We start from the raw sequence: 111,657 nt of genomic DNA, 5'->3' as shown, positions 1-111,657 counted from the left end.
TGAGCCCCAACGAATACGAACGCCGACACCACGCGGCTAAGCTCACGCTCGCCGCGTGATCAACGCACCGTGTCCACCATCACGGGGGAAGGCCCACTGACGCCGGCGGCCAGGGCCGGCTCGCGCTCACCCGCCGCTTCCCGAAGGGCGTTGTGCTGGGGATCACGCCGTTCAACTTCCCGCTGAACCAATGTGCCCACAAAGTCGCCCCGGCTATCGCGGCCGGCGCCCCGATCATCCTGAAGCCGGCGCCCAATACTCCGCTCTCGGGCCTGATCATCGGTGAGCTGCTTGCCGAGACCGAACTGCCGGCCGGTTCATGGAGCATCCTTCCCGTCGCGAATGACCGGATGCCGGGGCTGGTGCAGGACGAGCGCCTGCCGGTCATCTCGTTCACCGGCTCCGAGAGGGTCGGGTACGCCATCATGGACTCGGTCCCCAGGAAGCACTGCACACTGGAGCTCGGCGGGAACGGCGCGGCCGTGGTGCTGGCCGACTTTGCGAGCGACGAGGATCTTGACTGGGCCGCCAAGCGTATCGCTGTGTTCTCCAACTATCAGGGCGGGCAGTCCTGTATCTCCGTGCAGCGTGTCATAGCCGACGCCGCGGTGTACGACCGACTGCTGCCGCTCATCGTCGCAGCCGTCGAGTCTCAGGTCACCGGCGACCCCTCGGATGACCGAACGGATGTGGGTCCGCTTGTCAGTGAGGACGCAGCATGCCGCGTCGAGTCGTGGGTCGACGAAGCCGTCGGCTCCGGGGCCACGCTGTATACGGGCGGCAAGCGGGAGGGCGCCTCGTACGCGCCTACGGTCCTCGCGGATGTTCCGGCAGACACGACCCTGGCCTGCGAGGAGGTCTTCGGGCCAGTTCTCACGGTGCTCAAGGTGTCCGGTGAGGCCGAGGCTTTCGCGGCCGTGAACGACTCCAAGTACGGGCTGCAGACAGGAGTGTTCACACGCGACCTGCAGGCTGCCTTCCGAGCGCATCGGGCTCTGGAGGTCGGCGGAGTCGTGATCGGCGACGTGCCCTCCTATCGCGCCGACCAGATGCCCTACGGCGGGGTCAAGCAGTCCGGTGTCGGCCGCGAAGGAGTGAAGTTCGCCATGATGGATTACACCTACGAGCGCGTGCTGGTCCTCACTGACCTTGCGCTGTAGTAGCAAGACCCTCCCGTCGGATGCCGTGCTGCGCGCTGGCCGGCGTCGGGCCCGAACCCGCCGTCGCCGGCCGCCGTGCAGATCCGGCTGGGCAGCTCGACATCCTCTGGTCCGGTTCAGCGGGCTACGGGCTGAAGGAGCTGCAGCGGGGCAGGCCACGGCACACGACGTCGACAACCATGGCTTCCCTGCTGCTCGTTCTGCTTTCGCACGCGTCCCGTTCGGTGCGGGTTCGCCGTCAAGTCCCTTTGGCGGGTGGCGCCCGCCTTCCTGGTGCTGTGGCTGCTCGGGTTCGTCACGCTCTGCACGGGCGTGGGCGACGGCCGCGGACGAGGGTAGCGGTGGTGATCTGACTCGCACGGCACCATAGGAGTGGGGTCCGGCCGCTAACGACCGGGCCCCCCTCATGTTGCTTACGCCGGTGCCGGCGCTCAGAAGCAGGCGTCTTTTCCATGGGCGCAGCGGCGGACTGCTAGCCGTCACCATGGGCAAGAGCGTCGGTGACGGGTCCTTCCCGCAGCGGCGGAGGGGCTCGGGGTGATTCGTGCCTTGTGGGGCCCCGCCGGGGGAAGGCCTCGTGTCTTCTGCCAATTCCGCCGGCTGTATGGCTTCGGTCAGATCTGGTTGAGTCCGCCATCTACGAACAGCTCGGATCCGGTGACGAAGCTGCTCTCATTGCTGGCGAGGAACAGTGCGGCAGCTGCGGCCTCGTCCGGGTGCCCCATCCGGCCCAGCGGAATCTGGCTGGCAAAGACGTCCCTCATCTTCGCGGCCTGGTCGGCGTCCGCGGCCAGGCCGGTGATGCCCGGGGTGACTATCGGGCCGGGCACCAGGGTGTTCACTCGGATCGCGCGGCCGCTGAGTTCGTTGGCCCAGGTGCGGGAGAAGGAACGGACCGCGGCCTTGGACGCGGCGTACACGCCGAAGGCGGCGCCGCCTGAGGTGGCGGCAGTCGATCCGGTCAGGATCACCGAGGCGCCGTCATTGAGCAGCGGAATGGCCTTCTGAACGGTGAAGAGCATGCCTCGCACGTTGATGTTGAAGGTCGCGTCGAAGTGCTCCTCGGTGACCTGCTGAAGAGCGGCGAACTCACCGCCGCCCGCGTTGGCGAACAGTACGTCGATGGACCGGCCTTGCTCGGCGACAGCCGCGTAGAGGCGGTCGATGTCCGCGAGGTTCGCGACGTCGCCCCGGACAGCGGTGGCTTCCCCACCGATCTCGACCAGCGCGGCGTCGAGAGCCTCCTGCCGGCGGCCCGTGATGAACACGTGCGCGCCCTCACGTGCGAATCGCTTGGCGGTGGCCAGTCCGATTCCGCTGTTGCCTCCGGTGACGACTGCCGTCTTCCCGTCAAGCTGTCCCATGATCGTTTACCCCTGTCCGGTGCGAACGCCAGAAGACGTGCACCAAGTCACTGCATCATTACAGTCCGAAACCGGACGGTCCCGGGCCCAGTTATGGACTGTACGGTAAAGAACAGCGTTATGGACCGCACGGACAAAAAACGTGACTGCATCCACACCTCCGAGCTGCGACAGGCTGGCCGACGCCAGCCCGTCCGCGAGGGGTGCCGCGAAAGGCTCAGACCGGGAGCCACGCATCACGCCCGCCATCGCGCGGCCTGCCGCCCTGTGCGGCGATGGCCGAGAGGCCGCCCGGCCCTCCCGGCGCTCCGTACGGCCGGGACGGCACCTCACAATCTGGACCGATAGGTCAAGAACAGCGTATGCTGTTGAACATGGGACGACCGCGGAATTTCGACGAGAACCAGGTACTGAAATCTGCGCGCGAGCAGTTCTGGAATCAGGGCTACGCGGCTACGTCACTGCAGGACCTGACGCACGCCACGGGACTGGGCAAGGGGAGCCTGTACGGGGCCTTCGGCGACAAGCGGCAGCTGTTCTTGCACGTGCTGGACGGCTACCGCGACGAACAGCTGAACGGCGTCCGGGCGGTCCTCACCGGGCCCGGTACGGCCTTCGAACGCCTGACCCTGCTGGTTGAGGGGGTGGCCAAGGGATTTACGGAGGACCCGCAGCGGCGCGGCTGTCTTCTGGTCAACAGCACGTCCGAGCTGCACAGCAATGATCCGGATGTCGTCTCCCGGGCCCGGACCAGCTATCAAGCGGTCGAAGATCTTCTGATCGCCTGCGTGAAGGAAGCCCAGGACGAGGGGACGGTCGAACCGAGCGCGGACGCCCAGGAGCTCGGGCGACTGCTCCTTGCCGTCATGCAGGGCATCGAGTTTCTCGCGAAGACCGACATGGACGGCTCAGCTCTGCTGCAGATAAGCCAGGCCGCCCTCAAGCAGCTGTCCCGGCCCTGACTATCCTGCGGGCCGGCACCTTTCCCAGGTGATGTGCCGACAGGCAGGGATCTGGGTGGGCCTGCTTGAGTCGGCGTGCGAGCGTCCGGCGCACCTCCCCTCCGAACACCCCCACGAGTGGTCCGGGCGCCCGCTTCAGCGCGGTTGACAGCCTGCCCCTTTCACCATGCCCTTGAGCAGGCTCTCCGGCCGTGCGGCTGCGCCTCAACGCGGGCCGGACGACTCTGGCAGCCGACGGCGCCGGACCATTGCCCACGGGCCCTGGGAGCGAGGTCTCCAGCTCCCCTAGTCCGCGCAGGACTTCGTTCGCGCCTCTCTTCCCCATACTGGCGGCGAGCCGTCAACTGGTGCAATGATCCACTGACTTCACAATGCACCTGAAGAGGACATACGTTCTTGACTGTGCGGTCCATAAGACCTACCTTTGAGCTGCGGCCCGCGGATTCGCTACTGCAAGTGGACGTCGGGTCGGCGGCTGACGGGCACAGCCTGTTCCGCTTCACGGCAGAGAGAAGCCGGGCGGGACTGCGCGAGGGTCTCGCGTGCCCCACCGCAAAGGACTGCACACGCCCAAACGAAAAGTGATCACCATGACCACCGCTACCCAGCCGCCCTTCGCCTACAGCCTTCACAACGTGACGATTACCGTCAGTGACCTCGACGCGTCGATCCAGTGGTGGAACCGGGTGTTCGGCCTCACCCTGCTGGCGAAGTCCCGCTTCGACGCCCTCGGAGCCGACGTCGCCTTCCTGGAGGGCCCCGGGTTCCGGCTCGAACTCCTTCAGCCCGCAGGCGGTGTGCGGATCCCCGAACTGACGGCAGAGCCCCCCGCCCACATCCGCCCGATCGGCAACAAGGCCCTGGTCTTCCGCGTCGAGGACCTCGCCAGCGTGACCCGCACCTTCCGTGACCTGGGCGTGACGACCGTCTGGGAGCAGATGGACCTCGGCGACGGCAGCATCTCGACCGCGATCCGTGACAACGACGGAAATCTCATCAACGTCTTCCAGCAGGGCGCAAGCCCGATCGGCTGACACGGCGAACCGATCGCGCTCCGTCCATCCATGCGGCACAGGACCGGACGCGCACTGTGGAGACGGCGCGCGATCGCCCTGGCCGCCGAGCCAGGTTCAGCCGCTCCGAACGCGGCTATCTGGGACGCGGTTAGGGAGCGCCTCCGGGCCGATGCCTGACAGGCGGGGAAGTCTCGTACGGTGGTCCATACGATGCTGCGGGCGCTTGCACGGTCAGGAGAAGCCACGGGTTACGCCACCCGAGTGAACTCCCGGGCACGGTCACCCACCCGCCCTGAACATCACCGCTGGCGGCGGGCGGCAGTCTGATAATCACCCGTCGTACTACTCGTTCTGTCGACGCGGAGGACAGACTATGGGATCCGACATTGACGTGCTGGTCGTCGGTGCTGGTCCAGCAGGGTTGCTACTCGCAGGTGACCTGGCCGAGGCCGGAGTGCGCTGCACCGTCGTGGAACGGCGAGAAGGGGAATCCCAGCTAACCCGCGCATTCGCCGTCCACGCCCGAACGATGGAACAGCTCGACGCCCGCGGCCTGGCCGACGACCTGCTGCTGACCGGCCTGCGCAACCCGATCCTGCAATTCCTTCGGATCGATCTCTCGCACCTGCCGACCCGATACCCCCACGTACTCGTGACGCCCCAGTACAACACCGAGCGACTGCTCCTGGCCCGCGCCCTGACACACGGCGTGAACATCATGCGGGCCCACGAAGTGACCGGTCTCCAGCAAGACCCCACCGGTGTCGACGTCACCGTGAAGACACCAGCCGGCACTGAACACAGCCTGCGCGCAGACTACGTAGTCGGCGCAGACGGACGGAACAGCTGCGTGCGCCAGTCCCTCGGCCTCCCGTTCCCCGGCCGCTCCGCCGTCCGCTCCATGATGCTCGCAGACGTCCGCATGGCCGACCCGCCGAAGAAGCCGCCCACCGTGGCAGCCATCGGAGACGCCTTCGCCATCGTCGTCCCATTCGGCGACGGCTGGTTCAGGGTCATGGCATGGAATCGCCACCACCCCATGCCCGACGACGCATCGGTCGATCTGGAAGAAATCAAAGACGTCGCCCGCCAGGCGCTCGGCAGTGACTTCGGCATGCACGACCCCCGCTGGCTCTCCCGATTCCACAGCGACGAACGCCAGTCCCCCCGCTACCGGGTAGGCCGGGTGTTCCTCGTCGGCGACGCCGCCCACGTCCACTCCCCCGCCGGCGGCATGGGCCTCAACACCAGCATCCAGGACTCCGCAAACCTGAGCTGGAAACTCGCGGCCGTTCAGCGCGGACGCGCACCCGAGGCCCTGCTCGAGAGCTACCAGAACGAACGGCACCCGGTAGGACACCGGGTCCTGCGGATGAGCGGCGCACTGCTCCGCGGCGTCCTCACCACACCACGGGCACTGTGCGGCCTCCGTGACCTCTCAGCGCGTACGGTGCTGCAAACCCCACCAGTGGCCCGACGACTGGCCAAGGCAATCTCGGGAATCGACATCTCCTACGCCGCACCGGCTGGCGCACACCCCCTCGTCGGCAAGCGGGCACCTGACATCCCCCTCGCCGACGGACGCAGACTCTACGAAGCCCTCCGCAAGCGACGGTTCATCCTTGTCACCCCGGCCGACACCGAACGCCTCCCCTCCCTCATCACAGAGTGGGCCGGCGAGGTCGAGATCGTGTCACCCAAGGGGGCCACCAAGAAAAGCGTTCTGGTCAGACCAGACGCCTATATCGCGTGGGCCATCTCGGACAAGTCGCCTGAACGTCGCATCGACGCCGCCCGCCAAGCACTGACCGAATGGTGCGGGGTAGCCGGGTCTGGCGGGTAGTGACCGGCAGGCCAGAGCGCCGGGTCTGTCAAACGAACGGTGTAAACAGGGTGGTTGGGTTACTGGCGGGCCACTGAGAGCCGGCCGTCGAAGGTGATGTCGAAGGCGTTCAGCGCGGTCTTCCAGCGCATGGTCCAGCGGGCCTGGCCCTTGCCGGTGGGGTCGAGCGACATGATGGCCATGTAGACGCACTTCAAGGCGGCCTTGCTCGTTCGGGAAGTGTCCGCGGGCTTTGACCTTAAGTTCTAGCGATCGTCGCAACACCCCAGCTCAAGGGGTGCGATGGGCTTCAAGATCCGGGAGAACCGGAAGCCGCAGGGGGCGAAGAGGCTCACTGCGGAGCGGGCTGCATACTTCCAACTCATGCAGCAGGGCTTCAGCAACAACGAGGCGTGCCGAATCGTCGGGATCGATCCGAGGAGCGGCAGGCGCTGGCGCAACGGGTACACACCTTCCCGGCGAAAAGGGACGGCGTGTGCGGTTCCTCCAGCGGTGCCGCCGGCGGCGTCTCGGTATCTGAGCGTGGACGAGCGCATCTATATCGCCGACCGGATACGAGAGAAGGCAACGGTTCGGGCGATCGCTACCGAGCTGGGGCGGAGTCCGTCCACGGTCAGCCGGGAGATACGCCGCAACCGGCACCCCGACAGCGGCGTCTACCGACCACACGCCGCCCAGGCACGCGCCGAGGCCCGCCGCCCGCGACCCAAACTCGCAAAGACTGAACTACACGCTGAACTGAGGCAGTTCATCCAGGAGCGGCTCGACCGGCGGTGGAGTCCCGAGCAGATCTGCCAGGCTCTTCCCAGCGAGTTTCCCGAGCGGCCGGAGCTGCACGTGGTCCCCGAGACGGTCTACCAAGCCCTCTACGTCCAAAGTCGTGGCGAACTACGCCGTGAGATCCACCGCGCCCTGCGCACGGGCCGGGTCCGCCGCAAACCGCGCCGCCAGGCCCAGCAGCGCACCCCGCGGTTCACCGACCCGATGGTCATGATCAGCGAGCGTCCCGCCGAAGCCGAGGACCGTGCCGTGCCCGGCCACTGGGAGGGCGACCTGATCATCGGCAAAGACGGTGCATCGGCGATCGGCACCCTGGTCGAACGCACCACCCGCTACGTCATGCTCGTTCATCTGCCTGATGGCCGCAGCGCGGAACTGGTCCGCGACGCGCTCGTGGGCACTGTCCAGGGCCTGCCCGCTCACCTGGCACGCTCGCTGACCTGGGATCAAGGCAGCGAGATGGCCGCGCACGGCTCCTTCACCACGGCCACCGACATGCCGGTCTACTTCTGCGATCCCGCCAGCCCCTGGCAGCGCGGCTCGAACGAGAACACCAACGGCCTGCTGCGGCAATACTTTCCCAAGGGCTCCGACCTCTCGACGCACAGCCGTGAGCACCTGGACATCGTCGCCGCCGAACTCAACGGTCGGCCACGCAAAACACTTGACTGGGACACCCCAGCCGAGCGCCTGCATAAACTGATTGCGGCCTGACCAAACGACCACGTGTTGCGACAACCGCTGGATTCCAAGGTGCGGGCCCGCGGGCACTTCCCGACCGAAGCTGCCGCCCTCAAATGCGTCTACCTCGCTCTGATGAGCCTGGACCCAACCGGCAAGGGCCGACGCAGGTGGACCATGCGCTGGAAGGCGCCGCTGAACGCCTTCCAGATCGCCTTCGACGGCCGACTCAGCCCAAGCAACCGCTGACCACCTCAACAACCAAGATCAGCCGTTAAGTTGACACTCCCCTCGGACGGGCCGCTGCCACTGCGGGGACATCACTTACAAGGTGACCGGCCGGCACGCCGGACGTACCCCCACCTTTGCTTCCCTGATGATTCAGTGAGTTCAAGGACTCACAGGGGCGTGGTGTGCGCGAGTGGTGGGTGGTGTTCGTTCCTGATCCGGAGCGGTGGGGTCAGAATGTCCGAGGAGGGGGTCCTGGGTATCCGGGACCTACCGGCAGCCCTCGACAGGGCGGGTCTGCGGCCAGGTGATCCGGTCTTCGTATGGCCCGATTTCGTCGTGCACGCGGAACTGCTGGACTTTGTCCTGTCGGCAGGGTTCCGAGGTCTCGAACGGGAGTCTCGCCGGAATTACGCAACTGATCTCCGGCTGCTGCTGACGTGGTTGTGGAGACAGGGGATGCCGTGGCGGAAGGCAACCGTCAGAGATCTGCGGGCATTTAGAGAGTTCCGGCGCGAGTCACCGCTGAACCCGCGGCGAGTCGGTGGCACGAAGTGGAACCGCGACATGGGGCCGCCGGCCCCCGAGAGCAGGGTGCCGGCGGGGCTTGCGGGGTGCGGCATCGCGGGCAACAGGCGGCCCGTCGCCGCACCGGCACGGTGGCCACGGGATGGCCGATCAGGTCGCGGTAGCCAAGCAGGGGGCGCGGGGAGTCCAGGGCCACCGCCCCGACGAGTATCGGGGCGCCGTCGGCGCCGGGGCGGGTATATCCGGCTACGGTGCGCCGACGCGCGGGGTCGCCGTCGAGGATCGCTATTTCGATGCCCAGGCCAGGCATGCCGACGGACTGAATGCGCATTCCGTGTGGTGGGACCAGAAGCGCGGGATTGGGGTGAACGGGGCGGCGCCCTCGGGCCCTTGGAGGAGGGCGTCGGCAGCGTGGCGCCCCATCTCGATGGCGTTGATCCAGTGCTCGACGCGTCGAGGGGAGTCGTCGAAGCGCAGGTTGGGCCAGCGGGCGACGTCTCCGGCGGCGACGATGCCGTCGATCGCGTAGCCGTCCGCCTTGATGACGTGGGTGGTGGGGGCGCACAGCACGCCGTCGGTGAGGTCGAGGTCGGTGTGGCCGAGCCAGTCGGTACGCGGAACCGTGGCCACTGCGATCACGGCGGCGTCCGCTGGAGGCCATGCGCGACCTGACGGCGAAGCACACCACCGTGCACCCTTGGAATGCCCGACTTCCGCAGTAGCGCAGACGTCTCGATGACGAGCTGTGACGGTGGTGCCGCCTCGAATCAGTAGCGTCTGTCCAGGGCTTCAACAAGGCTGCGGAGCTCGCGCGCCCGCCGCCGGGTCATCGCCAGCATCACCGCTTCGAGGTACTCGCGGGCCTGCCACGGGTCTCCGCAACAGGCCCACTCCGTGCAGCCGCCACTGTCGTAGTACCACAGGCGTCGATTCGGCTGGTGGACGAAGCTTCGCCAGCGCACCATCGCTGACCCGACCGAGCCCAGCCACAGGTACTTCTTCTGACGCTCGATCCGTCGAACTTCAGCGAGTGCTGCCGAGGACAGACCGTGGATGGTCGTGATGTCGTCTTGCATCCGGGGCCGGCGCGGAAGCTCGGCACGGACGCGGCCAGGCCGTTTACGCGGCATCGGCCTTTCTGTTGATCGTCATGCCAGGCATCTACCCACCAGAGGGCGCCATCCGACCAGCGCCGACTGCAAGGGCTGACTACCGATCGATGCCCGCCCTTCCGCTCACGAGTCGGATGGAGCCGCCCGTCAGACCTCGTCGTCGAGTAAGACCGCCAGGACGAGCCGCTATCGTGCAGCCGTGACCGCTTCCGGGCAGCGTCCACTGCTCTTCCTCGATGTCGACGGACCACTCATTCCCTTCGGCGTGTCGCCGCAGCAGTATCCGACGTATCAAGCGAGTCCTGAACCCCAGGGAACCGACTCCAATCCGCTTCTGACCAGTATCAATCCCAACCACGGGCCCCGGTTGGCGGCACTACCGTGCGATCTGGTCTGGGCCACGACATGGATGGCCGACGCGAACGAGTGCATCGCACCACGGATCGGCCTGCCGCAGCTGAAAGTGGTGATCTGGCCGGAACCATCCGACACCGACGAGCAGGACGAGCGGAACGGGCTGCACTGGAAAACCCGCGCCCTCGTCGACTGGGCAGCAGGGCGCTCATTCGCTTGGGTCGATGACGAGATTACGAGCACTGATCGAACCTGGGTGTCTGCACACCATCGAGGACATGCCCTGCTCCATCGTGTCGACCCCCTTCAGGGCCTGACCGACTGTGACTACGCCGCTCTCAACGAGTGGCTGCAGAGGACCATCGGGGCGCCGCCATTGCACGGTTCGGTTTGAAACCAGCCCACGAGGCAGGCAACCCACGACACGCCGATGAGCCGGACATCGAAAATCCTTGTAGTCACGTTCAGTCACCTGACTGACTCTCAATACTCTACGGACCACTTCAAGGTCAGTTCGGTAAAGCCTGTGTCCGCTGCCCCATGCTGCGTCCCGAGCCCAGCCGAGTGCCGCTGCGACGGGAACTGGAGGCCAACCTGACCGAGCGCATCGCTGAGGCCCGTCAACGAGTCTGGCTCGGCGAGGTCGCCGGCCTGCAGGAGACCCTGGTCGCCCTGCGCGCCAAGACCCAGCATGCCGAACGCCTCGTCGAGGCCGGCGTCACTGACAGCCCACATCAACTGACCTGAGCGGGCAAACCATTCTCAGACTCGCGCGGTCGGCCAGCGGCCTGTGGCCCGGCGCCGTGCACCGCCCATGCCAGCCGGGCTACTGGCCGGGCCGGTCGAAACCGCGGCAGCCGGCTGGAGCCTGCAAAGGGCAGCCTTCCAGATCACAAAGCCAACACCCGCCGCCGCACGAGACATCAACCGGGACCCCACCAAAGCTCTGAACCAGCGCCCCTGACAGTCGACTCAGGGCGACACGCGGATCGCCGGTGGCAGGCCGGCAACCGGATGCGAGGTGCCAGGAAGTACGACTCTCAGCAGATATACACTCAGAGTATATCTGCGGTGTATGGTCCTCTCATGAGTGTTCCTCTCACCCTGTTGGGGCTGCTGGAGCGCGAGCCGAGTCATGGCTACGACCTCAAGCGCGACTACGACACTTTCTTCAACCGCGGCAAGCCGCTGCCGTACGGGCAGGTCTATACGACTCTGGGCCGGCTCGCGCGGGACGGGAAGGTCATCGCCGGCGAGGCGGAGCCCGGCGTCGGCCCCGAGCGCAAGCGTTATGTGATCACCGAGGCGGGTGCGACGGAGTTCGAGACCTGGCTCTCCGAGCCGGTGGCACCCGAGCCCAATTTGCAGACGGTGCTGTTCTCCAAGGTCGTGCTGGCCCTGATGCTCGGCCGTGACGCCCAGCAGTACCTCGACACCCAGCGGGCCGCCCACCTGCAGCGGATGCACGAGCTGACGAAGCTGCGCCGCACCGGTCCGATCATCGACGCCCTGCTCGCCGACCACGGCCTGTTCCACCTGGAGGCCGACCTGCGATGGATCGAGCTGACCACGGCCCGGATGGATACGCTGGCAGCGGCGGTGCGCCCATGAGCGCCCTCATCGAGGCTCGCGACCTCACCCTCTCCTTCGGCGAGACCCCCGCCCTGCGCGGCGCCAGCCTGGCCATCGAGGCCGGCGAGGTGTTCGCAGTGATGGGCCCCAGCGGCTCGGGCAAGTCCACCCTGCTGCACTGCCTGGCCGGCATCCTCACCCCCGACTCGGGCGAGGTGCACTTCGACGGACGCCGCATCGACACCCTGAACGAGGCCGAGCGCAGCGCCCTGCGCCGCGACACCTTCGGCTTCGTCTTCCAGTTCGGCCAACTCGTCCCCGAGTTGACCGCGGAGGAGAACGTCGCCCTGCCACTGCTGTTCTCCGGCATGCGCAGGGCGGCCGCGCTCGCCGAGGCCCGGCCCTGGTTCGCCCGGCTGGGCCTGGACGGCCTGGAGCGGCGCCGCTCCGGGGAGTTGTCGGGCGGTCAGGCACAGCGGGTTGCGCTGGCCCGCGGCCTGGTGGCCCGGCCCAAGGTGCTGTTCGCCGACGAGCCGACCGGAGCGCTGGACTCGCTGACCGGCGAACAGGTGATGGACCTGATGGTGGACGCGGCCCACGCGGAGGGCACCACCATCGTCCTGGTGACCCACGAGCCCCGGGTCGCCGCGCACGCCGACCGGGAAGCCATCGTCCGGGACGGCAAGGCCAACCTGCTCACGACCGGGCGGATCGCCTCGTGATCGCCTTCGCGCTCCGCCTCGCGGTCAGCGGCGGCCGGGAAGCCATTGCCCGACTGGCCATGATCGCCGCCGCGGTCGCCATCGGCGTCGGACTGCTGCTGTCGACCTTCGCCAGCATGAACGCCGTCGAGCGGACGAACCAGCGCGAGGTGTGGCTCGACACCGGCGCCGCCAGCCGCACCGAGCGGGCCTCGGTGGACCCGCTGTGGTGGTGGCCGCACGGCGACTACTACGACGGCAAGTCCCTCACCGAGGTCGACGTCGCCGCGACCGGCCCGACCTCGCCCGTCCCGCCCGGTCTGACGCACCTGCCGGCGCCGGGCGAGTACTACGCCTCACCCGCGCTGGCGAAGCTGATCCGCGACACCCCGGCCGACCAGCTGGGCGACCGCTTCCCCGGGCGGCTCACCGGCACGATCGGCGATGTCGCCCTGGCCTCCCCGGACTCGCTGATGGCTGTCATCGGCCGTACCCCGGTCCAGATCAAGGGCGCACCAGGGGCGAGAGCGGTCACCACCATCGCCAGCAGCCGGCCGTCCACGTGCGACAACGCGTGCTGGGACAAGGCGGTGCGCGGCGACGCGCTGACGCTCATCTCCTCCGTGGTGGCCGGGGCCCTGATCTTCCCGGTGCTGATCTTCATCGCCACCGCGACCCGGCTGTCCGCCGCCACGCGCGAAGAGCGGTACGCGGCGATGCGGCTGGTCGGTGCCACTCCCCGGCAGGTGTCGCTGCTGTCGGCGGTGGAGTCCGCGCTGGCGGCGGCCGCCGGAACGGTGGTCGGCTTCGGGCTCTACACCGCGCTGCGCCCGCTGGTCGCCACCATCCCGCTCACCGGGCAACAGCGTTTCTTCCTTTCGGATCTGACGCTCAGCACCCCGCAGATCCTCGGTGTCGTCGTCGGCGTGCCGGTGGCGGCGGCGATCGCGGCGCGCCTCGCCCTGCGCCGGGTCACCATCTCACCGCTCGGCGTGAGTCGCCGGGTGACCCCGCGCCCGCCGCGCGCCTGGCGGCTGATCCCGCTGCTGGCTGGCCTGGCCGAACTGGCGTACTTCGTCTTCACCGGCCGCCGCCCGGCGACCGGAAACGGCCAGACGGCGGCCTACCTCCCCGGCTTCCTGGTGGTGATGCTGGGCCTGGTGATCGCCGGGCCCTGGCTGACCATGATCGTCGCCCGGGCGGTCGCCCGGCGCACCCGCCGACCGGCCGCCCTGATCGCTGTACGGCGGCTCGCCGACGACCCGAAGGCCGGCTTCCGCGCGGTCAGCGGCCTCGTCCTGGCCCTGTTCGTGACCACCGCCACCGTCAGCATCATCGGCACCATCAACGACTACCGCGGCACCCTGGGCGGCGACCGGCAGACCCGGACCGTCGTGGAGGCAGGCAGCGGAGGCGAGGCGCCGCTCGCCGGGGCCATCCCGACACGGCTGCTCACCGAGGTGCGCGCGATTTCGGGCGTGCGGGGCCTGGCAGTCGTCCACGCCAACCCCGACGGCGTCGGCACGGTAGCGAACCGGAGAGTGCACCCAGGCGATCCGCCGCCGGAGGCGCCGGCCCTGGTGACCTGCTCCGACCTGGCACAGACTCCCATGGTGGGCCGCTGCCCGGCGGGCGCGAGCGTCACGGCCCTCGACCTCTACGCGTTCGGTAGCCTGCAGTCGCACCCGGACCTGTCGTGGCCCGCCGCAGAGATCAGCACCGCAGCCGTCGCCAAACTGCCCGTACAACTGCTCTACGTGGCCTCCGACGGGTCGACGACCTCCATGGAACGCGTACGGACCCTGCTCACCACCGTCTACCCGCACCAACAGGTCCGCACGGTGGGCGACTGGGGCACCGACTTGCAGCAAGAGCTGGCCGGTTGGCGGCAACTGGCCGACGTGGTGCTGCTGACCACCCTGCCGATCGCAGGCTGCAGCCTGGCGGTGAGCGTGGTTGCGGGCCTGTCGGATCGCCGACGCCCGTTCGCGTTGCTGCGGCTCACCGGCGCGCCACTGCGATTGCTGCAGCGGGTGATCGGGCTGGAGAGCACACTGCCACTGCTCGCAGTGGCCGCGATCTCGATCGGTACGGCCTTCGCCGCCTCGGCCCTGTTCCTGAAATCGCAGATGCGCTACGACCTGGTGTCGCCCGGCGTGGCGTACTACGCGCTCGTCGCCCTCGGCCTGGTTGCCTCGCTGGGCATCATCGCCTCGACTCTCCCCCTACTCAAACGCATCACCGGCCCAGAGACCGCCCGCAACGGCTGACACGCCAACTCCCTGCTACGGCCCCGGACATCCCTGTCCATCCGTGTCCGGGGCTGATGGAGCTCTTCGCGACGCGACCACCCTTACCGGCGGCGGGAACCAAGGCCCGATCAAGGCCGCCCGCCACGTTCAGGAGGAGCGCCACCGTCTGGAGTGGCCGCGCGACGACGAGGCGAGGCAGACCCCTGCCGCGGGCCGATCGACTTCGACACCGGCATCGTCCGCATCAGGATCGGCCCGCAGGCAGCCGCCCCCGCGCAGCGACCTCGACGACCGACGCAAGGCCATGACGATGCCGCCCCACACCAGGTCCACGGGCTGCGAGCCCGGTTCCGACCAAGAAACCCATACTCGGGAGGATTCATGACCGTCACGCCGTCCAACAGCCGAAAACCGATGACCCGCCGTCGCATACTCGGGGCCGCGCTGACCGCTGGAATCGGGACTGCCCTGCCGCTCGGCGTCGCATCCCGCGCGTGGGCGGCTCCGACCGCCTCCGGCCCGACGCGACTCATCCTGCCACCGCCCACCGGACCGCACCCGGTGGGCATGGTGCCGCTCCACCTCATCGACACCTCACGCCTGGATCCCGTCGCTGGCCCGGGGCATCACCGTGAGTTGATGGCCGGCGTCTGGTACCCCGCCCGCAGGGCGGACGACCTGCCGCTTGCGCCCTGGATGGCCGAGGGCGCGTTGCGGGCGTTCCTGGCTGACGCCGGCTTCGCCCTCGACCCCGCCCTCGGCCCGCTCACCGCCGGGCACGTGGGCGCGCCCGTGCTCCGTACGGGGCACCGTCTGCCCGTCATCGTGTACTCGCACGGCGCGGGCAGCCACCGCGGCGACCACACCATCATGGTCCAGGAACTCGCCAGTCACGGCTACGCCGTGGTCACCGTCGACCACACCCACGACACGTTCACGGAGTTCCCTGACGGCCGCGTGGTCACCCCGGACGACGTCCCGATGTTCCCGAAGGACTACGCCGCGGACCTCCGGTTCCTGCTCGACTGCGTGGAGGAGCTCACCGCCGGCCGCAACCCCGACATCGACGGCACTCCACTGCCCCATGGCCTGCCCGGCGCCCTCGACCCGCAGTGCATCGGCGCCTTCGGCTGGTCAAAGGGCGGCACCGCCACCGCGCTCACCATGCTCGCCGACCCGCGCGTCAGAGCCGGGCTCAGCATCGACGGCCCGATGCAGCCGACCATCACCACCGACCTGGACCGGCCATTCATGATGATGACCGCCATCTTCACCCGGGCCGCCATGCCGGACGTCGCCAAGTTCTGGACCCACCTTCGCGGCTGGCGGCTCAACATCCAGGCCGACGGGGCCATTCACCAGTCATACGGCGACAACGCGACGCTGATCCCGCAGGCGGGCAAGATCCTCGGCATGACCGACCAGCAGATCCAGGACTGGATCGGCACCCTCGCCCCGACCCGATTGGTACGGATCCAACAGGCCTACCCGCTCGCATTCTTCGACCAGCACCTACGTCACCGCGGGAGGCATCTCCTCGACGGCCCGAGCGCGGCCTTCCCAGAGGTGAAGTTCCTTCCATGAAGCCGTGGACCGCGGCGCTCAGGTGGAGCATGGCTCACCGTTGGCGCCGTGCACCATCGAGATGCTCGCGGACGTGTCGGTCGGGACGGCCCAGGAGGAAGCAGATCCCGCCCACGACCGCCACCGCGGCCATCACCAGCAGCGTGATCCAGTCGAGGTTGAAGTATCCGCGCGGGCTGCTCAGCCCCGTCGGCGCCACCACGTTGACCAACATCGCCACCAGATACAAGGTGGCCAGCACGGTCACCGGCCAGCCCCAGCGGCCCAGACGGAAACGCCCGCCGGGAACCCAGCCCCGTGCCCGCGCCACGATCGCACCCACGACAGTGAGCAGGAAGGACAGGTAGATGCCGCTCACCCCGAAGGACACCAAAGAGACCAGGACGTTGGTGTTCGCCGGGTAGGTGATGAAACCGAGCTTGATGTCGTGACTCGGCGAGGCGAACTCCAACAGCACGAACAGCGCGGTCACCACCGCACCGACGAGCAGCGCGTTGACCGGCGTACGGAAACGGGAGTGAACCTTGGAAACCCACGCCGAACGAGGCAACGCGCCATCGCGCGCGTAAGAAAACATCAAGCGACTGCCCGCGCCCTGCACCGAACTGCCGCAGGAGAAGAACGCAAAGACGATCAGCAGCAACAACACGTCCTGCAGCCAACTCGGCAACTGACCCAAAACGAAGGGGACGCCGCCGCCTTTGACCGTCGCCGCGACCGGATTACTCGCCGGCATCGCCAGCAACAAAGCTGCGACCAAGACGAAGGACGCAACCCCGCCCCACAGCAAAGACAGCCGCATCGAACGCGGAACCTGCCGCCCAGCATCCGCGGTCTCCTCGGAAATGTCCCCCGCCGACTCGAAGCCGTAGAAGATGTAGACCGGGGCCAGCACCGAGATGAGCGCAGCACCCGTCACCCAGTTGCCGTGGAAGTCCAGCCCCAGCGGATTGGCCGCCGCATGCTGCACGTTCTGGGTGGAGAACAAAAAGCCCAGACCGTGGTGGAAACCGTGCACGGCCAGCACGATCGCGATACCGACCGTGCCGAAAAGCTCCACATACACACCGAATTGAGCCACCCGGCCCATCACCCGCGCACCGGTCACATTCAGCGCGGTCTGGACGACCAGCAGGGCCACGGTGACCACCAAAATCACCATGTGGGAAGCGGGGTCGAAGGTCCACCCGAACCAGTTGTGACCCAACGCCACAACGTAGCTGACCACGCCGGTGTCCACCGAAGCCACGGTGATCAGCAGGGCAATACCGTAGAACCAGCCCACGAACCAGCCATACCGGGAGCCGACGGAGAACTTGCCGTACTGATACAGGGCCCCGGCGACCGGATAGTGGCTGGCCAGTTCACCGAAGACCAGCGCGACCAGGAGCATCCCGGCCACCGGCAGCCAGGTCAGCCACACATACGCCGGACCGCCCGTGCCCACGCCGAGCACGAACAGGGAGTAGATCCCCACCATCGGCGACAGATAGGTGAAAGCCACGGAGAAATTAGCGAAGAGCCCCAACACACGACTGAGTTGGGGCTTGTAGCCCAGACTTTCCAATCTGGCGTCATCGCTCAGCGGGTTGCCGGCGTCCACCGGCGTGGGTGCAGACATGACAGATGACCTCAAGGGAGAAGGGCGGCACGGATCGCCCGCACAGCGGATCGAGGCTGCGGGTGGGGGACGACTGTAAGGCTTCGACGTTCGATCATGAAGTAAACGGAACGTCTTTTCTTCAGCCGCGACTGGACGAAACGTCGCCGCCACTCCGCGCAGCACCACAAAAATCTGCCGGCCTCAGGCGGACGGATGCAGGCCGGCGTATGCCCGCTCCACCTGCGGCGCCCCCGCCCGGCCAGCTGCACGTGGGTCTGCTCGGTTCGGGAGAAACCGAACCGCAGCAACCCAACTCCCGTCAGGCGGCGGTGTCGAGGACGACCACCTTCCCGTCGGCCTGCCGCCGGTACAGTCTCCGCCGCAAGCTGCCCGAGCGGTGACGTCCATCGGCTGGCATCGGGCGCTTATCGTGGCGTGACCACGCCCTCCGAGGACGCAGCCGAGCCGGTCCCGGTGCGGGTTGTGCTGCCCGCCGATCCGGTGCTGGGGCATCCGGGACAGGAGGTCGTCGCGCGGCTGTGGAGGCGACGGCCGACTGAGGCGGGCTGGCTGTACTTGGTGGGGCTGCCGTCGTACCGGGGCCTCGAGGACGGCGGGGTGCAGCCAGCGGAATACCGGGGGTGGGTGCACGCCCCGGATCACGTGCGGCCGATCGACGGCATCGACTACGACCAGGTCGTCACCGAGAAGCTGGAGAAGACGCCGCAGTCGGTGGTCCGCGAGGTCCTCGGGGAGCGCCGGCCTTCGGGATGGGTGCTGCAGAAGCTGCGCGACCGCCGTGGCCCGGCACGATCCGTCCTGCACGCAGCGGACTGCGAGGAAGCACCCCAAGGCGCGCCGCCGCTGCTCGATGTGGACCGCGCCCTGGACGCGGCAGAACACCCGGGCACCCGGCTGTGCGCCCTGTGCGGGGCCGCGCAGGAGCTCACGCCGATGCTTCGCGGCTTCGACCACATCACCGACGTCTACTCCAGCGACTGCTGACCCCGGCCGCCGCACCATCGGCGGCCCGTCCGGCGCGGCGGGGGGAGCCTCGCGAGCAGCCGGCGCGGGACGCCAGCACGCTGACCTGCCGTGGTCGGGCTCATGGTCGGGATGGTCGACGTCGTGGTCGGGCCCATGGTCGGGGCTGTGGTTAGGGGCTGGCGCCGGTCCAGTCGAAGCGGCCCGGGTCGCCGGGGCGCGGGTCGTACAGCGCGCGGCCGCCGGGACCGAACTGCCCGAGCTCTGTCTGGAGGGAGACGCCGGTGTCGATTTCGTCCTGCGTGCAGCCCGAGACGTCCAGCAGCAGCCCGTCCAGCGGTCCCCCGACCAGTTTGACGTACGTCTGGCCCGGACGCGGGCTCGCGTGGCCGGGGTCGGTGCCGTAGACCCGGCCGCGCAGCAGCTGTTCGTCGTCGTTGTCCATGCTCTCCAGCCTTACAGCCGCCACCGACAACGCTGGCAGGACGGCGGGCCTGGCCCCGGGGTGCACCCGCGGTGCGGGCGCGAGACCTAGACGGCGATCGTCGGTGCGGTCACCAGCGCCCTGGCCCTTCCCCACAGCCTGCTGCTGGGAGGCTGCGATGTCGACGAACGGCGTGCGGCGACCCTGTGGCCTCCTCGGAAGCGAGCCAGGGTCGCGCTCGACCGCGGCGACATCGGTTGGCTGGGCCGCATCGCGCCCTGGCGTGCGCGTTCGAGGGGCACGCCAGGGGAGGCATGGGAACACCGGACAGATCTCCGTGCATGCGCGGGTCAGCGCCCTGCGGGCTGCGGATGTCCGTCCTCCGGTGCCGAGTAGGTGAGGCCGTCGTACGGTGTCGGCTGTGCGGAACCAGGGTTCCGTGGGGTGGGCTCGAAGCGAGGCGACGCGGTGCCCGTTGGGGCTTGCAGGCTGCCGTAGCGCTCCATGCGCTGCCATCGCAGGCGTGAGCCCGACAAGGCGGTGAACACGGACTGGATCACCACCAGGTACATCAGCTGACGATAGACGAACTGCTGCAGTGGCAGGCTCCACAGCGGACCAGGGCGTTCCCCGTCCAGGCGGAACGCGTACAAGCCCATCAGGAGTTGCAGCAGCAGGAAGGCCAGCCACAGCCCGATGATGCGGACAGGGTCGAGGAAAACCAGCCCGTACACGGCGAAGATGTCCACCACGGGTGCGAGCAGCGGCAGCAGTACCTGGAAGAGCAGCAGATAGACCAGGCCCCGGCGGCCCAGTTTTCCGGACGCGCCGCGCTGCACCAACGCACCGCGGTGCTTCCACATCGCCTGCAGGGTGCCGTAGCACCAGCGATAGCGCTGCCGCCACAGGGCGTTCAGTGACGCGGGCGCCTCGGTCCAGGCCACCGCGCCCTCCTCGTAGATCACGCGCCAGCCCGCGCGGCACAGCGCCATGGTGAGGTCGGTGTCCTCGGCGAGGGTGACGTCGCTGACACCGCCGAGGTCCAGCAGCGCCCGGCGGCGGAACGCGCCGACCGCTCCGGGAACGGTCGGCATGCATTCGGCGAGGTCGAACAGGCGGCGGTCGAGGTTGAACCCGACCACGTACTCGATGTGCTGCCACCGGCCCAGCAGACCACGGCGGTTGACGACCTTGGCGTTGCCCGAGACAGCGCCCACGCGGGGGTCGGCGAAGGGCTGAACGATCGTGCGGACGGTGCCGGGTTCGAAGACCGTGTCACCGTCGACCATGACCACCAGGTCGCAGGTGGCTGCCGCAAGTCCGGTGTTGAGTGCTGCGGGTTTGCCCGCGTTCTGCTGCCGGATCACCCGCACTCCTGGCAGGTGGAGCGACTCCACCAGGTCGGCGGTGCCGTCGGTCGAACCGTCGTCGACCACGATGATCTCGACCGGATGGTCCGAGGCGAGCAGTGAGCGCACGGCCGCCTCGATCCCGGCGCTCTCGTTGTACGCGGGGACGATGACGCTTACCGGATCGGTCACCGGCGGCCCCCAGGACCGGCCCCGCTGACCGGTCCGCAGGCGCCGGTGCCGCCGGGCGGCGATCAGCACCACCACCGCGCGCAGCACGCTGACCGCTCCGGCCGCGTACATCAGCACGCCCAGGAGCCACACGGCCCAGTCGCCGCCCTGCAGCAGCTTGATGAGGGCCAGGCCCTGCAGACGGTCGCCGAGCCCGGCGGGCTGGACGGGTGCGGCCATGCCGACCGCGTCGGAGACGGTCGCGAAGTGGAAACCCTGTCCCTTGATCCGGGGGATCAGGGTGTTCAGCGCGGCGACGGTCTGGGACCGGTCACCGCCGGCGTCGTGCATCAGCAGGATCTGCCCGGTGTGACCGTGCGGCGTCGCGTTCGCGAGGATGCGGTCGGTACCGGGGCGCTGCCAGTCCTCGGCGTCCTGGGTGGAGAGCACCGTGACATAGCCTGCCGCATCGGCCTGCTTCAGAACGGACCAGTCGGCGTCGTCCAGCGCGTCGTTCTCCGAGGAGTACGGCGGTCTGAGCAGCGCGGTGGTGACCCCCGCGGCGCCGGCCACCGCAAGCTGCGTCTCGCGCAGCTCCAGGGAACGCTGCCAGGGGGCGAGGCGGGCCAGGTCGGGATGGGTGAAGGTGTGGATGCCGAGCTGATTGCCGTCGGCGACGATCCGGCGCACCAGTTCCGGGTGGGCGACGACCTGGGTTCCGACGACGAAGAAGGTCGCGTGCACGTGGTTGCGGCGCAGCACGTCCAGGACCCGTGGCGTCCAGGTGGGGTCCGGGCCGTCGTCGAAGGTCAACGCGATGGTGCGGGCCTTCACCCGGGCGGTGTGCGCGGAGGTGGCGGCGTTCGCGATCACAGGGCCGCCGTGGGCCACCTGACCGGGCACCATGTCGTCCCGGCCACGGGCGCCGGCCACGTCGTCCGAGGTGATACCGAACATGTGGTGGGTGTAACCCTGCAGCAGCAGTGCCGCAGACAGAGTCACCGCGAGCGCGCTCAGCAGCAGCCAATGGGCGCGGGGGGTGATCTGGCGGGTGCGGCTGCTGCCACGAGAAGGGGCGTTGCGGCGTCGGAGGCTGGTCACGTCAGGGGCCTTGGATCACTTCACGGGTTTGTGGGACGCACCGAGCGCGCGGCCCTTGGAACTGGGATGTGAGGCGGGAGCGGCGGTCGTGGGGGCGGCCGTCGGGGCTGAGAGCGAGGTCGAGGTCGCAGACGCGACGCCGGTGGGCGCCGCGGTAGGCACGGGTGCGGCCGCGGAGGTGGCCGAGGCTGTCGGCCGCTCGGTGGAACCGGGGCTCCTCTGCGCCGTCGTCGAGCGGGCGTCCTTCTGCGCCGCCGCTGGTCGCACGCTCCCTGCGGAGTGGCCGGTGCCGCGGGAGGGATCGGGCGCGGACGCGTGGGGAGTGGTCGGGTGGGTGGAGTCCGGCCGCGGGACGAACGGGGCGCTGAAGGTGGGGCCACCGAGCAGGGTGCTGATCAGCAGAGCAACGTAGCCGCCTGCGGGGATCACCAGCAGTTGGGCGGCGCGCAGCACGCGGCGCTGGCGTCGCCCCGTCGCATCGACGAAGACGGGCCGCGCCGACTCGCTCTTCGGCGCGTCCGGTCCCGGTGCAAAAGGGCTGGGCGCATCGGGTTCTGCATGCGGCACGCTAAGGACGTCACCGTGAGGCCCCTCCCACGCCGTCCCGGCGGGGCCCGGTCCATCGGCGTGGGAATCCGTGGCGAGGACGTAGAGATGCGGCCAGGTGGCGTAGGGATCCGTTCCCGCGACATGGGCATTGCCCGTCGGGTACGTCTCCCCCGTGACTTGTTCCAGGGCCCAGGGCATCGTGGCGGTGTCGGTAGATGCGCTGCCGCCGTGCTCGTAGCCGTAGGCATATGTGTATCCGGCACCGCCGTACGGATCCTCGCCGTAGGCTCTGCCGTTTTCGTCTGTCGACTGCACGAGTCGTGCTCCTTCTCCTGGCCGACCGACACAGTCGTCCGCTTGGAAAGAGCGAACTCGGCCTGAAGTGTTACACCTGAGCCTTGCACCACAGAGCGAATCGACTGAAAGGGATGAACCGGTCAGCAAGGGAACCGGCAGGACGCCAACACGAGACCCGCCGCGGCTGCACCGGACACCAGCGGCTGGCCAGTGAGCAGCTGCTGATCGACTTCGCGGCGGCCATCGGTGCCGACGAGAAGGCCACCCGGGCCCTGCTGGACGGTCGCGCGCGGATCCTGGCCGGGCCGCCTGGGCCGCTGTCCTCCTACCCGTGCGCGATGTACGAGTGGGTCGAGGGGCGGCGCCAGGATGACCAGGCCGCCCAGTCGTGGCTCGTTGAGCCCGAACTCGACTGGTACGACCAGCAGCTGCGTGACGCGGAAGAGGCCGAGCACCGGCGGAGGGTCGCCTGGGTCGACTCTCTCACCTGCGAAGTCCCGTCTTCGTGGCAGTGAGCCAACTGGGGATGTACCGACTCATGACAGCCGCGAGGCCGCGAAATACCACCGCCGTGTCAGTGGCAAGCCCCGACCACGGGCCCACGACCAGGAGGAACACCGTCCTCCCGCTCAACTGTGACTGACACGCTCTCACTGACACGAAGCCGACACGTCGCAATCTGGACAGCCGCCGGGAGTCCGGCTCGTGGTTGCCGGTCACATCACTGGCACGCCGTCCCGGAGATATGACCTCGACCGCGCCCCCGTGCACGCCGGCTGACTACTGCTGGGCAGCATGCAGGCGGCGATGTGCCCCCTGTATCAGCGGCGGATGGCGACGACTTCGACCTCCGTGTTCATCGCGCGCAGCCGCCTGACTGCTTGGAGAACGTAGCGGGCCTGGACGGTGTGGCTCTTGCCCAAGGCCCGGGTGATGGGGCTGGTGCCGGCGTAGTTCTTGCGGGCCTTGGCGTTGGCGTAGCGGACGGGGTCGTCTCCGAATTCGGCGAGTACCCGGGCACCGGTGTGCTCACCTGCTGGCGGCTACGGCACCGAGTCTCTCCGACTTGGCAGCTCCCATTAGGGGCTGTCGCCAGCCCAGTCGAAGCGGCCTGGGTCGCCGGGGCACGGGTCGTACAGCGCGCGGCCGCCGGGACCGAACTGCCCGAGCTCACACGGTCAAAACAACCAGACGCCAAGTGCGGCGATGGCAAGGCCGATCGTGAGGATCACCGGCCCGACCGCGTGACCGGCCCAGGTCCTACGACCTTCGAGGCGCCCCATGCCGATGGACACGGCCCCACCGGCAATGACGATCGCGCACCCGGCGATCACGACGAGCGCCGCGAAGAAGGGGCCCCAACCTGGGTCGTAGTTCGGGTTGTTGTGTGCGACCCCAGCCAGGATCACGTCCCCGAGCTCACCGCGCACGGATCACTCACCCGCTTTCTCGACGCCCTGGGCCAGGTTCTGGAAATCCGACTCGATACCGGAGCCCGCCGCGTAGACCGCCGTGTTGAGGCCGGTGCTGACGGAGTCCTTGTACGCGGCGTCGGCGAGCTTGCCCCTGTCGCTGAGGTTTTCGCCGCCGAAGCTGCCGTCTTCCTCCATGTGATGGAAGTGGGCGTCGGCGGCGGCGTTTCCGACCGCTCCGGTCACAGCGTTCGTCGCCACGTCCCACCCGATGGTCGCGCCGTCCTGGTGGTTCCACAGGTCAGCCGTGAGGCCCCCGCTGATGTTGCCCAGCGAGCCGTTGACCGCGCTGCCGACCCGGCCCTCGCCGCCGAGGACCTTGCCGACCGCGCCCGTCAGGTGGGCGCCCTCGGCCAGCGCCGCGCCGCCTGTCGTGAATGCGGCCGTGCCCAGTGCTTCCTCGCCAGCGGTGGAGAAGTCCTGGCCCACCGTGATCGGCTGCCCATTGAGCGCCTGGTTGAGCATCATGCTGCCCGAGTCCGCCACGAAGTTCGTGGCGAAGCTCTCAGCGCCCTTGGTGAGGAACTTCGCACTGAACTCAGCCACCTTGGAAAGGACCCTGGCCAGCGCCGCCGCCTCTTCCTCGGTGAGCGTGCCGAACCGCTCCAGCAGGTCCGCCACCTTCTCAGCCGCCGACGTGAACAGCTTCACCAGGTCGACGATCCTGCTGATCCGTGCGGCCACGGCCGTGTTCGCGACGAGATCGGAGAGGAAGCCGGTGAAGAAGGACAGCGCCGCGCCGGCCACCTCCATCTCGGCGATCTCGACGCAGATGTCGATGATCTCCTCGTTGATCTGGTCGATCTCGTCGGCGTACGCCCGCAGCCCGCCGGCCACCTGGTGGAAGTTGCGCGCGACGTCGCCGATGACCTGCCTCTGTTCCTGCCAGTGCTCCTCGAAGGCGTCGCGGGCGTCCCCGTGCCAACCCTGCTTGTCGACCCCCGCGATCGCCACATCGAGAGTGTGGACGACCTCGGTCAACTCGGTGCCCATGGTGTCCCAGGCACGGGCGATCGCCCGGAGGCTCCCGCCGTCACCACCAGGAAGCTCCACCCCGCACGCCTCAAGGATCTCCAGGACCTTGCCGTCGATCCAACTGTTGACGCTCACGCCGGACCACCTGCCGGCCCGGTCGCGGCGTGGAGGAGACCGACGGCAGCCTGGTCGGAAGCCTTGTAGTTGGCGGCGTTGACGCGCAGCCGGTCGCCGTCGCTGCCGAGCACCCCGGGGAGGTGCCCGAGCGCCTTGACGGTACTGGACAGCAACTGCTGGTACTTCTCCGCCGCGCCGTCGCAGGCACCGAGCAGGCCGAAGGCCTCCCCGATCCCGGACGCGGTCGCCGCGAAGGCGTCGATCGGCCCGGCCAGGCTCTTCGCTTCCCTGTCGAACTTCCCAGCAAGGTCAGTCAGCGTGTCGGGGTCGACACCGAACTGGCTCATCCCGCTCCCCCGTCGTCGAGTACATGGACACACCAGCAGTACTGGAGGCAGTGATCCGCCGGGAAGGGCCGTTTGCAGGTTCAAGACGCGATGATGTCGCGCGCTTTGCAGAAGATCCACCATCTCGAAGTTCCTACCGAAGCTGAACTGGTGATGTCGGGCACCCGGGGCTGCCGGCAGAACGACGGCGGTCTGTAATCGTCGAGGGGCATGGCCGCAGGGGCCCGCGCCGGCCGGGCCGCCGCAGAGGTGCTGTGCGATGGAGTGTCGGGGGCTGCGGTTAGGGTCTGCGCCATGACGCAGATGTTCGATGTTCGACGAGGCCTGGAGCATGCACGCGCAGACCGCGAGGCCGCCTGGCGGTTCATACGAGACTTCGCGCACGCATGGGTAGAGCCGCTTGCCGACAGCGACGGCTTCACCGAGGAGGACCTCGCAGCTGCAGAGGAACGTCTCGGCGTAAGCCTGCCGACCGCTCTCGGCGAGATGTACCGGCTGCTCGGACGGCGCCAGGATCTGACGAGCAACCACGATCGGCTGCTGCACCCGAGCCAGCTCTACATCGACGCCCACGGGCGGACGCTCGTCTTCCGGGAGGAGAACCAGGGAGCCTGTTCCTGGGGTGTACTGCTCAACGATCTCGACCAGGCTGATCCAGGGGTTCATGTGCTGTCGGACTTGGCCGACCGGCACGCCCAACGGTGGGAACCGTGGATGGACCGCCTGTCGTGGATGGCCATCGAGATGGTGCTGGCGGAGTCCCTGCACGCACCGCAACACCTGAGCGACTTCCTGTACGAGCCCGACCCCGAATACACGCGGATCCTCGAAGAGAGCTGCGAGCCGCTGCCGTTTCCGACCTATCCGGCCAGGGGTTTCGAGGGCACCCGCTGGTTCCTCGGCGCAGATGTGTTGCTGCGGGATGAAGAGGGCTGCGTGCCTGTAAGGGCACGGACCGAGGAAGCACTGGAAGCAGTCCGAGCCTTGCTCCCGGGGGACTGGCTCAACGGATAGTCGTTGAACGAGGCCTGCGGTCCGGCACTCACGTTTCGAAGGCGAGCCCGGTGCCCGCGAGGCAACCGTCGATCACCTCGGGGCGGTACTGCAGCATCTTGAGCTTGCGCTGCACCGCCCGGATGATCTGCCCCAGGTCGGCCGCGGCAAGGTTGCCTATGTCCCGCTTGACCAGCGACCAGACACCTTCCTGCGGGTATCCGGGGCGTAGGTGGGCAGCTGGAACACCGTGAGCCACTCGGCGTTCGAGTCGATGAAGGCTTTCATGCCAGCGGTCAGATGGAGGCGGACGTTGTCCCAGACAAGCACGATCGGGCCGCCGAGCTGGATGCGGGCTCTGACGATGAGGTCGCGGAAGTCGCGCCAGCCGAAGCCCTTCGGCTTAGCAGTAGAGTCCGCGCAGATCGCATCTATGACGATCTTCATTCGGTGATCGCCCCTCGGAGGGCTGGCCTGCTGCCCTCGCCGTCAGCCGTCAGCGCGCGTCGTGGGGCTCGGTGTCCTCCGCGGTGTCGATTGAGGGCTCGGGGGCCAGTCGGCCGGCCACCACTACGCCGTACATCACGTGGTCGAGTGCGATCACCATTCGCCACAGCACCTCCCGGTGCTTGACCCGCTCGATGCCGAGCATGGGACCGATGCCCATTTCGAAACCAAGCCAGATGGCAACGCCATAGGCAGCGCCGGCGCCCGGGAAGCGGCGGACCCGCTCGGGCAGCAAACCGAAGACCATGCCGCCGCCGGCACCGTACGCCCAATGGAACAGTTCGGTGACAGCTTGCCGATGGTGCTCCTCCAGGCGGCCGAAGGCAGCGGGCGCGTGCTTCTCCACGATCGCCTCCGGCGGAGTCTGCTCCTCGGGAGCGAAGCCGGACGTCACCGTACGGATGCCGCTCATCGCCATGGCTGCCACAAGCCCCCGTGCCCCCGCCCGGCTGATCGACGGCCAGTTCAGCATGCGTCCGGACACGTCGTCCTCCTTCTCACCCTGGCGAGGGTGGCGTCCGGCTCGGTCGGCCTCACGTCGCTGGCCGCTACCGTGAGGCAGAGCCGACCTGAGGAATCCTGCTCCCTTCCGCGAGCCACTCCTTCAGCCTGCCCCGGTACAGGCCCCTCCGCGAGCTGCCAGGCCCCCTCGTGCCGTACCCGCATCGTGACCCTCTGCAACCGACCGCAACAAGTGGACCAGAACCCGTCAGATTCCCCACGTACGGCCTAGTTGCGGCGTCACTCGGCGTATGCGCCAAACGTTCCGCCTTGTGGCCGGCACGCATCTGATCGCCTGATGGAAGACGGGGCTATCTATCCTCGCCCTTAACCTCCAGCGCTCCTCGCGCCAGGCCGATGCACGTGACGTAGGCTTCCCGGAAGTCCCGGTAGCCAGCGCTGTACTCGTCCCGCCGCTCGGGACTGTCGTCACCCATGAGCGCCTTGAGCAGCGGCTGTAGGCGCCGCGCCATACCCCGCACGTCATCCGCCGCGGCGGAGACCTCGGCAGGACCGTCGAGCCGGACCTCGTGCATGGCCCTGTTCATGTCCCCGATGGCTGGGCCGATGCGCTCGTACATCTGCTTGAGGATCCGGTCCTTGCTCCCACGGTCGCGCGCCGCGTCGACGTCATCCATCTGCCATGTGACCGCGGAGAACGCGTGCGCAGCTCATCATCTCCCGATAGGCGGAGGCCGCCGGTCCCGCTGCTCACGAAGGGCCGCATCGCCGGCCCAAGGGACAGCCCGTGCTCGTAGCGGGCTAGGAATGCGCGCTCGGCTTCGGAGAGGCGGCGGGGGCGACCGGTGTCCAGGTTGCGCGACGATTGCGGTCGTCGCCTCTGCGTACAGGTGATCGGCGTCGCGAATCTCATAGGCGAGGTCGAACGTGGCGGTCGCGTTCTTGGCGACCCAGACGGGCACATCGAGGGTTCGTCGCGGTAGTGCAGGGGGCTCGGTATTCGACGGCAGAGCGGGATACGGCGAACGCGTTCTGCCGGCGCCCCTCTTCATCGGCGGGAGCACTTCCCGGATCGTCCGGGTACGTGCTTCCTCCATGTACCGGAGAAATACTGCGCTCCGGTACGGCCTTTCTCGTCGAGGATCTCCGCCAGCACACGGTCCTGCCCGTCCTGCGCCGCGTGGACGCGCGCCGGGCCATCAGGGCCTGCCCGACCAGCACACCCGCCTGCCCAGGGCACCGGGGGTCCGCAAGCAACTCTGAGTCTTCGCCATCTTCGAACATGCAGGTCGGAGGCTCTGGCGTGGCGCTCGCTCGGGATACTCATGCTGATCTCGGGTGGGAGTCTGCGATCTTGATTATCCGTCATGTCATCGGTCGAGGCTGTCACATTTGGGTCATTGAACCCAACCGAGCCAAGCCGGGTTGTTAAGGTCAAACAGCCGCTCGCGGCGGCGCGGCTCGAAAGGGCACATCAGCCCCCAGCGTCATCTCCCGGTGCGGTACGCTCTCGCGGCCCACGGCCGGTGACGGCGTCCGTGAGGGGCGCAGCCAGGTCTCCGTTGTATGTAGTGTGCGGAAATGACAAGAAGCGAGCGGCTCGCGGAGCAACTGGACTGGTACTGGCGGAAGAACCTGCGGCCGCGGCTGGACGGTCTTACCGATGAGGAGTACTTCTGGGAGCCGGTGCGCGGCTGCTGGAGCATCCGCCCACGTGGCACGTCGGCCGCACCGATGTCGGAAGGTTCGGGGGAATGGACGATGGACTTCACGTCCCCTGCCCCGGTGCCGGCGCCGGTGACCACGATTGCCTGGCGGCTGGCGCACATCATCGTCTCGTGCCTGGGCTATCGGGTCGGATGGTACTTCGGCGGCCAGGACGTCGACTCCGAGACATTCGCCTACGCGGGGACCGCTGACGAGGCGCTGAAACAGCTCGATGAGATGTATGGGAGATGGAACGCGGGGGTCCGCGAGCTCTCGGACGCTGACCTGGAGAATCCGCCCACGGTGGGTCCCGAGCGGTTTCCCATGGAGAACAGGGTCCTGCACGTCAACAGGGAGCTGATCCATCACGGCGCCGAGATTTCCCTGCTGCGCGACCTCTACCGCTGGCAGGACGGAGCCGTACCGCGCCGAATATGACTTTCCGGTAACCGGCGATCGAGCTTCGGAAGCGCGCCCCCTCGACCCAGGCGGCACACCGCGCCCGCGCCCATCAGCCGGGCCGTTCGTCGCCTCCCCGGCCCGCCGCTCGGGCGAGCGCATAGGCGGCCGAAGACACCACGGCCCAGGCGGCCGTCGCGGCCACGAGCCCCGGCCACGCCGAGTGGTGGCGCACGAGAACCGTGACGACGACGGCGAACGCCAGGAGGCCCAAGGTGCCCAGAGCAGCCCCGCGGGCATCGTCGCGGGCGCGCCGCAGGCCCTCCTCCTCGGCGACGAGGGTCACACTGGCCAGCAGGATGGCCGGGAAGGCGAGGAAGACGCCGCCGACGAACGGTCCCAGCAGCGCTGACACGACGGCCGCGAGGAGGAAGACGCCCGCACCGAAGCCGAAGCGGAGAAGCATGTCCTTGCGCGGCGTGCGGGCGGCCGCCCGCCACTCGACCCGCACCCGGTCGGTGTCCTCCTCGCCGTTCCCGGGGCCTGCCGCCCCCCTCACGGCGCGACCGCGAAGGCGATGACGGCTGCAGCCGCGCACCACACGAGGAGTGCCGCCGCAGACCCGCGCAGGGACCCGAACCGGGCGAGAGCCGGGACGTCGACGAGGCAGTAGGCGGTGAAGGCCGCTGCCCCGGCGATCATGCCCCGTGCCGCGGTCGCCGCGTCCGCGTTGCCCTTGAACACCACCGTCAGGATCAGCCCGCCCAGCGCCACCGAGGGGGCCGCGGCGAAGATCCCGGCCAGCCGCTTGGGCCGGATGGTCTCCGCCAGCAGCGCGAAACCCACCACGAACAGGCCGCCGATGAGCGCCTTCAGGACGAACTCAAGGAGGTTCTGCATCCCCACAGCCTCAGCACGAAGCGACCTCCAGACAACGACCCACGCCGGGATCCGGGCACCGGCCGTCACGGCGGCAGCAGGGTCCCCAACGGTCCAAGGTCCGCCTTGACGTCGGCCAGGGTCAGGCCGTAGCTGCTCGCACAGTTCGGCCATGCGGTCGTGCAGCAGCATCAGGGTCAGGCCGGTGAGGCTGAAGGGTTTGACGAGGTAGTCGTCGGCTCCGCCTGTCCAGGCCGGCCGACGCCCCTACTGGTAGGCGCCGCTGGGCTGTGGTCCGCGCCTGCTCATTGGCTGGTTGTGGTGCGGTGGGGGGACCCGCCACCATAGGGGATCCTCCCGTGGCGACGGCTCGGATGCGGAACTGTCGGGCGGCGGATCGCGATCAGGGCGGCGTCGTCGTCGAGGCGTCCGCCGGCATGGGCGAGAAGATCGCGCCGGATGTGATGCAGAAGCGTCTCGGGGCTGACGTCGCTCCACTGGGCTGCCCGTTGCGTGAACGGGTAGAACCCGCCAGCAGGGTCGCGGGCTTCGATGACGCCGTCGGTATACAGCAGGAGGATGTCCCCGGGCTCGAAGGAGAACACATCGAGGGTGTAGTCCTCCGGCCCAGAGCAGCCGACCCCCAGCGGGGGCGCGGGGTGCACGAGAACGGTGATCGCTTCGCCCGGTCTGAGCAGCAGTGGCGGAGGGTGGCCGCAGCTGGTCAGCCGGGTGATGGGGTCCTCGTCGGGGATCTCCAGCAGCAAGGTGGTGGCGAAACGTTCCCCGGCCTCGTCCTCCGGTTCGAAGTCGTTCAGGTAACGAGCGACGCTCCGTTCCAGCCCAGCGGCCAGCGCCGACAGCGTGGTGTGCTGGTGGGCGGCCTCGCGAAAGGCGCCGAGCAGCAGGGCGGCCTCACCGATGGCGGGCAGGCCCTTGCCCCGCACGTCACCGATCATCACGCGGGTCCCGTGCTCGGTGCGGGTGGCCGCGTACAGATCGCCGCCGATCTGGGCCTCGTCCTCGGCCGCCAGATACAGGCAGGCGATCTGCAGCGGCCCGATCCGGTCCGGCAGCGGCCACAGCAGGACATGCTGCGCGGCCTCGGACACCGACCGCACCTGGGCCAATTGCCGACTTCGCCGCTCGCGCACCGCACTCAAGAACACGACCAAAACCGACAGCACCGCGATGGTGACCAACTGCACCATGTGGTTCGTTGTGGTAAGCCCGCCGTGAAACACGCCAATGACCGCCTGGGCCGCCAACGCCAGAACTCCGATGAAGCCGGTCAGCCGGGGACCGGCGCACGCGGCAGTGATCGCGGGCGCGATGACCAGCGCCGGTCCCAGATGGACATCTGCGGGAGCGCGGATGTCCACCACAGTGATCACCAGGATGAGCACAACGGGGATCGCCAGCAGCGCATGGCTGGACTGCCATGGCTGCCCCAGACCGCCACAGGGCTGGGCTGCCACGTCTCCACCCTGCACCCCCTCGGGGGCAGCGGCGAGCCCGGACATCAAGACGGCATCCCCCACCAAATACCTCAGCCTCGCCAAGTCAAGCGCTCACTCGCCAGGTGAAGCACCAAGTCACAGGTGGTCCGGGGCTCGCGGCTGCCCGGGGCGCCCACAGGTCGAAGCCGAGGTGCTCGGTGTGAAGCGCACCCCTGCACACTGCCGACGCGGCGGCTCGTCGTAGATCGTTACCAGGGCCGCACGCATGCTCTGGGGCGTGGTGCCGGGCAGGACTGCCGCAGGACCTTGAACCCTCCGCCTACTTGGACGCGCCGTCTTCTACGTCGTGCCGTCGGCGCGCCGCTGGCACCACGGAAAGTAATCATCCTCGCAGCCGACGGGTCCCGGATTGCTCACAGCCAGCCGACACAGCCACCGCTCACAAAGCGCGCATTCCGGCGTTCCCGCAGGCCGCAGCGCTAATGATCAATAGGAACCTACAGCCGGAGTTGTACGGGCGACTCCAGACGTCCCCATGCCGGCCCGCCGCGGCGGCCATGACGGGCAGGCACAAGAACGGATCTGGCGCTCCTCGGGGCGACACGTGGATGGCGCCATTCGACGTTTTCGAACATATTTTTGGTTATGGTGGAACCCTGGTGGGACACGGTCAGGGGAGGGACACAAACGAGAGGCAGGAGGTGCGCAGCGGTGGATTTAGTCATCTGCACGTCGCCTCCGGTTACTCCGCCCGCTACGGCGCTTCCCTCCCCGATGCCCTCGTGCAGCGTGCTGCAGAGCGTGGGATGACGACGCTCGCGCTGACCGACCGGGACACCGTCGCGGGCACGGTCCGCTTCGCCAAGGCCGCCGGCATCCGCCCCGTCTTCGGCGTCGACGTCGCCGTCGCCCCCGTCCGCCCGCCTGACCTGGCTGCCGGTCGGCCGCGTACACCCGTACGCGGTGGCGCCCACGTGATGGAGCCGCCGCTGCGGATCACCCTGCTCGCGCAGACCCCGGCCGGGTGGGCGCGGCTGTACCGCCTCGTGTCCGCCGCGCACGCCGAGAGGAACGGAGGGCTGCCGGGTCGTGTCCTGGCCGGTCCTCCGCGAGTTCGCCGACACCGACCTGGAGATCCTGCTCGGTCCCGCCTCCGAACCGGTCCGGGCCCTGTCCGCCGGCCGTCCTGACGTCTCCGAGCATCTGCTCGCGCCATGCCGGGAGCTCGCGGGAGAGCGGCTACGGCTGGAGGCCGTGGATCTGGGCGGGCAGCACCGGTGCGGGTTCGCTGCGGCTGGCCGCGCGCACAACGGGCCTGGCCGACGAGCTCGGGTGCCCGTGGTGGTGTCGAACGCGGTCCGCTACGCCGACCCCGACCAGCACCGGTTGGCCGATGTACTCGATGCGGCGCGGCTGCTGCGGCCGATCGACCGCCGGGCACCTGGACGGCGGCGAACGCTGGCTGAAGGGCCCGGCCGCCATGACGGCGGCCGCCGAGCGGATCGCCCAGGCCATCGGCGACGACCCCGCCCGGGCCGTACGCCTGCTGGCCGAGACCGACTCCACCGGCCAGTCCTGCACCCTCACCCCGGCCGATCTCGGGCTGGGACAGACACACTTCCCCGAGCCGTCCGTCGTGGGCGCCGCCGGCGAGCCGGGGGCGGCGATGCGGCTGCTGCGGCAGCGGTGTGAGACCGGGATGGTCGCCCGCGGCCTGGACCGGGACGAGCGTGCCGTCCGACAGCTCGACTACAAGCTGCAGTGCATCGGCCGCCTCTCGCACGAGGGGTACTACCTGGCCGTGGCCAGGTGGTCGCGGACACCAGGGCGCTCGGGATCCGGGTCGCCGCGCGCGGCTCCGGAGTGAAGCCGGGCCGAACCAAGCGGCAGCGGCGGCCGCGCGATAGCAGGTCGACGGGCAGCCGCCCGCAAGTCGGCGAGCCGTCGCAGGCATTCCAGGAAGCGGTCACATTCGCGTTCTCGGACTGTGACGCAACCTGGGAGCGGCTCGCGGAAGAACCCCAAGAGCGCGTCTACGAGCTGGTGAGCCGACTGGCGCCGTGCGCGTGCGGGCGGATCGAGATGGACGACCAAGACGTGAGCCGGGCCGCTCTCACAGCCTTGTGCTCGACTGGGACCGGCTCAACATCGAGCAGCTCCCGCACACAAGTGTTCGGCCCGCCCTGAGGGCCTGTGTCGGCCGGTGGGCCTTCTTCTCGGGTGGGGACGGGGTCAGCCGAGGCCGAACCAACCGAGGATGGTCTGGACGAGCAGGATGGTGGACATGCCCGCGACGCCGACGACCACGATGGTGGCGCCGATCCGATAGCGGGGACCGTTGGCCGCCGCGCCGAGCACCGAGCGGCGGTTGGTCAGGACCAGAAGGTAGACCAGCACGATGGGGCTGATCAGGCCTTGCAGGACCTGGGTGCCGATCAGGAGCTGGATGACGTTCACCGGGGTCATCGCCACCGCGGCGCCGAGCACGATCTGGGCGGTGAACAGGCCCAGGAAGAGCGGTGCGTCACGGAAGCTGCGGGAGACGGAGCGTTCCACGCCGGCAGCCTCGCCGACCGCGTAACTGGCCGACAGCGGTACGACTGCGCCGGCCAGGGCGCTGGCGCCGATCAGACCCACGGCGAAGAGGAGTTCGGCGTTCTGGCCGGCGACCGGTTTGAGGGCTTCGGCGGCCTGGGCGGCGGAGTCCAGCGGACCGCTGCCGCCGATCGCTGCGGCGGTGGCGATGATGATCGTCAGGCTGATGATGCAGGCGAACAGCGCCCCGAGCACGGCGTCCAGCTTGATCAGCCGGTAATCCTCGGGCTTCGCGCCGCGGTCCACGACACCTGCGGCGGCGTAGAATTGCATGTAAGGACTGACGGTCGTGCCGATCAGGGCGACCGCGAGCAGGATGAAGTCCTTGTTGGGCTCCATGTGCGGGATCACCAGGTGCTTGCCGACATCGCCCCAGTGCGGGTGGCCGAGGATCATCGCGATCGGGTAGGCGAAGAACGCCAGCGACATGATGAGGAAGATGCGTTCGGCCCACCGGTAGGAGCCGAACAGCACCAGTGCCCACAGTAGGATCGCGGCCGGCGGGATCACCGCCCACTTGGGCACACCGAGCAGTTCGAAGGCGGCGCCGATGCCCGCGAACTCGCTGACAACCAACCCGGTGTTGGCCAGTAGCAGGCAGAACACCGCCAGGCCGGTCAGGCGCAGGCTGAACTGCTCACGGATCAGCGCCCCCAGGCCCTTGCCGGTGTGGGCGCCGAGGCGTACGGCCATCTCCTGGACCATGACCAGGGCGATGGTGACCAGCACCATGAAGAACAGGGTGCCGTAGGTGAATTGGGAGCCGGCTGAGGCGTAGGTGGCGATGCCGGCGGCGTCGTTGCCGGCGTTCGCGGCGACCAGGCCCGGACCGGCGATCGCGGCGACCACGGCGAGACGGCCCAGGCCCCGCCGTCGCGTCGTGGGAGCGGAAGCGGATGCGGCCGTTGTGCTGTCCAGGTCGCGGGTCACCGCAGGAACCTCCGGAAGTGCAGGCGCCCGCGCTCGGGCAACAGGTAGTCGAGCAGGTCGTCGGCGAGGATCCGGCCGAGTGGGCGGTCGGTGCCGTCGACCACCAGAAGCGAGGTGGCGCGGGAGTCGACCAGCTGGTCGGCGGCCTCGCCGAGGGTGGTGTCGGGGCGGACGGTGGCTGGAGGGCCGAACTGGGATCGCCAGGTCACCAGGTCGGCCATCGGGGTGGTGTCCTCGGCGACAGCCAGGTCGAACAGGGGGAGGTCGCACAGCAGCCGGCCGTTGTCGTCCACCACGGCGATCGCGTCGATCTCGGTGCGATGCTCGGCCTGTTCGGCCAGCTGCGCCCGTACCTTGGCGACGGTCCCGTCCGGGCGGGAGGTGATCAGCAGGGTGGTCATGGCGCCGCCTGCGGTGCCCTCGCGGTGGGTCAGCAGCCGCCGCAACTCTGCGGCCTCGCCGCTCGGCATGCGGGACAGCAGGGCCTCGCGCTCCTCACGGGTGAGGTCGCGCAAGGCGTCGGTGGCCTCGTCCGGCTCCATCTCGTCCACCAGAAGGGCGGCGTGCTCCGGCTTCGCCTCGCGCAGCAGGTTCTCCAGTTCGGCCGGTTCCATCTCCTCCAGCGCGTCGGCGGCCTGCTCCGGCTCCAGCCAGCCCAGCAGCTGCTCGCGTTCGTCGCGGCCGAGGTCTTCGAGAAGGTCGGCGAGGTCGGCCGGGCGCAGCCGCTGCAGGGCGGCCCGGGAGGCGCGCAGCCGCACCTCCGGCGGTCCTTCGGTGGCCTGCTCCGCGAACGGGGCCACCGCTTGCCAGTCCAGCACCCGCTCCGGGGTCGGCCGGGCCTGCCAGCGGCGCGGGCCGAGCCGGCGCAGCAGGGTCGGCAGGGAGACATCCACGCCGACCAGCACGATCTGACCGACCAGCGGCGCCAGGTACAGGTCGGCGGCCCGGGTGACCTGGACGCCGTCCACGTCGACGAGCTGGTGGTCGAGGATGTCCTTGCCCAGCAGTACCTCGCCGGGGCGGCGGGAGAAGTCGCGCAGGTCGACGCGGGCGGTGCGCAGCTGTACGTGACCCGCCTGCACCTTGCCGATGGCGTCCGCGGCCAGGAACGTCTGTCGGCGGCCGATGCGCAGGATCAGCCCGGTGACCGGCGGGTACGGCTCCGAGCCGTACAGCCGGGCGACCACGTCGACGACGCGGCCGACCTCCTCGCTCGCCTGGTTGGTGGCCGAGCCGCCGATCAGCCCGGCCAGCGAGACCAGGGAGGTACGCACGGCGTTGGTGGCGGTGGCACGGCGTTCGAGGTGGACCCGGCGGTCGCGGAACCGAGCCGTGCTGGACATGAGCAGAGTGTGGACAGCCAAGATGAACACCCCCTTGCCCCGCCATGACGGGGCAGCGGGCGGCCCTCGGCAGCGCTCCTCCTCCCCAGACCGGCCGGTGGCAGGCACGCCAGGGCATACGCCGACACACGGCCTGTCGAAACCGGTGAGCAGGACGGACCACCGGCTGCGGGCCGGATGAGTCAGTGAGGAACGAGCTACCGCGGGCCGCGGAAGAACGGCGCGGACAACACGAAGAGGGGCCGACTATGGCCCGGACTACTGTCCATGTCGCCTCCTCCCGGTCACGGCCGCGCACAGGGCGTCGCGGTCTTGCGGCAAGGGGAAGCCGGGCGCGTTCGGCCCCGGCCACACCCCAACTCGTCAGAGCTTTGGCACTCCACGGCGTGATCCCCGTAAGGGAAGCCACTTGGGGTCACCCCTTAGGCCGGGGAGACCTGTCCTGAACCTGGGCGTCTCTCGACGTCGTGGGGTCAGTGGCCTGTGTCCATGAAGACGCCTCACCGAACGAGGTGTCTGTTCAAACCTCATAAAGACTACGCCCACCCCCGCCCGGCTCCCTAATCCATGACCAGCCCTTGACCGAGGGCCGCCGAAGGCGGGCCGCCACCGGAGCTGTCCGCCAAGGTCACCTGTCGCCAGGAGAGACCGGTGGGACATGGAGTCGATACGCCGCTGGCGATCACAGCCGGTCACCAGTGGGCTGGGTTCCGCCGGGAACCGACGACGGCCGAATACGAGAGCCCGCCAGCACCAAGGGCGAGCGTGCCGCGCGAGAGGGCTTTACCCAGCTGTCCGGCGCGATCTCGCACTCCCGCCCGGCCATTCGGGGGGACTGGAGCTTGTCAACGCCCTGAGGATTGTCCTGCGCCTCAGCATGGGAGTCCTGGCGGCCCGACACCGGTCGGCTCGCGCTGGCGATCACCTCTGACGCCGGCCTCGTCCGGTGCGATATCTGGTCCGGCGATCTCCGTTTGACCAGCAAGTGACTCGTCAGGTAGACGTCAACGAGCCGCCGGGATGAGGCCGCTAGCCTGGCCTGGCGTTCTACTCGACCCCGGCCTTCGGTCTCACTGAACGCCGCTGATCCGGATGTTCCCCGATGGCGGATCAGTAGCCGAGATTGCCCGGGTAGGGGTGTCCCTCCAGGTATGCCTGCATGTTGGCGACGATGTCGGCGATCCGGCGTGGTGCCCAGGAGGCGACGTCGGCGTTGACGGGGGCTGCTTGGGTGACGAAGTTCAGGATGAAGGCGTCGCGCAGGAGCAGGTAGGGCTCCAGGAGTCGGGTCCAGTCGGCGGGCAGGGGGCGTACCTGGGTGTAGCCGTCCAGGTAGGCGCGGGCGAACGCCACGTAGCCTCCTGGTTCGGTGTCCGCGATGCGGTGGACGGACGAGAGGACGGTGGCGATGTCGAGCAGGTAGTGGCCTGTGCCGCAGTCGTCGAAGTCGATGAGCCCGACTCCGCCGGCGGGCAGGGCGATCATGTTCTCGCGGTGCAGGTCGCCGTGGATACGGCCTCGGTCCGGGCCGCCCTCCAGCAGGGCTGGGGTGATGAGGTCGGCGACTTTGCGCAGTGCGGCGGTGCCGGCGGGCCGAGCTGTTCATGGGAGTCCGGGTGCGTGAGGGCATGGCCGCTGAGGAGGATTGTCTCCGCGTCCCAGACCGGCCGGTCGAACTCGTGCAGGTGGACGGTGGCCGCGTGCTCGTGCAGATGGGCGGTCGCGATGCCCATCTGCTGTGCGACCCCGGGCTCGCGGTAGGGGGGTTCTGCCGTGCCGGGGAGCCAGCGCAGCAGGGCGAGGGTGGCGGGTTCGTCGTGACCGGGGACCCCGATGGGGACCACGTAGTGGCCGCTGGTGGTGGTGACGGGCTCCGGGACGGCGACCGTCCGCGATGCGGCCAGGCTCTCCAGCCATCGCATCTCGCTGCGCTGCTGGGGGGCGGGGCGTCCGTCGCGGACGGATAGACGGGCGACGAAGGAGTTCGTGCGGTCCGGCGGGGTGATGCGCCAGACCGCGTTGTCCTCGTACTGCTGGACCTCCGCTGTCGCGGCCGCGCCGTCGAGTCCGTACGACTCGGTCAGCGCGGCCCGCATCAGTCCGTCGAGCAAAGCGAGTTGCTCGGTGTGGGAGAGGTCGCGGGAGAACGTTGGCACAGGGGGCACAGGCTTCCTCGGTGGTTGGTGCGGGCGGAGGGTTCAATTCCGGCGGCGGGCGGGGCTGGTCGTACAGCGGAGCGGCTGCGCCCCGGTGATCAGACATGGTCGATGGCACCGGCGAGGGGTCCTGAGGAGCTCGCAGCTCGACCTGGAGATCGTCACGGGACGGTCGCGGCGCCATTACGACGCTATCAGGAGGATGCGGTCATTCCGGCCGGTTCATCGGGCCCCGACTCAGCAGTTCCCGGATGAGCTGGAGGCGTCGGCGGGAGGAGGAACTGCCGCCGGTACTGCTCGTCGCGGACGGTGTCGATGTCGGTGGCGGGGTGAGCCAGCGGGGTGGGAAGTGCGCTGGTGGGGAGTGCGGCTTCGCTGTCGTCGGCGTTGGTGGTGTGGGTGGCGTCGGGGCGGAAGCCGAGGTTGGTGACGAGGTTGACGACGGGGACGATCGCTTTCCCGCCGCGCACCAGGCAGGCCAGGAACCATTGGTGGTTCCAGTTCTCCCGGTGCGCTCCCCGGTGGATGGCGTCCCAGCGCCTCTCCCAGAAGGAGCGTTCGACGGGGTCGGGGAAGTGGGGGTGGTGGCCGTGCTGTGCCTTCCAGGCGGGCCAGCCGCTGATGGCGGGGTCGTTGTGCTTCCAGGCGCGGGCCTAGGTGGCCCAGCCCCAGACACGGTTGTAGCGGAAGAAGTGGTAGGAGGCGGCGGTGGCGCCACCCCGGTGAGCAGACTCGCGAGATTGTCGACAGCACCCATGGCACGGTGCATCCGCGGGTCGTCGGTGACCGGTGACATCGCATTGCGCTGGGCCATGACGTCGGCCAGAGCCGCCATGTAGACAGACCACACCCCTGGCTGCATCCCCACCCAGGGCTCCGAGCGGTCGCGCTCAACGGCCAGACCGGCCTCGATAAATCTCCTGCGTAACGAGTCGCTGATCTTGGGCTCTTCGCGGCCGCAGTACACCCAGAGCAGTTCGGGGTCTGCCAAGGGTGGTTGCTGGCTGGCCGGCGGCCGGTTCGCGGTGCGCCGTGCGCCCCAACCGAGGACGCGAGTGGCTGCATGGAGTCGATGCAACTCGTCACTCCATGGGAGGAGGTTCGGCCGAACGGCGGCGAGGACCTCGTCGATGATCCCGGAGAAGGCGTCTTCCACGGCAGCCAAGTCCCTCCGGCTCGGCATCACGTCCAACAGCAGATCAGATTCCGCCCGGATCTGGCGCACCAGGTCGCCTCGCGGTCCTCAACCGCCGAGGGCCGAACCCTCACGATGCTGTCCCATGCCAGCAGCGCAAGCCTGAGCCACTCATCGTCCTGGAAATGCATCCAGGGGTAGTACAGGGCGATCGACGGCACTATCCCTCCGACTGTTCCGCGGCCGACGTCCAACTCACCACGCCAGTCTGACAGCAGTCGGACCGGGCCCTGCGTCGGCTACGGACAGACGGGTCCTCGCTGTGGAAGCGCCCATGGCCGTCCCCGTCCCAACGAGGAGACCGGACGGCAGATCGCCTGGGCCCAGAACCACCGCTATGCCAGCCTGACCTTGGCCACGCGCCGCGGTGACCGGAACCGTGTGGCCAAGCACCACCAGCCGGTGTAGCGCCGTGAGCAGCAGTCTTGTTTCCGAAGTCCCGTCCGCCCGTGATCGCAATCGCGAGCGTTTTTGCTGTTCAACCAAGGGCCGCAGCGAGACTGCCAGTCTCAGGGGTAACCGACGCGACTACCCGGTCGCGGCCGTCGCCGCGTGCACCCGCGACAGCCTCGCCGCCTCGCCACCGCGGAAAGCCGCCACCTCGCGGCAGCGCTGGCCGATGCTTGCCGCCTCATCGAGACGCCTCTTGAACTCCTGGTAGTCCTCCTCCGGTTCGCCGTCCACTTCGTACGCCCACTCATCGACCCGGGCGTCGCGAAGGGCGTTCCTCCAAAAGGGCCTTGACTCCGACAATGATCGGAGTCGCGGACGGTCGAACGGGTACTCAACAGCCCAGTTGGTGTGTGCCATGCGGTGACACCCTCTCGGTGCCAGCAATGGGCCCGATGGACTCAGTGGAGGCAGAGGCAGAACGGATGGCCGGCCGGGTCCGCGTAGACCCGCCAATTCGCCCCCGGGCGAAGCTGCTCCGTCCGCTCCAGCACAGTCGCGCCGAGGGTGAGCGCCCGCTTCTCCTCCCCGTCAAGGTCGTCCACGTCGAAGTCCAGGTGGAGCTGCTGCGGACGCTGCTGACCGGGCCACTCGGGCGGCCGGTAGCCCTCCACCCGCTGGCAGGCCAGCGGCGTCCCCTCGAACCCATGCACCTCGACCCAGTCGGGATCCTCCGGGTCCACGACCACCCGGCCGCCGAGCAGCTCCGCGTAGAACTCCGCAAGCCGTACCGGATCGGCGCAGTCCAGCGCGACCGCCTGCAACCTTCGAATCACTTCCGACACCCCTCACTCTTCGGCCGCTTCCACGACACCCCGGTATGAAAGGGGTCGTACCCGCCGCCGCGACGGGCATGCGCGGCGATCCCCCGGACCGCCGCCCGGCTTCACTCAGAAGGGAAGCAGCAGCGGGATCCGCCATCGGCTACGCGAACGCCGCCCGTGGCCTTGTTCACGCTGTGGCCTTCTGAAACGAGCCATCTGCGAGGTGCGGATCCCGCCATCGGTGTGGGGAATCCCTGCCTAGCCTTCGTCCGCGAATTCCATCACTCCGGCAACCGCATTTCATCGGATCTTCGGGAGGCTCAGAGGAGGACCAAGGTGACGGCATCACCCTGGGCCGGCGTCAGAATCGGCCCTCACCCACGGCAGCTCATCGAATTGCGCGATGATCCGGCGCCAGCCACCGCTTCGCGCACCGCCGGTGGGAGCCGCATCGTCCAACCAGATCTCCGTGCCCGGCGGAAGATCCTCCGGTCCGCGCTCGGTGCCGATGACGAGGGTGAACTCGGGGTCATCAGGACTGCTGCGGCAGTAGTACGTGTCTCTGTCGCGCCAGGCCTCCAGAGCGAAGTCCGCAAGGATCGCCCGCCCGTGGCGGCCCTCGGGAAAGAGCAGAAGCAGAGTGTCGCCTCGCACGGGCACATCAGTGTCAGCGACACGGGCGGCCAACGCCTTGATAGGGACGGCGGGCTCGACCTGGAGACCGAAGCCGGTGCGGTGCGAGCCGGTCACGGTCACGATGCGGTACGGCACACCGTATCTTCCCACCCTCCTGGGCCTCCCATAAACCGGGCGCCGGCGGCGGTCGGTGGGCGGAACATCCTTCGCGCATTCCGTCACCCGGGAAACGTCATTTCATCGGTACCTCTGCTTGGGGCAGGGGCGCTGGCCGCGGCATCGGCTACTGCTTCCTGGCGAAGTTGCCGGTCTCGGCTTCGGCGAGGATGCTCCAGCCTGCGCACGAGGACATCTTGCGCGTCCATCTGCCGACCCGGCGCATTACCCGCATGAGGCGCTGACCGGGGGTCCGCACAGCCCTGCTGCCGTGAATGGCCGCGCTGCACCGCGGATTGCCGAGGCGCATACGGCCACCGGTCGCTCCCTGGAGAGCCTGACATCCACCTTCAAGGCCGCCTGCGACTGGCTTTCGGCGCCTCATCGACGCAAAGGGGTAAGGGTTTCCGGTCATGTCCCTTGCAGTGCACTGGACGACCACGGCTACACCGACTTGACCTCCGCCATAGGCCCCAGCGCCCGGGCCTGATCGTCGCGGTCGCCGACTTCGACGACAACACGGTGTGCCACCGGGCGGTGGCCATCGGCGCTGAGGCAGTCCTTCGGGCAGGACAAGACCTCAGCTGGCTGCACCTGCGGCTGCACGCCGCAACCGACTGCCGGTACGCCCATGAGGAGGCGCTCCTGACCGGCGGCCCCGCGGACCCTCCCCCTCCTGCCAGCAGTAGGGGCGAAGAGAGCGTCGGTTGCCCGGCGTCGCCTGGCTATGAGGGGCAGACTGGCCGCTCGGCTGCGGGCGGGTGCCTCCTGACCCGGACCGCAGCGCCGGCACGGTCGTACGCGGGCGGCGGTGCGGAGGGTCCTTGCGTCATACAACGGGGAATCCGTAGCTGTAACCCTGGGCGTCGAGCTGATCCAGGAGGCGGGCGAGCGCCTGCACCGTCTGCGAGCGGTCGCCGCCGCCATCGTGCATCAGGATGACCGCGCCGGGGCGTAGGTTCTGGTCGACGTTGCGCAGGATGCCGTCTACCCCCAGGCGCCGCCAGTCGTTGGCGTCGTCGGACCAGCCGAGCGGCCTCAGATCGTGCTGGGCGGCGATGGCGCGGATCCACGGGGTGAAGTCACCGCCGGGTGCGCGGTAGTACCAGAGCTTGGTACCGGCCCCGGCGGCGTCGGCTATGCCCCGCTGGGCGTCGCCTATCTCGTGCGTGTTGTAGTCGACGGACATCCGGTCCTGCTGCTCGTTGTGGTGCACCGAGTGGTCGCACAGCCGGTCGCCGGCGGCTTTGATCGCCTTGGTCAGGTACGGGAACCGCTGGGCTTGGGGGCCGATCTCGCAGAAGGTGGCCTTCGCGTGATGCTGCGCGAGGAGCGCCAGTATCTGCGGTGTCCAGCGCGGGTCCGGGCCGTCGTCGAAGGTCAGCGCCACGGTCTTGCCGCCGCCCGCCGCGCCGCGCGAGATCGACGGGTCGGCGAGCGGCCCGCCGCCGGGCGCCTTGCCGCTGACGGAGCTACCCGGGGAGGCGGCTGCACCGGGTGCGGTGGTGGAGTTGGAGTTGGGCGGGGACAGCGGCGCACTGTGGGAGGGGGTGAACGGCACCCCCCGGGACGGGGTCGGGTTGTCCGACGCCGAACCCGGCGCGGTCGGCGACTGGGCGGACGCCGACGGGGACGCGGCTGTGGGCGCCGCCTGGGCCGGCGTACTCGTACTGGTGCGGGGTCCGCATGCCGTGAGGAAGGCTCCGGCGAGTGTCGCCACGAGCGCGGCGGCTGTCATCACTTTGGCCCTGGCCGATGCCACAGTTCTCCCTCCGACGGCACCGCGGCCCGGCGCCTGGATTGGTGATGGTCGCGATGGGACGCGCAGAGGGACGAGTGAGGGGAACCGGCGGCCGGTGCGGGCCGCGGTGGCCGTCGTCTGCCCGCGGGGGGTGCGGCCGGTGCTCGCTCGGGGCCCTGTCGCACACTGCACCGCGCTCTGTCACGGCGCGGGCCTCCTCGCCCGCTCACGGACGATGGTCCCCGTGGCGGGACCGACACTTACATCCGCTTTGCGCCTGATGTCCGTCCACCGTAGAGGAACATCCCCGAAGACCCCAGAGCCCCCGCGAAATCCCCGGTGTGACAAATGTCCCATATGCGAAATATCTCGCACCGGTCCGCAGGCCGGTGCGCGCACAACAATCAGGCCCGGCCACCGCCCTGTGCGAAGCGTTGTCACGCGTGCCCAACCCAGGCTTGATGGTGGGACGCGACGTGCAGCCCCTCGCGCAGGCGGCCGCGCAGGACACCAACGCGTGTCCTGCCCTCCACGACCTGCAGCCCGCTGTCTGATGAGTCCAGGAGGCGTCGGACGATCAGGATCGGCGGCGCAGCCACGTCCCGTGCTCTTCCCAGTGCCGACCCACCTCGGGACGGCGAACCTCGACCCAGTACACCGGCTTCTCGGCGTAGCTCTCGATACAGCCGGCATCGGACGCTCCGGTCGGCATCCCGATGAAGTCCGTGGCCGGGATCGTCTCGAGCTGCCACTTGACCTCGAGCAGGTCGATGCTGTCGTAGTCGGACACGAAAGCGCCGTTGTCCCCGTGATCGAAGAGAAACTGCTCAAGGACGTCGTCGGGCCAGTGCAGGGATGCCAGTGCAGGGTCGGCGCGGAAGCGGTCATAGCCGAGGCCGCCGTCTTCACGGCGTGCCATCAGCGGGCTGAGGTCGCTCAACTTCATGCCGCCGGGTGTACCGCAGGTTCTCGACAGGGTTCCCCAGCTCTGGTTCAACCGGTTTCGAGAGACGTGACGTTGAGGTGGTGGGGTCGTCGGATCGGCACTCCGGTGCGACGCCATGGGCCCGAGCAGCAGCGGCATCGCACTGAAGTGTGTAGGCCCTGGGGCGTGGACCGATCCCCCTTCTGCGGCCATGGGGCGGCCGGGAGGGGTTCTGTGAGGCGGTCCAGCCGTTCGTACAGAGCCCGCACGAGCCGGGCGCGGTTCTGGACGCAGCGGACGGTGCCCTCTATCGGTGTGGACAGTCGGCCGGCGGCTTCGCGCAGGACGACTTCGGCGAGGGCGCCGCGGCCGTCGTTCTTCGGCAGGGCGGCGACCGCTCGGGCGCGGCCGGTCAGATGGAGGGCGATCTGCTCGTAGTCGCGGGGTGTGAGGTGGGGGGTTCTTCCACGCGAGGCCGGCGGTGACGAGCGATTCGTACGGTGCGCGGCCCAGACGGAGTTCGGCTTCGATCAAGCCGTGGGGGGCGTAGAGCACGGTGTGGGTGTCGCTCACCGATGCCTCGCCGCATCAGTGTTCTGATCGCCGGCACGGTCGTCCGGGGAGGCCTGGGCAAGGAAGCGGGCGTAGCGAGGGAGACGGAGGCGAGCGGCATCACGGCCAGGAGGTGGCGCAGCTGCCCGCGCATGGCGTCGGGGTCGGCGGTGCGGTAGCGCAGGACGGATTCCTCCATGAGGACGACGGGCCGAGAAGCCGGTGCACGCGTGCTTCCGATACGCAGGCCCGAGGGCAGACCGTGAACTGATGTCACTACCCGGTCCACACTGGCGACCGAGACGGCACAATGCCGTGCTGATTACGGCGGAATGGGAGCGCTGGATGCAGTCTGCGGCGGAGAAGATGCGCATCGCCCAGACCAGCGCGTGGATCATCACCGGCACCTGAGTCGGCGCCGCCACCCAACGGGTCGACCCGGTCAATCGAACGCGCCCCCACCAGGCCCGGCGATGACCACGGCCCCGACCTCATCGCCGTCGCTCTGGTCAAACGACGCCCCGCACGCTGCGGCCTACGCCCACCGCGGTACTCCAACAAGGGCTGGCTGCGCTGTGAGACCGCGAAGATCGTCGGTGACTGGCAGTCGGCCTACCGGCTTCCGGACATCAACTTGACGCCCTGGCCTCGGCAGCGTGAAGTGTGCGGTGGTGTTCCGGCTCAATCCTCCAAGATCCAGAGTGGGCCATGGTTCCCTGGTACTACGACAGCGGCGGGGCCGGTGCGGCCTTCCGCTCCCGATACCGGCACAGCGCTTCCTCGACTGCCAGCCGGCCCCAACTCTCGCTGTCGACTGCCGCCAACCACGCCTCGGCGTGGGCCGCCACGGTCTCACCGTCCTCGGGAGCGAGGTCGAGCCGGTCGAGCAGAACGTCCAGGACGTTGGAGGCATCGGGATGGGTGCCGTACGAGCCCAGCCATTCCAGCGCTCGGCGGGTGGCGCCGGCCTGGTACGAGGCGTCCACCCTCGGGTTACCGAGCACCGATCCCAGGAGCCGCCCCAGGTTGCTGCTATTGGTTTTGTTGATCCAGTGCGCGGCCACCTCCAGAGCCTCCAGTGCGCCGGCGAGCTGGTCGACCCGGAGGTCGTCGCGCTTCAGCAGGACCTCCAGGACGCCGACCTTTGTGGTCTGGGCGGCAGGACTCTCCAGCCAACGGAAGGCCAAGCGCACGGCCCGGCACTGGTGTTCCGGGCCGAGGGCCAGGCGCAGCAGGCCGATGAGCAGCCCACGGTCGGGCGGTATCTCTTCGTCCTCCAGGACGCCGAGCGCGTACTCGGCGAGGCGAGCGGCCCGGCCCGGATCCAGGTCGCGCCAGAACCGGACCCCCTTGAGCAGCGCGGCAGCGGGCCCGGGCCCGGCATCGAGCAGTGCCAGGAGCCGGTCGATGCACCGAGCGTATTGGTCGAGGTCGATGCCAGGGCCCTCTGTCAGCGCCGAGACGACGCGGAAAGCACCCTCGGCGGTGGGGTTCTTCTGGAGCCAGCTCAGGGCCCGGTCGACGGCGTCCGTGGGTCGGCCGGCATCCCACCGCTGCAACAAAGGGGCGATGACGTAGGAGGCTTGCGGGTGGTCTCCGTGGAGCCTCAGCCATGTGAAGGCGAGCGTCTCGACGGGCTCAGGCCAGTCGCGGGCGTGCTGGCGTTGCTGAAGCAGCTGGGGCAGGACGAAACGGGCGTTCTCGGAGGGCAGGTGGTCGGCAAGCCATTCTTGCGCCACCCTCTCGATCGCCTCGGCCTCCTCGTCCGTGAGATCGGTCAGTCCGAGGAGCGGGTTCAGGACGAAGGAGGCTTCTGGCCGTGTTCCGTGGCGGCCCAGCCAGTCGAGCGCGAGGTCGACGGCCCGGGAGGTCTGACCATCGAGGAATCTGCGGCGTTCCAGCAGAGGCTCCAACACGTACGTCGCCTCGAACTCCGGCCCGGTCTCCTCCAGCCAGTCCAGTGCCCGGCCGACGGCATCGCGGAGCGAATCGGGACCGACGCCGTGACACCGCAGCACATGCCCCAGCGTGCTCCGCACCAAGGTGGGGTTGTAGGTATCGTCCAGCAAGGTCAAGGCGGTGCGGGCCGCTTTGTCGACGTGACCGCCGGCGGCGTCGGGACGGAGAAGCGCGGCCATGACATACGCGCCGCCGTTGTCCAGTCCGTGACGGGTGAGCCAGTTCACCGCGCCCTCGCCCAGCTTCTGCACGGCCTCCCGATCGATGTCGGAGCGGACCAGCAGGGAACTGAGCAGGAACTTCGCGTCACCGGTCAGACCATGCTCAGTCAGCCATGCCTGAGCGGCATCAATCGCCGATGCCGCCCGCCGGGCGCCGAGGTCCTCGCGGAGCAGCACTTCGGCCAGCACGTAGGTTGCCCGACGGGCCGACACATGAAGGCCCAGCCATCCGAACGCGTGGTCGAGTACGACTCGTGCGTCCGTGGTCTCCCGTCGGCACCGTGCCAGTAACGGCTCCAGGACGAACGAGGCGTCGATGTGATCCCAGTACCTCTCCAGCCACGCGAGGGCCCGCCGCGTCACGCGGTCTGCCTTGTCGGCCTGGAGGTTCTCGCTGCGCAATGCGGCGTCCAGCACCAGCGCGGTCGCCGAAGGCTGTGCCTGAGCGCCGAGCCATGCCAGGGCCCTCCCGACTGCGTCGGTTTGACGCGTCTCGTCGAGATCCTTGCGGAGCAGCAGCGGCCGCAGCACCAGGCCGGCGTCGGGATTCCGCTTGCTCCGCCGCATCCACGCGAGGGAGAAGTCGACCACCGCGACCGCACGGTCGGCGCCGAGGTCGTTCCGCCGGAGCAGGGAGGCGACCAACCGAGCGCCCGTCTTGGTCATGGTTCGTTGCTGTTCGAGCGACCTGAGCGCGTGTTCCGCGGCCCTGTCGCAGTCCCGGGCGGAGACCCCGTCGGCCTCGAGCAGAACACGGAGCAGCTGGCTCACGTCACGGGTCGTCCACTGCCGGTTCACCCACGCGAGGCAGGCGTCCGCGAGATGCTCCGACACGCCACCGACGGAGTTGCGCACGGCGCTGGCCAGGACGGTCGCCGCCTTGCCGGGATCGCGCTGCTCGGTCTCCTCCAACCAGGGCCTGACCAGCCGGTCCCAGCTGTCGTCCACCCCCTTGCGCCAGGGCGGGCCCGACAGCATGGTGAGCATGATGGACCGGCCGGCCTGCGGTTCGCCGGCCACCAGTGCGGCCAGCTGATCGGTACTGCCCACGAGCCAGTTCGCGCAGGCGCGCTCCACTGCCCTGCGGTGAGTGTCCCCGAGGTCGGCCGTCCACCGCCGCAGGTGGCGAGAGGCCACGCTGAAGGTCCGACCACCGGCCAGGAAAGCGGACAGCAGTGTCTTCAACACGTCACTGCGGACCATGTTGCCGTCCGGGATGACAGCCATCCGCAGGAACTCGTCCGTGACGACGTCGTGGATGACGTCGATGCCCTGACCGGACTCCACCAGCCAACCCAGGTGCAGCAGCCGCCCGACCACACCTTCGGGTCCGTCCCTGAAGGTCAGATCCGACCAGGTAGCGAGGAACTGCTCCACGGCCGTCTCGACGGCGTCCTGGTCCTGCTCGCACGAGGCCGCCGCGACCGCCGAGGCCAGCAGCAGAGTCTCCCTCGCCGGCTCGCCGAAGTCCTCCTTGGTGCGCCGCTGCAGCCAAAAGAGCAGGTCCTCGGGCCGGGGCGGGACGAGATCCAACTCGCTGACACGGGCCTCGAGCCGGGACTCGAGTTCCCGTGCGATGAGCAGGGCGATGATCGGCCGCTGCCCGCACACCTCCGAGAGCCGTTTCGCGCCCCAGCCTTTGGTTTCCAGCATTCCGGGCGCGACCTTCGTGAAGATCTGGCTGATCACCTCCGCCGTGTGTGCCCGATCGCTTCGGAGGGGTACCTCGTTGAGCAGAAGTGCGACGCCGTTCTCCCTGAGTTTGCCGAGCATGCCGGGTCGGACCGACGCGACGCAGGCGACGCGGCCCTCTGGGTCATCCGTGCGCAGTGCCTCTCCGAAGGCTTCGAGGTTCAGGGCGTCATAGCTGTCGAGGTAGTCGAAGATCAACAGTACTCGCTGCCGTCCGGCCTGTTCTCGGATAACCGCCATGACGTCGTCGGTCGACACCTCGGGGGAACGGGCGACGTGCAGCACCTGCCAGGGCGTGCGCTGCTTGAGCGCCTCCTTCGCGATCTCGAAGCACGTCCGGGTCTTGCCCGCTCCTGCCGGGCCGATCAGCAGGACGCCCCGCTTGGACTCCTGCTCCGATGCTGAAACGGTCAGCCTGGCCAACCTCCTGAACAGCCGTTTCGGGTCCGAGTCGTCACGCGGGCTGACAAACGGAACCTGGGTCAGGTACGCGCCCTTGCCCCGAAGCCGCGCCAACTCGTCGGCATGGGTGCGGATGTGCGGCGAAAGACGGGCCCGGCTCCCGACCCCGTCGGCGGTGACTTCCTCGAGCGTTGTCGTGGTTCCGGGGTGCCCGCGCTTGGTGACGAGGTCAGCGAAGCCGGGCAGGCTCAGGGCCTCGTGGACCGGGACGGCGTGCAGGCGTCGATAGCCCATGCTCTGGTTGTCCTCGGCCACCACTCCGACCAGACGACCGTGGCAGAAAATCGCCGACCCCGATGCGCCATCCCACGGGCGTTCTTTGCCGCGGCCGGAGGCCGGCCAGACGGGGCAGTCCAGCACCCACCCCAACGACGAGGTCGAGACGCCCGGCAACTCGCCGCGCAGGTACTCGAAGTGTGCCGGGCTTCCGGCGTCGGCCGCGAAGGCGGGGAAGCCCGCCCCCTCGAACGGCACCGGCACGACCCCGCCCGGCCGGCCCCAGCGCACCGGCGCTTCGCCGGTGTCCACCGGCTCCTCCAGCCACAGCAGCGCCACGTCCAAAGCGTCGGCGGGCGGAACATCCCTGTGCGGGTCGGGCCAGCACACCTGTGCACGCCGGTCGACCGGGCCAGCTCCGTAACGGGGATGCCCCACTCGCGCTTCAACCCTTCCTGCCCACCGCCTTTCGGGGCGCACGACATGAAGAGCGGTCAAAACGAGCTGCGGGCCGACGAGATAGCCCGAGCCACAACCGCCCGGATCGCCGGTGCGAACCAAGGCGAGGCGATCCGGATCCACCTCAAGACTCCCACGGCCGCAGCGGAGCCCCCTTGGAGGCATCAGGTGTTCCATCCGACGATTCAGCATCGGTGCTCCGCACCTGGGGGTCGTCCGCGTCGGCGAGGCCCCCGCCGGCGCGGCTGATCTTGGCCCGCGCACCTCCCAGCGCCTCGTCGTGAACCTGAAGCGTGAGCGTCAGCGTCTGACGGCGGGTACTTCCCAGGCCGCCTCCGGCCTCACCGTTGGCCCTGGCACCGGGAAGCCCGACCTCCACCTTCACACCACCCTTGCCGTCACGGCGGAACTCCACCTCCAACGTGAGCTGCGCCTGCTCCACCTCGAACCGCAGCTGCTGGCCGGTACCCGCGTCCTGCGCCGCATACAGCTCCCGCCTCAGCTCCTGCAACGCCTCGCTCAGTGAAATTCCCGCGTCCACAGCTTCCCCCTCGAACTCCGGCGCCCGGCTCCGGCGCCCCGATGGCAGTCTGTCCCATCCAGCCTGGCCCTAGCGGAGTTTCACCACACCAAACCCGCGGAGCGTCCCCGCCTCCTGGTCGTCCCGGGCCGGGTTCGACGGCGACGTCGCCGCCGCCTGTCGGCCGGGCCGACGGACAGGCAAGTCCGCGCGGCTCGTCAATCTTGAACTCGGGACACACCACATCAGAGCGGCGATGCCATCGACCGGCAGGCGACGCCGGTAGGCGTCTTGGCGTGATCACCTCGCGCTCGTGGTGGCGTCTGACCGCCACCGCTCTGCTGTCCCTGTCTCTTCTCGCCCCCCTCACGGGCTCCCCTGCCACCGCCGCACCGCAGGCAGCCACCGGCCACCTGACCACCGTGACCGCGGTGCGCCGGGACCTGCCCGAGCCACCGCTGGCCGACGTCGTCCGCAAGGAGCCGACCGAACTCACCGTCGCAGCCCCGCATCCGATGACCGGGTACTCGCGCTCGAAGTCCCACACTCGATCAACCAGCACGGCACCTGCGACACCGGCGAGGTCGTCCTCGCCCGCGACGGCCGTGACGTCGTCCAGGACGCCCAGTTCCGCGTGGTCTTCGGATCCTGGTACAGCGCCTACGACGGGAAGGTCTCCAACAAGCCCTCCACCGAGGTCGACATCGACCACCTGGTATCCGTAGCCGCGATCTGAATCGGTAGTTTTGCGGTTCAGAACGTCCACGGCATACCGCCGACGGCTGGCGGACGCGAGATGATCAGCGCATGAGCTTCCGCGTGTACGCCGGGCAAGGGGGCGAACCCCAGGCGCTGCAGGATCGGGGGCGGCTCTGGTCGGAGGCGTCGACCTGCAGGTAGCGGTAACCCAACTCGGCGGCGATGCGGGCCCGGTGGGCGGCCAGTGCCCGGTAGATGCCGCGGCCCCGCCACTCGGGAAGCGTTCCTGCGCCCCACAAGCTGGCGAAGTCGGTTCCCGGGTGCAGTTCCATGCGGGCCGCGCAGACCGGCACGTCGCCAGCCATTGCGACCATCATGCTGAACGTCTGTGGCCGTCCCCTCAGCTGGGAGACAAGGCGTTGGCGCAGACGGTCCGCGCTGGTACCGAACGCCTGCTCATGGACGTCGGCTGCAAGTTCCACCCCCGTGGCGTCGGTGACAGGCCCCAGACGGATGCCCTCGGGAAGCTCGGCGTCGGCCCGGAGTGCCTTGATGTCGGCGACCATCAAGGTCTCCGCAGGCTCGGACACGAAACCGGCGGCAAGCAGTCGACTGGAGAGGTCGGCGGGCATGTCGTGGGCGTAGAGCTTCCACTCGAACTCGCGACCCAACGCAGTGAAATGGTCCACCTACGCGGCGATCGCCGCATCCGCGGTCGCCTCGTCCAACCCAGACCAGACCACCCCGTTCCAGTCCTCCGCGCTGGCGCCGACCTGGCGCACCACACCGCCGATGCGCTCGACGCGCGCCGCCGGGTCGTCCGGCTGCGCGTTCCGTCGCATCTGCTCATCGAACAAGGCAAGTACCGACTTCTGATCCATTCGGACACCCCACCATCGACCGCAGAAGCGGGCAACTGCATTCCGCTTGCTGCAGTCCATCAGGGCTCTGTGGTGCCAGATCAACTTGTCGAACGGTGGAGCCCAAGTTCCTGAACCCCTGGTCCCCAAAGAAGCCGCTGGAGACACCTGGAGGGCGGCGGGTGATCCAAGCTCGTCAGCGAGATCAGTCCGTGCCCGTGGCGGCCAGGACAGCGATACGCCACGTAGAAAGTGCCTTCCTGCTGGGCTGACGGAGACCTTAGACAGCCTCATCGTCCAGTTCAAAAGGCACTTCGTGGTTTCCATCATGATGCGGACACGGCCGCAAGTGAAACACACAGGTTAGGCGCTGCCTCAGCGGCGCAGTACGGCACCCGCTGCGCGGGCAGGTCCGGCGACTGCTCTCGCTGTATCGGACCGATGGACATGGCTCCACCGACAAGGACGATCACGAACCCCGCGAGCAGGACGAGCGCCGCAAAGAAGGGAACCCAGCCGGGGTCGTAGTTCGGGTTGTTGTGCGCGACCCCCGCCAGGATCATGTCGCCGGGCCCGTCGTGCACTGTCACAACAGCCCGAAGCTCCAGCCGGCGATTGCAAGACCGATCACGAGGATCACCGGCCCGAGAACGTAGTTGCCCAACTTCTTCTGATCGCTGACGCTCCAGAGAGCGACGGTCAGGGCGGCGCCGATGACGACGATCAGGCACCCGCCAACCCCGAGGAGCGCCCAGAAGAAGCCGGCCCAGGTGGCGGGGTGGTCCGGGTTAGGGTTCGAAACGGCCGCAAGCCTCACGTCGCCAATCATGCTCACGCGTCCTTCGCCAGATCCTGGACATCCGCCTCGATGCCGGAGCCGGCAGCGTAGACGCCCGTGTTCAAGGTGGTTCCCACAGTGTTCTTGAACGCGCCGTCGGCCAGCTCGCCCCGGTCACTGAGGTTCTTGCCGCCGAGGCTCCCGTGCTGCTCCAAGGCATGGTTGACGTCGTGGTTCTGGGCGTTCCCGAAGGCACCGGTTGCGGCGTTCGTGAGGGCGTTCTGGCCCATCGTCGAGGCATCCCGGTCGTTGGCGATGTCAGTCGTGAGTCCACCGGCCACGTTGCCCGCGGCGCCGTTGACGGTGGTGCCCAGCAGGCCCTCTCCCCTCAGGACGTTGCCGGCCACCCCGGTCAGTCCGGCTGCGTCCGCAAGCGCCGCGCCGCCCCCAGTGAACACGGCTGTTCCGCCGGCGGCCCAAGCGCCGCTGGCGAGGTCGTCTCCGACGGTCACGGGCTGGCCGTTAACGGCCTGGTTGAGCATCGTGCTGCCCGAGTCCGCCACGAAATTCGTGACGAAACTCTCCGCACCCTTCTTGAGGAACTTCGCGGCGAACTCGGCCACCTTCGCCAGCTTCACCGCCCCTTCCTCGCTGAGCGCGCCGAACCGCTCCAGCAGCGCCGCCACCTTCTCAGCCGCCGACGTGAACAGCTTCACCAGGTCGACGATCCTGCTGATCCGTGCGGCCACGGCCGTGTTCGCGACGAGATCGGAGAGGAAGCCGGTGAAGAAGGACAGCGCCGCGCCGGCCACCTCCATCTCGGCGATCTCGACGCAGATGTCGATGATCTCCTCGTTGATCTGGTCGATCTCGTCGGCGTACGCCCGCAGCCCGCCGGCCACCTGGTGGAAGTTGCGCGCGACGTCGCCGATGACCTGCCTCTGTTCCTGCCAGTGCTCCTCGAAGGCGTCGCGGGCGTCCCCGTGCCAACCCTGCTTGTCGACCCCCGCGATCGCCACATCGAGAGTGTGGACGACCTCGGTCAACTCGTCGCCCATGGTGTCCCAGGCACGGGCGATCGTCTGGAGGCTCCCGCCGTCACCACCAGGAAGCTCCACCCCGCACGCCTCAAGGATCTCCAGAACCTTTCCGTCGATCCACCTGTTGACGCTCACGCCGGACCACCTGCCGGCCCGGTCGCGGCGTTGAGATGGCGTATGGCCACCTGGTCGGAGTCCTTGTAGTTCGCGGCGTTGAGACGCAGCCGGTCGCCGTCACTGGTGAGCACGCTGGGCAGGTGCCCGAGGGCCTTGACGGTACTGGACAGCAACTTCTGGTACTTCTCCGCCGCGCCGTCGCAGGCACCGAGCAGGCCGAAGGCCTCCCCGATCCCGGACGCCGTCGCCGCGAAGTCGTCGATCGGCCCGGCCAGGCTCTTCGCTTCCCTGTCGAACTTCCCAGCAAGGTCAGTCAGCGTGTCGGGGTCGACACCGAACTGGCTCATCCCGCTCCCCCGTCGTCGAGTACGTGAGCAGACCAGCAGTACTGGAGGGAGCGATCCGCCGGGAAGGGTTGTTTGCGGGATCAAGACGCGATGATGTCGCGTCCTTTGACCAGAGGAACCACTGTCTTGAAGTCGCTGCTGTCATGCACCGGAAATCATGAGAACTGGTTGGCGACTTCTTTGCGTGGTGCACCGAGGCCCTGTCGCTGTGGAGATCGTTCTCTCCGGGGAGACGCGTCCAACTCGTGGGCAGGGCAGGGCTGTCGGTCGGCCGAAGTCCGAGCCGGCTCTGACTGAAGGCGAGCGGACCCAGTTGGTTGCGCTGGGCGAGGCAGGGGAAGACCGCCCGCTACCTCGCGCTGCGGGCGAAGTTCGTGCTGCGGTGCGCCGAGGGATGGTGGACGAACAGGCCGCCTGCACGTCCGCCACGCCACCACGCTCCCGCGGGGGCCTGCTCGTGCTGACGGACAAGACCGGCCCGGCCTCGGGTCGCCCGTTCGGTGTCCGTCATCATGAGGCGGTGACGCAGACTGAAGAAGCTTCCGGCTGGGACGCCATAGACGCAGCCCTCGCACCGTTCTATCCGGGGATCACGCCCTTCCACGTCGGCTACTTCCCACCCAAAGGCTTCGAGGGCGGTGCGCTCCAGGGGTGCTCGGCGTACCCGGCTGAGGGGCACTGGCACTACGTGACCTACGGGCTGAGCGAGCTCTACACCCCCGGCGAGGACGACGATCCCGACTGGTCGGGCTGGGGCTTCGAGCTCACGCTGCGCGTGCGGCGCGGCGGTGAGGAGCAGCCGCCCGGGTGGCCGTACAGGATGCTGCAGGAAGTCGCAAAATACGTGAACGGCAACCAGGTTCTGCTGGAGGACGGGCACCGGATCGACTTCCGCCAGCCGGTCACAGGGCACCCCCACCTGGAGGACGCGCCGCCCACCGGACTGACGGTGTTCGCCTTCACTGCCGACCCGCAGTTGGGCACCATCGACACTCCCAACGGCAAGGTCACCTTCCTGCAGGCCGTCGGCGTCACCGCGGAGGAGAAGGGTGCCATGACGGACAGCAGCACCGCGCAGGTCCTGCAGGCGCTCGCGGCCGGCAATCCACTGCTGGTGACCGATCCGGCGCGAACCGTCTGAGCCGATCGTCACCGTTGGGAGCTGCCGACGTGCCGCAGGCGGGGCAGGAGGCCTCCGCAGCGATAACTGTCGACGTCCGCCCCGGAATCGCCGCGAATCTCCGAGGACGGTACGGACAGCGTCCTGTACGGCGATGACCTGCAGCCAGTAGGTCGTGCCGAGGAGGTCGCGCCAGACCCGCTCCAGGTGGTGCGAAAGCGTCCCGAGCCGAGCTTCCCGACACATCGGCGCAGACGGAACCCGTAAGGTTCCCCGCATGGTGACTGCGACCGTCCGTGAGTGGCGCGACGAGGAAGGGTGGGGGGTCTCGACTCCCCGAGACACCCGGTGGTTGTTGGAGCCACTACTCCCACATCGAGATGGAAGGGTTCCGCAGGCTGTCGCCGGGACAACAGGTGGACCTCCAGTGGGAAGCCCCCGGCTTCAAGCAGGATGGGTACAACTACCGGGCAGTGAGCATCGTGCCTCGGTCGGCCTGACATCCACACCTGACAGTCGGGGTGCCGCAAGATCCTTCTCCGAGATCACCGTTCAAGTCTGCTCCCCCTGCGAGCCCAGCGCCGCAAGATCCGCAGGCTGGCGCCGCGCCTGGAGACTCGCGGACCGGATCATGCCCACCGGCCCCTGCCGCAGGACACCGACCTGGCCCGCGCCATCGCGGTCCTGGCGCGGGCCCAGCAGGACGCCACCCGGAACCGGCAGCAGATATCCAACCAGCTCCGCTCGCTCCTGCGGGAGTACTACCCATCCGCCCTGGACGCCTTCGCCCCCTGGCAGAACGGCCTGTGCCGGCCCGAGGCCCGCGAACTGCTCAGGCTCGCTCCCACCCCGGCCAGGGCAGCGCGGCTGAGCCGCGCGCAGCTGCAGGCCGCGCTCAAGCGCGCCGGCCGCAAGCGGGGCATCGAGGCGGAGGCAGACCGGAGCCGCGAGGTCTTCCGGGCCGAGTGGGCCCACCAGCCGCCACTGATCGAGGACGCGCTCGGCAAGCAGATGCTCGCCCTCCTGGGCCAGCTGGAGGCCGCCTGCACCGCCGCCGACGACCTCGCCAAGGCGGTGGAGGAGGCCTTCCCTCAGCACCCGGACGCTGAGATCATCCTCAGCTTCCCCGGACTCGGCGTCCAGCTCGGCGCCCGGGTGCTGGCCGAGATCGGGGACGACCACCAGCGGTTCGCCGACGCCCGCGGACTGAAGGCATACGCCGGCGCCTCGCCCATCACCAGGGCCTCCGGCAAGAAGTCGAGCATCACCCGGCGACGGGTGAAGAACGACCGCCTCAACCACGCCGGTTACCTTTGGGCCTTCGCGGCTGCGAACGGTTCACCTGGGGCCAAGGCCCACTACCGCCGACGGCGTGACGAGCACGGAGTCCGGCACGCGGCTGCCCTGCCCAACCTCTTCAACCGGATGCTCGGACAGCTCTACCACTGCCTGCAGGACCACGAGTTGTTCGAAGAGGGGACGGCGTTCCCCGTCCCGATGGCCGCTGCGGCTTGACTCTTAGATTCGTGAGGTGTCTCTGGGTCATGGGCCAGGCGAGCTACCGAGCTGCTCCACCCCGCGTCGGTAGCACGACCATAAGCCACTCCCGGTACGCCGGGCACCCGATTTTCCAAGCCTGGCTGTCGCAGAGCGCGTCGATGCTCCCAGGCGCGCACAAGCCCGCGCCGTTTGAGGCGTCCGGGCAGCCATGCCTGCGGCCTCTGCCTGCCGGTAGGGCGCGCCACCGCGATGGCGTCCCACCGGGTGGTGTAGCCGATCAAGGCGCCGGAATCCGCAGCTCGGGGGCTGCGATTCCACCGGACCGGGGGTTCAACTGGCCTCAGCAGGGCGCCTCGAGGACTGCCGCCTCTGCGGAGATCGCCAGGGGCCTCGTGCCGGAACGCGTAGTCCTTGATCCCCTACACCACCACGCGGGACACGACCTCTGTGTGATGCCGAAGTATCCACCGAACCGGTTGCCGCTGCCGCTTCTTGACGATCTGCGGCTCGAAGCTTAGGGCCCCACCAGCAAAAGCTGGTGGGGCCCCTTCAGCGCTAAGCAGCTATTGAACTGCCTCTACGCGTAGCAATGCCAAGCGGTCCATCGGGCAGGCTGGCCTACGCCTCGGCCCGGGGTACCAGTCCCTGGAAGTGGCCTCGCGACAGTCGTTCGACCGCTCGGGTGATTTCAGCACGAGTCACGCGAGGGACGACCACAAGATTGGCCACAGCGAAAGATCCATCCGACTGCACTTCATCGGCAACTTCTTGCGCTAGGCGCTCAGCATCGTAGACGGTCAGCTCAAAGGTGGCGCCAGAGGAGACCACCTTCACACCAACCAGATAGCCTTTCGCTTCCGTTTCGACTTCATACCCTGATAGGTAGTCGGGAAACTGCAGGTCGTACACTGCCCGCCACTCCTTCCTTACTTTTTAGTTCTAATCTTCGCCAATTCCTCCGCGTACCTCTCAGGAGTGAGATTCGCCCCTGGCGCCGGAACGATCTCAAAATGACGAGGATCTTTCCCTCGCTGAATCACCCGAAGCGTATCAGGGAAGCTTGACTCGTCAATCTGATGCGGAATGAACCCCTTCGAAGAAACGCTTCCGGAATTGTCGAATACCGAAACCCCGTGCGTTTCACGTACGAATCCAGTTTCAGGATCGACCTTGTAATCGTTCGGTCTCGGAGAGAAGTTCGGTGATTCTCCAGGCCTGGCACCGCGAAAGCAGTCGCCGGGATTGGCGTTGTGAACGAGTACCGGAGTCTCACCGGCGAGCACATAGTACGTGTGGAGGTCTTCGACGGTGAGGTTGTAGGTGCGTACTCGCTGGTCGAAGGCACGGGTGGCCTGGACACGGACGGTCCTTCCGTCTCTGCTCAGCAGGGTGGATCCCGCTCGCAGGTCATGGGCTTTGACCCAGCGCTTTTCCGTTGGGTTCCAGAAGGGGTGCTCGTAGGTGGCGGTGAGCTTGCGGGGTCCGTCGGGGGTGTCGAGGGTGATTTCGTCGAAGTGTTTGTCGCCGTCGGTGATGATCAGTCGTGTGACCTTGCGCGGCGCGGTCTTCCCGGTGAGCGGGTCGGTAGCGACTACTGTGTCGCCTGCCTTAATGCTCTCAATGTTCTTCGCAGGGCCGCTGGCCATGAGTACTTTGGTGCCGGCCACGAAGCACTTAGTGCACGTCTCCGTCTCAGCGCGTTCTTCCCGGGCTTCGCGAAGGGCTTGGTCGAAGTCGTCGCTGAAGCGGTGGACGCCGTCGTTGGCCATGTCCAGGCCGCCTCCGGTCATGGCTATCCCGCCGCTGACCGCCAGAACTGCTTCGACGCAGCCAGCACCCAGTGTCTCGGGGCACAGCAAGACTCCGCCGCCTCCGCCTACGATGCCCTCCGTGATTCCCACGTCCGTTATGAAGCCGCCGCCAACGCTCTCGAGGAGGTCAGCCGCGAGCTGCGGGCTGTTGTCCCAGAACGCCTTCGCATAGGGGCTGACTGTGTTGACGGTGTCCTTGAGCCACCCCGGTATCCAGCTGCCGTCGTCATCGTCCTGCTGGCTGTTCTTCTTCCGCTGTTCCTCGACCCACTGCCGAAACCGCGCCTCTTCCTGCTGCTGTTTGACGACTGCGGTGTGGTAGGCCTCCGTCGCCGCCTGTGCCGCGGCCGTGGCGTCCTTGCCTGCTGCCGTGGCTGAGTCTCGGGCGTTCTGGGCGGCCGTCCAGGCCGAGTCGGCGGAGCCCCGTGCGGAGTCGGCCGAGTACTGGGCGGAGGTGGCCGAGGTGACGGCTGCGGCTGCGGCGTTTTCCGCGTCCTGCTGGGCGTTGCGGGCGGTCTTGGCCGAGGAGGCGGCGTCCTTGGCGGACTGTTCGGCCTGGGCGGCGTAGCCGTTGGCCTGGGTGGCGTACTTCTTCGCGTCGTTGGCCGCTGCTTCGGCTTGTCTGCGGTACCCCTCGGCTTCGGACGCGGCTTTGGCTGCGTTGGCTGCTGCCCTGCCCGCTTCGGCCGCATTCTTCTGGGCGGTGGCGGCGATGCCCGCGGCCTGCGCGATCAGCTGCTGGATCTGCCCCTCGTGGGTGGCGGCAAGCTGGTCCTGACGCTGGGCCTTGTACTGGCCGACCGTGATGAAGGCGTGCAGCAGGTCGGAGGGACCTTCCAGAGCGATGCGGGCGGCGGCCTTCAGCTGGGCACCGTTGCTCTTGTTGTCGGTGTCGGCGAGCTGGGCGGCGCGGACGCGTTCGTCCTGGGTGCGTGCCTGGGAGTCGTCGGTGGTGATGAACTGGCGCAGGGCGTCCGTTGTGTCAGTGTTGAGTGCGGTGCGTCCGGCCTGTTGTTCGATCGGGCCAGCGTTCGCGATGGTCCGGGCGACGACGAGGCGCATGTCCTGCTTCATGGCCTCGTACTGGCCGGTGGCCAGAAACGCAGTCACCGCGGCAGCGTCGCCTTCCAGAGCCTTGGCGGCGGCGGCGCGCGCGTCGGCGGAGCCAGCGACCAGCGCAAGGCCTTCGACATCCTGGCGGTCGTCCTGGGCGCTGGCTTCCTGGCGGCCTGTGCGGATGTAGGCGGTGATGTCCGCGTCGGTGCCGGCCAGGGCGACCAGGGCTGCGAACTGGCTCCACGGGCGGCCGGTCTTCGCCGTCGCCAGGGCCACCTTGCGGGCTTCGGGCGCGATCTGCGCGGGGTCGGCGCCGGGCTGGGCGGCTTGGTCTGCCAGCTTCGCCGCCTCAGTCTGCAGGTCCTTGGCCTGCTGCACGGCTGCTTGCTGTGCCGCGGTGCGCTGGTCCTCCTGCGATTTGAGGTCCCGCGCCCGGGCGATGCCCTCATTGGTACGGGCGGCCAACTGCTCGGCGTCGATACGCACGGCCAGGTCGTGGACCTTCTGGGCCTTGGCGACCGCCGCACTGGCCACGTCGGCGTCCTTCTTGGCCTCCTTGGCGTGCGCGGCGGACTGCTTGGCGGCGGTCGATGCCTCGCCCGCGTGCTTGGCCGCGTCGTCGGCGGCCTTGGCCGCGTTCTCGGCATGCGTGGCCGCATCGTTCGCGGCGTCACGGGCCTCCCCGGCAGCGGAGGCGGCCTCCTGCGCCAGCGCCTGGGCGGCGTCGGCGGCACGGCTTGCCTCCCGGGCGTGGCGGTGTGCGGCGGCCGCGGCGTTCTGCGCTTCGGCGGAGTGAGCACCGGCCTGGTCGGCGTAGGAGTTGGCCTGGTCGGCCGCGTCCGCGGCGTCGCTGGCGTTGCTGCCGGCGCCGCTTGCCGCCTTGGCCGCATCCGCAGCCGACGCGGCCGCGGTCCGTGCTGAATCGGCGGCCTGGGCAGCGGCGTGCGCGCCTGCGGCGGCGTCCCGGGCGGTCTGGGCTGCCTTGCGGGCGGTTCCGGCCTGGCCGGCGTCGAGGGCCGCGTTCGCGGCTGCGTCGCGGGCCTGGGAGGCCGCCTCTGCGGCGCCGTCCGCGGCCGCGGCGGCAGCCGAGGCGGCGTTGGCGGCCACCCGGGCGGCATCGGTGGCCGCGTTGGCGGCGTCGATCGCGGTCTGCGCGGCGGTGGCCGCCTGCTGGGCGGCGCTCGCCGCGCGGGCGGCGGCCACCGCCGCGTGCTGGGTGTCCTTCTGGGCCGCCTGGGTCTCCGCGGCGGCCTTCTGGGCGGCTTCCTTGGCCAGTTTCGCCGCGGTCACCGCACGGGCGGAGGCGTCCTTGGCGGCCTGGGTCTGCTGCCCGGCGAGCTTGCCCGCCTTCGCCGCCTGATCGGCCAGCTGCGCGATCGTGGCGTGTTCCTGGTCGTGGGCGCGGGCCACGTACTGCCCGACCTGGAGGAACTCGTGGATGTCGTCGGGGCTGCCGTTGATCGCGATACGGCCGGCCGCCTGAACGTTCGGCCCGCCGGCATCGATGATCTGCGCGGTCTGGACGCGCTCGTCCTGTTGCCGCTCGGTGTACTGGTCGTTGTCGAGGAAGTTCTTGATGTCCTCAGGGGTGCCGTTGAGGGCGGCCTGGCCGGCCTTTCTCACCAGCGGGCCGCTGACATCGATGATCTGCGCGATGCGGATGCGCTGGTCTTGCAGCAGCGGCGCCTTCCAGCCGTCCTTCAAGAACGCCTGCAACTGGTCGGGCGAGTCGCTGTCCAGGGCGGTGCGGGCGGCCTGCTGGAGGTAGGTCCCGCCGACACTGGCGACCTGCGCGGTAGCGACGCGTTCGTCCTGGAACTGTATGTCGGAGGCTTGAGCCAGGAAGTTCTTGATGTCGTCGTCACTGCCGACGAGGGCGGCTTCGGCGGTGGCACGCACGCCGGGCCCGCCGGTCTCCCACAGCCGCACCACCTTGGCGCGGTCGGTGTCCGGAAGCGCACCGCCGGCTGCGGTTGTCGGTGGGGTCCCGTCGGCTCTGGCAGGTGCGGGTCCCAGCAGGCCCAGTACCAGCACGCTGGGCAGCAGACCCAGACACAGCACGCGGACCGCCTGCTGTGTCCCTGCCGCCACGCGCCGCGGGCGTCGTGGATGTCTCACTGCGGACTCGATTCGTCTCATATTTTATGGGGGGTTGTGTGCACCGGCTCGCACAGGGACCCGACTGATCACAGGCCCGTGCGCGGCCGGGCCCGAGGGGCGGCCCGTCGGTGTTCCGCGGATCCGTCCCTCGAACGGTGTGTGGAACGTCAGTTGACCGGTGCGAGGCGGACTTCGTCGTGCAGGCCCTTGGCGTCCACGCCGGTGAAGAGGCTGACGTGGCCGTCACTCCAGCGGACGAGGATGTCGTTTGCGGCCGTGTCGGCGGTGAACGCGCCCGCGGCGACCACGGCGGCGTCCTTCCACTCCGAATTCCTCGGCCGGATCCTGACCTCACCGGGCAGCGCCTTGCCGGTCAGGCCCGGGTAGAGGGTGGTCTCGCCGTCGACCCAGCCCACCAGCAGGTCGTCGGTGGCGTTGCCGGTGAACGATCCGGTGGTCAGCCGCTCGGCGTAGGGCCAGGTGGTGGTGTTCTCGGCGACGATCTGCGTCTGCTTGCTCAGCCCGTTGGCAGCCAGATCAGCGAAGACCGACACGTGGCCGTCCTTCCAATCCACCAGCAGGTCGTCGCGGTGGCCGATCGGGGTGAAGCGGCCGCCGGTCAGCACACGCGCGTCGTCCTTCCAGGCGGGAGTGTTCCGCGGGGCGAGCTGCTTCTCACCGTGGAAACCCTTGGCATCCACCGTGGTGTACTGGGTCATCTCGCCGTCGCTCCACCGCACGACGAGCCCGTCGGTGCCACCGCCGGTGGCATTGACACCGGCGATCGAGACGGCATGCGTCCAGATGCTCTTACGGGGCGCCAACTGGTACTCGGCGGCGAACGGGTGCGCGGGATCGTCGCTGTCGCCGCCCTGGTAGAGGGTGACCTCGCCGTCGTCCCACAGGACGATCAAGTCCATGTGCCGGCTGCCGCCCGCGGAGCCGCCGGTGTAGTAGCCCCCGGACATCTGCACGGCGTGCTTCCACGGCGCGTTCGCGAAAGGCGTGCTGTAGACGACCTGCTGGACCCAGCCCGCCAGATCGTCGACCCGGGCCGCCACCGCCCCGGTACGGGTCTCGGACGGGTCGGTGCCCAGACAACCGCCCTGCCAGGAACGGCTGCTGACACCGACGACAGCCGTGTGACCTGCGGCGGTGCTCAGCACCGGACCGCCGGTGTCGCCCTTGCAGATCGCCGCGCCGTCCGACTTCCCGGCCAGATCGACCGTGGTGGCCCCGACATTCTGGGTGGTGAAGGCGGCGGCGTGCACCTGGTCGGGCACCCACTCCTCGCGCGTACGCCCATACCCCGCGGCCTGCACCTCGTCCCCCACACCGGGCGCCGTACCCGCCACCGGGATCGGGGTGATACCGCTGACGGGCTTGGGCAGTTGAGCCATCACCACATCCCGGTCCGTACGGGGCGCGAGGTTCACCACCTGCTCGGCGGTGCCGCCGATGGTCGCCGTCGTCTTCAGCTTCGGCGCGCCGGGGGCAAGGGGGCCGCCCGGGGTGTCGGTGAAACAGCTCGCCGCCGTCAGCAGCCACTGCGGAGCCACCAACGTGGCCGAACAGCCACGCTGGCCGCCGATGTCAAGCCGTGCGGTGGCGGTGGACACCGCGTCAGGAGCCTGCGGGCCCGATACGGCGGCCGCGGGCGTGCCCGACAAGGCGGCGACAGCCAGCGACGCAGCGGCCATCAGACCGGAAGTCCGCGCGAGGCGCGGACGGAAGCCAGACATGAATGTTCCCCGTTTCAGTACAGGATCGGTGAGAAGGCAGGGCCAGGTCGGTCGGTCACCCCGTGACGCGCAGTTCCACCAGAACAGTGGACGCACCCCCGGCGGTCCCCTCACCGACGCTCTGATAGCCGTTCTTCGCCACGCTCACCGTCTTGACCGGCGCCGACGGGTCCCCCTGCGGCTTCAGATCCGCGCTGACCGGGTGATCCGCGGTCTCCAACGCGATGACGTGCGGGAGCGCCAACGTGAGATAACCGGTCTTGGCGACGGCCTTGAAGCAGTCGGCCCCCTGCGGGTTCCCGCCCTGGCCCTGCACGGTGAGGACCCTGATCTGCTGGGCCGATTCATCACACGCGGCAAGGGTGATGTGCCCGTCCCCCTTGATCAGCCTGATGCCCTTGTCATGCTGAATCTGATCCGCGTTCGGGTAGGCGAAGTCCTCCACCGCGGACGGTGGCGTGTCGTTTCCCGACGGCGGCTGCGGATCCGCAGAAGCGAGCACCGGCGTGCCCGCCAGCGCCAGGACAGCAGCAAACCCCGCGAGCGGGAGCATCCTGCGGATGCGAGGAGTCACCCGGATTCCTTTCCAGGCACGGGTGACGGCATGACGGAATAACATCTGCAGCCCCCGGTGCACACAGACGTAAAGCAAAAATAAGTGGTCAGTCGTGATCCTAAAACGACGTCAGAAGTAGACCAACGTAATAAGACTCACAGACGACCCACTGAACCTACACCGCAGATTCACAGTCAGGACATGGGTATAGCGCCACCGACATGACACATCACCCACCAAAGATCCTGAGCCGGGCTGATACCCAGACTGGCGTCATAGTTGCGAGCCGAGATGCTGTTCCAGGTCCTGGTGGCAGCGAGCCGCCGCCGGGGACTGGGGCGCCTACGCGGCCGAGGTCAGCCACCGCCACCATGACGTCTGAATCCAAAGACAAGGGAGCAACACAGATGCTGCTACGTGATGTTGAGTACGGCGACGTCGACGCCTACGTCCGGATGCGATGCGACCCGGTCATGATGGCCGAGCTGGGCGGCCCGCTGCCTCGCGAAGGCATGGAGGCGAAGGTCCAACGTGATGTTCAACGGGTGGCAGCGGACACCGACTGGACAAAGATGATCGTGCCCGATGAGGCCCAGCTGGACGTGGTCGCGGGAACCGTGACGTTGTGGCCCCACGACGCAGACGGCGAGCGCATCTCCGAGATCGGCTGGATGGTGCTGCCGGAATACCAGGGACGGGGACTCGGGAAGCAGGGCGTCCGCACGTTGCTTGAGCTGGCCCGCGACGACGGCCGGTGGGGGCTGATACATGCATTTCCGGCAACAACCAACGCCCCGTCCAACGGCATCTGCCGCGCCCTCGGCTTCCGATTCCTGGGCAAGCAAGACGTGCCCTTCGCCGGTCGAGTCCTGCAAACCAACCACTGGAATATCGACCCTCGCACCGACCTGACCTGATACCGGGTCCGCAGCACGCCAGAGCCCCGCGCAGAGCTTCGGGGGCGGGAGCCATTCAGAGAGTTCCAATACCCGACTCCACCATTACATGTCGAGAAGTCCCACGTCGAAGACGCTTGGGTCCGCGCGGGCCAGCGGGCGGCAGCTCGATTCGGGGGAACCCGCTGATGAAGTGGAACCTGCGGATGGTCGCCGCCCAGCGTGACATCTGGAAAGCCTCTGAACTGCAGCGGATACTCGCGGACGCCGGACTGGTGATCTCCGCGGGCAAGATGTCTCACCTGTGGTCGGGCCGGCCACTGACCGTCCGTCTCGATGACCTCGACATCATCTGCGAGGTGCTGGACTGCACACCCGCCGACCTGCTCGTCCCGGAGAAGCGGGCCGATCGTCAGCCCACCCCGGCGATGGAGACGGAGAAGCAGGTCGTGGGCGGCACCCCAATCCGTCACCAGCGGCGGACCGGCCGCTCGGGGCCGCCGCTATGAGACGGCCTGTTCGACGCTCACGGCGTTGGGCCACCCGCAGCTGCCGGGACTGCCTGGGATGGGGCTGGTTCGACCGCCCCCGCTGCAAAGCATGCTGGTGTTTCGTCGCGAAGGCGACGAGCCGGCACTGCGACATCTGCCACCGCGACGTCGCGGCCATCGACGGCGTCTGTCGGCTCTGCCGCCGCCAGGCCGGTCTGATCGCCGGCCCGCACAACAAGACGCGCGTCGACCTGACGGCCGCCGCCCGGACCGGGCACCAGCTGTTCATCATCGGCACCCTGCGGTCTCGCGGCGGACCTCCGCCCCGGCAGGCCCCGCCGGAGCCGACCAGGGTTACGTTGCACTCCGTCCCGCCCCGCTGGACGGAGATCATGCTGTTCGACATGCCCCGCAACCTGCGCGGTGTCAGCAGCAAACTGCCATTGCTGGACCTGGAGTTGGCCGCGTTCCTGACCAACCGTGCCGCACGGATCGCGGAACTGCGGGGCTGGCCGTCTCGCACTGTCGGCTCGGTGGGACGCCGCATCCGCATCCTTTGCGCGGTCCACCGACCAGGCGAGCGAAGCAGGGCCTCGACCATCTCCCAGATCACCCACACCGCAGTGCCCGCCAATCTCGTCCTGGAGGTGTTCGAGGACCTGGAGATCTTCCTCGACGACCGGCCCGACTCGCTCGACCGGTGGTGCCAGAAGCACTTCGCGTTCCTGGCCCCGGCCATCCGGGCGGAACTGGACACGTGGATCGGGCTCCTGCGGCACGGGACTTCCCGCCGCAGACCATGGGCCCGCTCCACGGTCGTCACCCTGCTCAGGCTGGTCCTGCCGTTCCGGCTCGACCGCGCTGGAGCAGAGGATCATGATGCGCAAGCGAGGCCTGACCGAGGAAGCTGCCACCGCCTCCATCGACCAGGCATGCCGCATGCTGCGGCTGCCCACCATCCGCCAGCAGTTCAAGGAGATGGCCGATGGCGCCAGCCACGACCAGATGTCTACCACGGCTTCCTCGCCGAACTGCTGATGGCCGAGTGCGATCCAGACCGGCACGGAGTCCTACCGCCTCGCCCACACCCGCGCGCAAGCCGAACGGGCCAGCTGACCTGGGCGGAAAGACCAGGCTGTCGGTCGTTCTATGCCGGGGAAACGGTCGACAACAGTCCTGCCGCCTGCAGATACGCGGCCGTGTCCTCGTGGGTGTCAAAGAACAGATCCGCATGGCGCAGACCGTCCCGGTCATGCGTTGAAGTGAACCCAGCGACCCGACATCCCGCCGCCTTCCCGGCAGCCACCCCTGCTGGCGCGTCCTCCACGACCAAGCACGCCGACGGATCCAGGCCGAGAGCAGCGGCCGCCTTCACATAGCACTCGGGCGCAGGCTTGGCCTGCACCACATCGCCCCCATAGACCTGAACCCGCGGCAGGGGAAGGCCAGCCGCCGCGAATCGGGCATGCACGGATCCCCGGTCGCCCGACGTAACGATGGCCCACGCATCCACGGACAGTCCCAACAACAGCTCGACGGCACCGTCCACTGCCGGAAAGGTATGTTGCTGCTGATCCAGGAGCTGGTCGAGCACCACGCGCTCCTGTGACGGATCCAGTTCCGGGGCCGCCAGCGCCACCGTGTCCTCCGGACGTCGGCCAAAGGTCAACGGCCAGACCGCATCGGCATTGAGGCCCCGCAGCCCCGCCCAGGTGTCCCACACACGCCGATGCGCCGCCGTCGAGTCGAGCAGAACCCCGTCCACGTCAAACAGCACCGCACTCAGCGTCATGATTGCTCCCCCTCCAACAGCTCGGCTGGGGGTCGTCCAAGGACGGACGACCCTCGCAGTGACATCCAATCTCATCGACATCGATCATGATGACCGGCCCCGAGTGACTCCCCAATCCACATCGGAACGACATCCACAACCAGTGACACAGCCAGGATGAGAACGGCCACCGCGTCGAGTCCGCCCGGGCCCGCTCGCGGGCCGGGAACGCACCCCACCTCGTTGCCCTTGTCCGCGCCGGAGCCCGCTACGAACGCGGCCAGCCAATCGAACGTCCTGGAGTGATCGCCGCATGAACACCGTTGCTCTGCGACCGGCGGCCCCGGCCGACAGCGAGTTCTGCTTTCAGCTCCACAAGGCCGCCATGGGCGACTACGTTGCGGCGGTCTGGGGCTGGGACGACGAAGATCAACGCGCCTATCATGAGCGCGGGTTCGATCCCGATCGATGGCAGGTCATCACCGTCGATGGGGCCGACGCGGGCATTTTGGTCGTCGAGTACCGTGCGACCGAGGTCTACCTGGCACGGATCGAACTCCATCCCCACCACCAAGGGCGAGGCATCGGTGCCCAGCTGATCCAGTCCCTGATCGATACTGCAGCCCGCCGGGGCCAGCACCTAATCCTTGACGTGCTCGTGATCAATACCCGCGCTCATGCCTTCTACCAGCGACACGGATTCCGGGAGGTGGCCCGGCACGGAGAGAACAACAGGAAGATTCGCATGCGCTTCACCCATCGGCAGACCAACGAGTGAAGATGTCTGACCACCCGATCCACACGTCTTGACGATCGCCCGGCTCCCACTGGACGAACGGCCGAACGGCATGTCGACAGTCACGCAATTTTCCACCAACGGCGTCAACTCCCCCGCCCCCACGTTCGAACGAAGCCGGTTTCTCCCGCCGCCGGTGATCCGCATGTGGTTCGCTCCGGTCGGCTCAGCTGATAAAAGGCTGGTTCGCGTCCCGTCTCGTGCCTGAAGATTCTCGGTGTGGCAGACACGGAACCTACCGAAGAAGAGACGCCGGACGGGCTGCTGGGCTGGTGCCTGGTGGCCAACGTGGCGCAGGAAACCGCGCACGGCGAGAGCGGTCTCGACATCCAGCGCGGCACAAAGCACTTCCCCGTAGGCGCCCTGCTGTGGATCCCGCCCATGCGCTGGGACCCCGGCTGGGGTCGCTGGCATGCGGTCGGGCGGCACAGAGGCAACGGCCGCCGGTACGTCAACATGGTCGTGCGCGCGGATGACCTGGAGAACTTCCGAGTCAAGGGCGTCTACAGCGAAGGACTCGTCCGCAGCCTCAACGGCTACGATCACGACCCGGCCGCCCCGCGGACCCTGCAGAGCCCGTGGACTCGCGAGCGGGCCCAGAGCTGGGCGGACGGCCGGAACCAACCCCGGGAGGGCATCGTCATCGACGGCCAGCGTCACCCGCGGATCTCCGTTCCCAACCCTCCGCCGGCAGAGCTCCAGGTCGGCGGCGAAATCCTGCACCTCGCCCAGTACGGCACCAGGGGACCCCACTACAGTCGCATGCCCCCTCCCGTGGAATGGGTCCCCCAGACCTGAGACGTAGCGTTCAAACATGTGGGCGGGGACGTTGACGCCGCTGGGGCGTGTTTCAGAAGTGGATCTTGATGTGTCAAGATCCACTTCATGGGAAGGCACGACCTGACGAATGCGCAGTGGGCGAAGCTGGAGCCGCTGCTCCCGGTTGCGGAGAAGTCCGGACGGCCGCCGGTGCACACCAAGCGGCAGCTGATAGACGGCATACGCTGGCGCACCCGCGCCGGTGCTCCGTGGCGGGACGTGCCTGAGCGGTACGGCCCGTGGGAGACGGTGTACGGACTGTTTCGGCGCTGGCAGCGGGACCGCACCTGGCACCGCATCTTCGAGCAACTGCAGGCCGGGGCCGACGCCGAAGGACTGATCACCTGGGACGTCTCGGTGGACTCCACCATCGCCCGCGCCCACCAGCATGCGGCGGGTGCCCGCAAAAAGGGGATCTGCAGATCGAGCCGGCCGGTGGTGTCTTCACCGAGCCCGACGACCACGGGCTCGGACGCTCCCGGGGCGGGCTGACCACCAAGCTGCACCTGGCGGTCGAGCAGGCCAGAAGCCGATGTCGCTGGTGATCACGGCCGGGCAGCGCGGTGACTCCCCGCAGTTCCAGGTGGTCCTGGGACGCATCCGGGTGCCTCGGCTCGGGCCGGGCCGTCCGCGTACCCGGCCGGACAAGGTTCGCGCCGACAAGGCGTACGGCTCCCGCGCGAACCGCGCCTACCTGCGCCAGCGCGGTATCCGCTGCACGCTCCCGGAGAAGCGCGACCAGATCGCCAACCGCAAGAAGCGCGGTTCTCACGGTGGCCGGCCGCCGAAGTTCGACAAGGCCGACTATAAAGAGCGCCACGCGGTGGAGTGCGGAATCAATCGCCTCAAACGCCACCGCGCGGTCGCCACGAGATACGACAAGCTCGCTGTCCGCTACGAGGCGACCGTCCTCATCGCAGCCATCAACGAGTGGTTGTGACCCCTTCATCCCGCCTGCGCGGGGTGTCGGTGGCGAGTAGTTCCTGCAGGAGTTCAACAATGAGATCGGGCTGTCCTACGAACGGGGAGTGGCCCGTCTGCCACTCGCGCACGTCGGTGCAGCGTGAGGCCATCTTCCGTTGCAGGCCCGGGTCGATGGCCCGGTCCCGTCCACATACGACGTAGGTGGAGGGAGTGTGCTTCCAGCTGTGGCGCTCTGGCACTCCTCGCCCGCAGCCGGGGGCTTGCGCACGCAGCAGGCCAACTGCCCAGGCGGCGAGAGGTTCAGGAGAGTCACCGTAGAGGGTGTCGACAGCCCGGTCGGGATGCAGGCTGGTCGAGCCGTCGGGCTCGGGGTTGATCGCGCTCTGGAGCTGTGAGGACGCCCCACCCAGACCGGCCGCGCTCTCGCCGACATCCAGCACGAAGGCCGCCAGATAGACCAAGTGTCCCGCTCCGCGCACCCCGGTGATCACTGACCCGCCGTAGGAGTGACCGAGCACAATCGGAGGCTCCTGCAGCGCGTCGATGGCAGCTTGGACCACGGCTGTGTCAGCGGGCAATGAACCCCGGTGGAGCTCGGGAACGACAACCTCGGTCCCTGCAGTCCGCAAGCGTTCTGCCACCACGGCGAAGTGCTCAGGACGGTGATACAGGCCGTGAACGAGCACCACGGCGGCCAATTCGCCCGCCTCCTCAGGTCGGCGTCAGGCCAGTGATACTAGCTCTGGACCATGGCCGGCGGACGTCCCACACGGCATCGCGGGGACGGAGCGTCGAGGACATCTCAAAGGTGTCGTCGCGCACGAAACGCGCCATCCGACCCGCGCGATCACGTACGGGTGAGGAGCGCGCGTAGGGAATCGCACCCGAGACCGGACCTGGCCCCTACCCTGGCAGTGACAAAGGTGCCAGGAGGGGCAAAGCCGTGATGTCTCAAGATGCATCCCCCAACCCGTACGCCGACCCGCTGGTGTTCGGCCAACGCCTGCAGATCCTGCGCACGCGCAGGGGTATGACCCGAGAACAGCTCGGTGGGCTGGTCGGTAAGTCCGGTTCCTGGGTCAAGGGCATCGAGACCGGTCGCCTGGGGACACCCAAGCTCGACATGATCCTGCGCATCGCCGAAGTGCTGCGCGTGCGGGATCTGGCGGATCTCACCGGCAGCCAGTCCATGCACACCCACCTGTTCACCGGCCCCGGCCACCCACGGCTCCCCGCTGTGAAGGCTGCGGTCGACGCCTTCCCGGTGACCACGCAGCGCGCGGCGCCGCCGGCCGCGCACCTTCAGGCACGTCTTGCACGGGCCTGGTCGGCGCGACACTCGGCGCCGAACCACCGCGAGGTGATCGGAGCACTCCTGCCGGGCCTGATCGGCGACGCACAGCTGGCCGTGCGGCAGGCCGAGACCGGCGCAGGCCGGAGAGCCGCGCAGGCCGTGCTGGCCGAGGTCTATTCACTGACCCAGTTCTTCGTGGCCTACCAGCCCGATGCTGCCCTGTTGTGGCGGGTGGCCGAGCGGGGACTGGTCGCTGCGCAGGAGTCGGAGGACGCGCACGCGATCGGGGTTGCCGCCTGGCTGGCGGGCCAGGCCCACCGGGATGCGGGGCCAGGGCACTTTGAGGCTGCGGACGCGGTGAACCTCGAAACCCTCGCCTATCTTGAACCGCTCCTGCCCGACGCTTCCCACGAGGTTATCGCGATCACCGGTGCGCTGACCTTCGAGGCCGGATACACAGCGGCCCGGCGCGGTCAGACCGGCACGGCGTGGCGGTACTGGGACCAGGCACGTGAGATGGCAGCCCGGCTGCCTGAGGACTACTCCACCCTGTCACCTCCTTCTCCCGGGCCATCATGGGCGCGCACGCCGTCACGGTGGCTGTCGAGCTCCACCAGGGCGGCGAGTCGGTGCGTCAGGCCGCTGCGGCGGATGCCGCCACGATCCCGTCCAGGCCGCGCCGGGCCCGACATCGCATCGAGGAGGCTCGCGGTTACCACCTCGACGGACAACCGGACGCCGCGCTCGCCACGTTGAACCAAGCGCACGAGGCAGCCCCCGAGACGATCAAGTACAACGGCTACGCGAAGCGAATCGTCCTCGAAGAAACCGAGTCGAAGAACCCGGCCCGGCGCCGACGGGCATCCCAACTCGCAATAAAACTGGGCCTCTTGGCCGCATGAAGGTAAGGGGCACAATCTGTGCCCCTGCCCTCCCATCGCCGCTTCTACGGTCGAAGACCGCACGACCCCGGCGACCGCTCACGACGGTCCCGGGGCGTGGCCAACGCTGACTAGGAGCGTCGACATGACGAACGGTACCGCCCGCCCCCTCAAGCGCCCGACAAGCGCCAAAACGATGCTCCGCGTCTACACCGTCACACGCGAGGGCATCGTGACGCCGCCACACGCCACGGTGACCGTACCCTACGGTTTCGAGCCCGCACACGAGTTACTGAACGCCCAACTGCCGCTCTGCGCGTGCCGCCTGCACCGCACGGCAGGTACTGCCCGACGAACGGCATCCCCGGAACGCAAACCGGAACGCCACCGGTGGACGTCGAGATGATGCGGGACAGCGCCAGCCGACTGATCGGGCCGGACACCGCATCGTTGAAGGACGAGAAGTTGGCCGGGCTGACCGGTCAGATGCGCGGCCACATGCAGTTGATCATCCCGAAGATCGAACAAGCGGCCGAAAAGCTGCCGGAGGACGACGTGCCCCGGTACTGCGCGCTCGCCTGCATCGGCGAGGCCCGCGCCAAGCTGCGGGCCACAGCCGGCGATGGGCCGCACCGGGCTGTGGCCTACGCCCGGAAACTGGCCCGCTCCCTCATGGCCCTGTGCGACCACTACGAGGCACTGACCGGCGTGGAGATGTGCCTGGTGTGCGACCAGCCGATCAGAGACGGCGAGGACTCGGTGCCCCACGGCCAGGTCAGGACCTCCGCTGGCGCCGCCAGCGCAGGCCGCATCCACGCGCGATGTTCCCTCACCGGACGCCGTCGCCGCCGCTGACGAGCGCTCCTGAGCCCCCGGCGACCAGGGACCCCGCGGACAGCAGATGACCGCGGGACGCCAGCCAGCTCGGGTCATGACACGTACACGAGCCGGCCCCGTGCCGGACGAACCCGCATCAGACGCTGGAACGCCTCCAGCGGCACCACGGCGACTGCCGCCCACTCCCACCCGTAACCGCATACCGATGGAAGATCAGCCGATGACCGCCCACCCCACCAGCCCTTCAAGCCCCATCATGAGCCGGCTCGTGCCCTACCTCACCAGCCGCGAAGGCGAACACCCCGACCTGCTGTTATCGCTGCGCGGCACACACGGCCCCGACGGCGCCTGCAACTCGGCTACTGGGACGAACTCCGCGAGGACCGCGACCTGCGCGGCGTGCTGTGGGGCCGCTGCTCCCAAACGATCGGCGCCGACGGCCTGCCCACCGGCCGGCCACGATGGCGGATGGTCCAAAACGCCGTCTCGCGCTGCTGCGGAAGCACCGGTGATGACCGGCCGCCGAGGGATGTGGCTGATGATCGGCATGATGCGTGTGGTTGCCAACCCGTCGACGGTTCCGGCCGGGAAGGTGACTCTGCGGGGGCCATCCGCTCACCGCCGCCCAGACGGAGGCGAACCGGCGGGTCAGCCGCGACGGAGCGGCGAACGAGCACGGCTTCGCCGACCTGAAGAACTGGCGATCCTCACCAAGGTCCGCATGAACGCCCGACATGCGACCACGCTGCTGCGGGCGCTCCTCGTGTTGACGAACGCCGAGGTCCACCGCTGACGGACGATCACCTCCTACCGATCACACCCCCAACCGGGACGAGCATCCCAGCCGCGACCCACACGAGCCCCACGACCTTCAACTGTCGGATCCCAGCCGATGCCTGACGTTCTGTCCCGGGTGGTGCTTGACGGTGGGCCTAGACAACGTAGGGAGCCCCGTGGGGCTTGTTCGCTTTCACGTTACGGACCGGGACGTCGGTCGTCCGGCGGATGACCCGGACCTGGCCGTCCAGCTCGACGGTGATCGTTGTGTCCGAGACGTGCACGGTCACGGTCTGCCCTGCGTAGGGGCGGCCGAGGGAGACGACCTGCCGGCAGACCATGACGGTGCCCACCGCGCTGACCCGCCGCTGCACACGCACGGGCTCGATGCCTGGACGCGGGGGCGGGCCAGCCGGCCGCAGGCCCCCGCAGCCTGCGGACTTCCTCGCTGGTCAGCGGGTTGGGCCGCACCCGCAGCAGTTCCCGCGAGGACGGATCGAAGAACGACAGCGTCTCACCGTCGATGCGGATGCCCACCTGGCGGCCGCCGAGGATCTCCGCTGCCGGCACCTGGTGCCCGCCGAGACCCACCAGGCCACTGTTGTTCACCACCCGGTCCACCTCGGACGCCGCCCCGTCACCGGCCGGCAGCGGGGCCGGACCGGCCACACGCCCGCCCCGGACCGCCAGCCGTCCCAGATCCGCCACCGACAAGTGCGACCGCACGGTCTTGATCCGTGCTCCCGCGATCAGCAGATGGATCACCGAGGTGTCTGCCCAGAACGTCACCGTCAGCCCCGAGCGGGCCGGACCCAACCAGAACTGCTTGCCCGCGACCTGCAGATTCCCACTCGCAGGCACCACCCGCTCGAACTCCACCGGCCCACCGGACTCCACCGGCACCGCCGCTGGCACCTCAAGCTGGGCGGCAGGCACAGTCGAGGCTTCAGCCCGAGCCGGCCCCGGGTCCGAGTCCGAGTCCGCTGGGGGTGTCCGCTACTGCGGCACCAGCGCCAGCACTTGCACGCTGCCTGATGCCCTGCGTCAGTTGTAGACGACCCCCAGTCATAGGGCATCAAATGACGGTCTCAGGTGCGTAGTTGGGAGAAGGCGTGGCGATGTCGGGCAGATGCGCATGGTGTGTGAGTGGAGAGGAAAGAGCTTTCGCGTAACGCGCGCGACGGGCCGTGTGGGGTGCCGGGGATAACGACCGGGCTTGACGGGCAGGGATGTTCCGGCGCGGGAGGGGGAGCCATGGCGGACGGAAACGGCGGATCGTTACCGAACGGAGGGTCCGTGGATCCCGGGCCCGGGGATGCCGGATCCGGGGATCCGGGGCGCGCGGATACCGGAGCCAGGGATCCCGGTTCCACGGCGGCGGACCCGGACTCGGACCCTGGCGCAGCATCGCCCGAGCCCGGTCAGGGCCCGGGTCCCGCCCGGCGGGCCCTCGCCTGGGTGCGTGGGCACGGACCCCAGACACTGCTCGGTTCGCTGTTCGTCACCGTGGCCGGCACGGTCGTCTCGGTGCTGCTCACCTCGGTGGTCGGCGGCTCCACGCAGGGCGACACAAGCGCGAAGGCGTCGGCCGTGCACAGTGCGGGCGACGCGGCGTCGACACCCTCCTGTTCGGGCGAGGGGTGCGACGGCCTCGATCCGAAGGCCGCAGGGTGCGCGGACGACGCACGGACCCTCGCGAAGGACTGGGCCGGCCCCATGCAACTGGAGATCCGCTACAGCGTCGGGTGTCACACGGTGTGGGCCAAGCTGACCGGGGCGGCGGTCCGCGACACGGTGGAGATACGGACGTCACCGACCCGTCGGCAGATCGCGAGCGTGCGCACGGGGACTACGAAGTACACGCCGATGCTTCCTGTGACCATCTCGAAGGACTTCACCGCTCAGGCGACCGCCGTCGCGGTCAACCCCGAGAAACGCGCGGTCGCCCAGGGCCACGTGCTGACGGTCGCTGCTGACGCCGGGAACCTACCTCCAGGAACACCGGCTCCGACCGCTTCTGCCAACTAAGGGCTGTTCTGCAAAGATCTTCCAGGCTTGGCGATGGGCTATCCCGTGGCCGCTCGGGCGGCATCGAGGAACGTCAGCCGGTTGTCCTCCAGGTAGTCCCGTACGCTCTCGCCGTCGGGGAGCCCTTCCCACACCGTCCGGTTGAGGTCGAGGAAGTACGCACGTGCCGCGTCGTGCACGGGCAGGGGAACTGGATGCGGATGAGCCGCTCGCCGACCCACAACCTGTTCATGACGTCCTGGGTCCTCACCTGCCAGGGATGGGTGTGGTCGAACTCGGAAGGCCGGCTGAACGCGGAGCGTTCGGCCTCGGCAGCCACCTCGATGAACCGCTCCAGCAGCGCCGACCGTGTTCCGCGCGCCGAGCCTCCGACAGCGCGTTCTGCTGCCGTTGCCGTTCAGCGCGTTCCGCTGACAGTTGAGTCCTGTGCTGGACGAGGTAGGACAGCATGCCGCCGAGGACAACGCCGCCAACGATATGAGTGACACCCAGACCTGACCTGACATGGTGGTCATCGTGCCACGCCGTCGATCTTTGAGACGATCTCGCTGTGGCTGGTGTGATCACGGCGTCCGAGCCGTCCTGGATAACCCCGTTTACGGGGTTGAGCATGGTCAGTTTGGCAAGCTGATCAGCGCGCTACGACGCGAGGCGCTGATCCGGTCCGCGAGGGCCGGCCGTGGGGCCTCGCTGGAGGACCGGATTCTGCTGGTCGTTGCGTACTGGCGCACGGACCTGACTTTGCGCCAGCTCGCCCCGTGGTTCGGCATCTCGAAGTCGCCTGATCGACCGCTGGCGGGTCAGCGGCCGGCCTGCTGCATGTGCTCACGGACGAAGCGACCCAGTGAGCGAGTTCGGCAGACAGCACTACGGCTTGCCACGTACGCTCGCTGTCGACCGGATCCGACGTACGGACAGTCCGTTTGTGGTCAGCGCCCCTTTCGGGAGATGAGCCATGAGACGAAGCCTCGTCATCGCGGCTGCGGCCGTCCTGGTCGCGTGCACGGCATGCAGCCGCACCGGCGGTACTGGTGTCAGCAACGTCGTCGACAACTACCTCTACGACCTCGGCAACCGCGACTACGCGGCTGCCTGCCAGCAGCTCACCGACCAGCTACGGAAACAGTTGGGTGACTGCCCAGCCACGCTCAAGCGGCACCACGACAACCTGCCCGTCGGCGAGTACGCACAACTGCGCGACGCCCACGTCCGCAAGGTCACCTACGACAGGAAGAAAAACACCAAGGCCACGGTGTACCCGCAGGACATGAAGGTCGGTACCGGTCGCAGCGCGAAGCGCTCGATCGCGGCCAACCACGCCACCAACGGCCAAGGCCTCGAACTGGCCAAGGTCGGTACGGCGTGGCGCATCTCCGGTGGTGGGGTCTAACCTCAAACAGAGGGCCGCATCGGCATCAGGCGACGTGCCAGCGCATGGGTGCACTGCGAATGGCCGTGGACGCTTGACACCCGTCTCAGGAGGCACCGGGCCGTCGCGACTCGCTACGACCGTCCGCTACGAGGCCACCGTCACCGTCGCCACCTTCAGCGAATGGCTGTGATGCTCCGCGAACCAGCCCCGAAATTCCGTTCTGTCCAAAGTCGGCCGGCACTACCGTGAACGCCATGGGGATCAGTGCGCGCGTCCAGACCTACACCGGCGACACCGTCGCAGTCTCCACGAACCCGGCGATCGCAGCGCTGTGCCGGCGGGCCGCAGCACTGGCAATACCTATGCTCGGCTATGTCGACCCCTACGACGACACATGGTTCAACAAATTACAGATGCGACTCGTGAGCACTTTTGAAACGCCCCAAGTTCAAGTAGCCCGCCGTAGGCCACAGGTCGTCTCCTCCACACCGGAGGAGACGACCTGCTCACTGTCGCCCGGCTATGAGCAGGCGCCATCCGCCGTCGGGTCAGTGACGGTCGCCGCCGTGGTCGTCACGGTAGCCGCCAGGGTGGCCACGGTCGTGGTCGCGGTCACCGCCCCAGGAGACGGCGTCGACGCAACGGCCGCGGTCGTTGCGCAGGGTCGCGGTGTCACCGTCGTCGTCCCACACCTTCCCGCGCCGGTCCTGGTACACGTCCGTACGGGTGTCGCGGCCGAAACCGGTGTGGACCCGGACCGTCGCCCGGCCCTCCAGCCACACGTGGCGGAACGTGTAGGTGCGACCGTCCTCGTCCGAGAGAGTCCAGCCCTCCAGGTTCACCGCCCGGCGCGTTGAGTTGGTGATGTCCACCCACTCCCGGTTAAGAGAGCGGTTCCAGCGGTCGCCGCGGCCCGGGGAGTCGTACTGCACACCGCTGATGTGCACCGCGGCATGACGCGGGTAGCCGGGGTCGTGGTCGACGGCCACGGCCGGCAGCGCCACCGCGCCCACGACAGCAGCCGCCGTGGCAGCGACGGCGCTCAGGCGACGGACGGAAGAAGAAGCGGACACGAGGTCCTCCTTCACAAGAGGTGCCCACACACAGCCGGTCATGGCCGCAAACCGCAGGCCGGCTGGGTGAGTTGTGCTGGTGTGCTGCCGGTCGGCCGCACAGCCACACCCTGCACCCCGACCCCCGCGCTGCGGAGGAAATGCGAAAGGAGTTACTGATCCTGGATATTTCTGTTACTTACGCCTGTAACAGCCATCTAAGTCCTGAATATGCCGGAGTAGCCCTATATCAGGCTTAGGCGCCTTGCGGATGCGGGCCTGAGGCAACCATCCACCGGCCCCGCCACCCCACCACGACGACAGCGTTCACCCGAAGGTGAGTAACAGACCCTGCTCCGCTCCCGCCTGCGAGTGGGTCAAGAAGGGTGAGCCGCTCTGCCTGATCGGCGACTCCGGCACCGACAGCCCTCGGCGCGCCACCTTCCACACCAACACACCACCCCACCGACGACCGCCAAGGGACGGGCTCGTGGAACACAAGGAGCAGGGACCGGCAGGCGGCGACGGCGGACGCAGCGCCGTCACCAACACGGGCCGCCGGCTTCCCGGAGAGGTCGACTCGCCCGGGGCGCTGTGGCAGCTGCTCACTGCCGGACGCGACGCGGTCACAGACCCGCCGTCCACCCGTACGAAGATCGGGCGGACACCGGACGCCGCGTCGCTCCGACAGGGCGGCTGGCTGATCAGCCGCGACCCGGCTCGGACGTCTTCGGGCGCCCGGGAAGCGGTCCCTGCAGGTGCCGGGCCGGGTCTTTGCCGTGGTCGTCGTCGGATGCGTCGCGGCAGTCGCTGTTCCCAGCCACTGCCGTCGGCCCTGATTGCTGTGGCGGAGACCGTGGACGGTTCTGCGGGGCTCATGGAGGATTTCATCGTCGATGTGAAGTGAGGGCGCGGTCACGTCGGGGGATGCACGTCACCCATATTGTCTAATCTTCAATGTCTCGCCATCCGGCCGGTATCGGCGCGGGCCCGGACCCGGTCGATGCGGTGCCGACTGGTCCGCCGTCCGCCCGGTCGCCGACCGCAAGGGTCACGACCGCCGCTACGCCCTCGACGACTCCAAGCTGCACGCCCTCGCCTACCGCCCCCAAGTGGCCTTCGAGGACGGCCTCGCCGAGACCATCACCTGGTACCGGGAGCACACCGACTGTTGGCGCCCCCTTCTCTCCGTCGCCCCGGTGTCCGCACCGTCGACTTGAGCACGAGCGCCGACGCCGGCTGACTGCCTGTCCCACCTCACCCGCCCAAGGCCCGGCGCCCAGCGAACCGGCGCCCTGTGCCAACAGCCCCGAAGGGGGAAACCATGCGAGGCATCATCCTCGCAGGCGGCTCCGGCACCCGCCTGCGCCGCTCACCAGCGTGCACTCCAAGCAGTTGCTGCCGATCTACGGCAAGCCGATGATCTACTACCCACTGTCCGTGCTCATGCAGGCCGGCATCACCGAGAACCTGGTCATCTCGGCCCCCGAGCACCTCGACAGCTACCGGGCTCTCCTCGGTGACGGTGAACGCCTCGGCGTCTCGCTCGCCTACACCGTGCAGCGGAAACCGGGCGGCATCGCCGAAGCCCTCGTCATCGGCGGCCCGTTCGCCGACGGTTGGCGCGGCTCGGCCTGGTTCGACACCGGCACCCACGACAGCCTCCGGGAGGCCGCGATGTTCGTACAGGTGCTGGAGAAGCGCCAGGGTATTCGGATCTCCTGCCTGGAGGAGGTCGCCTACCGGATGGGCTACATCGACCGCGAGCAGCTGGCCCTGCTCGGCAAGGAGCTCTCACCCTCATCCGGCTACGGACAGTACGTGATGGAGCCGGCGAGCGCCTGATCCGATCGCCCCGTTCTCACCTCGAAAGGGGCCACAGACGAAGGTCCTCCCCCTGCCGGCCGAGACCGGCACCGGCCACAACATGCGGGCCCTCGCAGTGGCCGCGAAGGTACGCACACTGTTCCCCGAGTCGGAGCAGCATGTGTACCTCGGTTCCAAGAGCACCCTGCTCACCCCGATGTTCGAGGGCCTCCGTGTGCACGTGCACACCGCATCCGACCAGCGGGATCACGCCAACACCTCGCAGCTCACCCGAAGCTTCGACTGGAACTCGTACGTCACCGGTTACCTCAACCGCACGTTCACCAGCGGCGACCGGATGCTCGCCGCAGTCGCGCTGACCGGCTCCGTCCGACCCGATGTGATCGTCAGCGATTTCAATGTCGCCGCGTGCCTGGCCGCCGAGATCTCCGGTGTCCCCTACGTCCTGATCACCGAGCGCTACGACTTCACCTCGGCCAGATCAGCACCGCCTCCCTCCTGGAAGCCGGCTTCGTCCTCGACGACCCCAAAGAAGTCGACGCCATCCGCACCTCTCTCACCACACTCTTCGCATGGGTGACCCGCCGGGCCCGCGCCGTCCTCACCGACAGCCCAGTATTCCCGAACTCGACCGGGCAGCCCCGGCGTTCGGCGCCCTCGCGGCTGGCAACGGCCACGTCGTCGGCCCGATCGTCCGCGACGAATGCGCCGCCGATCCGGCACCGCGCGCCGAGATCGACGCCCGCTTCGGCTTGCACGGCGCCGAGTACGCCATCGTCGGCTTCGGCGGCACCACCATGTTCACCGAGAACAAGAACAAGGAACGGCTGCTCGGTGAGTACCTCACCGCCTTCGAGAAGCTGCGCACCGACCACCCGAACGCGCGACTGATCGTGATCGGCCGCCAGACGTTCACCGAGGAGGTCGACGGAGTCGTCCTCCTCGACTACGTCTCCGACTGGTACTCCTTGGTCAAGCACGCCAAGGTCATCCTCTCGCCCCCGGCTGGCTCTCGGTCACCGAGCTCGCCGTGATGGACGCCCCGGTCGACTACCTGCTCAGCGGACGGGACGAGTATCACGAGCGGGAAGCCATGACCCGGCTCGACCACCTCGGATACACCACGGCCACCGAGCCCGACGCCGACACCCTGCTCGCCATCCTGCGCACAGCCTTCGACGAACCCGCGGCCTTCCGCCGTCGGGCAGCGGAGGCGTCCCGCGCCATCGCACCGACGGGCAACGGGGCCGAGGCGGCCGCGAAACTGATCGGCCAGGTAGTGGCCGAGGCCTCCGCCTGCCGGGAGCCCGCTGAAGAGGCCTGACCCGCTGCCAGAACCGGCCGTACGTGCCTCCACGCCCACGCCACGAGACCATCACCGACCCAAGGGTGATTCGATTGTCCGCGTACCCCGAATTCGCCGAACCCCCCGCGCTGCCGTCGGCGACCCGCATGATGCTGCGCAACGAAGGCTCCACGACCGTACTGCTGCAATCTCTCTTGGACTCCCCGCTCTCCGCCGAGGTACTGCCCGAGCCCGACCGGCTGCTGTGCGGACCTCCGGTCACCTCACCGACGTTTTCGGCCCCGGCCCCCACCCGGACCTGCGGATCCGCCGCTCCCGCCTGCGTGACCGCACGGGTGCCGTGGTCAGCGAGAACCTGATCGCCTTCCGCCAGGCCTACGCCGCACACGTCATACCCCATGGCGACACCCCCTTCGGCCTGCACACGCGCGGCTTGGGCCTGTACGAACGCCGCCGGATCTTCGCCACCGGCCTCACCGTCGAACGCTTCGGCCTGCTTCCCGCCGGCGCTCCCGGCCGCGCCTACGAGATCGCCTTCTCCAACCACGCCGCGGTCCTCGTGCACGAGGTCTTCAAACCCCACTTCGTGAACACCACAACCGAGGCCGGCACGCGACCACCCGCCGTGCTCCCCGACCACCAGCCCCGCTGGCCCGACTCCCGGGAAACCGCGCGCGTCCGACGGGTCCTCGCCCACGCCGACCCGCTCGTCCCGATGGCGGAAGCCCCCGCCCTGCGCACCGAACTCGCCGGCCCGTCCTTCCTTGACCTGCACAGACCGGGCGCACGGTGACAACGCAGCGGGACGCTGCAGCGGCAACACCTCGGGCTGAAAACGGGCGGCGAGGACCGCACGGGCAGCCCCAAACGCTGTCCAAACCCGTGAACGTTTCGACACTCCGCAGGCGCGGGTGCTGGCGAGCCGGTAGGCGCTGCCGGTCGCGATGACGGTGCCGTTCAAGGTGGGCCGGTACCGACCCAGTCGCGGAACTTCCCGCAGGCCACGTCCTCACTCCCCCACCATCCGTGCTGCACCGACCGCTCAGGCGTCGCGAGCAGCAGGTGGTAGCGGCCCGCGCTGGTAAGGCGAGCCGGATCCCTCTGGCCCGGCCCGGCTCCCGGACGATCGCCTGCTTGGTCTCCAGCTCGACCAGCTGGTAGTCGACGGTGGAGCGGCTGCGCATGCCGACCGCTTCCCCGATCTCCTACACGGTCGGCGCCTCGCCACGGTCGGCGATCGCCTGCCGGATACACCGCAGGACGCGCTCCTGGGTGTCGGTGAGGTGCTCTACACGATGCATACCGAGACTGGAGCGCTTGTTCGAATTCTTCGGCAAACGGGCACACGGCACAACCAAGAGGAGCGGGCAGGTGAACCAGCCGACCTCGCGTCTGGACATGCTGCGGTTCGCCCGCCGCGTCGTCGAGCAGCAGAGCACCCGGCAGCTGGCCCTGATCGACCGGTGGATCGCCGACGAGGAGCGGCTCGAGCGCGAGCGCCAGCAGGGCGAGGAGCGCCGGCCGCCGCAGCCGGAGTGGTTGATCCAGTACGGGCTCAACCGCAGCAACGTCGACGCCGTGCACACCCGCAACTGCTGGGCGGCCGCCAAGAGCGGCCGGTGCCGCCCGGCGACCCGGCAGCAGGCACTCGACGCGCTACGGCGCCAGGTATGGGCATGCCCCCACTGCCGGCCCGATACCGAACTCGGCGTCCTCGACTAGGCAGATCAGACGTCCTCTTCCATCCGGATCGCCCGGCGAAGATCCTCCTGCGCCTTACGGGTCTCGCCTTCCCCCTGCTCGAGCAGCGCCGCCGCGATCGCATCCAACTTACGCTGGATCGCGCGCTCAGCGCGCCGCTCCGCGTTCTTCAACAGAGCGAGCAACAGCAGATTCACGCACGTCATCAGGTCGCCGGCCAGCAATTGCTGCTGCACCGTGAGCCCTGCGACATGCGCGGCCAGGAAGAAGGCGACCAGCAGCACACAGAACAGGTAGAACACCGGCGAGCTGGTTATGTTCGATGCGGCCTCCGCGAACCGCTCGAACCTTCCCTTCCGCCCTTCGGCAGGATGTCGAACCACCATCGCGGCCGCGTCTCAGGCACTGCGCGGCTTTCGGCCCGGCGCCTTCTTCGCCGCGGCCTTTCTGGGACCTGTCTTCTTCGCCAGCTGCTTCTTCGCGGCGGCCTTCTTCTTCGGCTTCGGCAGCTCGTGCACCTCGGCGGGCCCGGCGTCCTTGCCGCGAGTCTCCTTCGCCTTCTCTACGGAAGCGTTCAGCGCAGCCATGAGGTCGAGCACCTGGGCCGGTTGCTCAGGCTCCGGCGCCTCGGGGAGCGGCTTGTCCTCGCGCTTGGCCTCGATGATCTGGGCGATGGCCTCGGTGTAGCGGTCGGTGAACTCCTCGCCCTCGAGCGCGTCGACCGTCATCGTGTCCATGAGGACGAGCGCGCCCTCGATCTCGTCCTCGGACGCCTCCATCGGCGGCGGGAGCAGCTCGGTGGGATCGCGGATCTCGTCCGGCCACAGCAGCTCCTGCAGGACCAGGGCGTCGCCGCGGACCCGGAGCATGCCCGGTCGCTCGCGCCCGCTCGAGTACTTCGCGTTGGCCACCCGGCTGGAGCGGCGCAGCGCTTCGACCAGGAGTCTGTACGGCTTCGCGGCCACCTGCCCGCCGACGGCGACGTAGTATCCGGCGCCCATGCGGATCGGGTCGATGTCCTCCAGCGGCACGAACGCGTCGATCTCGATCGCCTTAGCCGTCGGCAGCGGCAGCTTGCTCAAGTCCTCGTCCGTGATCGGGATGAGCCGGTCACGGGTCAACTCGTAGCCCTTGCCGATCGCGGACTGGTCGACCTCGCAATCCTCCAGATCACACACCTTGCGGTAGCGCACCCGGCCCATGTCCTCCAGGTGGTACTGGTGAAAGCTGATGCTGTGATCTTCGGTCGCGCTCACTACGTTGATCGGCACCGTGACCAGGCCAAAGCTGATCGCGCCGGACCGGATCGTTCGGGGCATGCTCCACCTCCGCAGTCGCCCCGAGCACCCCCAGCCTATGGATGCCTCCGCAGTCCCGCATGCGCTCTCCCGTCGCGCGCCGCGCCCTGAGACGGTCATCGAGGCAGCAGACGCCGGAGTGTGTGGCGTGCTCGGTCAGCGACGGTGCAGTTCCCCGGCCCACTGCTTCAACGGGCCTTCGAGGGCGAGGTTGTCGCCGCGGGCCACGGTTTGGAGCAGTTGAGCGCATACCGTCGCTTCGCCGGCTAGGCCGGCTGGGCTGCCAAGGATGGGGAAGACCTCGCGGACGCGGGCGGCGGTGCTGGGCTGGAGTAGCGTATAGGCGTACAGGGTGGCGGCGTCGAAGTCCTCTGGCGCGCGGCCCCAGCCTTCCCAGTCAAGGATCTGCAGGGGTGCGGTGAGGTTCGCCCAGTGCAGGTCCGCGTGGTCGGTGGTCCAGCGGGTCACGGCGGGGGCCGGGATCCCGAGGAACTGCGGGATGGCCCGGTCCATGTACTGCTGGCGTACGGCGACGCGCACGGTGTCGACGGCCGCCACCTTCTCCAGCACCCCGGCGAGGTCCTGCCACCGGGAGTCCGGATCCGGCAGCTGGAGGTGGTGCAGGAGGATCGGGTCGTCGGACAGGACCGGCTGGTCGACGCGGGCCGACAGTTCCGCCCGGTAGGCGGTGGTGTCGTCGAAGGCGTCGTGCACGCCCAAGAGCGCGGGCCGGTCTCCGTCGAGGTCACCGAAGGCGTGCTGCGCGTCCAGGGCGCCGTCCCACAACTTCCCCGAGGCCTTGTCGGCCGGGGCAGACACCAGCCGCAGCCACGCCGGGGCGTCGGCGGCGGTGCAGGCCAGGGCTCCCAGGGTGCGCCCGGCCCCCCAGAACTCCCGTCCGGCTCGGTCTGGACGCCCAGGGCCTGCGCGGCGCGGGCGTGGTGGGCGCGCATGCGCTGTTCGGTGTCCGGGTCAGAAGGAGGCGAGGTCTTCTCGTCCGCGGAGATGACGTACTCGTCTTCTCCGAGCGGGGCGCCATCGAAGATGCACGCGTACGAATCCAGGGCCCGTTGAGCGGTGGCGCGGAAGTTCGGGTCGCGGATGAAGATCCAGGAACGGTGCTGCCAAGGCTTGAGTGCGTCGTCCCTGAGCCAGCGGCGCACAGTGGAGGCGGAGATCGTGTCGGTGATAGCCCGGGTGACGGCCTCTCGTGCGAGCTCGGGGCACGACCAGCGCGAGAGCGGGGCTCCGGATTCGGTGGGCAACTGGCAGGCCAGTGTTTTGACTTCGGCGATCTGCAGCGCGGTGAACGTCGGAGGCCGCCCCGACCGCCGGCGGTCGGCCAGGGCGGGCACCCGGCCGGCCGCGAATCGGCCGCGCCAACGGCGCACGGTGTCCACGTGCACGTGGGTTTCGGCGGCGATCCAGGCGTTGCTGCGGCCTCGTGCTGCAAGGAGCACGATCGTCGCCCGCTGGCGTGCCTGGTGCGGGGTCTTGTGGCCGTAGGCCATCTTCTTGAGCCGGTGGCGCTCGGCAGCGGTCAGTTCCGAGGGCATGGCGGAGCACACGGGCATGGAAGGATGGCGGGCCATCTATCCGTGGTGGAGCGCGAAGTGGCGGGGCCGGCTTCCCATACGGGCCGTCGGTTCGCCAGGGCCACAGCCTGAGCATCGGACCCGGCGAACCTTCCAGGTCAGAGCCAAATTACGCGTCAGGCGTTGGAGTGAACACCGATGCCACCAGAGACGGTGAGGTTGTCGCCGGTGATGTAGCCGGCGGCGTCCGAGGCGAGGAAGGCCACGGCTTCGGCGATGTCGGCGGGAGCGCCGACGCGGCCGAGCGGGACGCCCCGGCCCCAGGAGTCGATCATTACCTGGGAGACACCCATCTTGCTGTAGACAGGGGTGTTGATCAAGCCTGGGCTGACGGCGTTGACGCGGATGCGGCGGGGGGCGAGTTCGAGCGCGAGGGACCGCATGAGGGGCAGCAGAGCGCCCTTGGCTGCTGTCATCGCGGCTCCGAGCCCTTCGGCGGCGCCAACGGTGAACACGACCGAGGCGCCCTCATTGAGGAGCGGCAGCGCCTTTTGCAGGGTGAAGAAGTTTCCCTTGACGTTGATGTCGAACAGGGCGTCGAAGATGTGTTCGTCGGTCGACTCGATCGGGCCGGGGCGGGAGATGCCCGCGTTGAGGAAGAGCAGGTCCAGGGAGCCGAGTTGCCGGCGCGCCTGGTCTATCGCCTGGTCGATGTCCGGCAGGGACCGTGCGTCGGCCCGGACAGCCGTGACGTCTTCGGGAAGTCCGGCGTCGGCGACATTGCCGAGGCCGGTGACCATGACGCGGTAGCCGCGGGAGTGGAGCAGTTCGGCGGTCGCCTTGCCGATGCCGCTCGTTCCACCGGTGATCAAAGCTGTGGGTGCAGGCATGATGTGCTCCTTTGCGCACTTCTGGGCGGGGGCGAGTGGCTCTGCCCGGGGGCAGGGGGTGGTACTGCGCCACCACTCCTGGCAGCGTATGACAATCTGACAGCCACTGCCAAGTGCGATGTAACTGTCGGCCTGGCAGCGCTGGGCTAGTCTGGTGACATGAAGCAGGAAGCCAAGTCAGCGACAGGTGCACCGACCACGCTGTGGGACCGGACGAGGCAGCTGGCTTCCCAAGAGATCCTCGAGACGGCTCTGCGCCTGTTCACCGAGCAGGGCTACGACGAGACGACCATCGCCCAGATCGCCCGAGAGGCCGGAGTCTCCCAGCGCACCCTCTTCCGCTACTTCGGCACCAAGGAGGACCTTCTCGGCGGCAACCAGGACCGGTTCGGGCAAGTCCTGACGGACACGATCAGCGAACAGCCCGCCGATGCCGGTGTCTGGGAGGCCCTACGCGCAGGGGTTGCCGCCGTACTGGCCTTGCACGACAGCCGAGAACAGGCCCTGGAGCGGTTCCGCCTCCTGCACAACACCGCCTCACTGCGTGCCGGTTGGCTCGAAAAGCGACTGCGGTTCCAGGAGAACCTGCTGCCGCTCATCGAGACCCGCTTGGACGCAGCTACCGGCAACGAGAGTGCGAAGGCCCGCGCGGTGATCGCGACGGCGTTCGCCTGCCTGGATGCCGCGTCGATGACGTGGGTCGTCAACGATGGCAAGGGCGAAATCATGGACCTATACGACGAGTGCCTGGCTGCCGTGCGCGGCTGACCCGCAGCGGCCAACCAGCCCGCAAACCATGGACGGAAACTGAGCACATCCCTGCCACAGACCGGTCCACATCCAGCTCGCCCAGCCGGTACGGATGGGCCACGCTGGCGTCATACGCATCGACACCGATGGCACGTCCGCTCCGCTACCTGGACTCCACAAGACGAGTGCTCAAGTCAACCCCCGAAGGACTTCCGGAGCCGACCACTTAGGAGGCGCTGTTTCAGCTATCGGCGTCATCGGTACTGTCGCCCTGGCGAGCCCGTACGCATCGGATCATCTCCTCGGCGTAGGGCAGGACCACGCAGAGTCCGACTCCGGTGGCGATCGCGCCGAGGTACCCGGCGGACAGCGGGCGTTCCTTGGGCAGAAGCTTCCAGTCGTCGGCGCGGCTGCCGCCCCTGAGAGCTTCTCGGACCTGGTCCCAGTGCAGGCAGGTGGTGAAGGCTGCGGCCGTCAGCGGCAGGACTTCGAGGAAGCTGTGGATGTGCTGTTCGACCGGCGTCACCTCACGCTTTCCGGTGGCCAGCGACACGTCCCACAGCGCTGTGGCCCCGTGCGCGAGCGCGGCGCCGCCCATGAGCGACAGCACCAGGGAGTTCACCTTGGCGGTCAGGCCCGCGACCACCGGCAGGCCTGCCTCGGTCATCATCAGGGCGTGGATCGCTGATTCGCGCACCCCGCTCGTGTTCTCGATACCGGAACGGCGGTGCATCACCCAGTCGGCGACAGCCGGTACGAACCACAGAGGCATGACGCCGTACAGCAAGAACCTTCGGTTGGTGCTCTCGACATCGTCGGCACCACGCGGGACCCGCAGGGTGGGACCGGAGCGCCAGCGTTGCCAACGAGTGAACGCGTGTCGGCGACGGCTGAAAAGTAGACCAGTAGCGACGCTTGAAAGTTGACCCCCTCCAGGGGGCTGGCTCGTTGAGTCAGGCCGGGAGGAGTGGTGATCAGCGTGGAGGACTGGGCGGAGATCCGCCGGCTTCACCGGGCCGAGCAGATGCCGGTGCGGGCGATCGCGAGGAAGCTGGGGATCTCAAGGAACACCGTCCGCAGGGCGATCGCGGACGACGCGCCGCCGAAGTACCAAAGGGCGCCGAAGGGCTCGATCGTGGACGCGGTCGAGCCGCAGATCCGTGAACTGCTCGAGCAGTGGCCGGAGATGCCGGCGACGGTGATCGCCGAGCGGATCGGCTGGGACCGGGGCCTGACCGTGCTCAAGGACAGGATCCGAGACCTGCGGCCGGCCTATCGGCCTGCGGATCCGGCCTCGCGGACGGTCTATGAGCCGGGCGAGATCGGTCAGTGCGACCTGTGGTTCCCGCCGGCCGACATCCCGCTCGGCTTCGGCCAGGTCGGGCGGCCGCCGGTGCTGGTCATGGTCGCGGGCTACTCTCGGTGGATCACTGCCCGGATGCTGCCCTCCAGGTCGGCGGCGGACCTGATCGCCGGACACTGGCGGCTGCTGACCGAGCTGGGCGCCGTGCCCCGGGTGCTGGTCTGGGACAACGAGGGAGCCGTCGGCTCCTGGCGGCCCGGCGGCCCTCAACTGACCGATGAATTCGCAGCGTTCGCCGGGCTGCTGGGCATCAAGTTCCTGCTCTGCAAGCCGCGGGATCCGGAGGCCAAGGGCCTGGTCGAGCGGGCCAACGGATATCTCGAGACGTCGTTCCTGCCCGGGCGGGTGTTCACCTCGCCGGCCGACTTCAACATCCAGCTCGCAGACTGGCTGACCAGGGCCAATCGGCGCATCCACCGCACCTTGCAGGCCCGCCCGGCGGACCGGCTGGAGGCCGACCGCTCCCGGATGCTGGCTCTGCCGCCGATCGCCCCGCCGGGCTGGTGGAAGGCATCACTGCGGCTGCCCCGGGACCACTATGTCCGCCTGGACACCTGCGACTACTCGGTGCATCCGCTGGCCGTCGGCCGTCGCATCGAGGTAGCCGCCGACCTGGACCAGGTCCTGGTGACCTGCGACGGCGTCGAGGTCGCCCGCCATGCCCGCAGCTGGGCACGTCACCAGACGATCACCGACCCGGACCACGCGGCAGCTGCCGCTGCCGCCCGCAAGACGGCCGCCAAGAAAGCGGTGCCGGTGGACGTGACGGAGGTCGAGGAGCGGTCGCTGGACACCTACGACCGGATCTTCGGCGTCATCGACGGCGGGCTGAGCACGGGTGAAGGGGCAGCGTGATGAGTACGAAGAACGGCACGAACCCGGCCAGGACCAGCCGCGATGTCGGCTCCGAACTCATCTATCTGACCAAGGCGTTGAAGGCCCCGGCCCTGCGGGATGCGGCCGTCCGGCTCGCCGAGCGGGCCCGCGACGAGGACTGGAGCCACGAGGAGTATCTGGCCGCATGCCTGCAGCGGGAGGTCGCCGCCCGTGATTCGCACGGCGCCGAGGGACGCATCCGGGCGGCTCGTTTCCCCTCTCGCAAGTCGCTGGAGGACTTCGACTTCGATCACCAGCGGTCCGTGAAACGCGAGGTCATCGCGCATCTGGGGACGCTGGACTTCGTTGTCGGGAAAGAGAACGTGATCTTCCTGGGTCCGCCCGGCACCGGCAAGACCCACCTCGCCACCGGGCTCGGCATCCGGGCCTGCCAGGCTGGCCACCGGGTCGCCTTCGCCACCGCTGCCCAATGGGTTACCCGCCTCGCCGAGGCCCACCAAGCAGGCAGACTCAGCGACGAGTTGACCCGGCTCGGTCGGATCCCGCTGATCGTGGTTGACGAAGTGGGTTACACCCCCTTCGAACCCGAGGCCGCGAACCTGTTCTTCCAGTTCATCTCGGGCCGCTACGAACGCGCCTCGGTGATCGTGACCAGCAACAAGCCCTTCGGACGCTGGGGCGAGGTCTTCGGCGACGACACCGTCGCCGCCGCGATGATCGACCGCCTCGTCCACCACGCAGAGGTCATCTCGTTGAAGGGCGACAGCTACCGCATGCGCGGCCGCGATCTCGGACGGGTTCCCGCAGCCAACACCGGGGAATGACCAACATCAACTGATGCAGTGGGGGTCACTTTTCACCCGTCGGAACTGGGTCATGATTCACGCGTCGCTGACAAACGCGGAACGTCGAGCAGTACGCATGAATGCCCTTCTCGTCGGTGACGCACGGTGCGGCCCGCTCGCTCCTCTGCTCTTGGCGGACGCCCAACTGCCAGCGAGGAGCTCCGATGAAGGCCGCGCACCGCGGGAGGAAGTCAGCGTCCGACTGCCTTGCGCAGTTGGTCCTTGTTCATCGAGGAGCGGCCCTCGATGTTCTTCTTTTTGGCCTCTTCGTAGAGCTGGTCCCTGGTGGGGCCCTGCGCACCGCTGTGGGAGCGCTCGCCGCCACGCTGAGACGCAGACTTGCTGTCGCGCGTGGAGGTCTTGCTCGCCGTCTTCGCCTCCCCCGACCTCGCACGCTCCTTGTTGACCGTGCGCGCCGCGATTTCCTTCGCCCGCCCCGCAGACGCACCGCGTTTCTGCGCGCCTTCCTTGATGTGCTCGTACTGACGCTCACGCTTCGAACTGGATCCTGCCGGCATGACATCTCCCACAACTGTTAAGGACGGTCCGCTCTCCGAAGACGCGTTCCCGCCCCTGCGAAGGCCACACGGCAGGAAACGCAACCTCCATTGCATCTGAAGGCAGTACGGGCCGCGACAGCACAAGGCCGATCGAGCGGTAACGGCGTCGCAGACCCAATCGCACCGGGGCCGCTGCTGGTCGAGAGATTGACGGGGTGAGCGTTGGGCACACGGCCGGTGCAATACGCAATTAGCGGCGATGGGGGCTCCCGATGCTCATGGCACACCCGGCTGTACTGAAGAATCTGATCGAGCAGTACGAGACGCTGCGGATTCTCCACGCCGAGGAGGGCAGCGAGGACGTGCGGCAACGTATGAACGACGTCGCCTACACCCTGTGCGTGTCGACCGGCACCCGCGACATCGACACCGCCCTCGTCGCCGCCCGCCACCAGCTGCCCGGCGCCCGTCCCGAGGACGACTCCGTGCTCACCGCCTGACTGCCCTGCCGCGCGGCAGCCGCGGGCCGGCGAACAAACCCTGCGCACACGGGCGCCTGTAGACCGCAGTGCAGGGTTCCTGAGCGCGGGGGTCCAGGACAGTGGCGCGACGGGCGTCCTCAGCGCAGCAGTCGGCGTACCGTCGGGCGCAAAGGGCCAGGGCGCGGGCGAGGCGAGGCAGGGCGTAGGTGCCGAGGACGATCGCGGTGGCAGGGACCGTCCAGCAGGAAGTGGGGCCTCTTCCTCGATGCCCTCGAGAACCCGGCGGTGTTCCCTCGCGCCGAGGCGCCGGTGGGTCGCAGCGGCGGCGCCAGGGCGCGCGAGGCAAACCCGATGTCTCCGAGACCACGCAGCGGCCCCGCGGACAGGAGGAGCAGGGTTCCACTGCTGAGTCTGCGGGGCCGGTGCATGACTCACGTACCCGGCGGTGCGCCCGATAAGCCCGATCCCTCCCGACCGCCTCGGGGAGAGGGCCTTTTCACGACAGTGGGCCCGGCCGTGCCGGCCGGGCCCACTCATTGCTCGCGCGTCGCGTGCTCCTCGCGCCGTCCGCCATTGCCTACCAGCGGTACCAGCGGCCCCTTCGGCCGCCGCTGTCCGCGGACCGGACGACGAAGCCCAGCAGCCAGACGATGAGCACGATCACCGCGATCCACCACAGCGCCTTCAGTGCGAAGCCCGCACCGAAGAGGATCAGAGCCAGCAGAAGAACCAGAAGCAGGGGAACCATCGTTATCAACCTCCTGGCCACCGGATGCCCTTACTTCAGCCCTACAAGCACACAAAACATGAGTTACTTCCAAGGAATGAGGGGCATAAGCGCGCCGCATGCCGTGGCCGGTTCCCCCTCACTCCCGCCTAACGCACCGCAGACACACGGCATGTATCACTCAAAGCGATGCCGTGGCCTTGTACCTGCCGGGACCATGACGGGATCGCGCGTACAGAGGGAGCTCAGCCGCACGACCGTGCTCGAGAAGGCCGAGCTCAGCCGAACAGCGCGCCATCGGCGGGCCCGTACAGGCAAGGCCACGGGCGAGGTCCATGAGACCAGCGAGTCGCTGTGAATCAATCACGTTCCCGGAAGTGAGTGACGCCGTCGCTCCCCACGGGCGAGCAGTCGCCTGAAGCAGTGGCGGACCATCGGTGGTTCGTTTCTCCGGTGAACCCCACCCGCCATCCCAGTAAGGACACTGACGGAACGCCCGCACGGGCACATGACTGCCGCTACCTGTCTTGATCAGCATCTTTGTCGATCGAGAGAGATGAGCGCATGCATCCGTCCCCTGCGAAGCTTGCCCTGGTCACCGCGGCGGCCGCCGCGCTGCTCGTCCCCGTCAGCTCTGCTCCCGTAGCTGCAGCCACATCCGCAGCGTCCGCCACTCACGTGGTGAGCAACTACAGAGCTCCCCCGGGCTATGTGGAAGGCATAGCCGCATGGCATGGTTCTGCCCGAGCCGATGCTCACCGTGTCCGTGGAAAGCCCTGACTTGCCCGCTGGGTGGGCCGCGGAGCCGAAGTGGGACGGTTCTCCAGACACCTGAAGTTGTCTGATCCGGGTGACAGCTCGGCGTCTCGCCACAGACTCTGATCCACAGGGGAAGACTGAGCAGTGTTGGAGTGGTGACGCATCCCTGTGGGGGCAGGTGCAGTTGTTCGTCGCCGACCAGCGAAAAGGTGCGGAAGGTCGGCCAGGTGGCTGGGCCGGGTCGGCCAGAGCTGGCGGATCTGTTCGCGCGGCGTCTGGTGCCTACGGGTACACCGATCCTTCTGGACGAAGCGATGCGCCCGGTCGAGCCGGTGTCGTCGTCGTACACGGTCCATGGCAATGGAGCGCCGCGTTCACCGATTAGCGGCCAGCACTGCCGCGAGGCCCACTTGCAGGTCCTTGACGAAACACTCGGGGACCTCCAGTGACGGGAAATGTCCCCCGACTTCGGGCGAGCTCCATCGGACGATCTGCCGGTACCGCTCCTGTGCCCAGGGGCGCGGACACTTCTCGACGTCGCGGGGATACATGGTGATTGCTGACGGGACGTCGACCTGAAGTTCGGGATCGAGCGAGTTGTGGCTTTCGTAGTAGATGCGGGCCGCCGATGCGCCGGTGCGCGTCAGCCAGTACAGGGTGACGTCGTCAAGAACGCGGTCCCTGGAAATCGTCTCGAACGGGCTGTCTTCGGTGTCTGACCACTCGGCGAACTTGTCAAGGATCCAGGCGAGAAGCCCGACCGGTGAGTCGACGAGCGAGTAGCCGATGGTCTGTGGTCGGGTCGCCTGCTGCTTCGCGTACGCCGCGCGGTGGCGCCAGAAATCGCGGGTTTCCTCGGTCCACTCGCGCTCGACCGCCGTCAGCCCGTCCGTTGTCAACCCGGGCGGTCCCTCCGCGAACGTTGTGTGGATGCCGAGAACGTGCGCCGGGAACCTGCCGCCGAGGACCGTGGTGATATTGCCTCCCCAGTCGCCTCCGTGGGCTGCGAACTCGCTGTAGCCGAGCCTTCCCATCAGTTCCACCCATGCGGCCGCGATCTTTTCGGCTCCCCATCCGGTGGTGGTCGGCTTGTCACTGTAACCAAAGCCTGGCAGCGACGGGACCACGACGTGGAACGCTGGCGCATCTGCGTCTTTCGGATCTGCCAGCTCGTCTACCACATCGATGAACCGAGCAATGCTGTCTGGCCAGCCGTGCGTCAAGATCAGAGGAGTGGCATCTGCGCGCGCGGAGCGACGGTGCAGGAAGTGGATTCCCAGATCATCAATGGCCGTGCGGAACTGGCCGATCCGGTTGAGGCGCGCTTCGAACGATCGCCAGTTGTACCCGGTGCGCCAGTAGTTCACGACCTCGACGAGGTCGGCGAGCGGAACGCCCTGTTCCCATCGGCGAGGGTCGGGCGCGGCGCGATAGACCGTCTCGGTCTCCGGTAGTCGCGCCGCGGCCAGTCGCGCGCGCAGATCGTCGAGGTCAGCGTCAGTTGCGTGGGCTTCAAATGCTTGCACGTCGCTGGGTGGACGGGGCATGAGACCTCCTGGCCATCGCGGAACCGGCTAAGGCGGTTCTAGCAGTTCTCCGAGCCGCACTGCAACCGGCTAAGGTGGTTCCATGCGTGCTGGATTCCCTGACTTCCGCCTCGGCAATGTGCTGGCGACCAGCTTCACCGGGACTCTGTCGGAGCGTCACGGCAACGCTGTGGAGCGCATTCCCACGCCGCACCGACTCATCGACTGGCTGGCAGTGAACGGCCTCGCCGTGGACTCCTGCACCACTGCCCAGTTCGACCTCGCTCGGGAACTGAGGGAGGCGATCCACGTCGCCGCGACAGCGGCCGCGATCCAGAACGCTCTCCCTGCGTCTGCTGTCCAAGTCATCAATGACTGCAGCGCTCAGGGCCGGGCCGCAGCGATCCTGACGCCCGAGGGTGAGCGGCAATGGCGGCTCAGCTCGGCTTCCTGCGTGGAAGATGCCCTCAGCGTGATCGCCGCCGACGCGATCAGCATCATCGCAGGCGAACGAGACGGAAGCTTGGCCTTGTGTGCCTCACCAACCTGCCAAGCCGCCTTCTTCGACACCAGCCAAAGCCGCACCCGCAAATGGTGTGACATGAACACGTGCGGGAATCGTCAGAAAAAGGCGCGCTTCAATGCCAACCAGCGCAAAAACCCCAGATCAGCGGAGCCCTGAGAGCGAAGGATCCAACCCTTCCGAGTCGGGTTCAACCTGTCCGCATCTCTCATGAGACAGATGAAAGTCTGGAGAAGAGGCTCCTTGGCTTCCGCAGCCGTCGGCGACAGCAAGGAGCCGAGATCCCGCGTACGCGGTGTCCTGGTTGCTCTCGCGGACGAGACCCCAGCGCTCGACCTACATCCTGCTGGCACTCGCTCCTGTGATCGCCGTCTGCGGTGAGTGGTTCACCTGCTCGGGAGTTCACCTTGTAGGCGCGTCGGCGCATGCCGCCTACGATCCGCTGAGAGGATCCTTCAACTCCGGCACGTGGGGCTTCCTCATGGTCGGCGCCAGCATCCTCGGTGCCCTGGCCATGAGCAGCGAGTACTCCAGCGGGCTGATCCGCACCACCTTCCTCGCCGTTCCCGACCGTCGACGCGTCGTCCTCGCCAAGGCGGTCGTCCTCGTCATCGTCACGTCCCTCCTCGGCATGGTCACCGCGATCGCTTCGTTCGTCACCGCCCAAGCGATCCTTTCCGGCGAACAACTCGGCATTTCCGTCAGCCGGCCGGCGGTCCTGCAGGCCTTCGTTGCGTCCACCGCGATCCTGCCCGTGTGCACGGTCATCGGCATCGCCGTGGGCACACTCATTCGTACGCCCGTGGCTGCCCTGTTCACGGCCGTCCTGTTCCCGGTCCTGCTGGGCAAAGCCCCTTCCTCCAGTAACCAGTTGACGGCCGCCCTGAGCAACTCGGCACCTCAGTCAGGGGAAAATGGTGGGCACGAGACCCCCGTCGACGCTCAGGGCCGCGCCGGTGGTCGCCGCCGACCGGTCCGACGCGACGTAGGTGACCAGACTGGCCACTTCCTCCGGACGGATAAGGCGCCGCAGCAAGGATGTTGAAGCCCGCCCTTCTGCGACAAACCGACGCTCCTGCTCCACGGGGTCGACACCCGGGTATAGCTCGTCGAACATCGCCAGCACGCCGTCGCTCATGGTCGGGCCCGGCAGGACGCAGTTGACGGTCACGCCGGTACCCGCGAGTTCCTGTGCCATACCGCGTGACACCGCCAGCTGGGCCGTCTTCGTCATGCCGTAATGAACCATGTTCGTGGGCGTCTGGACTCCTGCCTCACTGCTGACGAAGACGACTCGCCCCCATTTCCGCCCGGCCATGCGCGGAGCGTAGTGGCGGGCGAGGCAAATTCCGGAGAGAACGTTGACACGGAAGAAGCGCAGCCATTCCTCGTCGGAAATCTCGAAGACAGGCTGTGTAGCAAAAATCCCGGCATTGTTCACCAGGACGTCCACCTCGGGGATCTGCCGGATCAGCGCGTCGCACCCCTCCGGCGTGCCGACGTCCACGGCTACGCCTCGCGCGCCGAGCCGTCCCGCTGTCTCAGCGAGGCGCTCGGCGTTCCGGCCGTTGACCACCACCTCAGCTCCGGCAGCGCTCAGCGCCGCGGCAATCGCCGCTCCGATCCCGGCTGTGGACCCGGTGACCAAGGCGGTGCGACCGCTCAAGTCGATGTTCATGCCACGGTAACCCTCACCGTTCAGGACTCCAGGACCTCAGTCTCGGCCAACTGAAACTCACGCGCATCCGCGCACGTCCTTCGGTGATCACGTCGACAGCCCGGCCTCGGGGCTCTGCGTGAGCCAGTCGCCGGCGGATAAACGGAGAACACCTGCAGGCCTCGGGCCACATCGCGCGGAGCGCGTCGACGCCCTCCAGGGCAAAGCGGGTCCGGCTCTCGAAGGAGCCGCGCCGTACTTGTCGGTCCGGTAGTTGCTCGCCGGGGATCAGGTCCATATCCGTCGTGAATCTCGGCGACCTTGAAGCAGCCGCCAGCGAACACCGGAGATCATCAGATGGCGGCACCAACGATCACTTGGCGCTGGCCCAGCAGCGGACGATGCGCTGCGCGGCCAGCCGCTGGAAGTGATCGAGTGACGCTGACTACCCCCTCCGCGCCGCGTCGACGACCTCCCAGCCACCGGGCCGAGGATGTCAGCGGGCGATCACCACGATCTCCCCGGACTTCGTGGCCGTCGGGGGCTCGCGTCCCCATTCGTGACGCTCCTCCGTTCGGCGGCGTCATTGCGTCGGCCTCCACGGCCCGAGCCCGCGTCAGGCAGGAACGGCGCACGCCAGGCAGTTCGCAAGGCCAGCGACGAGGGACGCCGCCAGTCCGAGTCCCAGCGTCCACACCGCGGCGCTTGAGCTGGGGCGAGAGCAGGCAGCCTCGGTCCGGCCGTGTCGGCGCAGCGACAACATGGCGTACCAGTCAACGCCTCCGTCGACGCCGGCTCGATGCCCGGCAGCGGCAATAGGCAGGGAAAGGGCAATTCCGCGCTGCGGCGCACGATACGGGCCCCACATCGACGTCACGCTGGATACGGCCTCCGCGTCGGCACAAGGGACACTGCCGCGGGCCCGGGTCTCTTGAGCCCAGGCACACTGCCCATCTCCGCCGCCGAGTCGGCACACGGACTATCCGGTGGTGGCGGGCGGGGGTCACCAGTAGCTCTGATCGCGGGGATGGCGTGAGTGAGAAGCGGGACACCGACGCACATGGACGCGACACCACCGAGTTCCGGCACCAGCCACCAGCCGGAATCGAGCAGCACCGGGCCGGGGGCGTATTTGAGGGCGTTGGTGACCAGTTCGCTGACCACCAACTGCGTGAGGCCCCTCGTACGCACCGTGACGGCTATCCCGTGCTCGGCCTGGAACCGGGTGAGGAAGTCAGCCGCGAAGTGGCGGGCCTGTGCGATGCATGTGCCGTCGCCGATCAGCGCGGCTGACACCTGCCAAGGCTCCGGGTGCCGGGCTATGGGACCCTCCTCACCGAGAGGAACCGATTCCATCCCCACCACCTTATCGCCGCGCGCAACGCCGTCCATGCAGCTCGTCGGCCTCGACTGGATCACCGACTGCTACCCCACCCTCCGCCACGCCCTTGACGCCTGACATCCCTCCGCGTACGCAGCGCCCGCTCGGCGAGGCCCGTTCCGGCGAGGAATCCGTCAAGGATGGCGTGCCGGTATTGCAGTGCCTTGAGCCGTCTGCGGAGCAGAGTCTCGAGGTTGCTGAGGGTACGGGCGGCCAGGTTGGCCAGGCTCCGTTTGATGTGCGCCCACATGCCCTCGACCGGATTGAGCTCGGGCGCGTATCCGGGCAGCAGCACCACCGTCAGCCACTCGCGTTCCGCCACGAACGCCTGCATCGCCTTGGAGACGTGGGTGTTGAGCCGGTCCCACACCACGATCAGCGGGACTTTGAGCAGGCGGTGGGCGCCATCCAGCAGGTGGATGCAGTCGCTCTCGCCGAGCGAGCGGCGCTCGTCCTTGCGGCCGGTGTGCCGGCGTAGCCGGTAGTACAGGCGGGCAGGCAGCCCGGGCCGGTAGCACAGCAGCCCGGCGGCCATCCTCAACGCGTCGACGACGAGCCCGGCCCGATGATGATCGGCCATCGCATAGCCGACGACCTCGCGCGTGGCCAGGTCGATCACCGTGACGAGATACCACCAGCCGGCCAGGGTGGGCAGGTAGGTGATGCCGGAGACCAGTTTCGAGCCGGGCTCGATGGCGGTGAAGGCCCGTCCGACGAGATCCGGCGACGGGGCCGCCTTCCGGTCCGGGCGGGTGAGGCCGCGGCGCCGGCGGCTGCTTCCTCGGGGACCGACCGTCCCAGTATCAGGCTGTCCAGCCCCACGGGGGAACTTCCCCTGGGCAGATGCCCCAAGATCGAGGACGCCCCTCTGTTACGGCGCGGGAGATTCGGGGCTCTGACCGGAGTTCCGTGACGCCCAGTGTCGCCCCAGCCGTGGCCACAGCAGATGCCGGTCTGGATCACCGATGCGCCTGTCCGAGTCACTTGCGGACGTTCCGCGAGGGAGAGACGCGCGGCGGGGGTATGTCGCTTCGTGCGAGGTGACCTCGGGATTCATGAGGAGATCAGGTATGTACGCGATAGTTCGGCGTTACGAAGGGGTCACCGACCCTGCCGAGGCGGGACGGCGAGTGGACGAGGGATTCGTGCCTCTCCTCCGCCAAGTCCCCGGATTCGTGGGTTACTACTGGGTTGACGCCGGGGATGGAGTGATGGTCTCTACCAGCGTCTATGAAGACCAAGCCGGGGCCGAAGAGTCGGTCAGGAGGGCGGCGGACTTCGTAAGGGACAACCTCGCGTCATTGCTCCCCAACCCTCCTCAGGTCACGGCCGGCCAGGTTGTGGCTGCCGGGTAGCGGCCTGGGGGGCGCTCGATCCCAAGGGCCCCCGTTCCGACGGCCTGGCCTTTCATGAAACTCCGGCCAGAGCCAGATTCGGGGAGCCTCATCAACGTTCGGGGCGCGTCATTTCTGCGGGCTGAGCTGGGCCGATGCCCCGAGATCCTGTCCACGAATAGTCCACAGACGGCGTCATAGGGCCGCTCAGGGCGCATACGGCTGCACAAACGCGAAGACCCCGGCCGCAGCGTTTCCGCTGGTGACGGGGTATTTGGGCACCTCATGCAAGGCGCCCCGGCAGGATTCGAACCTGCGTACACGGCTCAGTGAATGCGTCGATCGCCCCTCGCAGCTCTCTGCCGTGCGGTAGAGCTCGTTAGACGGGTCCAGCGACACAAAATGTGTCGGAGGTGTGTCGGACGCCCTCGCGTAGCTCGCCCTGTCGGTACCCGGGGCAGCTTCGGACCACGGCCGCGAAAACCCGCCGCTCCAACCATCGCGGCAGCGAGGAAGGCTGAGCATCGAGCTGCGCGAGACCGAACGGATGGGAGTCGTGTGGGGCCTCGCGCGTCGCGGGATGCTGCGGGCACCCCGCCGCCCCGGTTTCGGCCAGCCCATTCCACCATCGACGGGGAAAAACCGCGGTTGAGATGCCAGAGGATCGTCCTAAGGGCATCACGAGCAGGTAGAGGTCCGTTCGTCTCCACGGGGAGAACATCGTGAGCGACGCTCCGGGTCTACATCAAACCGCCTCTCAGAACACGATCGAGCGCCGCCTGGCCTGCGGGTCCCCATGTGGGCTTGCCGCCAGGAAGGCCCCGATCTCCGTTTTGGCCCATAAGCATGAGGAATAGGCTTTTCAGAGCAGCCAACCCGCGGGCGCGCCTAATTGTCGCCTCGTCCGCATGCGCGTACACGTCGAAGAACCGTGAGGCGACGCCCGCGGGAAGGACCACCCATGCGGCCGCGAGGTCCCACGCCGGATCGCCGGCGAACATGTCACCGAAGTCGATCACACCCGCCAGTGTGCCATCCGAGACGACGACATTTGCGGGATGAAGGTCACCGTGCACCCATACCGGCGGGCTCTCCCACTCGGGGGCCGCAACGGCATCATCCCAGACGGCCCGGACCTCGTCGGCAATCCCGCGAGGTGCAACGGCTTGAAAGAAGTGGTCGAAGCCGTCCGCGCACTTCTTGGGATGAGCGCCGCGGTCCGAACTGGTCGGCGCCTCGGCGGGCGCCTCCACATGGAGCGCCCTGAGGAACCCCGCCAGAGTGTCAGCCGCGTGGTCGTCGCGGCTGATTGAGGTGTAGTCCAGTGGCTCGCCGGGAACCCACGTCATGATCGTCCAGGGCTTCGGAAAGCGCGCAGACGGTTCACCGACCCGCACAGGATTCGGGACCGGGAGTGGCAGGTGCGGGGCCAGAACGGGCAGCCATCGGCACTCCTTGCGCTGGAGATCCGGGGCACGTTCTGTACGCGGCATGCGCACAGCCAACTCGTCCCCAAGGCGCCACTGTTGGTTGTCCCAACCGCCCGCTACTGAACTTGGTTGAGTGATGTCGGGGCCCGCCGCAGGGTGGTGGGGCCACCTCGCGCCTTCCCGGTGTGGCCGGAGCACGAGGATGATGCTCGCGTGATCCGAGACTTCCCGCCGTTGCCGTTGCCCCAGTACGCCGTGGTCCGTATCGCCTGCTCACCAGGGGTGCCTGCCGAGATCGCCGCTGATCTGCGGGAAATCGGCGTCCCAGCAGGGCTGATCGGTTATGAATACCAACCGCTGACTGAGGCGACGCTCCTGGACGGGATCGGTGAAAGTGGGTTGGTCGTCTTTGGGTCCAGCGGCCTGTTCGGTCGGCTCGGCGTCGATGTGGCTTCTCGTCGCGTCGTGCAGATCCCCAAGATCGGGTCCGCGACCGTCTGGCATGTGAACAGGGACCTCGAGGCCTTCCATCGGTGCGTCGCGGGCACCATCGCCCGCTTCCCGTTCTACGAGGAAGACGAGGAGGACAGGTTCCAGGAGGTGGCGGACGAGCTTCGTCGGCTCCTCGCTGCTCTCGAGGCCACCGCACTCGCAGACAACGGGTTGTGGGAGACCTTGTGCGATGACGTGGCGATGGGCGACTACGCGAACTGGGAGGAGGAATGAGTCACGTCAGTCCAGGGTCAGGCCGGTGGTTGCGAGGCATCCGGCGACGAGTTCTGGACGGTACTGGATCTTCTTGAGCCGACGTTTCACGGCTCGGGTGATCTGAGTGAGGTCCGCGGCGGCGAGGTTGCCGATCTCGCGTTTGACCAGTGACCAGATGCCCTCCTGTGGGTTGAGGTCCGGGGCGTAGGTGGGCAGGTGGAACACGGTGAGCCACTCGGCGTTCGTCTCGATGAACGCACGCATGCCGGCGGTCAGGTGCAGGCGGAGGTTGTCCCAGACCAGGACGATCGGGCCGCCGAGCTGGATGCGGGCGCGGACGATCAGGTCGCGGAAGTCGCGCCAGCCGAAGCCCTTCGGTTCGTCCTTGCGGCCGCGATACTCGCGGATCGTGTAGATCAGTCGTGACCGCTCGCCCGGCTTATAGCAGGTCATGCCCGCCATCGACACCCGCCCGGAGCCGCGGCCCCTCACCCTCACGACCGGGGTCTGGCCGATCCGGCCCCAGGTTCTGGCGCGCGGCGGAGTCATCGACTGCCCGGCCTCGTCTTCGAAGACGATCCAGGCCCCGCGCTCCGCCGCGGTGCTCTTACCCGCGGCCAGGTCTCCTTCTTCCATACCTCGACCGCGTCGTCATCGCGCTCGATCGCCCGCCGAGTGGGCTGCTGCCAGCTCCAGCCGTGCCGCCTCAGCAGCCGCCAGGTGCCCTCGACTGTGTAGGAGACGCGGAACAGCCGGCCGATGAGCGTCTTGATCCGTGCCAGCGTCCACCGCTGGTCCGTCCAGCCGTGAGCCAGCGGACCACGCTCCAACTCCCGCTCCAGCCTCGCGACCTGGACTTCATTGAGCCGAGGTCTTCCCGGTGACCCCTTCGACAGAACCCCGGCCTCACCGTCCTCGCGCCAGGCCCGACGCCACCGCTCCACCGACCGCACACTGATGCGCAAGGCAGCGGCAACCTCCGCGTTCTTCTGCCCGCTCTCGAAACGCCCCACGGCCTGGAGCCGCAACCGCTCCCGCGTAGTTCTCTCGGCGTCGGTCAGTCCGCCGCCCTGCGCGTACCTCACACCCCAGGGCTACCGGTGCCGACACTCAACTGTCAGGCGAACGGCACCGACATCACCCAATCAAGTTCAGTACCTCGCGGATGGCCAGCCCTGCAAGGTCCGGATGCTGCTCCTGCAGCAGGTCGTGGACCAGGTCAGCGGTGATCTCGATCTCGGAGTCAGTCATGCGAAGCCACAGTACTGGGGCAGGCGGAGCGGCTCTCGCTCTTCGGAAGATCTAGCCATTCAACCTGCTGCTGCGAGAGAGCAGTTTGGTCAACTCTGGTGGGAACGCCCTGTGCGCCGCGCCATGTAGAACGACACAGGGACATGCTCAACCAAGCGTGAGCCATCGAATGCCCAGGCGATCAGCCTCCGCTGTTTCCTCCTCGGTGATCGGATCACGTCCGGTCGCCTTGCGCAGGAGGCGGAGTTGGCCCCAGCCGAGCTTCTCCAGTGCTGCCGCACTGCCCGGGCCGAGCAGAAGATCCCGCACCACGTCCGCGGCCTGTGAAGTCAGCCAAGAGTCGTGTCCCAGAGCGTCGGCCAGGTCCAGGCCATGCACCGCGACCTCGACCACCCGCGTCACCAAGAACTCCGACAACAGCATCGGATCCCCGTGCCTGGTGCGAACCACGCGCCCGTTTGGCTCGGCCCTGCACAGCCGATCCACCTCCTTCCAGGTGGCGTCAAAATCCTGGGCGAGGCCAGCCCTGCTGAGTTGCTCGACCGCGTGCTCCTGAGCCAGTGCGATCCGGGCCGCGTTGGCGTCCGGGGCGAAACGGTTGTCGGGCCGGTAGTACTGCGCTGCCGACACTTCGGCGCGGACGGGCGCCGGTGCGGCCAGCATCCCGGGCAACCAGGCGATCACCACCCGGACGTGCGCGAGCAGGTCGCCAACTGTCCACGGCGCGCACCGTGTCGGCAGACGCCACTCGGCCCCCGAGACTGCGGTCATCGCCTGGGCGAGTTGCCCGGCCTCGATGCGAAACGCTTCAACTACCCGCCCTTGATCCATACCGATCAAGCTACCTGGGCGGAGCTGGTCCAGCGGTAGATCTCAAGCACGGTCTCAGAGAGGGGCTCAGTTCAGCCAGGATTGATCGACTCGTCGTCCTGCGGTAGCAATGGCGGATGATGCGTGGCAAGAAGATCGGGCTGCGAGCCCGGCACGAGGCTGATATTCCAGTGCTCCATGCGGTTCTTTACAACGACGTGGCAACCCGGTCGCGCCAGGACCCTCGGCCCTGGCATCCGATACCACCAGGGTCGGCCCACTCCCCCTATGCAGTCGCTGAGCCCTCGGACGCTGCAGCATCCTTTTCGGTGGTGGAACTCGAATCGCAGGAACTGGTCGGTGCCGCCGGGCTGTGGGGCATCGACACGCATAACAGGTCGGCGCACCTGGGGATCTCCGTGCTCCCTGACTTCCGCGGTCGTGGGTTTAGCACGGACATCGTCCGCGTGCTGTGCGAGTACGGGTTCGCGGTACGCGGACTGCAACGACTGCAAGTGGAGACCATGGTAGACAACGCGCCGATGATCGCGGCGGCGAAGGGTGGGGGGTTCACGATCGAGGGCACGTTGCGGCGCTCGGCCTGGGTATACGGAGCATTCGTCGACGAGGTGATCCTAGGCCTCCTCGCTCATGAGTGGACTCCCTGAGGACGGGAGGTTAGGGGCCAGCGGTGCCTGCCGAAGAAGCGAAGCGCCGGATCTCTAGCTTGGGGCCGTGTAGTCGATCAACGCGCCCAGGTCGAATGGGCGGTTGGCGTAGCGGCTTTTGGGCCGGAGCTGCCTTGGTGCGAGTGATCACGGCCCCTTACGCAGGCCCGCGGATCGGGCAGGCTTGTGGACCTGCCCCTTGGTGCCCGATGTGCGTGCTTCTCGGGGGAGCGGGCGGCCGGCGGCGCCGAGCGGAGCGGAGACATGAGCGCGGGCGCCGCCGGCCGCCTGCCCCCGCCCGGAGGAGCGAAGCGACGGCGGGTGCTTGATCAGGTAGGGAAAGTTGCAGGTGCAGCGACCGCTTCACGGCCTGATAGCTGGTCAGCCCGGCGTCGGTGAGCGGGGCGGCCTGGCGGGGTCGAGGGTGCCGAGCGGAATCAGGTACCGCGCCACCGGGGCCAGCAGGTACTCGGCCGTGCCGCCGTCGTGCCCACCGCCCAGGCCCGGGCCCTGACCCCCGAGGTTCTGGCAGTAGTTCTCCCAGCCCTGACGGCAGTTGGCGCACACCCCGCAGCCCCAGGAGCCGTAGACGATCACAGGGTCTCCCGGCGCGAACCCGGTGACGCCCGGTCCCAGCCGTTCCACCCACCCCGCGTTCTCGTGGCCGAGCGTGAAGGGCGGATTCGTGAAGCCGGGCAGCGGTCCGGGGGCCTGCATGATGTGCAGGTCGGAGTGGCAGGCACCGGCACCCGCGACCTTCACCAGGACCTGGCACGGGCCGGGCTCGGGTACCGGTACCTCGTGCAGCTCGGGCGGTTGCCGCCACCCGACGAGTTGAAAGGCCCGTATGGCGATCCTTTACGCAAACGCTGGTCAGTCGCGGATGCCGTCGATGTCGACAAGGACGTGGCGCGGGCCGCGGAAGATCTGGTTGTGCCGGTACGGCGGCGGGTCCTCGACCGCCGGGGATTCTGCACCCGGCGGACGAACTCGCCGACCGCGACCTGGACCTCGAGCCGTGCGAGCGGAGCGCCGAAGCAGAAGTGGATGCCCTGGCTGAAGCCGAGGTGCTGGTTGTCTTGGCGTTCGAGGTCGAGTTCGTCGGGGTCGGTGAACCGTTCCGGGTCGCGGTTCGCCGAGCCGTACGCCAGGAAGATCGGCGCCCCCTTCGGGATGGTGGTGTCGGCGATGTCGATGTCTTCCACGGCGGAGCGGGTGTGCCAGAACTGGACGGACGACTCGAAGCGCAGCAGCTCCTCCACAGCGGGCACGATCAACTCCGGTCGGCGTCGAAGCTCTTCCAGCGCGTCGGGGTGCCGCAGCAGGGTGAGCACGCTGTGGGCGATGAGGTTGACCGTGGTTTCGTGTCCCGCGAAGATCAGGAGCAGGGCGTTGCTCGCGAGCACGCCCTTGGACATCCGCCCCTCCGGGCCGTCCTCGTTCACCAGTGCCGAGAGCATGCCCGGGCCGGGCTGTTGGGCGTACCGGTCGAGCAGCTCGGCTGCGAACTGCCCGAACTCCCGCACGGCTTGGCGGCCCCCGACCTGGCGGCTCCGGATCTCCTCAGAGGCGGCCTCGGGACCGAAGTCCAAAGCGTCCAGAGCCGTCTCGATCCAGTGGTGGAAGCGTCGCTCGTCCTCCAACGGCACGCCCAGAACCTTGCAGATCACCGTCACCGGCAGGGGATAGGCGAAGTCGTCGACGGCATCGATGCGGGTCTTGCCGCTCATGCCGTCCAAAAGATCGACGACGATACGGCGGATCTCGGGCTCCAGGTCGGTGATCAGGTGAGGCGCATGGGGCGGGCCGACGAAGTGCGGCATCATCGTCCGGCGGTCACGGTCGTGCTCGGGCGGATCGCAGGTGATGATGTTCGGCTCGGTCAGCACTTCCCTGATCGGCTCGGCAACGGGTTCCGCCGAGCCCTCTGCCCGAGCGGCGGCCTGGACGGGACACTTCCGTGGATCCGAACTGACCCGGGGGTCGTGCAAGAGCGCCACGATCTCCCGGTAGGTGCTGACGACGTAGGTTCCGTCCGGCTGCCGCGCCACTGGTGTCTTGCGCAGTTCCTCGTAGAAGGGGTACGGATTGGCCCGGTTGGCGTAGCGGAGGGCCTGCTGCCAGGGGGTTTCCTCGACCACGGGGCTCCCCTCCTTCTCCTGTCGATGCTGTCCGCCTACAGGCTTGGCCCGGCGAGCGCGTCAGTGACGGCGCGGCCGGAACTCGGCCTTCCGCTCGCTCGGGGCGTGGCCGGTCAGGACGACGTCGGGGATCGCCGTCGGGACGCTCGGGTCGGGGAACTCGGCCGGCACCGGCTTCATGTCGGGCGGCTGGTCCCAGCCCGGCGGCGGAGGCGGGTACGGACCGGACTGCTCGATCAGTTTCCCGTAGTACTCCAGCCACTTGCCGTGATCGAAGGTGACGGCCGCGACAATGCGGCCCCGGTGACCGTAGGCGGCGGCGAAACGGCGGTCCGGGACGGACCCTTGGGTGAAGACGATCTCGTCACCGAAGGGCGGCACTCCGACGGACTTGATATTGACGCCGAACTGACCGGACCAGAAGCCGGGCAGCAGCAGATGCGGACGGTAGTGGGGTTCGAGGTTCACCATGTTGTGGGCCGCGACCTCGGCGCCGAGAACGGCGTTGTCCCAGTGCTCCATTGCCAGGAACTGGTACTCGTACAGCACGTGCGGCGCACGCGCCACGTCCCCCGCCACGTAGATGCTGTCGGTGACCACGCCGTTGATGTCGAAGGCCCGGCCACCGGCGTCGCACCCGACGCCCCAGAAACGGCCGCCAGCCCGGAGCCCCCCAGCCATTCCACGTTGCGGATCGACCCCAGGGATGCCACCACCACATCGGCGTCGACAGTGGCGCCGTCGGACAGGTGCGCCCGCTGCACATGCCCTTCGGAGTCGCCCTCCAGTGACGACACGCCCAGCCCGCAGCGCAGGTCCACGCCGTGAGCGCGCTGCATCTGCGCGACGATCTCCCCGATCACCCCGCCGAGCGCGCCGACCAGCGGCGCCGAACCCCGCTCGACCACGGTCACCGGGATGTCGAGCTCCCGGCACACAGAGGCCACTTCCGAGCCGATGAACCCCGCGCCGATGACCACGACCCGTGACGGCGGCTCGGCCAGCGCCTTCTGCAACTGCTCCGCATCGTCACGCGAGCGAATCGTCCCCGACGATGGTCAGGGAACCGGTGAAGCCCTCCTCGCGCAGGGTCTCCGCCGCCCGCAGCCCGGCGAGTGAAGCACCCACGATGACGATCCGGCCGCTGGCCCGGAACTCCCGCACCAACTCCGCGACCGTCGTCCGCAGAGTCATGACGTCTCGCCCCGCTCCGTGCCGTCCAAGCGGTCGATCACGATCGCCTGCACTGGGCACGCCGCAGCCGCTCGCTCGACCTGAAGGCGCCGCTCGTGGTCGGGGTTCGGCTCGTAGGTGAGCGCCTCCTGGCCGTTCAACCTGAAGACCTCGTGCGCCAGATACACGCACTGCGCGTATCCCTGGCACCGATTCAGGTCCACGAGGATCCGCATGGGCAGACTCTTCCGCTCTGCCTCCGCCCACGGCGACCATCGATCCGGTCATGCAGCCTCGGTCATGAAGCCACGGGCCGGTTTCTCAAGCCTCCCGTCAGGGCGACGGGGCCGGATGCCCCACCCGTCGCCCCGGCCAGGCCACCGAATGAGCAGGTTCGGTCCTGTTCGCTGCGCCGCTTCCTTCACGGAGACGCTTGCCGGCTGTGAGCGTGGGTGTAACCAGACGGGGGCGCTGCATCGCTGGTGTCGGCGTCAGGGTGTGCCCCGGTCATCACACCTAAAAAATACTCGTCCCGCCTTCTGGCGATCGCAAACCCGCCACTGCGGCGAACTGGATGCATCCGTGACCTCGAGCCCTCACTCCCCGGGCTGAGGCGATCTTCGGGCCGGTGAAGCCACTGATCACCGGTACCGATCCGGCCGCCGTCCCCGCCAACCCGGCCGCTTCCTGGCGCGTGCCCCGGCTGGACACACTGCCGCGGCCATGGCAAGGAAGGCCAGCGCGCCGATGGGGCCGGCGACGGGCAGCTCGCCCTGAAGAGCGATCTCTGTTGGCGTTCGTGCCGGCCGGTCGACGGTCAGCTTCGTCACTTCGACATTTCCATACGTCGTATGGTAACAATGGAAGCGCAGTTACATACGACGTATGGAACTGCTCGCTCGGACCACACGTCACACATCGCCTGGCAGAACCGCCACTGGCACAGACCACCCCCTCGGGAAGGAAAGATCATGAACAAGCTCGCGAAGCGCATCGCCCTCACTGTCTCCTCCGTCGCGGTCGCCGGTGCCGCCGTCCTCGGTGCCGGTGGCACTGCTTCGGCCGCGCCCCTTGCGTCCACCCACGCCCAGCACCCGACCGACAGGGCCGTGGCCGCTGACTACAGCTGGGACCACGGTGTCGGCTACCTGCTCGAGCGGGGCTACTCCTGCGATGAGACCCGTGGCTGGCACCAGGACCACCACGGCACCGATTCGCCCCGGCACGACTGCGACGGTCTCTACTACCGCGATGGTCACTTCTACCGCTGGGAGGGCGAGGGACACGGCCGGACGTCCGACAGGCCCTACCGCCACGACGGGAACCGCTGCGAGCAGGCATCGGGCTGCTGATGGCTCGCCGGTGACGCGACCACGCACGTACGCAAGGGCGACGGGCTGACCAAACTCCTCCCCGCGGTGACATGCGCTGCTGCGGTCGCCTGGTATCTCGTGCTGCTTGCCGGTGGCGGCTCGTGACGTTGCCCGAGGACTTCAGCGGCCAACCTGCGATACGTAGACGATCCTCCTCGTCGGCTGCTGCGCGCCGGAGGCGGAGGCCCTGAGCCCTGTTAGCGAGCCCACGCCGAGGCTGGCAGAGTGAATCTGTGGCCCTGCTGATGAGCGCGACCGATCTGGCCGCGTCCTTATCACTCACAGAAGCGCCGGTGTGGTGTCGGTTTGCGCATTGCTCTTCACCGTCGCATCGTTCTGGTGGCTCAACGCCAGACAGGGGCGCCTGAAGACATGGGAGCCTCATGCCTTCGCAGCGATCATCCACTCATCCACCGCCCGCCTGCGGCTCCCGCTCGTCCTCCACAACACCCTGACGCGCGGTGCCAGCGTGGCGCTTCCCTGCGCCTCAGGGGGTAGGGCAGGCGGCGATGAGGGGTCAGCTCGGCGAGGCGGGCTCCTGACACGTCGACGGCCTCCAGCGTCGCCACCATCCCCGCCGCGGCCCGGGGATACCTACTGCGCCCACCACCCACGACCGCGGTCCTTCCACCAATCCCTCCGGGTAGAAGCTGCCACGCTGAGCGTCCACAGCGGTCCGTCGCGGGATGAACGTCTGCTGCACCGCCGCGACCAGGTGTCGGCCTCGGTCGCTGACGATCAGTGTTCGGTTGGCGCTCGGCGTACTCGAGTCAGGCTGAGGTCTTCGGCTGCGACCCGCCCTCGGTGCGCAGTTGCTCGTTGATGCGCTGGGCTTCTTCGAGCTGGTCTTCGAGAACGACGATGCGGCAGGCGGCCTCTATGGACGTGCCCCCATCGACGAGTTCGCGGGCGCGGGCCGCGATGCGCAGCTGATAGCGGGAGTAGCGGCGGTGGCCGCCTTCGGAGCGCAGAGGTGTGATCAGGCGGTGTTCGCCGAGGGAGCGCAGGAAAGCGGGGGTGGTGCCGAGCATCTCGGCGGCCCGGCCCATGGTGTAGGCGGGGTAGTCGTCATCGTCGAGATTGTCGACGGGACGGGGAGCAGCAGGGGGCATAGACCTCTTCTTTCGCGGACGCGTCGGGGGGCCCGGGCGCCGTACCGGCACCCGGGCCCCGAGCTTTCAACACCATCTACCGGCGCACTGCGCCGACCTTCTTCGTCCGCAGGGGCCGCCTGGGAGGGCGGGGCTGCGGGGATCGCGGATGCGTGACCGGGGACCACCTTCCAATCCGGGGCCTGCGGTACCCGGGCGGACTGCTTCCTCGCCCGGGCGATCCTGATGGCGTTCGGCTCCTTACCTTCGATTACTCGGTTGTACTGCTGGATACGGCGGGTACTGCTCACGACCCCTCGGGGCCATGTCCTTCTGACCTGCTCGCACGGCAGTTCATGTCTGCCGTGCCCACTTCGACTTCCTGGGTACGACACGACTGTAGCGCCACGATGAGTCAATGTCTACTCTCACCACAACAGATTTCCTTCAGGGTGGATGTGTGCGGCTCTACTGCCTGCACACCCAGAAAAGTGCTGCCCCGGGTACGTGGCGGCGCGAATGACGTCGCCCTGAACAGCAGCACACCAACCGATCCGGGTCGGGGTGCTGTGCGGCGGGGACGCCCCGCCGGACGGCACCCACCGTCAGCCGCCGCGCGTCACCAAGGCCCGAGCCGGCCATGGGCGGCGGCGCCGACTCCTGCGGGAACAGCGCCGGCCACCGACGCCAGGCCGCACACTGCAACCAGATTCTGCACTCGCCTCGTGCCTGCAGACTGCGCCGTATCCACCGTCTGCCTCAGTTGTCTTGAGGCAGACCGACGCATGATGCGGATGGCATGCCCGCTGCGGGCAGCGGCCTACCGAATGCAACCCATCCGCCGTCCCTGCCGGACGGCGCCTGGCCCTGGACACCGTCCGGGCCGGATGACATCGACTGCGGGTCTACTCCGGCAGCTCGGTGTGGCGCCGGATTCTGACCCCCTCGTCCGGTGCGGAGCGGATCCACGAGGTCGCAGAGCTGGTGGACCAGCCACATGCCGCGTCCACCCGACCTGCCGGGCGTCCGGCCTTCTCCGGCCGACCAGGGGGTCCACGATGTAGCCCGCGTCGCGGAACTCGCACACAAGTCGGTGCTCTCGCTCCAGGTGTCGTCGACGGGTGAAATGAGGGCCACGGACGGCGGATCAAAAGCGGGCCACTGCGTGATCTCTTAATCATCCTGACTTCACTGGTACGGGA

The 111,657-nt window shown here is 68.3% G+C and carries 97 protein-coding genes, 21 pseudogenes and 1 riboswitch; of the genes and pseudogenes, 49 read left to right on the top strand and 69 right to left on the bottom strand.

Going from position 1 to position 111,657, the window contains the following annotated elements; all coding sequences use genetic code 11:
- Positions 1 to 95: 95 nt before the first annotated feature.
- Positions 96 to 1,160, top strand: a pseudogene (locus ACFY2Z_RS31275) (aldehyde dehydrogenase family protein); the annotation flags it as partial.
- 614 nt (positions 1,161 to 1,774) lie between these two features.
- Here the strand turns inward: ACFY2Z_RS31275 and ACFY2Z_RS31270 are convergent.
- The gene (locus ACFY2Z_RS31270) at positions 1,775 to 2,524 is read right to left on the bottom strand and encodes an SDR family oxidoreductase (RefSeq protein WP_390747414.1); all 750 of its coding nucleotides are present in this window, start codon (positions 2,522 to 2,524) and stop codon (positions 1,775 to 1,777) included.
- A 374-nt stretch (positions 2,525 to 2,898) separates the two neighbouring features.
- On the opposite strand from ACFY2Z_RS31270, the gene ACFY2Z_RS31265 reads away from it, so the two are divergent.
- The 3 genes from ACFY2Z_RS31265 to ACFY2Z_RS31255 all read left to right on the top strand — a co-directional run bounded on the left by ACFY2Z_RS31265 (position 2,899) and on the right by ACFY2Z_RS31255 (position 6,345).
- A complete protein-coding gene (locus ACFY2Z_RS31265; protein WP_390747413.1) occupies positions 2,899 to 3,486 on the top strand; it encodes a TetR/AcrR family transcriptional regulator in 588 nt (195 codons plus the stop codon).
- 590 nt (positions 3,487 to 4,076) lie between these two features.
- On the top strand, positions 4,077 to 4,520 hold the full coding sequence (locus tag ACFY2Z_RS31260) for a VOC family protein (protein WP_390747412.1): 444 nt from the start codon (positions 4,077 to 4,079) through the stop codon (positions 4,518 to 4,520).
- Between the two features lie 355 nt (positions 4,521 to 4,875).
- The gene (locus tag ACFY2Z_RS31255; protein WP_390747411.1) at positions 4,876 to 6,345 is read left to right on the top strand and encodes an FAD-dependent monooxygenase; all 1,470 of its coding nucleotides are present in this window, start codon (positions 4,876 to 4,878) and stop codon (positions 6,343 to 6,345) included.
- Positions 6,346 to 6,404: 59 nt separating this feature from the next.
- On the opposite strand, the pseudogene ACFY2Z_RS31250 reads toward ACFY2Z_RS31255, so the two are convergent.
- Positions 6,405 to 6,579, bottom strand: a pseudogene (locus ACFY2Z_RS31250) (IS256 family transposase); the annotation flags it as partial.
- A gap of 129 nt (positions 6,580 to 6,708) precedes the next feature.
- On the opposite strand from ACFY2Z_RS31250, the gene ACFY2Z_RS31245 reads away from it, so the two are divergent.
- Positions 6,709 to 7,839, top strand: coding sequence for an IS30 family transposase (locus tag ACFY2Z_RS31245; RefSeq protein ID WP_390747422.1), 1,131 nt, complete (start codon positions 6,709 to 6,711; stop codon positions 7,837 to 7,839).
- A 39-nt stretch (positions 7,840 to 7,878) separates the two neighbouring features.
- Positions 7,879 to 8,055 (top strand): annotated as a pseudogene (locus ACFY2Z_RS31240) (IS256 family transposase); the annotation flags it as partial.
- A gap of 792 nt (positions 8,056 to 8,847) precedes the next feature.
- Here the strand turns inward: ACFY2Z_RS31240 and ACFY2Z_RS31235 are convergent.
- Both ACFY2Z_RS31235 and ACFY2Z_RS31230 read right to left on the bottom strand, forming a co-directional pair.
- On the bottom strand, positions 8,848 to 9,201 hold the full coding sequence (locus tag ACFY2Z_RS31235; RefSeq protein WP_390747410.1) for a hypothetical protein: 354 nt from the start codon (positions 9,199 to 9,201) through the stop codon (positions 8,848 to 8,850).
- A gap of 128 nt (positions 9,202 to 9,329) precedes the next feature.
- Positions 9,330 to 9,638, bottom strand: coding sequence for a hypothetical protein (locus ACFY2Z_RS31230; protein ID WP_390747409.1), 309 nt, complete (start codon positions 9,636 to 9,638; stop codon positions 9,330 to 9,332).
- Positions 9,639 to 9,873: 235 nt separating this feature from the next.
- On the opposite strand from ACFY2Z_RS31230, the gene ACFY2Z_RS31225 reads away from it, so the two are divergent.
- From ACFY2Z_RS31225 to ACFY2Z_RS31200, 6 genes are all read left to right on the top strand, one after another.
- A complete protein-coding gene (locus ACFY2Z_RS31225; protein WP_390747408.1) occupies positions 9,874 to 10,422 on the top strand; it encodes an HAD domain-containing protein in 549 nt (182 codons plus the stop codon).
- Between the two features lie 146 nt (positions 10,423 to 10,568).
- On the top strand, positions 10,569 to 10,775 hold the full coding sequence (locus ACFY2Z_RS31220; protein WP_390747407.1) for a hypothetical protein: 207 nt from the start codon (positions 10,569 to 10,571) through the stop codon (positions 10,773 to 10,775).
- A 339-nt stretch (positions 10,776 to 11,114) separates the two neighbouring features.
- Positions 11,115 to 11,639, top strand: a complete 525-nt coding sequence (locus ACFY2Z_RS31215; RefSeq protein WP_390747406.1) for a PadR family transcriptional regulator — start codon at positions 11,115 to 11,117, stop codon at positions 11,637 to 11,639.
- Positions 11,636 to 12,322 (top strand): ABC transporter ATP-binding protein, encoded by a 687-nt coding sequence (locus ACFY2Z_RS31210; protein ID WP_390747405.1) that lies wholly within the window; start codon positions 11,636 to 11,638, stop codon positions 12,320 to 12,322. The genes ACFY2Z_RS31215 and ACFY2Z_RS31210 overlap by 4 nt, the downstream gene beginning before the upstream one ends.
- Complete coding sequence (locus ACFY2Z_RS31205) at positions 12,319 to 14,571, top strand: FtsX-like permease family protein (protein ID WP_390747404.1); 2,253 nt, start codon at positions 12,319 to 12,321, stop codon at positions 14,569 to 14,571. Before ACFY2Z_RS31210 ends, ACFY2Z_RS31205 begins: the two co-directional genes overlap by 4 nt.
- Positions 14,572 to 14,934: 363 nt before the next feature.
- Positions 14,935 to 16,137 (top strand): alpha/beta hydrolase family protein, encoded by a 1,203-nt coding sequence (locus ACFY2Z_RS31200; RefSeq protein WP_390747403.1) that lies wholly within the window; start codon positions 14,935 to 14,937, stop codon positions 16,135 to 16,137.
- Positions 16,138 to 16,171: 34 nt separating this feature from the next.
- On the opposite strand, the gene ACFY2Z_RS31195 is transcribed toward ACFY2Z_RS31200, so the two are convergent.
- A complete protein-coding gene (locus ACFY2Z_RS31195; protein ID WP_390747402.1) occupies positions 16,172 to 17,758 on the bottom strand; it encodes an APC family permease in 1,587 nt (528 codons plus the stop codon).
- 417 nt (positions 17,759 to 18,175) lie between these two features.
- Here ACFY2Z_RS31195 and ACFY2Z_RS31190 point away from each other — a divergent pair, with 417 nt between their 5' ends.
- A complete protein-coding gene (locus ACFY2Z_RS31190) occupies positions 18,176 to 18,745 on the top strand; it encodes a DUF6233 domain-containing protein (RefSeq protein ID WP_390747401.1) in 570 nt (189 codons plus the stop codon).
- 151 nt (positions 18,746 to 18,896) lie between these two features.
- On the opposite strand, the gene ACFY2Z_RS31185 is transcribed toward ACFY2Z_RS31190, so the two are convergent.
- From ACFY2Z_RS31185 to ACFY2Z_RS31175, 3 genes are all read right to left on the bottom strand, one after another.
- On the bottom strand, positions 18,897 to 19,169 hold the full coding sequence (locus tag ACFY2Z_RS31185; RefSeq protein ID WP_390747400.1) for a hypothetical protein: 273 nt from the start codon (positions 19,167 to 19,169) through the stop codon (positions 18,897 to 18,899).
- A gap of 329 nt (positions 19,170 to 19,498) precedes the next feature.
- Positions 19,499 to 21,769, bottom strand: coding sequence for a bifunctional polysaccharide deacetylase/glycosyltransferase family 2 protein (locus ACFY2Z_RS31180; RefSeq protein WP_390747399.1), 2,271 nt, complete (start codon positions 21,767 to 21,769; stop codon positions 19,499 to 19,501).
- A gap of 15 nt (positions 21,770 to 21,784) precedes the next feature.
- On the bottom strand, positions 21,785 to 22,633 hold the full coding sequence (locus ACFY2Z_RS31175; RefSeq protein WP_390747398.1) for a hypothetical protein: 849 nt from the start codon (positions 22,631 to 22,633) through the stop codon (positions 21,785 to 21,787).
- 113 nt (positions 22,634 to 22,746) lie between these two features.
- Here ACFY2Z_RS31175 and ACFY2Z_RS31170 point away from each other — a divergent pair, with 113 nt between their 5' ends.
- Complete coding sequence (locus ACFY2Z_RS31170; protein ID WP_390747397.1) at positions 22,747 to 23,130, top strand: hypothetical protein; 384 nt, start codon at positions 22,747 to 22,749, stop codon at positions 23,128 to 23,130.
- A 306-nt stretch (positions 23,131 to 23,436) separates the two neighbouring features.
- Here ACFY2Z_RS31170 and ACFY2Z_RS31165 read toward each other — a convergent pair.
- From ACFY2Z_RS31165 to ACFY2Z_RS31150, 4 genes and pseudogenes are all read right to left on the bottom strand, one after another.
- A pseudogene (locus ACFY2Z_RS31165) lies at positions 23,437 to 23,658 on the bottom strand (transposase); the annotation flags it as partial.
- A 135-nt stretch (positions 23,659 to 23,793) separates the two neighbouring features.
- Positions 23,794 to 24,045 carry a hypothetical protein gene (locus ACFY2Z_RS31160; RefSeq protein WP_390747396.1) on the bottom strand — a complete coding sequence of 84 codons (252 nt, stop codon included), beginning with the start codon at positions 24,043 to 24,045 and terminating at the stop codon, positions 23,794 to 23,796.
- A 3-nt stretch (positions 24,046 to 24,048) separates the two neighbouring features.
- Positions 24,049 to 25,197, bottom strand: coding sequence for a WXG100 family type VII secretion target (locus ACFY2Z_RS31155; RefSeq protein WP_390747395.1), 1,149 nt, complete (start codon positions 25,195 to 25,197; stop codon positions 24,049 to 24,051).
- Entirely contained in the window at positions 25,194 to 25,526 is a 333-nt protein-coding gene (locus ACFY2Z_RS31150) for a WXG100 family type VII secretion target (protein WP_390747394.1), read from the bottom strand. Before ACFY2Z_RS31150 ends, ACFY2Z_RS31155 begins: the two co-directional genes overlap by 4 nt.
- 294 nt (positions 25,527 to 25,820) lie before the next feature.
- On the opposite strand from ACFY2Z_RS31150, the gene ACFY2Z_RS31145 reads away from it, so the two are divergent.
- A complete protein-coding gene (locus ACFY2Z_RS31145; RefSeq protein WP_390747393.1) occupies positions 25,821 to 26,540 on the top strand; it encodes an SMI1/KNR4 family protein in 720 nt (239 codons plus the stop codon).
- Between the two features lie 156 nt (positions 26,541 to 26,696).
- Here the strand turns inward: ACFY2Z_RS31145 and ACFY2Z_RS31140 are convergent, their stop codons facing one another.
- The 3 genes from ACFY2Z_RS31140 to ACFY2Z_RS31130 form a co-directional block, all read right to left on the bottom strand.
- Positions 26,697 to 26,966, bottom strand: coding sequence for a transposase (locus tag ACFY2Z_RS31140; protein WP_390747392.1), 270 nt, complete (start codon positions 26,964 to 26,966; stop codon positions 26,697 to 26,699).
- Positions 26,967 to 27,015: 49 nt separating this feature from the next.
- The gene (locus tag ACFY2Z_RS31135) at positions 27,016 to 27,510 is read right to left on the bottom strand and encodes a hypothetical protein (RefSeq protein WP_390747391.1); all 495 of its coding nucleotides are present in this window, start codon (positions 27,508 to 27,510) and stop codon (positions 27,016 to 27,018) included.
- A 328-nt stretch (positions 27,511 to 27,838) separates the two neighbouring features.
- Positions 27,839 to 28,165 carry a hypothetical protein gene (locus ACFY2Z_RS31130; protein ID WP_390747390.1) on the bottom strand — a complete coding sequence of 109 codons (327 nt, stop codon included), beginning with the start codon at positions 28,163 to 28,165 and terminating at the stop codon, positions 27,839 to 27,841.
- Between the two features lie 904 nt (positions 28,166 to 29,069).
- On the opposite strand from ACFY2Z_RS31130, the gene ACFY2Z_RS31125 reads away from it, so the two are divergent.
- On the top strand, positions 29,070 to 29,633 hold the full coding sequence (locus ACFY2Z_RS31125; RefSeq protein WP_390747389.1) for a DinB family protein: 564 nt from the start codon (positions 29,070 to 29,072) through the stop codon (positions 29,631 to 29,633).
- A gap of 73 nt (positions 29,634 to 29,706) precedes the next feature.
- On the opposite strand, the gene ACFY2Z_RS31120 is transcribed toward ACFY2Z_RS31125, so the two are convergent.
- From ACFY2Z_RS31120 to ACFY2Z_RS31105, 4 genes and pseudogenes are all read right to left on the bottom strand, one after another.
- Complete coding sequence (locus tag ACFY2Z_RS31120; RefSeq protein WP_390747388.1) at positions 29,707 to 30,153, bottom strand: DUF3147 family protein; 447 nt, start codon at positions 30,151 to 30,153, stop codon at positions 29,707 to 29,709.
- Complete coding sequence (locus tag ACFY2Z_RS31115; protein ID WP_390747387.1) at positions 30,150 to 30,494, bottom strand: DUF3147 family protein; 345 nt, start codon at positions 30,492 to 30,494, stop codon at positions 30,150 to 30,152. Before ACFY2Z_RS31115 ends, ACFY2Z_RS31120 begins: the two co-directional genes overlap by 4 nt.
- A gap of 65 nt (positions 30,495 to 30,559) precedes the next feature.
- Positions 30,560 to 30,677: pseudogene (gvpK, locus tag ACFY2Z_RS31110) on the bottom strand (gas vesicle protein GvpK); the annotation flags it as partial.
- A 101-nt stretch (positions 30,678 to 30,778) separates the two neighbouring features.
- Positions 30,779 to 31,966, bottom strand: a complete 1,188-nt coding sequence (locus ACFY2Z_RS31105; protein ID WP_390747421.1) for a PP2C family protein-serine/threonine phosphatase — start codon at positions 31,964 to 31,966, stop codon at positions 30,779 to 30,781.
- Positions 31,967 to 32,634: 668 nt separating this feature from the next.
- On the opposite strand from ACFY2Z_RS31105, the pseudogene ACFY2Z_RS31100 reads away from it, so the two are divergent.
- Positions 32,635 to 33,796, top strand: a pseudogene (locus ACFY2Z_RS31100) (PHP domain-containing protein); the annotation flags it as partial.
- A 369-nt stretch (positions 33,797 to 34,165) separates the two neighbouring features.
- Here the strand turns inward: ACFY2Z_RS31100 and ACFY2Z_RS31095 are convergent.
- The 19 genes and pseudogenes from ACFY2Z_RS31095 to ACFY2Z_RS31005 form a co-directional block, all read right to left on the bottom strand.
- Positions 34,166 to 35,458, bottom strand: a complete 1,293-nt coding sequence (locus ACFY2Z_RS31095) for an NRAMP family divalent metal transporter (RefSeq protein WP_390747386.1) — start codon at positions 35,456 to 35,458, stop codon at positions 34,166 to 34,168.
- Positions 35,455 to 36,801, bottom strand: coding sequence for a magnesium transporter MgtE N-terminal domain-containing protein (locus ACFY2Z_RS31090; protein WP_390747385.1), 1,347 nt, complete (start codon positions 36,799 to 36,801; stop codon positions 35,455 to 35,457). Before ACFY2Z_RS31090 ends, ACFY2Z_RS31095 begins: the two co-directional genes overlap by 4 nt.
- 347 nt (positions 36,802 to 37,148) lie before the next feature.
- A riboswitch (M-box (ykoK) riboswitch) is annotated at positions 37,149 to 37,320 on the bottom strand.
- 591 nt (positions 37,321 to 37,911) lie between these two features.
- Entirely contained in the window at positions 37,912 to 38,313 is a 402-nt protein-coding gene (locus tag ACFY2Z_RS31085; protein ID WP_390747420.1) for a phosphotransferase enzyme family protein, read from the bottom strand.
- Entirely contained in the window at positions 38,283 to 38,957 is a 675-nt protein-coding gene (locus ACFY2Z_RS31080; protein WP_390747384.1) for a phosphotransferase, read from the bottom strand. Before ACFY2Z_RS31080 ends, ACFY2Z_RS31085 begins: the two co-directional genes overlap by 31 nt.
- 194 nt (positions 38,958 to 39,151) lie before the next feature.
- Positions 39,152 to 39,427: a hypothetical protein gene (locus ACFY2Z_RS31075; RefSeq protein ID WP_390747383.1), complete on the bottom strand. Its 276-nt coding sequence runs from the start codon at positions 39,425 to 39,427 to the stop codon at positions 39,152 to 39,154.
- Between the two features lie 1,253 nt (positions 39,428 to 40,680).
- Positions 40,681 to 40,962, bottom strand: a complete 282-nt coding sequence (locus tag ACFY2Z_RS31070) for a hypothetical protein (protein ID WP_390747382.1) — start codon at positions 40,960 to 40,962, stop codon at positions 40,681 to 40,683.
- A 41-nt stretch (positions 40,963 to 41,003) separates the two neighbouring features.
- Entirely contained in the window at positions 41,004 to 41,378 is a 375-nt protein-coding gene (locus tag ACFY2Z_RS31065; protein WP_390747381.1) for a VOC family protein, read from the bottom strand.
- 333 nt (positions 41,379 to 41,711) lie between these two features.
- Positions 41,712 to 42,122, bottom strand: coding sequence for a hypothetical protein (locus tag ACFY2Z_RS31060; RefSeq protein WP_390747380.1), 411 nt, complete (start codon positions 42,120 to 42,122; stop codon positions 41,712 to 41,714).
- An 865-nt stretch (positions 42,123 to 42,987) separates the two neighbouring features.
- Positions 42,988 to 43,896 (bottom strand): polysaccharide deacetylase family protein, encoded by a 909-nt coding sequence (locus ACFY2Z_RS31055; RefSeq protein ID WP_390747379.1) that lies wholly within the window; start codon positions 43,894 to 43,896, stop codon positions 42,988 to 42,990.
- A 580-nt stretch (positions 43,897 to 44,476) separates the two neighbouring features.
- Complete coding sequence (locus ACFY2Z_RS31050; RefSeq protein ID WP_390747425.1) at positions 44,477 to 44,983, bottom strand: hypothetical protein; 507 nt, start codon at positions 44,981 to 44,983, stop codon at positions 44,477 to 44,479.
- 56 nt (positions 44,984 to 45,039) lie between these two features.
- A pseudogene (locus tag ACFY2Z_RS31045) lies at positions 45,040 to 45,397 on the bottom strand (restriction endonuclease); the annotation flags it as partial.
- 76 nt (positions 45,398 to 45,473) lie between these two features.
- A pseudogene (locus ACFY2Z_RS31040) lies at positions 45,474 to 45,635 on the bottom strand (Scr1 family TA system antitoxin-like transcriptional regulator); the annotation flags it as partial.
- A gap of 463 nt (positions 45,636 to 46,098) precedes the next feature.
- A complete protein-coding gene (locus ACFY2Z_RS31035) occupies positions 46,099 to 50,550 on the bottom strand; it encodes a trypsin-like serine protease (protein WP_390747378.1) in 4,452 nt (1,483 codons plus the stop codon).
- Complete coding sequence (locus ACFY2Z_RS31030) at positions 50,510 to 50,926, bottom strand: trypco2 family protein (RefSeq protein ID WP_390747377.1); 417 nt, start codon at positions 50,924 to 50,926, stop codon at positions 50,510 to 50,512. Before ACFY2Z_RS31030 ends, ACFY2Z_RS31035 begins: the two co-directional genes overlap by 41 nt.
- Positions 50,927 to 51,658: 732 nt before the next feature.
- Positions 51,659 to 52,485: pseudogene (locus ACFY2Z_RS31025) on the bottom strand (GNAT family N-acetyltransferase).
- A 305-nt stretch (positions 52,486 to 52,790) separates the two neighbouring features.
- Positions 52,791 to 53,054, bottom strand: coding sequence for a hypothetical protein (locus ACFY2Z_RS31020; protein WP_390747376.1), 264 nt, complete (start codon positions 53,052 to 53,054; stop codon positions 52,791 to 52,793).
- The gene (locus tag ACFY2Z_RS31015; protein ID WP_234519923.1) at positions 53,051 to 53,293 is read right to left on the bottom strand and encodes a hypothetical protein; all 243 of its coding nucleotides are present in this window, start codon (positions 53,291 to 53,293) and stop codon (positions 53,051 to 53,053) included. The genes ACFY2Z_RS31020 and ACFY2Z_RS31015 overlap by 4 nt, the downstream gene beginning before the upstream one ends.
- A 2-nt stretch (positions 53,294 to 53,295) precedes the next feature.
- Positions 53,296 to 54,417 carry a WXG100 family type VII secretion target gene (locus ACFY2Z_RS31010; RefSeq protein WP_390747375.1) on the bottom strand — a complete coding sequence of 374 codons (1,122 nt, stop codon included), beginning with the start codon at positions 54,415 to 54,417 and terminating at the stop codon, positions 53,296 to 53,298.
- The gene (locus tag ACFY2Z_RS31005) at positions 54,414 to 54,746 is read right to left on the bottom strand and encodes a WXG100 family type VII secretion target (RefSeq protein WP_390747374.1); all 333 of its coding nucleotides are present in this window, start codon (positions 54,744 to 54,746) and stop codon (positions 54,414 to 54,416) included. The genes ACFY2Z_RS31010 and ACFY2Z_RS31005 overlap by 4 nt, the downstream gene beginning before the upstream one ends.
- A gap of 208 nt (positions 54,747 to 54,954) precedes the next feature.
- On the opposite strand from ACFY2Z_RS31005, the gene ACFY2Z_RS31000 reads away from it, so the two are divergent.
- The 3 genes and pseudogenes from ACFY2Z_RS31000 to ACFY2Z_RS30990 form a co-directional block, all read left to right on the top strand.
- Positions 54,955 to 55,887 carry a suppressor of fused domain protein gene (locus ACFY2Z_RS31000; RefSeq protein ID WP_390747373.1) on the top strand — a complete coding sequence of 311 codons (933 nt, stop codon included), beginning with the start codon at positions 54,955 to 54,957 and terminating at the stop codon, positions 55,885 to 55,887.
- A 256-nt stretch (positions 55,888 to 56,143) separates the two neighbouring features.
- Positions 56,144 to 56,366 (top strand): annotated as a pseudogene (locus tag ACFY2Z_RS30995) (cold-shock protein).
- A 130-nt stretch (positions 56,367 to 56,496) separates the two neighbouring features.
- A pseudogene (locus ACFY2Z_RS30990) lies at positions 56,497 to 57,381 on the top strand (transposase); the annotation flags it as partial.
- A 603-nt stretch (positions 57,382 to 57,984) separates the two neighbouring features.
- Here ACFY2Z_RS30990 and ACFY2Z_RS30985 read toward each other — a convergent pair.
- The 4 genes from ACFY2Z_RS30985 to ACFY2Z_RS30970 all read right to left on the bottom strand — a co-directional run bounded on the left by ACFY2Z_RS30985 (position 57,985) and on the right by ACFY2Z_RS30970 (position 64,649).
- Entirely contained in the window at positions 57,985 to 58,275 is a 291-nt protein-coding gene (locus tag ACFY2Z_RS30985; RefSeq protein WP_390747372.1) for a hypothetical protein, read from the bottom strand.
- Positions 58,276 to 58,292: 17 nt separating this feature from the next.
- Positions 58,293 to 62,267 (bottom strand): polymorphic toxin-type HINT domain-containing protein, encoded by a 3,975-nt coding sequence (locus tag ACFY2Z_RS30980; protein WP_390747371.1) that lies wholly within the window; start codon positions 62,265 to 62,267, stop codon positions 58,293 to 58,295.
- Between the two features lie 233 nt (positions 62,268 to 62,500).
- Positions 62,501 to 64,075 (bottom strand): trypsin-like serine protease, encoded by a 1,575-nt coding sequence (locus ACFY2Z_RS30975; protein WP_390747370.1) that lies wholly within the window; start codon positions 64,073 to 64,075, stop codon positions 62,501 to 62,503.
- Between the two features lie 55 nt (positions 64,076 to 64,130).
- Positions 64,131 to 64,649 (bottom strand): hypothetical protein, encoded by a 519-nt coding sequence (locus ACFY2Z_RS30970; RefSeq protein ID WP_390747369.1) that lies wholly within the window; start codon positions 64,647 to 64,649, stop codon positions 64,131 to 64,133.
- Between the two features lie 389 nt (positions 64,650 to 65,038).
- On the opposite strand from ACFY2Z_RS30970, the gene ACFY2Z_RS30965 reads away from it, so the two are divergent.
- The 3 genes and pseudogenes from ACFY2Z_RS30965 to ACFY2Z_RS30955 form a co-directional block, all read left to right on the top strand.
- Entirely contained in the window at positions 65,039 to 65,548 is a 510-nt protein-coding gene (locus ACFY2Z_RS30965) for a GNAT family N-acetyltransferase (RefSeq protein WP_390747419.1), read from the top strand.
- Between the two features lie 167 nt (positions 65,549 to 65,715).
- A complete protein-coding gene (locus ACFY2Z_RS30960) occupies positions 65,716 to 66,036 on the top strand; it encodes a helix-turn-helix domain-containing protein (RefSeq protein WP_390747368.1) in 321 nt (106 codons plus the stop codon).
- A gap of 858 nt (positions 66,037 to 66,894) precedes the next feature.
- Positions 66,895 to 67,070, top strand: a pseudogene (locus ACFY2Z_RS30955) (AAA family ATPase); the annotation flags it as partial.
- 95 nt (positions 67,071 to 67,165) lie between these two features.
- On the opposite strand, the gene ACFY2Z_RS30950 reads toward ACFY2Z_RS30955, so the two are convergent.
- A complete protein-coding gene (locus ACFY2Z_RS30950; protein ID WP_390747367.1) occupies positions 67,166 to 67,810 on the bottom strand; it encodes an HAD-IA family hydrolase in 645 nt (214 codons plus the stop codon).
- 173 nt (positions 67,811 to 67,983) lie between these two features.
- Between ACFY2Z_RS30950 and ACFY2Z_RS30945 the strand changes: the two are divergent.
- From ACFY2Z_RS30945 to ACFY2Z_RS30930, 4 genes and pseudogenes are all read left to right on the top strand, one after another.
- Positions 67,984 to 68,106 (top strand): annotated as a pseudogene (locus tag ACFY2Z_RS30945) (IS256 family transposase); the annotation flags it as partial.
- Positions 68,103 to 68,567: a GNAT family N-acetyltransferase gene (locus tag ACFY2Z_RS30940; protein WP_390747366.1), complete on the top strand. Its 465-nt coding sequence runs from the start codon at positions 68,103 to 68,105 to the stop codon at positions 68,565 to 68,567. The pseudogene ACFY2Z_RS30945 and the gene ACFY2Z_RS30940, both read left to right, overlap by 4 nt.
- 237 nt (positions 68,568 to 68,804) lie before the next feature.
- Positions 68,805 to 69,383, top strand: a complete 579-nt coding sequence (locus ACFY2Z_RS30935; RefSeq protein ID WP_390747365.1) for a hypothetical protein — start codon at positions 68,805 to 68,807, stop codon at positions 69,381 to 69,383.
- Between the two features lie 87 nt (positions 69,384 to 69,470).
- Positions 69,471 to 70,344: pseudogene (locus ACFY2Z_RS30930) on the top strand (IS5 family transposase).
- Here the strand turns inward: ACFY2Z_RS30930 and ACFY2Z_RS30925 are convergent.
- Positions 70,328 to 71,026, bottom strand: coding sequence for an alpha/beta hydrolase (locus tag ACFY2Z_RS30925; protein WP_390747364.1), 699 nt, complete (start codon positions 71,024 to 71,026; stop codon positions 70,328 to 70,330). The pseudogene ACFY2Z_RS30930 and the gene ACFY2Z_RS30925 sit on opposite strands and share 17 nt — an antisense overlap.
- Positions 71,027 to 71,274: 248 nt before the next feature.
- Between ACFY2Z_RS30925 and ACFY2Z_RS30920 the strand changes: the two are divergent.
- The 3 genes and pseudogenes from ACFY2Z_RS30920 (at position 71,275) to ACFY2Z_RS30910 (ending at position 74,133) form a co-directional block, all read left to right on the top strand.
- A pseudogene (locus tag ACFY2Z_RS30920) lies at positions 71,275 to 72,524 on the top strand (helix-turn-helix domain-containing protein).
- A 369-nt stretch (positions 72,525 to 72,893) separates the two neighbouring features.
- On the top strand, positions 72,894 to 73,358 hold the full coding sequence (locus ACFY2Z_RS30915; protein ID WP_390747363.1) for a DUF6415 family natural product biosynthesis protein: 465 nt from the start codon (positions 72,894 to 72,896) through the stop codon (positions 73,356 to 73,358).
- A 187-nt stretch (positions 73,359 to 73,545) separates the two neighbouring features.
- The gene (locus ACFY2Z_RS30910; protein ID WP_390747362.1) at positions 73,546 to 74,133 is read left to right on the top strand and encodes a hypothetical protein; all 588 of its coding nucleotides are present in this window, start codon (positions 73,546 to 73,548) and stop codon (positions 74,131 to 74,133) included.
- A gap of 139 nt (positions 74,134 to 74,272) precedes the next feature.
- Here the strand turns inward: ACFY2Z_RS30910 and ACFY2Z_RS30905 are convergent, their stop codons facing one another.
- Positions 74,273 to 74,497 (bottom strand): hypothetical protein, encoded by a 225-nt coding sequence (locus tag ACFY2Z_RS30905; RefSeq protein ID WP_390747361.1) that lies wholly within the window; start codon positions 74,495 to 74,497, stop codon positions 74,273 to 74,275.
- Positions 74,498 to 75,575: 1,078 nt separating this feature from the next.
- Between ACFY2Z_RS30905 and ACFY2Z_RS30900 the strand changes: the two genes are divergently transcribed.
- Complete coding sequence (locus ACFY2Z_RS30900; protein ID WP_390747360.1) at positions 75,576 to 76,145, top strand: DUF2690 domain-containing protein; 570 nt, start codon at positions 75,576 to 75,578, stop codon at positions 76,143 to 76,145.
- Between the two features lie 38 nt (positions 76,146 to 76,183).
- On the opposite strand, the gene ACFY2Z_RS30895 is transcribed toward ACFY2Z_RS30900, so the two are convergent.
- Positions 76,184 to 76,324, bottom strand: coding sequence for a hypothetical protein (locus ACFY2Z_RS30895; protein ID WP_390747359.1), 141 nt, complete (start codon positions 76,322 to 76,324; stop codon positions 76,184 to 76,186).
- A gap of 371 nt (positions 76,325 to 76,695) precedes the next feature.
- Here ACFY2Z_RS30895 and ACFY2Z_RS30890 point away from each other — a divergent pair.
- Positions 76,696 to 76,925: pseudogene (locus ACFY2Z_RS30890) on the top strand (transposase family protein); the annotation flags it as partial.
- Between the two features lie 175 nt (positions 76,926 to 77,100).
- A complete protein-coding gene (locus tag ACFY2Z_RS30885) occupies positions 77,101 to 77,535 on the top strand; it encodes a hypothetical protein (protein ID WP_390747424.1) in 435 nt (144 codons plus the stop codon).
- A 530-nt stretch (positions 77,536 to 78,065) separates the two neighbouring features.
- On the opposite strand, the gene ACFY2Z_RS30880 is transcribed toward ACFY2Z_RS30885, so the two are convergent.
- On the bottom strand, positions 78,066 to 78,590 hold the full coding sequence (locus ACFY2Z_RS30880) for a lamin tail domain-containing protein (RefSeq protein WP_390747358.1): 525 nt from the start codon (positions 78,588 to 78,590) through the stop codon (positions 78,066 to 78,068).
- 1,303 nt (positions 78,591 to 79,893) lie between these two features.
- Between ACFY2Z_RS30880 and ACFY2Z_RS30875 the strand changes: the two are divergent.
- From ACFY2Z_RS30875 to ACFY2Z_RS30855, 5 genes and pseudogenes are all read left to right on the top strand, one after another.
- Positions 79,894 to 80,414, top strand: a pseudogene (locus ACFY2Z_RS30875) (sugar phosphate nucleotidyltransferase).
- A gap of 82 nt (positions 80,415 to 80,496) precedes the next feature.
- On the top strand, positions 80,497 to 80,976 hold the full coding sequence (locus ACFY2Z_RS30870) for a hypothetical protein (protein ID WP_390747357.1): 480 nt from the start codon (positions 80,497 to 80,499) through the stop codon (positions 80,974 to 80,976).
- Complete coding sequence (locus ACFY2Z_RS30865) at positions 80,969 to 81,430, top strand: hypothetical protein (protein ID WP_390747356.1); 462 nt, start codon at positions 80,969 to 80,971, stop codon at positions 81,428 to 81,430. Before ACFY2Z_RS30870 ends, ACFY2Z_RS30865 begins: the two co-directional genes overlap by 8 nt.
- Complete coding sequence (locus tag ACFY2Z_RS30860) at positions 81,427 to 81,720, top strand: hypothetical protein (protein ID WP_390747355.1); 294 nt, start codon at positions 81,427 to 81,429, stop codon at positions 81,718 to 81,720. Before ACFY2Z_RS30865 ends, ACFY2Z_RS30860 begins: the two co-directional genes overlap by 4 nt.
- Before the next feature lie 226 nt (positions 81,721 to 81,946).
- A complete protein-coding gene (locus ACFY2Z_RS30855; RefSeq protein ID WP_390747354.1) occupies positions 81,947 to 82,495 on the top strand; it encodes a hypothetical protein in 549 nt (182 codons plus the stop codon).
- 316 nt (positions 82,496 to 82,811) lie between these two features.
- Here ACFY2Z_RS30855 and ACFY2Z_RS30850 read toward each other — a convergent pair.
- Positions 82,812 to 82,904: pseudogene (locus ACFY2Z_RS30850) on the bottom strand (hypothetical protein); the annotation flags it as partial.
- A gap of 169 nt (positions 82,905 to 83,073) precedes the next feature.
- On the opposite strand from ACFY2Z_RS30850, the gene ACFY2Z_RS30845 reads away from it, so the two are divergent.
- Complete coding sequence (locus ACFY2Z_RS30845; protein ID WP_390747353.1) at positions 83,074 to 83,424, top strand: DUF6233 domain-containing protein; 351 nt, start codon at positions 83,074 to 83,076, stop codon at positions 83,422 to 83,424.
- A 5-nt stretch (positions 83,425 to 83,429) separates the two neighbouring features.
- On the opposite strand, the gene ACFY2Z_RS30840 is transcribed toward ACFY2Z_RS30845, so the two are convergent.
- The 5 genes and pseudogenes from ACFY2Z_RS30840 to ACFY2Z_RS30820 form a co-directional block, all read right to left on the bottom strand.
- Positions 83,430 to 83,789, bottom strand: a complete 360-nt coding sequence (locus ACFY2Z_RS30840; RefSeq protein WP_390747352.1) for a low affinity iron permease family protein — start codon at positions 83,787 to 83,789, stop codon at positions 83,430 to 83,432.
- 12 nt (positions 83,790 to 83,801) lie between these two features.
- On the bottom strand, positions 83,802 to 84,722 hold the full coding sequence (locus ACFY2Z_RS30835; RefSeq protein WP_390747351.1) for a Ku protein: 921 nt from the start codon (positions 84,720 to 84,722) through the stop codon (positions 83,802 to 83,804).
- Between the two features lie 135 nt (positions 84,723 to 84,857).
- A complete protein-coding gene (locus tag ACFY2Z_RS30830; protein ID WP_390747423.1) occupies positions 84,858 to 85,520 on the bottom strand; it encodes a hypothetical protein in 663 nt (220 codons plus the stop codon).
- 341 nt (positions 85,521 to 85,861) lie between these two features.
- Positions 85,862 to 86,212: pseudogene (locus ACFY2Z_RS30825) on the bottom strand (helix-turn-helix domain-containing protein); the annotation flags it as partial.
- 200 nt (positions 86,213 to 86,412) lie between these two features.
- Positions 86,413 to 87,126 carry an SDR family NAD(P)-dependent oxidoreductase gene (locus ACFY2Z_RS30820; RefSeq protein ID WP_390747350.1) on the bottom strand — a complete coding sequence of 238 codons (714 nt, stop codon included), beginning with the start codon at positions 87,124 to 87,126 and terminating at the stop codon, positions 86,413 to 86,415.
- A gap of 159 nt (positions 87,127 to 87,285) precedes the next feature.
- Between ACFY2Z_RS30820 and ACFY2Z_RS30815 the strand changes: the two genes are divergently transcribed.
- Positions 87,286 to 87,894: a TetR/AcrR family transcriptional regulator gene (locus tag ACFY2Z_RS30815; protein ID WP_390747349.1), complete on the top strand. Its 609-nt coding sequence runs from the start codon at positions 87,286 to 87,288 to the stop codon at positions 87,892 to 87,894.
- A gap of 223 nt (positions 87,895 to 88,117) precedes the next feature.
- Here ACFY2Z_RS30815 and ACFY2Z_RS30810 read toward each other — a convergent pair whose 3' ends face one another.
- A complete protein-coding gene (locus ACFY2Z_RS30810; RefSeq protein WP_390747348.1) occupies positions 88,118 to 88,648 on the bottom strand; it encodes a diguanylate cyclase in 531 nt (176 codons plus the stop codon).
- Between the two features lie 198 nt (positions 88,649 to 88,846).
- On the opposite strand from ACFY2Z_RS30810, the gene istA reads away from it, so the two are divergent.
- Positions 88,847 to 90,094 carry an IS21 family transposase gene (gene istA, locus ACFY2Z_RS30805; protein WP_390747347.1) on the top strand — a complete coding sequence of 416 codons (1,248 nt, stop codon included), beginning with the start codon at positions 88,847 to 88,849 and terminating at the stop codon, positions 90,092 to 90,094.
- Positions 90,094 to 90,900, top strand: coding sequence for an IS21-like element helper ATPase IstB (gene istB, locus ACFY2Z_RS30800; RefSeq protein WP_390747346.1), 807 nt, complete (start codon positions 90,094 to 90,096; stop codon positions 90,898 to 90,900). The genes istA and istB overlap by 1 nt, the downstream gene beginning before the upstream one ends.
- A gap of 212 nt (positions 90,901 to 91,112) precedes the next feature.
- Here istB and ACFY2Z_RS30795 read toward each other — a convergent pair whose 3' ends face one another.
- Positions 91,113 to 91,439, bottom strand: a complete 327-nt coding sequence (locus ACFY2Z_RS30795; RefSeq protein WP_390747345.1) for a plasmid stabilization protein — start codon at positions 91,437 to 91,439, stop codon at positions 91,113 to 91,115.
- 254 nt (positions 91,440 to 91,693) lie between these two features.
- Here ACFY2Z_RS30795 and ACFY2Z_RS30790 point away from each other — a divergent pair, with 254 nt between their 5' ends.
- Complete coding sequence (locus ACFY2Z_RS30790) at positions 91,694 to 91,921, top strand: DUF5133 domain-containing protein (protein WP_390747344.1); 228 nt, start codon at positions 91,694 to 91,696, stop codon at positions 91,919 to 91,921.
- 559 nt (positions 91,922 to 92,480) lie between these two features.
- Here the strand turns inward: ACFY2Z_RS30790 and ACFY2Z_RS30785 are convergent.
- Positions 92,481 to 92,651 (bottom strand): hypothetical protein, encoded by a 171-nt coding sequence (locus tag ACFY2Z_RS30785; protein ID WP_055705189.1) that lies wholly within the window; start codon positions 92,649 to 92,651, stop codon positions 92,481 to 92,483.
- A 1,112-nt stretch (positions 92,652 to 93,763) separates the two neighbouring features.
- Positions 93,764 to 94,936, bottom strand: coding sequence for an epoxide hydrolase family protein (locus ACFY2Z_RS30780; RefSeq protein WP_390747343.1), 1,173 nt, complete (start codon positions 94,934 to 94,936; stop codon positions 93,764 to 93,766).
- 82 nt (positions 94,937 to 95,018) lie between these two features.
- Between ACFY2Z_RS30780 and ACFY2Z_RS30775 the strand changes: the two genes are divergently transcribed.
- Both ACFY2Z_RS30775 and ACFY2Z_RS30770 read left to right on the top strand, forming a co-directional pair.
- Positions 95,019 to 95,597 (top strand): CGNR zinc finger domain-containing protein, encoded by a 579-nt coding sequence (locus tag ACFY2Z_RS30775; protein WP_390747342.1) that lies wholly within the window; start codon positions 95,019 to 95,021, stop codon positions 95,595 to 95,597.
- Between the two features lie 322 nt (positions 95,598 to 95,919).
- Positions 95,920 to 96,288 (top strand): annotated as a pseudogene (locus tag ACFY2Z_RS30770) (ABC transporter permease); the annotation flags it as partial.
- Between the two features lie 54 nt (positions 96,289 to 96,342).
- Here the strand turns inward: ACFY2Z_RS30770 and ACFY2Z_RS30765 are convergent.
- Positions 96,343 to 97,116 carry an SDR family NAD(P)-dependent oxidoreductase gene (locus ACFY2Z_RS30765; protein ID WP_390747341.1) on the bottom strand — a complete coding sequence of 258 codons (774 nt, stop codon included), beginning with the start codon at positions 97,114 to 97,116 and terminating at the stop codon, positions 96,343 to 96,345.
- A 284-nt stretch (positions 97,117 to 97,400) separates the two neighbouring features.
- Between ACFY2Z_RS30765 and ACFY2Z_RS30760 the strand changes: the two genes are divergently transcribed.
- The gene (locus ACFY2Z_RS30760; protein ID WP_390747340.1) at positions 97,401 to 97,526 is read left to right on the top strand and encodes a hypothetical protein; all 126 of its coding nucleotides are present in this window, start codon (positions 97,401 to 97,403) and stop codon (positions 97,524 to 97,526) included.
- Between the two features lie 442 nt (positions 97,527 to 97,968).
- Here the strand turns inward: ACFY2Z_RS30760 and ACFY2Z_RS30755 are convergent, their stop codons facing one another.
- The 3 genes from ACFY2Z_RS30755 to ACFY2Z_RS30745 form a co-directional block, all read right to left on the bottom strand.
- The gene (locus tag ACFY2Z_RS30755; protein WP_390747339.1) at positions 97,969 to 98,487 is read right to left on the bottom strand and encodes a hypothetical protein; all 519 of its coding nucleotides are present in this window, start codon (positions 98,485 to 98,487) and stop codon (positions 97,969 to 97,971) included.
- A gap of 23 nt (positions 98,488 to 98,510) precedes the next feature.
- Complete coding sequence (locus ACFY2Z_RS30750; RefSeq protein ID WP_390747418.1) at positions 98,511 to 99,011, bottom strand: transposase; 501 nt, start codon at positions 99,009 to 99,011, stop codon at positions 98,511 to 98,513.
- 1,539 nt (positions 99,012 to 100,550) lie between these two features.
- Entirely contained in the window at positions 100,551 to 101,447 is an 897-nt protein-coding gene (locus ACFY2Z_RS30745; protein WP_390747417.1) for an aminoglycoside phosphotransferase family protein, read from the bottom strand.
- Here ACFY2Z_RS30745 and ACFY2Z_RS30740 point away from each other — a divergent pair.
- Positions 101,397 to 101,966 carry a hypothetical protein gene (locus ACFY2Z_RS30740; RefSeq protein WP_390747416.1) on the top strand — a complete coding sequence of 190 codons (570 nt, stop codon included), beginning with the start codon at positions 101,397 to 101,399 and terminating at the stop codon, positions 101,964 to 101,966. The genes ACFY2Z_RS30745 and ACFY2Z_RS30740 overlap by 51 nt on opposite strands.
- Before the next feature lie 6 nt (positions 101,967 to 101,972).
- On the opposite strand, the gene ACFY2Z_RS30735 is transcribed toward ACFY2Z_RS30740, so the two are convergent.
- From ACFY2Z_RS30735 to ACFY2Z_RS30725, 3 genes are all read right to left on the bottom strand, one after another.
- On the bottom strand, positions 101,973 to 102,584 hold the full coding sequence (locus tag ACFY2Z_RS30735) for a transposase (RefSeq protein WP_390747338.1): 612 nt from the start codon (positions 102,582 to 102,584) through the stop codon (positions 101,973 to 101,975).
- A complete protein-coding gene (locus ACFY2Z_RS30730) occupies positions 102,494 to 103,033 on the bottom strand; it encodes a winged helix-turn-helix domain-containing protein (RefSeq protein ID WP_390747337.1) in 540 nt (179 codons plus the stop codon). Before ACFY2Z_RS30730 ends, ACFY2Z_RS30735 begins: the two co-directional genes overlap by 91 nt.
- A gap of 313 nt (positions 103,034 to 103,346) precedes the next feature.
- Positions 103,347 to 104,030 (bottom strand): maleylpyruvate isomerase family mycothiol-dependent enzyme, encoded by a 684-nt coding sequence (locus ACFY2Z_RS30725; RefSeq protein WP_390747336.1) that lies wholly within the window; start codon positions 104,028 to 104,030, stop codon positions 103,347 to 103,349.
- Between the two features lie 170 nt (positions 104,031 to 104,200).
- Between ACFY2Z_RS30725 and ACFY2Z_RS30720 the strand changes: the two genes are divergently transcribed.
- Positions 104,201 to 104,677 carry a GNAT family N-acetyltransferase gene (locus ACFY2Z_RS30720; protein ID WP_390747415.1) on the top strand — a complete coding sequence of 159 codons (477 nt, stop codon included), beginning with the start codon at positions 104,201 to 104,203 and terminating at the stop codon, positions 104,675 to 104,677.
- A gap of 381 nt (positions 104,678 to 105,058) precedes the next feature.
- On the opposite strand, the gene ACFY2Z_RS30715 is transcribed toward ACFY2Z_RS30720, so the two are convergent.
- The 4 genes and pseudogenes from ACFY2Z_RS30715 to ACFY2Z_RS30700 form a co-directional block, all read right to left on the bottom strand.
- Complete coding sequence (locus ACFY2Z_RS30715) at positions 105,059 to 105,439, bottom strand: alcohol dehydrogenase catalytic domain-containing protein (RefSeq protein WP_390747335.1); 381 nt, start codon at positions 105,437 to 105,439, stop codon at positions 105,059 to 105,061.
- Complete coding sequence (locus tag ACFY2Z_RS30710; RefSeq protein WP_390747334.1) at positions 105,436 to 106,818, bottom strand: cytochrome P450; 1,383 nt, start codon at positions 106,816 to 106,818, stop codon at positions 105,436 to 105,438. The genes ACFY2Z_RS30715 and ACFY2Z_RS30710 overlap by 4 nt, the downstream gene beginning before the upstream one ends.
- Positions 106,819 to 106,878: 60 nt before the next feature.
- Positions 106,879 to 108,012 (bottom strand): annotated as a pseudogene (locus tag ACFY2Z_RS30705) (NAD(P)/FAD-dependent oxidoreductase).
- The gene (locus ACFY2Z_RS30700; RefSeq protein WP_390747333.1) at positions 108,009 to 108,227 is read right to left on the bottom strand and encodes a ferredoxin; all 219 of its coding nucleotides are present in this window, start codon (positions 108,225 to 108,227) and stop codon (positions 108,009 to 108,011) included. Before ACFY2Z_RS30700 ends, ACFY2Z_RS30705 begins: the two are co-directional and overlap by 4 nt.
- A gap of 735 nt (positions 108,228 to 108,962) precedes the next feature.
- Between ACFY2Z_RS30700 and ACFY2Z_RS30695 the strand changes: the two genes are divergently transcribed.
- Positions 108,963 to 109,343, top strand: coding sequence for a hypothetical protein (locus ACFY2Z_RS30695; RefSeq protein WP_390747332.1), 381 nt, complete (start codon positions 108,963 to 108,965; stop codon positions 109,341 to 109,343).
- Positions 109,344 to 110,134: 791 nt separating this feature from the next.
- Here ACFY2Z_RS30695 and ACFY2Z_RS30690 read toward each other — a convergent pair.
- Positions 110,135 to 110,476, bottom strand: a complete 342-nt coding sequence (locus ACFY2Z_RS30690; RefSeq protein ID WP_390747331.1) for a MerR family transcriptional regulator — start codon at positions 110,474 to 110,476, stop codon at positions 110,135 to 110,137.
- Positions 110,477 to 111,657 lie beyond the last annotated feature (1,181 nt).

Origin of the sequence: Streptomyces sp. NPDC001222, from assembly GCF_042896945.1 — a bacterium.
Lineage (GTDB): Bacteria > Actinomycetota > Actinomycetes > Streptomycetales > Streptomycetaceae > Streptomyces > Streptomyces gibsoniae.
Note: the sequence above shows the minus strand (reverse complement) of the source record. Positions and strands in the feature narration are given on the sequence as shown.

Coding starts and splice junctions, on each gene's coding strand:
- ACFY2Z_RS31270 (WP_390747414.1), bottom strand. CDS start 2,524: ATGGGACAGCTTGACGGGAAGACGGCAGTCGTCACCGGAGGCAACAGC.
- ACFY2Z_RS31265 (WP_390747413.1), top strand. CDS start 2,899: ATGGGACGACCGCGGAATTTCGACGAGAACCAGGTACTGAAATCTGCG.
- ACFY2Z_RS31260 (WP_390747412.1), top strand. CDS start 4,077: ATGACCACCGCTACCCAGCCGCCCTTCGCCTACAGCCTTCACAACGTG.
- ACFY2Z_RS31255 (WP_390747411.1), top strand. CDS start 4,876: ATGGGATCCGACATTGACGTGCTGGTCGTCGGTGCTGGTCCAGCAGGG.
- ACFY2Z_RS31245 (WP_390747422.1), top strand. CDS start 6,709: ATGCAGCAGGGCTTCAGCAACAACGAGGCGTGCCGAATCGTCGGGATC.
- ACFY2Z_RS31230 (WP_390747409.1), bottom strand. CDS start 9,638: ATGCAAGACGACATCACGACCATCCACGGTCTGTCCTCGGCAGCACTC.
- ACFY2Z_RS31220 (WP_390747407.1), top strand. CDS start 10,569: ATGCTGCGTCCCGAGCCCAGCCGAGTGCCGCTGCGACGGGAACTGGAG.
- ACFY2Z_RS31215 (WP_390747406.1), top strand. CDS start 11,115: ATGAGTGTTCCTCTCACCCTGTTGGGGCTGCTGGAGCGCGAGCCGAGT.
- ACFY2Z_RS31210 (WP_390747405.1), top strand. CDS start 11,636: ATGAGCGCCCTCATCGAGGCTCGCGACCTCACCCTCTCCTTCGGCGAG.
- ACFY2Z_RS31200 (WP_390747403.1), top strand. CDS start 14,935: ATGACCGTCACGCCGTCCAACAGCCGAAAACCGATGACCCGCCGTCGC.
- ACFY2Z_RS31195 (WP_390747402.1), bottom strand. CDS start 17,758: ATGTCTGCACCCACGCCGGTGGACGCCGGCAACCCGCTGAGCGATGAC.
- ACFY2Z_RS31185 (WP_390747400.1), bottom strand. CDS start 19,169: ATGGACAACGACGACGAACAGCTGCTGCGCGGCCGGGTCTACGGCACC.
- ACFY2Z_RS31170 (WP_390747397.1), top strand. CDS start 22,747: ATGAACCGGTCAGCAAGGGAACCGGCAGGACGCCAACACGAGACCCGC.
- ACFY2Z_RS31150 (WP_390747394.1), bottom strand. CDS start 25,526: ATGAGCCAGTTCGGTGTCGACCCCGACACGCTGACTGACCTTGCTGGG.
- ACFY2Z_RS31145 (WP_390747393.1), top strand. CDS start 25,821: ATGACGCAGATGTTCGATGTTCGACGAGGCCTGGAGCATGCACGCGCA.
- ACFY2Z_RS31140 (WP_390747392.1), bottom strand. CDS start 26,966: ATGAAGATCGTCATAGATGCGATCTGCGCGGACTCTACTGCTAAGCCG.
- ACFY2Z_RS31130 (WP_390747390.1), bottom strand. CDS start 28,165: ATGGATGACGTCGACGCGGCGCGCGACCGTGGGAGCAAGGACCGGATC.
- ACFY2Z_RS31125 (WP_390747389.1), top strand. CDS start 29,070: ATGACAAGAAGCGAGCGGCTCGCGGAGCAACTGGACTGGTACTGGCGG.
- ACFY2Z_RS31115 (WP_390747387.1), bottom strand. CDS start 30,494: ATGCAGAACCTCCTTGAGTTCGTCCTGAAGGCGCTCATCGGCGGCCTG.
- ACFY2Z_RS31090 (WP_390747385.1), bottom strand. CDS start 36,801: ATGTCCAGCACGGCTCGGTTCCGCGACCGCCGGGTCCACCTCGAACGC.
- ACFY2Z_RS31070 (WP_390747382.1), bottom strand. CDS start 40,962: ATGGCACACACCAACTGGGCTGTTGAGTACCCGTTCGACCGTCCGCGA.
- ACFY2Z_RS31055 (WP_390747379.1), bottom strand. CDS start 43,896: ATGACAGCCGCCGCGCTCGTGGCGACACTCGCCGGAGCCTTCCTCACG.
- ACFY2Z_RS31050 (WP_390747425.1), bottom strand. CDS start 44,983: ATGCCGCTGCTGCTCGGGCCCATGGCGTCGCACCGGAGTGCCGATCCG.
- ACFY2Z_RS31035 (WP_390747378.1), bottom strand. CDS start 50,550: ATGCCTCCAAGGGGGCTCCGCTGCGGCCGTGGGAGTCTTGAGGTGGAT.
- ACFY2Z_RS31015 (WP_234519923.1), bottom strand. CDS start 53,293: ATGATTGGCGACGTGAGGCTTGCGGCCGTTTCGAACCCTAACCCGGAC.
- ACFY2Z_RS31005 (WP_390747374.1), bottom strand. CDS start 54,746: ATGAGCCAGTTCGGTGTCGACCCCGACACGCTGACTGACCTTGCTGGG.
- ACFY2Z_RS30975 (WP_390747370.1), bottom strand. CDS start 64,075: ATGTCTGGCTTCCGTCCGCGCCTCGCGCGGACTTCCGGTCTGATGGCC.
- ACFY2Z_RS30965 (WP_390747419.1), top strand. CDS start 65,039: ATGCTGCTACGTGATGTTGAGTACGGCGACGTCGACGCCTACGTCCGG.
- ACFY2Z_RS30960 (WP_390747368.1), top strand. CDS start 65,716: ATGAAGTGGAACCTGCGGATGGTCGCCGCCCAGCGTGACATCTGGAAA.
- ACFY2Z_RS30950 (WP_390747367.1), bottom strand. CDS start 67,810: ATGACGCTGAGTGCGGTGCTGTTTGACGTGGACGGGGTTCTGCTCGAC.
- ACFY2Z_RS30940 (WP_390747366.1), top strand. CDS start 68,103: ATGAACACCGTTGCTCTGCGACCGGCGGCCCCGGCCGACAGCGAGTTC.
- ACFY2Z_RS30910 (WP_390747362.1), top strand. CDS start 73,546: ATGGAAGATCAGCCGATGACCGCCCACCCCACCAGCCCTTCAAGCCCC.
- ACFY2Z_RS30885 (WP_390747424.1), top strand. CDS start 77,101: ATGAGACGAAGCCTCGTCATCGCGGCTGCGGCCGTCCTGGTCGCGTGC.
- ACFY2Z_RS30870 (WP_390747357.1), top strand. CDS start 80,497: ATGCGGGCCCTCGCAGTGGCCGCGAAGGTACGCACACTGTTCCCCGAG.
- ACFY2Z_RS30865 (WP_390747356.1), top strand. CDS start 80,969: ATGGGTGACCCGCCGGGCCCGCGCCGTCCTCACCGACAGCCCAGTATT.
- ACFY2Z_RS30840 (WP_390747352.1), bottom strand. CDS start 83,789: ATGGTGGTTCGACATCCTGCCGAAGGGCGGAAGGGAAGGTTCGAGCGG.
- ACFY2Z_RS30835 (WP_390747351.1), bottom strand. CDS start 84,722: ATGCCCCGAACGATCCGGTCCGGCGCGATCAGCTTTGGCCTGGTCACG.
- ACFY2Z_RS30820 (WP_390747350.1), bottom strand. CDS start 87,126: ATGCCTGCACCCACAGCTTTGATCACCGGTGGAACGAGCGGCATCGGC.
- ACFY2Z_RS30815 (WP_390747349.1), top strand. CDS start 87,286: ATGAAGCAGGAAGCCAAGTCAGCGACAGGTGCACCGACCACGCTGTGG.
- ACFY2Z_RS30810 (WP_390747348.1), bottom strand. CDS start 88,648: ATGCCTCTGTGGTTCGTACCGGCTGTCGCCGACTGGGTGATGCACCGC.
- istB (WP_390747346.1), top strand. CDS start 90,094: ATGAGTACGAAGAACGGCACGAACCCGGCCAGGACCAGCCGCGATGTC.
- ACFY2Z_RS30795 (WP_390747345.1), bottom strand. CDS start 91,439: ATGCCGGCAGGATCCAGTTCGAAGCGTGAGCGTCAGTACGAGCACATC.
- ACFY2Z_RS30790 (WP_390747344.1), top strand. CDS start 91,694: ATGCTCATGGCACACCCGGCTGTACTGAAGAATCTGATCGAGCAGTAC.
- ACFY2Z_RS30785 (WP_055705189.1), bottom strand. CDS start 92,651: ATGGTTCCCCTGCTTCTGGTTCTTCTGCTGGCTCTGATCCTCTTCGGT.
- ACFY2Z_RS30780 (WP_390747343.1), bottom strand. CDS start 94,936: ATGCCCCGTCCACCCAGCGACGTGCAAGCATTTGAAGCCCACGCAACT.
- ACFY2Z_RS30775 (WP_390747342.1), top strand. CDS start 95,019: ATGCGTGCTGGATTCCCTGACTTCCGCCTCGGCAATGTGCTGGCGACC.
- ACFY2Z_RS30765 (WP_390747341.1), bottom strand. CDS start 97,116: ATGAACATCGACTTGAGCGGTCGCACCGCCTTGGTCACCGGGTCCACA.
- ACFY2Z_RS30755 (WP_390747339.1), bottom strand. CDS start 98,487: ATGGACGGCGTTGCGCGCGGCGATAAGGTGGTGGGGATGGAATCGGTT.
- ACFY2Z_RS30750 (WP_390747418.1), bottom strand. CDS start 99,011: ATGGCCGCCGGGCTGCTGTGCTACCGGCCCGGGCTGCCTGCCCGCCTG.
- ACFY2Z_RS30735 (WP_390747338.1), bottom strand. CDS start 102,584: ATGGAAGAAGGAGACCTGGCCGCGGGTAAGAGCACCGCGGCGGAGCGC.
- ACFY2Z_RS30725 (WP_390747336.1), bottom strand. CDS start 104,030: ATGGATCAAGGGCGGGTAGTTGAAGCGTTTCGCATCGAGGCCGGGCAA.
- ACFY2Z_RS30700 (WP_390747333.1), bottom strand. CDS start 108,227: ATGCGGATCCTCGTGGACCTGAATCGGTGCCAGGGATACGCGCAGTGC.
- ACFY2Z_RS30695 (WP_390747332.1), top strand. CDS start 108,963: ATGAACAAGCTCGCGAAGCGCATCGCCCTCACTGTCTCCTCCGTCGCG.
- ACFY2Z_RS30690 (WP_390747331.1), bottom strand. CDS start 110,476: ATGCCCCCTGCTGCTCCCCGTCCCGTCGACAATCTCGACGATGACGAC.